Annotated in this window: 98 protein-coding genes and 2 tRNA genes (1 of these 100 only partly in view); 50 read left to right on the top strand and 50 right to left on the bottom strand. The window is 61.4% G+C overall.

The window, feature by feature from the left end:
• Positions 1-49: 49 nt before the first annotated feature.
• Together orn and T3A99_RS10350 are read left to right on the top strand one after the other, a co-directional pair.
• On the top strand, positions 50-592 hold the full coding sequence (orn, locus tag T3A99_RS10355; RefSeq protein WP_047227302.1) for an oligoribonuclease: 543 nt from the start codon (positions 50-52) through the stop codon (positions 590-592).
• Positions 593-852: 260 nt separating this feature from the next.
• Positions 853-1,467, top strand: a complete 615-nt coding sequence (locus tag T3A99_RS10350) for a trimeric intracellular cation channel family protein (RefSeq protein WP_171061284.1) — start codon at positions 853-855, stop codon at positions 1,465-1,467.
• On the opposite strand, the gene queG is transcribed toward T3A99_RS10350, so the two are convergent.
• Positions 1,449-2,528 (bottom strand): tRNA epoxyqueuosine(34) reductase QueG, encoded by a 1,080-nt coding sequence (gene queG / locus T3A99_RS10345; RefSeq protein WP_322834274.1) that lies wholly within the window; start codon positions 2,526-2,528, stop codon positions 1,449-1,451. The genes T3A99_RS10350 and queG overlap by 19 nt on opposite strands.
• Positions 2,529-2,591: 63 nt before the next feature.
• Between queG and T3A99_RS10340 the strand changes: the two genes are divergently transcribed.
• The 12 genes from T3A99_RS10340 to T3A99_RS10285 all read left to right on the top strand — a co-directional run bounded on the left by T3A99_RS10340 (position 2,592) and on the right by T3A99_RS10285 (position 17,586).
• Positions 2,592-4,091 (top strand): NAD(P)H-hydrate dehydratase, encoded by a 1,500-nt coding sequence (locus T3A99_RS10340; protein WP_322834273.1) that lies wholly within the window; start codon positions 2,592-2,594, stop codon positions 4,089-4,091.
• The gene (gene tsaE / locus T3A99_RS10335) at positions 4,079-4,549 is read left to right on the top strand and encodes a tRNA (adenosine(37)-N6)-threonylcarbamoyltransferase complex ATPase subunit type 1 TsaE (RefSeq protein ID WP_047227306.1); all 471 of its coding nucleotides are present in this window, start codon (positions 4,079-4,081) and stop codon (positions 4,547-4,549) included. The genes T3A99_RS10340 and tsaE overlap by 13 nt, the downstream gene beginning before the upstream one ends.
• Positions 4,549-5,979, top strand: a complete 1,431-nt coding sequence (locus T3A99_RS10330) for an N-acetylmuramoyl-L-alanine amidase (RefSeq protein WP_047227307.1) — start codon at positions 4,549-4,551, stop codon at positions 5,977-5,979. The genes tsaE and T3A99_RS10330 overlap by 1 nt, the downstream gene beginning before the upstream one ends.
• Positions 5,976-7,889: a DNA mismatch repair endonuclease MutL gene (gene mutL, locus T3A99_RS10325; protein ID WP_076382898.1), complete on the top strand. Its 1,914-nt coding sequence runs from the start codon at positions 5,976-5,978 to the stop codon at positions 7,887-7,889. Before T3A99_RS10330 ends, mutL begins: the two co-directional genes overlap by 4 nt.
• Positions 7,889-8,860, top strand: coding sequence for a tRNA (adenosine(37)-N6)-dimethylallyltransferase MiaA (gene miaA, locus T3A99_RS10320; RefSeq protein WP_322834272.1), 972 nt, complete (start codon positions 7,889-7,891; stop codon positions 8,858-8,860). The genes mutL and miaA overlap by 1 nt, the downstream gene beginning before the upstream one ends.
• A 91-nt stretch (positions 8,861-8,951) precedes the next feature.
• A complete protein-coding gene (gene hfq / locus T3A99_RS10315) occupies positions 8,952-9,212 on the top strand; it encodes an RNA chaperone Hfq (protein ID WP_047227310.1) in 261 nt (86 codons plus the stop codon).
• Positions 9,213-9,224: 12 nt separating this feature from the next.
• Entirely contained in the window at positions 9,225-10,526 is a 1,302-nt protein-coding gene (hflX, locus tag T3A99_RS10310; RefSeq protein WP_047227311.1) for a ribosome rescue GTPase HflX, read from the top strand.
• An 85-nt stretch (positions 10,527-10,611) separates the two neighbouring features.
• Positions 10,612-11,784, top strand: a complete 1,173-nt coding sequence (gene hflK / locus T3A99_RS10305; protein ID WP_047227312.1) for an FtsH protease activity modulator HflK — start codon at positions 10,612-10,614, stop codon at positions 11,782-11,784.
• Positions 11,784-12,653 (top strand): protease modulator HflC, encoded by an 870-nt coding sequence (gene hflC, locus T3A99_RS10300; protein ID WP_322834271.1) that lies wholly within the window; start codon positions 11,784-11,786, stop codon positions 12,651-12,653. Before hflK ends, hflC begins: the two co-directional genes overlap by 1 nt.
• A gap of 313 nt (positions 12,654-12,966) precedes the next feature.
• Complete coding sequence (locus tag T3A99_RS10295) at positions 12,967-14,154, top strand: ATP phosphoribosyltransferase regulatory subunit (RefSeq protein ID WP_047227314.1); 1,188 nt, start codon at positions 12,967-12,969, stop codon at positions 14,152-14,154.
• Positions 14,155-14,208: 54 nt separating this feature from the next.
• On the top strand, positions 14,209-15,501 hold the full coding sequence (locus T3A99_RS10290) for an adenylosuccinate synthase (protein ID WP_003186407.1): 1,293 nt from the start codon (positions 14,209-14,211) through the stop codon (positions 15,499-15,501).
• A 150-nt stretch (positions 15,502-15,651) separates the two neighbouring features.
• Entirely contained in the window at positions 15,652-17,586 is a 1,935-nt protein-coding gene (locus tag T3A99_RS10285) for a methyl-accepting chemotaxis protein (RefSeq protein WP_047227315.1), read from the top strand.
• 224 nt (positions 17,587-17,810) lie between these two features.
• Here the strand turns inward: T3A99_RS10285 and T3A99_RS10280 are convergent.
• Together T3A99_RS10280 and T3A99_RS10275 are read right to left on the bottom strand one after the other, a co-directional pair.
• A tRNA-Leu gene (locus T3A99_RS10280) sits at positions 17,811-17,897 on the bottom strand.
• Positions 17,898-18,072: 175 nt separating this feature from the next.
• Positions 18,073-18,159, bottom strand: a tRNA-Leu gene (locus tag T3A99_RS10275).
• Positions 18,160-18,385: 226 nt separating this feature from the next.
• Between T3A99_RS10275 and rnr the strand changes: the two genes are divergently transcribed.
• From rnr to T3A99_RS10205, 14 genes are all read left to right on the top strand, one after another.
• Positions 18,386-21,004, top strand: coding sequence for a ribonuclease R (gene rnr, locus T3A99_RS10270; RefSeq protein WP_047227316.1), 2,619 nt, complete (start codon positions 18,386-18,388; stop codon positions 21,002-21,004).
• Positions 21,001-21,768, top strand: a complete 768-nt coding sequence (gene rlmB, locus T3A99_RS10265) for a 23S rRNA (guanosine(2251)-2'-O)-methyltransferase RlmB (protein WP_107321462.1) — start codon at positions 21,001-21,003, stop codon at positions 21,766-21,768. Before rnr ends, rlmB begins: the two co-directional genes overlap by 4 nt.
• Before the next feature lie 301 nt (positions 21,769-22,069).
• Positions 22,070-22,498, top strand: a complete 429-nt coding sequence (rpsF, locus tag T3A99_RS10260; RefSeq protein ID WP_003186395.1) for a 30S ribosomal protein S6 — start codon at positions 22,070-22,072, stop codon at positions 22,496-22,498.
• 28 nt (positions 22,499-22,526) lie between these two features.
• On the top strand, positions 22,527-22,757 hold the full coding sequence (gene rpsR / locus T3A99_RS10255; protein WP_002551829.1) for a 30S ribosomal protein S18: 231 nt from the start codon (positions 22,527-22,529) through the stop codon (positions 22,755-22,757).
• A gap of 36 nt (positions 22,758-22,793) precedes the next feature.
• Positions 22,794-23,687, top strand: coding sequence for a hypothetical protein (locus T3A99_RS10250; RefSeq protein WP_047227318.1), 894 nt, complete (start codon positions 22,794-22,796; stop codon positions 23,685-23,687).
• Positions 23,688-23,705: 18 nt separating this feature from the next.
• Positions 23,706-24,152 (top strand): 50S ribosomal protein L9, encoded by a 447-nt coding sequence (gene rplI, locus T3A99_RS10245; RefSeq protein ID WP_047227319.1) that lies wholly within the window; start codon positions 23,706-23,708, stop codon positions 24,150-24,152.
• 136 nt (positions 24,153-24,288) lie between these two features.
• On the top strand, positions 24,289-25,686 hold the full coding sequence (gene dnaB, locus T3A99_RS10240) for a replicative DNA helicase (protein ID WP_027911801.1): 1,398 nt from the start codon (positions 24,289-24,291) through the stop codon (positions 25,684-25,686).
• Between the two features lie 251 nt (positions 25,687-25,937).
• Complete coding sequence (locus T3A99_RS10235) at positions 25,938-28,238, top strand: YgiQ family radical SAM protein (protein ID WP_047227320.1); 2,301 nt, start codon at positions 25,938-25,940, stop codon at positions 28,236-28,238.
• A gap of 256 nt (positions 28,239-28,494) precedes the next feature.
• Positions 28,495-29,412 carry a hypothetical protein gene (locus T3A99_RS10230; RefSeq protein WP_047227321.1) on the top strand — a complete coding sequence of 306 codons (918 nt, stop codon included), beginning with the start codon at positions 28,495-28,497 and terminating at the stop codon, positions 29,410-29,412.
• Positions 29,412-29,873: a hypothetical protein gene (locus tag T3A99_RS10225; RefSeq protein WP_047227322.1), complete on the top strand. Its 462-nt coding sequence runs from the start codon at positions 29,412-29,414 to the stop codon at positions 29,871-29,873. Before T3A99_RS10230 ends, T3A99_RS10225 begins: the two co-directional genes overlap by 1 nt.
• Entirely contained in the window at positions 29,874-30,335 is a 462-nt protein-coding gene (locus T3A99_RS10220) for a hypothetical protein (protein ID WP_076382894.1), read from the top strand.
• Positions 30,336-30,510: 175 nt separating this feature from the next.
• Entirely contained in the window at positions 30,511-33,786 is a 3,276-nt protein-coding gene (locus T3A99_RS10215; protein WP_322834270.1) for a transglutaminase family protein, read from the top strand.
• A 101-nt stretch (positions 33,787-33,887) separates the two neighbouring features.
• Entirely contained in the window at positions 33,888-36,374 is a 2,487-nt protein-coding gene (locus tag T3A99_RS10210; protein WP_322834269.1) for a circularly permuted type 2 ATP-grasp protein, read from the top strand.
• The gene (locus T3A99_RS10205; protein ID WP_047227326.1) at positions 36,374-37,267 is read left to right on the top strand and encodes a transglutaminase family protein; all 894 of its coding nucleotides are present in this window, start codon (positions 36,374-36,376) and stop codon (positions 37,265-37,267) included. Before T3A99_RS10210 ends, T3A99_RS10205 begins: the two co-directional genes overlap by 1 nt.
• A gap of 107 nt (positions 37,268-37,374) precedes the next feature.
• On the opposite strand, the gene T3A99_RS10200 is transcribed toward T3A99_RS10205, so the two are convergent.
• The 3 genes from T3A99_RS10200 to T3A99_RS10190 form a co-directional block, all read right to left on the bottom strand.
• A complete protein-coding gene (locus tag T3A99_RS10200; RefSeq protein WP_047227327.1) occupies positions 37,375-37,566 on the bottom strand; it encodes a hypothetical protein in 192 nt (63 codons plus the stop codon).
• 68 nt (positions 37,567-37,634) lie between these two features.
• On the bottom strand, positions 37,635-38,222 hold the full coding sequence (locus T3A99_RS10195) for a TIGR00730 family Rossman fold protein (protein WP_107321468.1): 588 nt from the start codon (positions 38,220-38,222) through the stop codon (positions 37,635-37,637).
• A gap of 61 nt (positions 38,223-38,283) precedes the next feature.
• Entirely contained in the window at positions 38,284-38,409 is a 126-nt protein-coding gene (locus T3A99_RS10190; RefSeq protein ID WP_257220608.1) for a hypothetical protein, read from the bottom strand.
• A 156-nt stretch (positions 38,410-38,565) separates the two neighbouring features.
• On the opposite strand from T3A99_RS10190, the gene azu reads away from it, so the two are divergent.
• Entirely contained in the window at positions 38,566-39,012 is a 447-nt protein-coding gene (gene azu, locus T3A99_RS10185) for an azurin (protein WP_173407444.1), read from the top strand.
• A 170-nt stretch (positions 39,013-39,182) separates the two neighbouring features.
• Here the strand turns inward: azu and nadE are convergent, their stop codons facing one another.
• The 3 genes from nadE to T3A99_RS10170 form a co-directional block, all read right to left on the bottom strand.
• Positions 39,183-40,010: an ammonia-dependent NAD(+) synthetase gene (gene nadE, locus T3A99_RS10180; protein ID WP_047227330.1), complete on the bottom strand. Its 828-nt coding sequence runs from the start codon at positions 40,008-40,010 to the stop codon at positions 39,183-39,185.
• A gap of 23 nt (positions 40,011-40,033) precedes the next feature.
• Positions 40,034-41,239, bottom strand: coding sequence for a nicotinate phosphoribosyltransferase (gene pncB / locus T3A99_RS10175; protein ID WP_322834268.1), 1,206 nt, complete (start codon positions 41,237-41,239; stop codon positions 40,034-40,036).
• Positions 41,240-41,483: 244 nt separating this feature from the next.
• On the bottom strand, positions 41,484-42,389 hold the full coding sequence (locus T3A99_RS10170; RefSeq protein WP_047227332.1) for a LysR family transcriptional regulator: 906 nt from the start codon (positions 42,387-42,389) through the stop codon (positions 41,484-41,486).
• A gap of 177 nt (positions 42,390-42,566) precedes the next feature.
• Between T3A99_RS10170 and T3A99_RS10165 the strand changes: the two genes are divergently transcribed.
• From T3A99_RS10165 to T3A99_RS10130, 8 genes are all read left to right on the top strand, one after another.
• The gene (locus T3A99_RS10165) at positions 42,567-44,057 is read left to right on the top strand and encodes an aldehyde dehydrogenase family protein (RefSeq protein ID WP_047227333.1); all 1,491 of its coding nucleotides are present in this window, start codon (positions 42,567-42,569) and stop codon (positions 44,055-44,057) included.
• 156 nt (positions 44,058-44,213) lie between these two features.
• A complete protein-coding gene (locus T3A99_RS10160) occupies positions 44,214-45,497 on the top strand; it encodes an FAD-binding oxidoreductase (RefSeq protein WP_322834267.1) in 1,284 nt (427 codons plus the stop codon).
• A gap of 365 nt (positions 45,498-45,862) precedes the next feature.
• Entirely contained in the window at positions 45,863-46,999 is a 1,137-nt protein-coding gene (locus tag T3A99_RS10155; protein WP_047227335.1) for a branched-chain amino acid ABC transporter substrate-binding protein, read from the top strand.
• A 168-nt stretch (positions 47,000-47,167) separates the two neighbouring features.
• On the top strand, positions 47,168-48,082 hold the full coding sequence (locus tag T3A99_RS10150) for an ABC transporter permease subunit (protein ID WP_322834266.1): 915 nt from the start codon (positions 47,168-47,170) through the stop codon (positions 48,080-48,082).
• Between the two features lie 2 nt (positions 48,083-48,084).
• The gene (gene livM / locus T3A99_RS10145) at positions 48,085-49,365 is read left to right on the top strand and encodes a high-affinity branched-chain amino acid ABC transporter permease LivM (protein WP_047227337.1); all 1,281 of its coding nucleotides are present in this window, start codon (positions 48,085-48,087) and stop codon (positions 49,363-49,365) included.
• Complete coding sequence (locus T3A99_RS10140) at positions 49,362-50,234, top strand: ABC transporter ATP-binding protein (protein WP_047227338.1); 873 nt, start codon at positions 49,362-49,364, stop codon at positions 50,232-50,234. The genes livM and T3A99_RS10140 overlap by 4 nt, the downstream gene beginning before the upstream one ends.
• Positions 50,231-50,947, top strand: coding sequence for an ABC transporter ATP-binding protein (locus T3A99_RS10135; RefSeq protein WP_047227339.1), 717 nt, complete (start codon positions 50,231-50,233; stop codon positions 50,945-50,947). The genes T3A99_RS10140 and T3A99_RS10135 overlap by 4 nt, the downstream gene beginning before the upstream one ends.
• Before the next feature lie 851 nt (positions 50,948-51,798).
• Complete coding sequence (locus T3A99_RS10130; RefSeq protein ID WP_047227340.1) at positions 51,799-52,563, top strand: SDR family oxidoreductase; 765 nt, start codon at positions 51,799-51,801, stop codon at positions 52,561-52,563.
• A 155-nt stretch (positions 52,564-52,718) separates the two neighbouring features.
• On the opposite strand, the gene T3A99_RS10125 is transcribed toward T3A99_RS10130, so the two are convergent.
• The 7 genes from T3A99_RS10125 to T3A99_RS10095 all read right to left on the bottom strand — a co-directional run bounded on the left by T3A99_RS10125 (position 52,719) and on the right by T3A99_RS10095 (position 57,969).
• On the bottom strand, positions 52,719-53,849 hold the full coding sequence (locus T3A99_RS10125) for an AGE family epimerase/isomerase (protein ID WP_322834265.1): 1,131 nt from the start codon (positions 53,847-53,849) through the stop codon (positions 52,719-52,721).
• Between the two features lie 180 nt (positions 53,850-54,029).
• Positions 54,030-54,602: a HupE/UreJ family protein gene (locus T3A99_RS10120; protein WP_047227342.1), complete on the bottom strand. Its 573-nt coding sequence runs from the start codon at positions 54,600-54,602 to the stop codon at positions 54,030-54,032.
• 45 nt (positions 54,603-54,647) lie between these two features.
• Complete coding sequence (gene ureG, locus T3A99_RS10115; RefSeq protein WP_047227343.1) at positions 54,648-55,262, bottom strand: urease accessory protein UreG; 615 nt, start codon at positions 55,260-55,262, stop codon at positions 54,648-54,650.
• 9 nt (positions 55,263-55,271) lie between these two features.
• A complete protein-coding gene (locus T3A99_RS10110) occupies positions 55,272-55,946 on the bottom strand; it encodes an urease accessory protein UreF (protein WP_076382884.1) in 675 nt (224 codons plus the stop codon).
• Positions 55,943-56,443 (bottom strand): urease accessory protein UreE, encoded by a 501-nt coding sequence (gene ureE / locus T3A99_RS10105; RefSeq protein WP_047227345.1) that lies wholly within the window; start codon positions 56,441-56,443, stop codon positions 55,943-55,945. The genes T3A99_RS10110 and ureE overlap by 4 nt, the downstream gene beginning before the upstream one ends.
• A gap of 271 nt (positions 56,444-56,714) precedes the next feature.
• Entirely contained in the window at positions 56,715-57,347 is a 633-nt protein-coding gene (locus T3A99_RS10100; protein ID WP_047227346.1) for a TetR family transcriptional regulator, read from the bottom strand.
• Positions 57,348-57,504: 157 nt separating this feature from the next.
• A complete protein-coding gene (locus T3A99_RS10095; protein WP_288911094.1) occupies positions 57,505-57,969 on the bottom strand; it encodes a hypothetical protein in 465 nt (154 codons plus the stop codon).
• Positions 57,970-58,355: 386 nt separating this feature from the next.
• Here T3A99_RS10095 and T3A99_RS10090 point away from each other — a divergent pair, with 386 nt between their 5' ends.
• A complete protein-coding gene (locus T3A99_RS10090; RefSeq protein WP_322834264.1) occupies positions 58,356-60,431 on the top strand; it encodes an AsmA family protein in 2,076 nt (691 codons plus the stop codon).
• A gap of 109 nt (positions 60,432-60,540) precedes the next feature.
• On the opposite strand, the gene T3A99_RS10085 is transcribed toward T3A99_RS10090, so the two are convergent.
• Positions 60,541-61,071: a ferritin-like domain-containing protein gene (locus tag T3A99_RS10085; RefSeq protein WP_047227349.1), complete on the bottom strand. Its 531-nt coding sequence runs from the start codon at positions 61,069-61,071 to the stop codon at positions 60,541-60,543.
• A 56-nt stretch (positions 61,072-61,127) separates the two neighbouring features.
• Complete coding sequence (locus tag T3A99_RS10080) at positions 61,128-62,069, bottom strand: LysR substrate-binding domain-containing protein (RefSeq protein ID WP_047227350.1); 942 nt, start codon at positions 62,067-62,069, stop codon at positions 61,128-61,130.
• 138 nt (positions 62,070-62,207) lie between these two features.
• On the opposite strand from T3A99_RS10080, the gene T3A99_RS10075 reads away from it, so the two are divergent.
• The 4 genes from T3A99_RS10075 to T3A99_RS10060 all read left to right on the top strand — a co-directional run bounded on the left by T3A99_RS10075 (position 62,208) and on the right by T3A99_RS10060 (position 65,556).
• Positions 62,208-62,846 carry an FMN-dependent NADH-azoreductase gene (locus T3A99_RS10075; RefSeq protein ID WP_047227351.1) on the top strand — a complete coding sequence of 213 codons (639 nt, stop codon included), beginning with the start codon at positions 62,208-62,210 and terminating at the stop codon, positions 62,844-62,846.
• Between the two features lie 69 nt (positions 62,847-62,915).
• The gene (locus T3A99_RS10070; RefSeq protein ID WP_047227352.1) at positions 62,916-63,806 is read left to right on the top strand and encodes an esterase/lipase family protein; all 891 of its coding nucleotides are present in this window, start codon (positions 62,916-62,918) and stop codon (positions 63,804-63,806) included.
• Positions 63,807-64,019: 213 nt separating this feature from the next.
• A complete protein-coding gene (locus T3A99_RS10065) occupies positions 64,020-64,310 on the top strand; it encodes a PsiF family protein (RefSeq protein ID WP_047227353.1) in 291 nt (96 codons plus the stop codon).
• 232 nt (positions 64,311-64,542) lie between these two features.
• Positions 64,543-65,556, top strand: a complete 1,014-nt coding sequence (locus T3A99_RS10060) for an AI-2E family transporter (RefSeq protein ID WP_047227354.1) — start codon at positions 64,543-64,545, stop codon at positions 65,554-65,556.
• A gap of 133 nt (positions 65,557-65,689) precedes the next feature.
• Here T3A99_RS10060 and T3A99_RS10055 read toward each other — a convergent pair whose 3' ends face one another.
• A complete protein-coding gene (locus tag T3A99_RS10055) occupies positions 65,690-66,964 on the bottom strand; it encodes an Hsp70 family protein (RefSeq protein WP_076382874.1) in 1,275 nt (424 codons plus the stop codon).
• A gap of 297 nt (positions 66,965-67,261) precedes the next feature.
• Here T3A99_RS10055 and T3A99_RS10050 point away from each other — a divergent pair, with 297 nt between their 5' ends.
• Positions 67,262-68,203, top strand: coding sequence for a DnaJ C-terminal domain-containing protein (locus T3A99_RS10050; protein WP_047227356.1), 942 nt, complete (start codon positions 67,262-67,264; stop codon positions 68,201-68,203).
• A 50-nt stretch (positions 68,204-68,253) separates the two neighbouring features.
• On the top strand, positions 68,254-68,553 hold the full coding sequence (locus T3A99_RS10045) for a chaperone modulator CbpM (RefSeq protein WP_047227357.1): 300 nt from the start codon (positions 68,254-68,256) through the stop codon (positions 68,551-68,553).
• A 140-nt stretch (positions 68,554-68,693) separates the two neighbouring features.
• Here the strand turns inward: T3A99_RS10045 and ureC are convergent, their stop codons facing one another.
• The 23 genes from ureC to T3A99_RS09930 all read right to left on the bottom strand — a co-directional run bounded on the left by ureC (position 68,694) and on the right by T3A99_RS09930 (position 91,833).
• Entirely contained in the window at positions 68,694-70,394 is a 1,701-nt protein-coding gene (ureC, locus tag T3A99_RS10040; protein WP_188252145.1) for an urease subunit alpha, read from the bottom strand.
• Between the two features lie 140 nt (positions 70,395-70,534).
• The gene (locus tag T3A99_RS10035) at positions 70,535-70,840 is read right to left on the bottom strand and encodes an urease subunit beta (protein WP_014336352.1); all 306 of its coding nucleotides are present in this window, start codon (positions 70,838-70,840) and stop codon (positions 70,535-70,537) included.
• Positions 70,837-71,370: a GNAT family N-acetyltransferase gene (locus T3A99_RS10030; RefSeq protein WP_003197345.1), complete on the bottom strand. Its 534-nt coding sequence runs from the start codon at positions 71,368-71,370 to the stop codon at positions 70,837-70,839. Before T3A99_RS10030 ends, T3A99_RS10035 begins: the two co-directional genes overlap by 4 nt.
• 5 nt (positions 71,371-71,375) lie before the next feature.
• Positions 71,376-71,909 (bottom strand): GNAT family N-acetyltransferase, encoded by a 534-nt coding sequence (locus T3A99_RS10025; protein WP_160893718.1) that lies wholly within the window; start codon positions 71,907-71,909, stop codon positions 71,376-71,378.
• A gap of 9 nt (positions 71,910-71,918) precedes the next feature.
• Positions 71,919-72,221 carry an urease subunit gamma gene (gene ureA / locus T3A99_RS10020; RefSeq protein ID WP_047227360.1) on the bottom strand — a complete coding sequence of 101 codons (303 nt, stop codon included), beginning with the start codon at positions 72,219-72,221 and terminating at the stop codon, positions 71,919-71,921.
• Positions 72,222-72,388: 167 nt separating this feature from the next.
• Complete coding sequence (locus tag T3A99_RS10015; protein WP_047227361.1) at positions 72,389-73,240, bottom strand: urease accessory protein UreD; 852 nt, start codon at positions 73,238-73,240, stop codon at positions 72,389-72,391.
• A 30-nt stretch (positions 73,241-73,270) separates the two neighbouring features.
• The gene (gene urtE / locus T3A99_RS10010; RefSeq protein ID WP_047227362.1) at positions 73,271-73,969 is read right to left on the bottom strand and encodes an urea ABC transporter ATP-binding subunit UrtE; all 699 of its coding nucleotides are present in this window, start codon (positions 73,967-73,969) and stop codon (positions 73,271-73,273) included.
• Positions 73,970-74,101: 132 nt separating this feature from the next.
• Positions 74,102-74,962, bottom strand: a complete 861-nt coding sequence (gene urtD, locus T3A99_RS10005) for an urea ABC transporter ATP-binding protein UrtD (protein WP_047227437.1) — start codon at positions 74,960-74,962, stop codon at positions 74,102-74,104.
• The gene (urtC, locus tag T3A99_RS10000) at positions 74,962-76,038 is read right to left on the bottom strand and encodes an urea ABC transporter permease subunit UrtC (RefSeq protein ID WP_047227363.1); all 1,077 of its coding nucleotides are present in this window, start codon (positions 76,036-76,038) and stop codon (positions 74,962-74,964) included. The genes urtD and urtC overlap by 1 nt, the downstream gene beginning before the upstream one ends.
• Positions 76,038-77,540, bottom strand: a complete 1,503-nt coding sequence (gene urtB, locus T3A99_RS09995; RefSeq protein ID WP_322834263.1) for an urea ABC transporter permease subunit UrtB — start codon at positions 77,538-77,540, stop codon at positions 76,038-76,040. Before urtB ends, urtC begins: the two co-directional genes overlap by 1 nt.
• Before the next feature lie 153 nt (positions 77,541-77,693).
• Positions 77,694-78,959, bottom strand: coding sequence for an urea ABC transporter substrate-binding protein (gene urtA, locus T3A99_RS09990; protein WP_047227365.1), 1,266 nt, complete (start codon positions 78,957-78,959; stop codon positions 77,694-77,696).
• A 243-nt stretch (positions 78,960-79,202) separates the two neighbouring features.
• Positions 79,203-80,213 (bottom strand): iron ABC transporter permease, encoded by a 1,011-nt coding sequence (locus T3A99_RS09985; protein ID WP_322834262.1) that lies wholly within the window; start codon positions 80,211-80,213, stop codon positions 79,203-79,205.
• Positions 80,210-81,157 (bottom strand): ABC transporter substrate-binding protein, encoded by a 948-nt coding sequence (locus T3A99_RS09980; protein ID WP_322834261.1) that lies wholly within the window; start codon positions 81,155-81,157, stop codon positions 80,210-80,212. Before T3A99_RS09980 ends, T3A99_RS09985 begins: the two co-directional genes overlap by 4 nt.
• Positions 81,154-81,942: an ABC transporter ATP-binding protein gene (locus tag T3A99_RS09975; RefSeq protein ID WP_139048492.1), complete on the bottom strand. Its 789-nt coding sequence runs from the start codon at positions 81,940-81,942 to the stop codon at positions 81,154-81,156. Before T3A99_RS09975 ends, T3A99_RS09980 begins: the two co-directional genes overlap by 4 nt.
• Before the next feature lie 200 nt (positions 81,943-82,142).
• Positions 82,143-83,522: a PepSY-associated TM helix domain-containing protein gene (locus tag T3A99_RS09970; protein WP_281459586.1), complete on the bottom strand. Its 1,380-nt coding sequence runs from the start codon at positions 83,520-83,522 to the stop codon at positions 82,143-82,145.
• A gap of 165 nt (positions 83,523-83,687) precedes the next feature.
• Positions 83,688-85,814, bottom strand: a complete 2,127-nt coding sequence (locus T3A99_RS09965) for a TonB-dependent copper receptor (protein WP_076382858.1) — start codon at positions 85,812-85,814, stop codon at positions 83,688-83,690.
• Positions 85,815-85,901: 87 nt separating this feature from the next.
• The gene (locus T3A99_RS09960) at positions 85,902-86,294 is read right to left on the bottom strand and encodes a DUF2946 domain-containing protein (protein WP_322834329.1); all 393 of its coding nucleotides are present in this window, start codon (positions 86,292-86,294) and stop codon (positions 85,902-85,904) included.
• Positions 86,295-86,351: 57 nt separating this feature from the next.
• Positions 86,352-86,831 carry a copper chaperone PCu(A)C gene (locus T3A99_RS09955; RefSeq protein ID WP_047227371.1) on the bottom strand — a complete coding sequence of 160 codons (480 nt, stop codon included), beginning with the start codon at positions 86,829-86,831 and terminating at the stop codon, positions 86,352-86,354.
• A 47-nt stretch (positions 86,832-86,878) separates the two neighbouring features.
• Complete coding sequence (locus T3A99_RS09950) at positions 86,879-87,283, bottom strand: DUF2946 domain-containing protein (protein ID WP_322834260.1); 405 nt, start codon at positions 87,281-87,283, stop codon at positions 86,879-86,881.
• 319 nt (positions 87,284-87,602) lie between these two features.
• Positions 87,603-88,325, bottom strand: coding sequence for a cobalt-precorrin-6A reductase (locus tag T3A99_RS09945; protein ID WP_274090543.1), 723 nt, complete (start codon positions 88,323-88,325; stop codon positions 87,603-87,605).
• Positions 88,322-89,419, bottom strand: coding sequence for a cobalt-precorrin-5B (C(1))-methyltransferase (locus T3A99_RS09940; RefSeq protein ID WP_322834259.1), 1,098 nt, complete (start codon positions 89,417-89,419; stop codon positions 88,322-88,324). The genes T3A99_RS09945 and T3A99_RS09940 overlap by 4 nt, the downstream gene beginning before the upstream one ends.
• Positions 89,412-90,623, bottom strand: coding sequence for a precorrin-6y C5,15-methyltransferase (decarboxylating) subunit CbiE (gene cbiE, locus T3A99_RS09935; protein WP_322834258.1), 1,212 nt, complete (start codon positions 90,621-90,623; stop codon positions 89,412-89,414). Before cbiE ends, T3A99_RS09940 begins: the two co-directional genes overlap by 8 nt.
• Before the next feature lie 304 nt (positions 90,624-90,927).
• Positions 90,928-91,833, bottom strand: coding sequence for a zeta toxin family protein (locus T3A99_RS09930; RefSeq protein WP_322834257.1), 906 nt, complete (start codon positions 91,831-91,833; stop codon positions 90,928-90,930).
• A 405-nt stretch (positions 91,834-92,238) separates the two neighbouring features.
• Here T3A99_RS09930 and cobG point away from each other — a divergent pair, with 405 nt between their 5' ends.
• The 5 genes from cobG (at position 92,239) to T3A99_RS09905 (ending at position 104,138) form a co-directional block, all read left to right on the top strand.
• Positions 92,239-93,558: a precorrin-3B synthase gene (gene cobG / locus T3A99_RS09925; RefSeq protein WP_322834256.1), complete on the top strand. Its 1,320-nt coding sequence runs from the start codon at positions 92,239-92,241 to the stop codon at positions 93,556-93,558.
• Complete coding sequence (locus T3A99_RS09920; RefSeq protein WP_322834255.1) at positions 93,551-94,177, top strand: precorrin-8X methylmutase; 627 nt, start codon at positions 93,551-93,553, stop codon at positions 94,175-94,177. Before cobG ends, T3A99_RS09920 begins: the two co-directional genes overlap by 8 nt.
• Complete coding sequence (locus T3A99_RS09915; protein ID WP_080962883.1) at positions 94,174-94,908, top strand: precorrin-2 C(20)-methyltransferase; 735 nt, start codon at positions 94,174-94,176, stop codon at positions 94,906-94,908. Before T3A99_RS09920 ends, T3A99_RS09915 begins: the two co-directional genes overlap by 4 nt.
• On the top strand, positions 94,908-96,599 hold the full coding sequence (gene cobJ, locus T3A99_RS09910) for a precorrin-3B C(17)-methyltransferase (protein ID WP_322834254.1): 1,692 nt from the start codon (positions 94,908-94,910) through the stop codon (positions 96,597-96,599). Before T3A99_RS09915 ends, cobJ begins: the two co-directional genes overlap by 1 nt.
• A gap of 465 nt (positions 96,600-97,064) precedes the next feature.
• Positions 97,065-104,138: a TcdA/TcdB pore-forming domain-containing protein gene (locus T3A99_RS09905; RefSeq protein ID WP_416221550.1), complete on the top strand. Its 7,074-nt coding sequence runs from the start codon at positions 97,065-97,067 to the stop codon at positions 104,136-104,138.
• A 54-nt stretch (positions 104,139-104,192) separates the two neighbouring features.
• Here T3A99_RS09905 and T3A99_RS09900 read toward each other — a convergent pair whose 3' ends face one another.
• The 8 genes from T3A99_RS09900 to prmA all read right to left on the bottom strand — a co-directional run bounded on the left by T3A99_RS09900 (position 104,193) and on the right by prmA (position 114,566).
• On the bottom strand, positions 104,193-104,789 hold the full coding sequence (locus tag T3A99_RS09900; protein ID WP_047227382.1) for a MarC family protein: 597 nt from the start codon (positions 104,787-104,789) through the stop codon (positions 104,193-104,195).
• A gap of 63 nt (positions 104,790-104,852) precedes the next feature.
• Positions 104,853-107,627, bottom strand: coding sequence for a hybrid sensor histidine kinase/response regulator (locus tag T3A99_RS09895; RefSeq protein WP_076382840.1), 2,775 nt, complete (start codon positions 107,625-107,627; stop codon positions 104,853-104,855).
• Between the two features lie 99 nt (positions 107,628-107,726).
• Entirely contained in the window at positions 107,727-109,022 is a 1,296-nt protein-coding gene (purD, locus tag T3A99_RS09890) for a phosphoribosylamine--glycine ligase (protein ID WP_047227384.1), read from the bottom strand.
• Between the two features lie 189 nt (positions 109,023-109,211).
• Entirely contained in the window at positions 109,212-110,819 is a 1,608-nt protein-coding gene (gene purH, locus T3A99_RS09885) for a bifunctional phosphoribosylaminoimidazolecarboxamide formyltransferase/IMP cyclohydrolase (protein ID WP_322834252.1), read from the bottom strand.
• A gap of 83 nt (positions 110,820-110,902) precedes the next feature.
• Positions 110,903-111,223: a DNA-binding transcriptional regulator Fis gene (gene fis / locus T3A99_RS09880; RefSeq protein ID WP_025211617.1), complete on the bottom strand. Its 321-nt coding sequence runs from the start codon at positions 111,221-111,223 to the stop codon at positions 110,903-110,905.
• Positions 111,220-112,227 (bottom strand): tRNA dihydrouridine synthase DusB, encoded by a 1,008-nt coding sequence (dusB, locus tag T3A99_RS09875; protein WP_047227386.1) that lies wholly within the window; start codon positions 112,225-112,227, stop codon positions 111,220-111,222. Before dusB ends, fis begins: the two co-directional genes overlap by 4 nt.
• Before the next feature lie 185 nt (positions 112,228-112,412).
• Positions 112,413-113,657, bottom strand: a complete 1,245-nt coding sequence (locus T3A99_RS09870; protein WP_047227387.1) for a DUF3426 domain-containing protein — start codon at positions 113,655-113,657, stop codon at positions 112,413-112,415.
• A gap of 30 nt (positions 113,658-113,687) precedes the next feature.
• Positions 113,688-114,566 carry a 50S ribosomal protein L11 methyltransferase gene (gene prmA, locus T3A99_RS09865; RefSeq protein ID WP_047227388.1) on the bottom strand — a complete coding sequence of 293 codons (879 nt, stop codon included), beginning with the start codon at positions 114,564-114,566 and terminating at the stop codon, positions 113,688-113,690.
• Between prmA and T3A99_RS09860 the strand changes: the two genes are divergently transcribed.
• A protein-coding gene (locus T3A99_RS09860) for a dermonecrotic toxin domain-containing protein (RefSeq protein ID WP_322834251.1) crosses the window boundary here: on the top strand, positions 114,552-115,343 show its beginning. The gene runs 3,390 nt beyond the window's last position; the window shows 792 of its 4,182 coding nt (coding positions 1-792); the start codon lies at positions 114,552-114,554; the stop codon falls past the right edge of the window. The genes prmA and T3A99_RS09860 overlap by 15 nt on opposite strands.

The following is a 115,343-nucleotide window of genomic DNA, read 5'->3' as shown; positions in this document are numbered from 1 at the left end:
TCGTTCAAAGCCTAAGCTAAACTGCGCAGCTACGCCGAGGAGCTCCCCCATGCAGAACCCGCAGAACCTGATCTGGATCGACCTGGAAATGACCGGTCTGAACCCGGACACCGACGTCATCATCGAAATGGCCACCATCGTCACCGACAGTGATCTCAACACCCTGGCCGAAGGCCCTGTGATCGCGATCCATCACAGCGACGAGGTCCTGGCGGGTATGGACGAATGGAACACTCGCCAGCACGGCGGCTCAGGCCTGACCCAACGGGTGCGCGAGAGCAAAATCAGCATGGCTGAGGCCGAAGCCCAAACCATCGCCTTTCTTGAGCAGTGGGTGCCCAAGGGCAAGTCACCGATCTGTGGCAACAGCATCTGCCAGGATCGTCGCTTTCTCTATACCCATATGAAATCCCTGGAAAGCTACTTTCACTACCGCAACCTGGACGTCTCCACCCTCAAGGAACTGGCCGCCCGCTGGGCACCTGAGGTGCGTGACAGCTTCCAGAAGGGCGGCAGCCACCTGGCCCTGGACGATATCCGCGAGTCCATCGCCGAGCTGCAGCACTACCGTAAGCACTTCATCAAGTTCTAAGTCGGCTCCTCGGCTGTTGTGCGAGCACGCTTTTGTGGCGAGGGAGCTTGCTCCGGCTGGCCTGCGAAGCAGGCCCAACAGCTTCAGGTAGATCGAGTTGTCCGGTTTGGCGACTGCTGCGCAGCCGAGCGGGAGCAAGCTCCCTCGCCACAGGGGTAGTTTGAACGGGCGGCATGGCGCTCAGGCAGAAGACGGTGTCGCGCCCTCTTTTGGTGCCTGCCCAAACTGGCTAGACTGCGCGCCTTCCTGCAAGGACCGCCATCATGTTGCTGATGCTTTACCTGATCGCCATCACCGCCGAAGCCATGACTGGGGCTTTGTCTGCCGGGCGTCGTGGCATGGACTGGTTTGGCGTGGTGCTGATCGCCTGCGTCACCGCGTTGGGTGGCGGCTCGGTGCGCGATGTGCTGCTCGGTCATTACCCGCTCACCTGGGTCAGGCACCCGGAATATCTGGTGCTGACCACCGCGGCCGCGATGCTGACGGTGATCCTGGCGCGCTGGATGCGCCATTTGCGCTCGTTGTTCCTGGTGCTCGACGCCGTGGGCCTGGTGGCGTTCACCCTGATCGGCTGCATGACCGCCCTGGAAATGGGCCATGGCATGTTGGTGGCTTCGGTCAGTGGCGTGATTACCGGCGTTTTCGGTGGCATCCTGCGTGACATTTTTTGCAACGATATCCCGCTGATCTTCCGTCGCGAGCTCTATGCCAGCGTTTCGTTTGCCGCGGCGTGGTGCTACATGCTGTGTGTCTATCTGCAGTTGCCGAGCGAGCAGGCGATCCTCATCACCTTGTTCGGCGGTTTCCTGTTGCGGCTCCTGGCGATCCGCTTTCACTGGGAAATGCCGAAGTTCGTCTACAACGACGAGGTCTGACGCTCGGCGTGTTGGCGCAACGCCCACTCCACATGCTCGCGCACCAGTTCCGATGGGTAATCGCGCCGCGCTTCAAGCGCTTGCATGACCGGGATGGTTGAAGGTGCATTTCCCAGCCCCACCGCCAGGTTGCGCAACCAGCGTTCGTACCCGGCGCGGCGCAGGGGCGAGCCCTCGGTACTGCTGAGGAATTTTTCCTCGTCCCACATGAACAACTCGGCCAACCCGGCATTGTCCAGGTTGTGTCGCGGTTTGAAGTCGCTTTCTCCGGACGGTCGGGCGAAGCGGTTCCACGGGCAGACGATCTGGCAGTCATCGCAACCGAACACCCGGTTGCCGATCAATGGCCGCAGTTCCTCGGGGATGGCGCTTTTGAGTTCGATGGTGAGGTAGGAAATGCAGCGTCGGGCATCCAGGACGTAGGGGCCGACGAAGGCATTCGTAGGGCAGATGTCCAGGCATGCGGTGCATTTCCCGCAGTGTTCGCTGGCGTGGGGCGGGTCAACCGGCAGCGGCAGGTCGACGAACAGTTCGCTCAGGAAGAAATAGCTGCCGGCCTTGCGGTTCAGTACCAGGGTGTTTTTACCGATCCAGCCCAAGCCGGCCTGCTCGGCGATGGCTTTTTCCAGCACCGGTGCGCTGTCAACGAAGGCGCGATAACCGAAGGGGCCAATGACCGCCTGAATTTTTTCTGCCAGCTGCTGCACGCGTTTACGGATCAATTTGTGGTAATCGCGGCCCAATGCATAACGCGAGACGTAGGCTTTTTCCGGTTGGCCGAGCATCTGCGCCATTTGCGTGTCGCCCGGCAGGTAGTCCATGCGCAGAGAAACCACACGCAATGTGCCCGGCACCAGTTCCTCGGGGTGCGAGCGTTTGCTGCCGTGGGCGCCCATGTAGTCCATCTCGCCGTGATAGCCCGCGTCGAGCCAGCGCTGCAAATGTTGCTCATGCTCGGCAAGGTCCAGGCCGCTGATGCCGACCTGCTGGAAACCCAGCTCGCGGCCCCAGTCCTTGATGGATTGGGCGAGGGCGGGGAGATCTGTGGGGATGGCAGGCATGAGGCGAGAGAAACCGGAGCTGAGATGCGTATAATTCTGCCAGACATCGGAGCCCGAAGACGCATGCCGCACACTAAAGATGATTTTCCCGACGCGCTGTACAGTGCCGCGCAGGTCCGGGCCCTTGACGCACAGCTGATTGCGGCAGGCACGACTGGCTTCGAATTGATGCAGCGAGCCGCCCGCGCCACCTGGCGCGCCATTGTCCGGCACTGGCCAGACTCCAGCGAGCTGACCGTGCTGGCCGGGCATGGCAACAACGCCGGCGACGGTTATCTGGTGGCGACCCTGGCCCGCCGTGCCGGCTGGTCAGTGCGGGTGCTGACGGTGGGTGAGCCCCGGCGTTTACAGGGGGATGCCGCCAATGCCCACGCCGAGGCGGTGGCGGTGGGTGTGCCGGTGGAGCCATGGTCGGACGAGTCCGACTTGCGCGGCGTGCTGCTCGACGCCTTGCTCGGCACGGGATTGAGTGGCGAAGTACGCGAGCCCTACGTTCGGGCAATCGACACCATCAATGTCAGTGGCCTGCCAGTGGCCGCGGTGGATATCCCTTCGGGGCTGTGTGCCGACACGGGACGGGTGCTGGGTACGGCAGTGACGGCCGACCTGACCGTAACCTTTATCGGCCTGAAGCTGGGCCTGTTCACAGGCGATGCGGCGGACCGGGTCGGTGAACTGATATTCAATGATCTGCATGCCGATCCCGACATCGTCGAGGCGGCGCCGGCCACGGCCCGGCTTCTGCAGCCCGCTAATCTGCCGGGTCTGACGCCGCGCGCGCGCACATCCCACAAAGGCAAGTTCGGTCATGTTCTATTGATCGGCGGCGATCGAGGTTTTGGCGGGGCTATCCAGATGAGCGCCGAGAGTGCCCTGCGTTGCGGCGCGGGGATGGTGTCCATGGCCACTCGCAACGAGCATGTGTCCGCTGCGCTGACGCGTTTACCCGAAGTCATGGTGCAGGGCACCCACTCAGCAAACCAATTGATGGGGTTGCTTGAGCAGGTCAGTGTGTTGGTGGTGGGGCCGGGCCTCGGTCAGGCTGCGTGGGGACGTAGCTTGTTGTCGGCGGCGGCCAACGCATTGCTGCCCCAGGTGTGGGATGCCGATGCGCTGAACCTGCTGAGCAGTGGTGCGGTCAGTTTGCCCGCGCACTGTGTGATCACCCCTCATCCGGGCGAGGCGGCGCGGCTTCTGGGTATCTCCACGGCTCAGGTGCAGGTCGATCGTCCGGCGGCGGCCCACGCATTGAGCAAACAATACGCGGCCACAGTGATTCTCAAAGGCGCTGGCAGCCTGATTGCCAGTCCAGACGGTCGCCTGTCGGTTTGTAGCCAGGGCCATCCGGCCATGGCCACGGCAGGCCTCGGGGATGTACTGGCCGGGGTGGTCGGTGCGTTGCTCGCCCAAGGCATGGATGGCTTTGACGCCGCCTGCCTGGCGGTGTGGCTGCATGCCAATGCCGGTGCGCAAGCCGGTCAGTCGGGCCGGGGATTGGCGGCGACCGATCTGATCCCGGCCATTCGTCAGTTGTTGGAGGAGCATTCACCGTGTCTGAAGTAACCCTGTACGTGGCGGACGAACAAGCCATGACGCAATTGGGGGCGCGCATTGCGCGTACCACGGCAGGCCATGGTCTGATTTTTCTGGAGGGCGACCTCGGCGCGGGAAAAACCACCTTGTCCCGCGGCATTATTCGTGGCCTGGGACACGTCGGCGCAGTGAAAAGCCCTACGTTCACGTTGGTTGAACCCTACGAAATCGGCGACATTCGTGCCTTCCATTTTGACCTGTACCGACTGGTGGACCCTGAAGAGTTGGAATTCCTCGGTATCCGCGATTACTTCGAAGATGACGCCTTGTGTCTGATCGAATGGCCCCAGAAGGGTGCAGGCTTTTTGCCAAAGCCCGACCTGACCATTACCATTGGCGCGCAGAACGGCGGGCGTTCGTTGATACTGACGCCGCAAGGCTCGCGTGGCGAGTCGTGGTGTGCCGCTTTGGCACTGGAAACTAATTGATGATGGGGTTTGGTATGCGCTTTCGCGCGGTGGTTGCTGTCGTAGGAATGTTGCTTACGGCACTGGCCGTCGATGCTGTGGCACAGACGAAGGTCAGCAGCGTTCGTCTGTGGCGGGCGCCGGACAACACTCGTCTGGTGTTCGACCTGACGGGGCCGGTGCAGCACAGCGTATTCACCCTGACCGCTCCGGATCGCCTGGTGATCGACATCAATGGCGCATCCCTGGGGGCGCCGCTGACAGCCGCCACCGCCAACACGCCGATCACGGCCATTCGCTCGGCTCAGCGCACGCCGACTGACCTGCGGGTGGTCGTCGATCTGAATAAGGCGGTGACCCCGAAAAGCTTCACCCTGGCGCCCAACGCCCAGTACGGCAACCGACTGGTGGTGGACTTGTTCGACAACCCGGGCGATGCCGCGCCACCGCCTGCGCCGCCGACCAAAGTCGCCACAGTGCCGGCGGTGCCGGTCACGCCGACCGAGCCTGCTCTCAAGCTACCGCCGGCGCCTTCCGGCAAGCGCGATATCATCGTTGTGATCGATGCCGGTCACGGGGGGGAGGACCCGGGTGCCTCTGGCTCGCGAGGGCAGCGTGAAAAGGACGTGGTGTTGTCCATCGCCCGTGAGTTGCAGCGCCAGGTCAATGGTATGAAGGGCTTTCGCGCGGAACTGACCCGTACCGGAGACTATTTCATCCCCTTGCGTGGCCGTACCGAAATCGCCCGCAAGAAGGGCGCGGACCTGTTCGTCTCGATCCATGCCGACGCCGCCCCTTCAAAAGCCGCGTTCGGGGCCTCGGTGTTTGCCCTGTCTGACCGGGGGGCCACCTCCGAGACCGCCCGTTGGCTGGCTGACAGCGAAAACCGTTCCGACCTGATTGGCGGTGCCGGTAACGTCAGCCTCGATGACAAGGACCGCATGCTCGCCGGCGTGCTGCTCGATTTGTCGATGACCGCCTCGCTGACGTCCAGCCTGAACGTCGGTCAAAAAGTCTTGAGCAACATTGGGCGTGTCACGCCGCTGCACAAGCGACGCGTCGAGCAGGCCGGGTTCATGGTGCTCAAGTCGCCGGATATCCCGTCGATTCTGGTGGAAACCGGGTTCATCTCCAACGCCAACGAAGCCTCGAAGCTGACATCCTCCAGCCACCAACAAGCCCTGGCCCGCTCCATCAGCAGCGGCGTGCGACAGTTCTTCCAGCAGAACCCGCCACCGGGCACCTACATCGCCTGGCTACGAGACTCCGGCAAGATCGCCCAGGGGCCGCGAGACCATCGGGTCAATCCTGGCGAAACCCTGGCAATGATCGCGGTGCGCTATCAGGTGTCGCCCGCGTCGTTGCGCAGTGCCAATAATCTCAAGAGCGACGAGCTCAAGATCGGCCAGACCCTGACCATTCCCGGCAACGAAGTGGTGGTCAAGCAATGAGCGATGAACTGACCGGCAGCACTGCCCGCATCGAACTGCTCAGCCCCCGGCTGGCGAACCAGATCGCCGCCGGTGAGGTGGTCGAGCGTCCGGCGTCGGTGATCAAGGAGTTGCTGGAGAACAGCCTCGACTCCGGGGCCCGGCGCATCGATGTGGATGTCGAGCAGGGCGGTGTCAAGCTGCTGCGTGTGCGCGATGACGGTGGCGGCATTCCTGCCGACGACCTGCCGTTGGCCCTGGCGCGCCACGCCACCAGCAAGATCCGCGATCTGGAAGACCTCGAGCGGGTCATGAGCCTGGGGTTCCGTGGCGAGGCGCTGGCCTCCATCAGTTCGGTGTCGCGCCTGACGCTCACCTCGCGTACCCGCGAAGCCGACCAGGCCTGGCAGGTCGAGACCGAAGGCCGGGACATGGCCTCTCGCGTCCAGCCCGCGGCCCATCCGGTGGGCACCTCGGTGGAAGTGCGCGACCTGTTCTTCAATACCCCGGCCCGGCGCAAGTTTCTCAAGGCCGAGAAGACCGAATTCGATCATTTGCAGGAAGTCATCAAGCGTCTGGCGCTGGCGCGTTTTGACGTGGCGTTCCATTTGCGCCACAACGGCAAGACCATCCTCAGCCTGCACGAGGCCCATGATGATGCGGCCCGTGCTCGACGCGTCGGCGCGGTGTGCGGTGCCGGGTTCCTGGAGCAAGCTCTGCCCATCGAAGTGGAGCGCAATGGCCTGCACCTGTGGGGCTGGGTCGGGCTGCCGACTTTTTCTCGCAGCCAGGCGGACTTGCAGTACTTTTACGTGAACGGGCGGGCGGTGCGCGACAAGCTGGTGGCCCACGCGGTGCGCCAGGCCTATCGCGACGTGTTGTTCAACGGTCGGCATCCAACGTTCGTGCTTTTTTTCGAAGTCGATCCCGCGGTGGTGGACGTCAACGTGCATCCCACCAAGCATGAAGTACGCTTCCGTGACGGGCGCATGGTGCACGATTTCCTTTACGGCACCTTGCACCGCGCCTTGGGCGATGTGCGCCCCGAAGATCAATTGGCGGCACCGGCGGCAGTTGCCGGCATGGTCCGGCCAACGGGGCTGGAGGCTGGCGAATTCGGGCCTCAGGGCGAAATGCGCCTGGCCGCCAACGCACTGCTGGAGCAACCTCAGCCCCAGCCGACCTACAACGCCGCCGGGACCGGCGCGGGCAGCGGTTACCAGTACCAATACACCCCGCGTGCGCAATCGAGCGTGCCCGCCGCCGAAGCTCAGGCGGCTTATCGCGAGTTCTTCAAGCCCCTGCCTGAGGCCGGTGCGGCGGCGTTGCCGGACGGCCAGGGTGACATTCCGCCGCTGGGTTATGCCCTGGCGCAGCTCAAAGGCATCTATATCCTCGCGGAAAATGCCCAAGGCCTGGTTCTGGTAGATATGCATGCCGCCCACGAGCGGATCATGTACGAGCGGCTGAAGATCGCCATGGCCAGCGAAGGCCTTAGCGGGCAACCGCTATTGGTGCCTGAATCCCTGGCGGTCAGTCAGCGTGAGGCCGATTGCGCCGAGGAGCATGTGAGCTGGTTCCAGCGCCTGGGCTTTGAGCTGCAGCGCCTGGGCCCGGAAACCCTGGCGATCCGGCAGATCCCGGCGTTGTTGAAGCAGGCCGAGGCCAACCGACTGGTCAGCGACGTGCTGGCGGACCTGATGGAGTACGGCACCAGCGACCGGATCCAGGCGCACCTGAACGAACTGCTCGGCACCATGGCCTGCCACGGCGCAATCCGCGCCAACCGGCGTCTGGCCTTGCCGGAAATGAATGGCCTGCTGCGGGATATGGAAAACACCGAGCGCAGCGGCCAATGCAACCATGGCCGGCCGACCTGGACCCAACTGGGCCTGGACGACCTGGACAAACTGTTCCTGCGCGGTCGTTGATGAGTCAGTTACCACCTGCGATCTTTCTGATGGGGCCGACCGCAGCCGGCAAGACCGACCTGGCCATTGAGTTGACCAAAGTGCTGCCTTGCGAGCTGATCAGCGTAGATTCGGCCTTGGTCTACCGGGGCATGGACATCGGCACGGCCAAGCCGTCAAAAGAGCTGCTGGCCGAGTTCCCGCACCGACTGATCGACATCCTGGATCCGGCCGAAGCTTACTCGGCAGCGGATTTTCGTCGCGATGCCCTTCAGGCCATGGCCGAAATCACCGCCAGAGGCAAGATTCCGCTGCTGGTGGGCGGCACGATGCTGTACTACAAGGCTCTGGTCGAGGGGCTGGCGGACATGCCGGCTGCCGATCCCAACGTGCGCGCGCAGATCGAAGAAGAGGCTGCACGCCTTGGCTGGCAAGCCCTGCATGAGCAACTGGCGGTCATCGACCCGGAGTCGGCGGCCCGCATTCACCCCAACGACCCGCAACGGCTCAGCCGGGCGCTGGAGGTCTATCGGGTCAGCGGGCAGAGCATGACGGCCCTGCGACAGCGACAATCTGCGCAAAGTACTGAAGCAGCCGCTTCGGGAATGCAACAATTGCCCTATACTGTCGCCAATCTGGCCATCGCTCCGGCGAACCGGCAAGTGCTGCATCGGCGAATTGAACAAAGATTCACATTAATGTTGGAACAGGGATTCATAGACGAGGTCGTAGCCCTGCGTGAGCGAAGTGACCTGCATGCCGGGTTGCCGTCTATACGTGCGGTGGGTTATCGACAGGTCTGGGACTATCTGGACGGCAAGCTGACGTCAGCCGAGATGCAGGAGCGTGGAATCATTGCCACGCGCCAATTGGCGAAACGCCAGTTCACCTGGCTGCGGAGCTGGACTGACTTGCATTGGCTTGACAGTCTTGATTGCGACAATCTGCCGCGCGCCTTGAAATACCTTGGGACCATCTCCATATTGAGCTGAGTCCTTGCAATTGCCGTCTATCCTTGGGGGTGTGACGGCCCAAGCCATCTGATTCCGATTTTAATTATTGATCCTTAAAGGAGTGCGGCACATGTCAAAAGGGCATTCGCTACAAGACCCTTACTTGAACACTTTACGTAAAGAGAAAGTTGGGGTGTCCATCTATCTGGTCAACGGGATCAAACTGCAAGGCCATATCGAGTCTTTCGACCAGTTCGTCATCCTGTTGAAAAACACCGTCAGCCAGATGGTCTACAAGCACGCGATCTCGACAGTAGTGCCTGTGCGTGCGATTCGTCTGCCTAGCGCAACCGAATCCGAAGCCGGTGACGCTGAACCGGGTAACGCTTGATAGGAGTCTCCTTTGTTCTTTGAGCGCCACGGTGGGGGTGAGCGGGCCATTCTCGTTCACTTGGATGGACAAGACCCTGAGGCGCGCGAAGATCCGCAGGAGTTTCAGGAATTGGCACTTTCGGCCGGCGCCGAGACCGTCGCGTTTTTTAACGTGCCGCGTCATCGGCCAACCGCCAAATACCTGATAGGTAGCGGCAAGGTCGAGGAATTGCGCGACCTGGTCAAAACCGAGCAGGTCGACCTGGTGATTTTCAATCACATCCTCACGCCCAGTCAGGAGCGTAACCTCGAGCGTGTGTTCGAGTGTCGCGTGATCGACCGGACGGGGTTGATTCTCGATATCTTCGCCCAACGCGCCCGTACCCATGAAGGCAAGCTCCAGGTCGAACTGGCCCAGCTTGAGCACATGAGTACGCGCCTGGTTCGTGGCTGGACCCACCTTGAGCGGCAGAAGGGGGGGATCGGTCTGCGCGGTCCGGGTGAGACCCAGCTGGAAACCGACCGGCGCCTGCTGCGGGTTCGCCTGCGCCAGATCAAGGGGCGTCTGGAAAAGGTCCGCAGCCAGCGCGAGCAATCCCGGCGTGGCCGCAAGCGTGCTGATATCCCGACGGTTTCATTGGTGGGTTACACCAACGCCGGCAAATCGACGCTGTTCAATAACGTGACCCAGTCCGATGTCTACGCCGCCGACCAGTTGTTCGCCACGCTCGATCCGACCCTGCGCCGGCTCGATCTGGACGACCTCGGGCCGATTGTGCTGGCCGACACCGTGGGCTTCATTCGGCATTTGCCGCATAAGCTGGTGGAGGCTTTCCGGGCTACGCTCGAAGAGTCGAGCAACTCCGACCTGCTGCTGCACGTGATCGATGCCGCCGAGCCGGACCGGATGCTGCAGATCGAGCAGGTCATGGTGGTGCTGGGCGAGATCGGAGCCCAGGACTTGCCGATCCTCGAGGTATACAACAAACTCGATTTGCTCGAAGGCGTGGAGCCGCAGATCCAGCGTGATGCCGATGGCAAACCGCAGCGGGTCTGGTTATCGGCCCGCGACGGCTCCGGCCTCGACCTGCTCAAGCAGGCCGTGGCGGAGCTGCTGGGCAACGACTTGTTTGTTGGCACGCTGAAGTTGCCGCAACGTTTCGCTCGGCTGCGGGCCCAGTTCTTTGAGCTCGGAGCGGTGCAGAAAGAAGAACACGACGAAGAAGGCGTCTGCCTGCTGGCGGTTCGCCTGCCTCGGACGGAGCTCAATCGACTGGTCAGTCGCGAAGGGCTGCAGCCGATGGAATTCATCGAGCAACACACTTTGCAATAAAAGCCTGAGAAAGCTGTGTCAGGCATTCTGTAGCATTGGTCGGCGCGCCGTGGGTGCGTCTTTGCTTTATCAGATGGAGAGCGCTATGGCTTGGAATGAGCCGGGTGGCAACTCGAATAATCAGGATCCCTGGGGTGGAAAACGTCGTAACAACGGCGACCGCAAGGGGCCGCCGGATCTCGACGAGGCCTTCCGAAAGCTGCAGGAAAGCCTGAACGGTTTGTTCGGTGGTGGTAAGAAACGCGGTGACGATGGTGGTGGCCGTTCGGGCAAGGGTGGCGGTTATGGCCTGCTCGGCATTGGTCTCGTCGTGCTCGCGGCTGTCTGGCTGTACAGCGCGGTATATGTCGTGGACGAGCAGGAGCAGGCCGTGGTGCTGCGCTTCGGCAAGTACTACGAGACTGTCGGTCCGGGTCTGAACATCTATTTCCCGCCGATCGACAAGAAGTTCATGGAAAACGTCACGCGTGAGCGTGCCTATACCAAGCAGGGCCAGATGCTCACCGAAGACGAGAACATCGTCGAAGTGCCGCTGACCGTGCAATACAAGATTTCCAATCTGCAAGACTTCGTACTGAACGTCGACCAACCGGAAATCAGCCTGCAGCACGCCACTGAAAGTGCCTTGCGTCATGTGGTGGGCTCTACCGCCATGGACCAGGTGCTGACTGAAGGTCGTGAGTTGATGGCCAGCGAAATCAAGGAGCGCCTGCAAAGGTTCCTCGATACCTATCGCACCGGTATCACCGTTACCCAGGTCAACGTTCAGAGCGCAGCGGCACCGCGTGAAGTCCAGGAAGCCTTCGATGACGTGATCCGTGCCCGTGAAGACGAGCAGCGTTCGCGCAACCAGGCCGAGACCTACGCCAACGGCGTCGTGCCGGAAGCCCGTGGTCAGGCCCAGCGCATCATTGAAGATGCCAACGGTTACCGCGACGAAGTGGTCTCCCGCGCCAAGGGTGAGGCGGATCGCTTCACCAAACTGGTGAGCGAGTATCGCAAGGCGCCTGAAGTCACCCGCGAGCGTCTGTACCTGGACACCATGCAGGAAGTCTTCAGCAACACCAGCAAGGTCCTCGTGACCGGCAACAAGAACGGCCAGAGCAATCTGCTGTACTTGCCGCTGGACAAGATGGTCGAAGGCGGTCGTAAAACCGGCACGCCACCGTCCAGCACGGCAGCGGCCAGCAATGAAGCCAATGCCCGCGCGGCGGCGGAGCAGCAGCAACAGCAAGCACGTACCAGGGAGAGTCGCTGATGAGCAATAAATCGCTGATCGCCCTTATTTTCGGTGTCGTCGTGGCGATCGCTGCCTGGAACTGCTTCTACATCGTGGCTCAGACCGAGCGTGCGGTGTTGCTGCAATTCGGTCGCGTGGTCCAGGCGGATGTCCAGCCGGGCCTGCATGTGAAAGTGCCGTACGTCAACAAGGTGCGTAAGTTCGATGCCCGCCTGATGACACTGGATGCACCGACACAACGCTTCCTGACGCTGGAAAAGAAAGCCGTGATGGTGGACGCCTACGCCAAGTGGCGCGTGAAAGATGCCGAGCGCTTCTACACCGCGACTTCCGGTCTCAAGCAGATTGCCGACGAGCGTCTGTCCCGTCGTCTTGAGTCGGGCCTGCGTGACCAGTTCGGTAAGCGTACGCTGCATGAAGTCGTGTCTGGTGAGCGTGATGCGCTCATGGCCGACATCACTCGTTCGCTGAACGCGATGGCGGAAAAAGAGCTGGGTATCGAAGTTGTCGATGTCCGGGTCAAGGCCATCGACCTGCCCAAGGAAGTGAACCGCAGTGTGTTCGAGCGGATGAGCACCGAGCGTGAGCGTGAAGCTCGCGAGCACCGCGCCAAGGGTAACGAGCTGGCTGAAGGCATCCGTGCCGACGCCGATCGTCAGCGTCGCGTATTGCTGGCCGAAGCCTACCGTGAATCGGAAGAGCTGCGCGGTGACGGTGATGCCCAGGCCGCTGCGATCTACGCCAAGGCCTATGGTCAGGATCAGGAGTTCTACGCGTTCTACCGTAGCCTGCGTGCCTACCGTGAAAGCTTTGCGGACAAATCCGACGTCCTGGTCCTTGACCCAAGCAGCGACTTCTTCCAGTACCTGGAAAAGTCCAAGCCTTGATGCGACGTTGACCTGAAGCACTCCGCCCGGCGGCTAAAGCGTCGGGCGGGGTGATCCTTTGGGAAAACGTGTGTATGATGCGGCAGCCGGGAAATTCCCGGCTTTTTTGCGTCTGCACGTTCGATTGCGGTTTTTGTTGCAGGCGTCGGGTTGAACGGCTCGACAGGTTTTTCGAGGAAAGTGCTTGGCGAGGCCGACTACAGGCCATTCGTCACGTTGCTCATGCGCGGGGTTTGCGCATGGGGCGGGCACTTTCTGCTTCACTCAAGGCTTGCCCGAGGGCTGGCCGCCCGGACCATAGGGGAATGGCGTAATGGCAACGGTAGACCGCTGGCTGCTGCCAGATGGCATCGAAGAAGTACTGCCACCGGAAGCTGCGCGTATTGAAGTAGCGCGTCGGCAGGTGTTGGATCTGTTCCAGAGCTGGGGTTACGAATTCGTCGTTACCCCGCATATCGAGTACCTGGAATCCCTGCTGACCGGCGCGGGCCAGGACCTGGATCTGCGCACCTTCAAGGTTATCGACCCGCAGTCGGGCCGGCAGATGGGCTTTCGTGCCGACATCACGCCGCAAGTGGCGCGTATCGACGCCCACACCCTGCGTCGTGAAGGTCCGAGCCGTCTGTGCTATGCCGGCAGTGTGCTGCACGCCCAGCCGCGCGCCCTGTCGTCTTCGCGCAGTCCGATCCAGCTGGGTGCCGAGTTGTATGGCGATGCGAGCCCGAGCAGCGACGTGGAAGTCATCAGCCTGATGCTTGCCATGCTGCAACTGGCCGACGTACCGGATGTCCACATGGACCTGGGCCACGTCGGCATCTATCGTGGCCTGGCGCGTGCGGCCGGTTTGTCCGGCGAAGTGGAGCAGCAGTTGTTCGATGCCTTGCAGCGCAAGGCCATCGATGAAGTGATCAGTCTGACCGAAGGCCTGCCGGCCGATCTGTCCGGCATGTTGCGGGCGCTGGTGGATCTGTGCGGCGGTCGCGAAGTGCTGGCCGCTGCCCGCGAGCGGCTGGCCCATGCGCCGGCGCCGGTGCTCGCGGCACTGGACGATTTGCTGGCGATTGCCGAGCGACTGTCGGTGCGTTTCCCCGAGCTGCCGCTGTATTTCGACCTGGGTGAACTGCGCGGTTATCACTACCACACCGGTGTGGTGTTCGCGGTGTTCGTGCCGGGGGTTGGCCAGTCCATCGCTCAGGGCGGTCGATACGATGATATTGGCGCCGACTTCGGTCGTGCCCGTCCGGCGACCGGCTTCTCTACCGATTTGAAAACCCTGGTGACCCTGGGGCGTGCTGAAGTCGAGCTACCGTCTGGCGGTATCTGGATGCCTGACAGTACGGATGCAGCACTCTGGCAGACGGTCTGCCAGTTGCGCAGTGAGGGTCAGCGTGTCGTCCAGGCCTTGCCTGGGCAGCCTTTGGCCGCCGCCCGTGAAGCGGACTGCGACCGGCAATTGATTCAGCAGAACGGGCTTTGGCAAGTATTGCCGCTGGCTTCTTGAGTTTTCCTGCCGGCCGCGGCCGGCACCAAGTTTGCGCGAATGAGGACAAGTGTTATGGGTAAGAATGTCGTAGTCCTGGGCACCCAGTGGGGTGATGAGGGCAAAGGCAAGATCGTTGATCTGCTGACCGAACATGCTGCCGCCGTAGTGCGCTACCAAGGTGGCCACAACGCAGGTCACACCTTGGTGATCGACGGTGAGAAAACCGTACTGCACCTGATTCCGTCGGGCGTGTTGCGCGAAGGCGTGCAGTGCCTGATCGGCAACGGGGTGGTGGTTGCCCCTGACGCCTTGTTGCGGGAAATCATCAAGCTGGAAGAGAAGGGCGTACCGGTGCGCGAGCGCCTGCGTATCAGCCCGTCCTGCCCGCTGATCCTGTCCTATCACGTTGCGCTGGACCAGGCCCGCGAAAAGGCCCGTGGCGAGCTGAAGATCGGCACCACCGGTCGCGGCATCGGCCCGGCCTACGAAGACAAGGTGGCCCGTCGTGGCCTGCGCATCGGTGACCTGTTTCACCGTGAGCGCTTCGCCGCCAAGCTGGGCGAGTTGCTGGACTACCACAACTTCGTTCTGGTCAATTACTACAAAGAGCCGGCCATCGACTTCCAGAAGACCCTGGATGAGTGCATGGAGTACGCCGAGCTGCTCAAGCCGATGATGCTCGACGTCACTGCCGAGCTGCACGAGTTGCGTCGCGCGGGCAAGGACATCATGTTCGAAGGCGCCCAAGGGTCGCTGCTGGACATCGACCACGGTACCTATCCGTACGTCACCAGTTCCAACACCACTGCCGGCGGCATCGCCACGGGTTCGGGTTTCGGCCCGATGTACCTGGATTACATCCTGGGCATCACCAAGGCATACACCACTCGCGTCGGTTCGGGTCCGTTCCCGACCGAGCTGTTCGATGATGTTGGTGCGTTCCTGGCCAAGCGCGGCCATGAGTTCGGCGCCACCACTGGTCGTGCCCGTCGTTGCGGCTGGTTCGATGCCGTCATCCTGCGTCGCGCCATCGACGTCAACAGTATCTCGGGCCTGTGCCTGACCAAGCTGGACGTACTGGACGGCCTGGAAACCATCAACATCTGCGTGGGCTACAAGAATCAGGACGGCGCGGTCATCGACGCACCGACTGACGCTGACAGCTACATCGGTCTGGAGCCGGTATACGAGCAGATGCCAGGCTGGACTGAGTCGACCGTGGGTGCCAAGACCCTGGAAGAGCTGCCAGTAGCGGCTCGCAATTACATCAAGCGCGTCGAAGAGTTGGTCGGTGCACCGATCGACATTATTTCGACGGGGCCGGACCGCAACGAAACCATCGTTCTGCGTCACCCGTTTGCCTGATAAGTCGTTGATGTAAAACACAAAGGACCCTCGTTTGGGTCCTTTGTCGTTTCTGCCTGCCGGACGGCACGACACTTGCTATACACCATGAATAATAAGTGCTTCTTGTGAAGTGCCATCAAATTAATGGCGTTAGTAGAGGGATTCCCTGTGTCGGCCGTTCTCTCATTGTTACAAAGCCGCCTGTTGCGGCCTGTGTTCGTTACTCTTGGTGTCGCCCTTTTGGTGCAGGTGCTGGTCGCTGTCGCGCTGACGCGAAGCACGGTCACTGCGCTGGAGGCTGATCTGGAGGCGCGGCTCGGCGGCGACAGCCAGAAGTTGTCTGGCGAGCTGGAGCAGGCCGGGCGTGAAGTCACGTCGAGCCTGGACAGCTTGTCTGCCAGCACTCGTCAGCGCCTCACCGCCGGTTTATCTGCGCGGCTGAAGGATGAGCAGGCACAGTTGCGGGCGACGCTGGAAAAATCGCTCAAGGACTCTGCCAATGATATGGCGCAACTCCTGGCTTCGGTTGCGCCCCGCGCCATGTGGGACAGCGACGTGCCGGCCCTCTCTGAGTTTGCCCGTCGGGCCCAGCGCAATCCCAACGTACTCTTCGTCATTTATGACGACGCCACCGGCCAGCACCTGACTCGCTACCTGAATCGGGAGAACCCGATCAACAAGGCTTTGTTGGAGAAAGGCCAGGGCGACCGGGCGCTGGACAAGGTGTTGGACGCGGCGAAGAACGACCCTTCGGTGTATTACCTTGAGGCCTCGATCAACCCCAACGGCGTAGAGATCGGCAAGGTGTTGATGGGCGTTTCCACGGCCTCCGTTGAAGCTGACCTGGAGGCGTTGGACCAGCGCTTCTCGGCCTTGATCGCCAGTGGTGACCAGTTGGTGGGTGATAGCCTCAAGGGGGCGGCAGCCGACAGCGCCACGGCAATGCGCGGGCGCCTGGAGTCGGCTCAGTCCACCGCGACGCAAATGCAGGCCAACACCGCCACCACCGTGCAGGACGCTGCGGGCACTTTGCGCTGGCGGATCGGCCTGGGTCTAGCGCTGGTGGGGTTTGGCGTGCTGGTGCTGCTGGCGGTGGTGTTGGGGCGGCGAGTGGTCAATCGTTTGAAACTGTTGATTGCCGCGATGAACGATCTGGCGGCGGGTGAGGGCGACCTGACCAAGCGCGTGCAAATCAGCAGCAAGGACGAAATCGGCGAGATGGCCTCGGCGGTCAATCGTTTTGTGGATAAGTTGCAGCCCATCGTGCGAGAGGCGGGTGATGTGGCCCAGCGCACCGGTGTGGAAATCGGTGCAATGACCTTGCGTAACTCCGGTGCCGATGCGGCGGCCGGAATGCAGCGTGATGAAGTGGCCGAGAGCTTGCGGGCGCTGTCGCAGATGGCCGACGAAGCGCAATCGGAAAGCCAGGCGATGCAGGCTGCCTTGCAGCAGGTGGTGGAGATTCGCAAGGCTACCGACGAAAACACCCGAACCTCGGCCAAGGTCGGTGGTTTGATCGAAGCGCTGGCAGGGCAGGTCGATACGGGGGCAAAAGTCATCGAGCGGCTGGCGCAACAGAGTGAGCAGATCGAAGTGGTGCTCACGGTCATTCACGGCATTGCCGAACAAACCAATCTGCTGGCCTTGAACGCGGCCATCGAAGCGGCGCGGGCTGGGGAAACCGGGCGTGGGTTCGCAGTGGTGGCCGACGAGGTGCGGGCGCTGGCAAGCAAGACCCAGAGTTCGACCGGCGACATCCAGGCGCATATCGTCGCGCTGCAGCAGGGCGCTCGCGAGGCGGTGGCTGCCATCGGCCAGGCCGGGCGTCAGGCCAGCGAGGGGTTGTTGGTGTTGCGTGACAGCGCGCGCTTGCAGCAGTCGGTACAGACCTCTGTAGAGCAGGTGCATGCGGCCATCGGTCTGGCCACGCAAGCGGCGGCTCACCAGGCGCAAGGTGCGCAAGCGGTGCGTGGGCGGGTGGAAACCATTCACGCCCAGGCCGAGAAAGCGGCTCAGGCTGTGGTCGAGACCACGGCCAGTGGCAAGGTATTGGATAGTCTGGCGGCGCAGTTGAAGGCGAGCCTGGGGCAGTTCCGGGCTTGATGGGCTGGCCTCATCGCGAGCAGGCTCGCTCCCACATTGATCCACTGTGAACAGAGTATCTGTGAGCGCTGGAGATCCCGTGTGGGAGCGAGCCTGCTCGCGATAGCGGTTTCAGTGGCTCAGAGGCATCTTGTCGTGAGCGAATAAATCGCCAACCCCAGAAACGCAAAAACCCGCTTTCGCGGGTTTTTGTGAGTTCAAGGCCGTAACCTTGAAGCTTGAATTGGTGCCCAGAAGAAGACTCGAACTTCCACGACCTTGCGGTCACCAGCACCTGAAGCTGGCGTGTCTACCAATTTCACCATCTGGGCAGCATCTTCAGCGTTGCCGCTGTCGATGTGGCGCACTATACGGAGCGAGTTTTGATCTGTAAACCCCTGTTTTTGTTTTAGTAATTACCAGTCGGATTCCAGGGGCCGAAAATGCAAAAACCCGCTTTCGCGGGTTTTTGGGGAGCTGGCAGATCATTGATCTGTCGCTCGAAATTGGTGCCCAGAAGAAGACTCGAACTTCCACGACCTTGCGGTCACCAGCACCTGAAGCTGGCGTGTCTACCAATTTCACCATCTGGGCAGTATCGGCAACGCGTGTGCGTCGTCGATGGCGCGCACTATACGGAGCGTGTTTTTAACTGTAAACCCCTCACGAGAAAAAAACCGCTAAATTTCACGAGCGGTGCATTTCCGGGCTTCAAGAGGGGTCAAAAGGCTTCAGAAAAAGGCATTGGATGCTTGAAATTTCCCGTTTCATTACGCCTATGCCAAACTAACCCGCATATAGACAAGGTGAAAACTCTCTAATGGCCGATTGGCAGTCCCTCGATCCCGAGGCCGCTCGTGAAGCGGAAAAATACGAAAACCCTATTCCTAGCCGCGAACTGATCCTGGCGCATCTCGCCGATCGGGGTTCGCCTGCTAGCCGCGAGCAACTGGTCGAAGAGTTCGGTCTGACCACCGAAGACCAGCTCGAAGCCCTGCGCCGCCGTCTGCGCGCCATGGAGCGCGATGCGCAGTTGATCTACACCCGGCGCGGCACCTATGCGCCCGTGGACAAGCTTGACCTGATCCTGGGCCGCATCGCCGGTCACCGTGACGGTTTCGGCTTCCTGATCCCGGACGACGGCAGCGACGACCTGTTCATGAGCCCGGCGCAGATGCGTCTGGTGTTCGACGGTGACCGGGCTTTGGCCCGGGTTTCCGGCCTGGACCGCCGCGGCCGCCGTGAAGGCGTGATCGTCGAAGTGGTGTCCCGTGCCCACGAAAGCATCGTCGGCCGTTACTTTGAAGAGGGTGGCATCGGCTTTGTCGTCGCCGACAACCCGAAGATCCAGCAGGAAGTGCTGGTCACCCCGGGCCGCAATGCCAACGCCAAGGTCGGTCAGTTCGTCGAGGTGAAAATCACCCACTGGCCAACCCCGCGCTTCCAGCCCCAGGGCGATGTGGTGGAAGTGGTCGGCAACTACATGGCCCCAGGCATGGAAATCGATGTTGCCTTGCGCACCTACGACATTCCCCACGTCTGGCCCGAAGCGGTCCTGAAAGAAGCCGCCAAGCTCAAGCCGGAAGTCGAAGAGAAAGACAAAGAGAAGCGCATCGACCTGCGTCACCTGCCATTCGTCACCATTGATGGCGAAGACGCCCGGGACTTCGACGACGCGGTCTACTGCGAAGCCAAGCCTGGCAAGCTGCGCCTGTTCTCCGGCGGCTGGAAGTTGTACGTGGCGATTGCCGATGTTTCCAGCTACGTGAAACTCGGTTCGGCGCTGGACGCCGAAGCCCAGGTACGCGGCAACTCGGTGTACTTCCCCGAGCGCGTCGTACCGATGCTGCCAGAGCAACTGTCCAACGGTTTGTGCTCGCTCAATCCTCACGTCGATCGCCTGGCCATGGTTTGCGAGATGACCATCTCCAAATCCGGCGAGATGACCGACTACTGCTTCTACGAGGCGGTGATCCATTCCCACGCCCGCCTGACCTACAACAAGGTCAGCGCAATGCTGGAAACCCCGAAACTTGCCGAATCGCGCAAGCTTCGTGGCGAATACACCGATGTCGTGCCGCATCTCAAAGAGCTGTACTCGCTCTACAAAGTGCTGCTGGCGGCCCGTCACGTGCGTGGCGCGATCGATTTCGAAACTCAGGAAACCCGGATCATCTTCGGCTCCGAGCGCAAGATCGCCGAGATTCGTCCGACGGTACGCAACGATGCCCACAAGCTGATCGAGGAATGCATGCTGGCCGCCAACGTCGCCACTGCTGAGTTCCTGAAGAAGCACGAGATTCCTGCGCTGTACCGGGTCCACGATGGCCCGCCGCCGGAGCGCCTGGAAAAACTGCGGGCCTTCCTCGGTGAGCTCGGCCTGTCCTTGCACAAAGGCAAGGACGGTCCGTCGCCCAAGGATTACCAGGCCCTGCTGGCCAGTATCAAGGATCGTCCGGATTTCCACCTGATCCAGACCGTGATGCTGCGCTCGTTGAGCCAGGCGGTATACAGCGCCGATAACCAGGGTCACTTCGGCCTGAATTACGAAGCTTATACCCACTTTACGTCGCCGATCCGTCGTTACCCTGACTTGCTCACGCATCGGGCGATCCGCAGCGTGATCCACTCGAAGATGGACACCCCGCATGTCAAACGTGCCGGTGCGATGACCATTCCCAAGGCGCGCATCTACCCCTACGACGAGGCGGCCCTGGAGCAACTCGGCGAGCAATGCTCGATGAGCGAGCGCCGTGCCGATGAAGCGACTCGCGACGTAGTGAACTGGCTCAAGTGCGAGTTTATGAAGGATCGCGTGGGTGAGTCGTTCCCGGGCGTGATCACTGCCGTGACCGGTTTTGGCCTGTTCGTCGAACTGACCGACATCTACGTCGAAGGCCTGGTGCACGTTACCGCGCTGCCGGGCGATTACTACCACTTCGACCCCGTGCATCACCGCTTGGCGGGTGAGCGCACCGGTCGCAGCTTCCGTCTTGGCGATACGGTCGAAGTGCGGGTCATGCGCGTTGATCTCGACGAGCGCAAGATCGACTTCGAGATGGCGGAAAAAACCATCAGCGCGCCGATTGGCCGCAAGAAGCGCGGCACTGAAACTTCTGCGCCTGCGGCCAAGACCGCCGCCGAGCCTGCTGCGGCCAAGTCCGGGCGTCGCGGCCCGGCCAAGGAAAAGGCCGTCGAAGCCTATCGCCCAAGCGATGCGGCGGCAAAAAACGCCGAGCTGCGCAAAAGTCGTGAGATGAAACAGGCGTTGCTCGCCGAAGCCAAGAGCGGCGGTAAAGCGGCGTCTGGGGGAAAGACCGGACGGTCGGCGCCGGACAAGGCGACCGGCAAGCCGAGCAAACACCGTAAAGGCCCGCCGAAAGCGGGCTCGGCCCCAGCCAAGAGCGGCGGGGCGCGTAAACCCAAGGCCAAGTCATGAGTCAGTTGGAAAAAATCTACGGTGTGCATGCCGTGGAAGCATTGCTGCGTCACCATCCCAAGCGGGTCAAGCAGATCTGGCTGGCGGAAGGCCGCAGTGATCCGCGGGTCCAGACCCTGATCGAGCTGGCTGGCGAGAATCGCGTAGCGGTCGGCCAGGCCGAACGGCGGGAAATGGACGCCTGGGTCGAAGGTGTGCACCAGGGGGTGGTGGCTGAGGTCAGCCCGAGCCAGGTCTGGGGCGAGGCGATGCTCGACGAGTTGCTCGATCGCACCGAAGGCGCGCCATTGTTGCTGGTACTGGATGGCGTGACCGATCCTCACAACCTTGGCGCTTGCCTGCGCTCGGCCGATGCGGCTGGTGCATTGGCGGTGATCGTACCTAAAGACAAGTCGGCGACGTTGACGCCGGTGGTGCGTAAAGTCGCCTGTGGCGCGGCGGAAGTTATCCCGTTGGTGGCCGTGACCAATCTGGCGCGTACCCTGGAGAAACTCCAGCAGCGTGGCCTGTGGGTGGTCGGCACGGCGGGCGAGGCCGAGGTCAGCATTTATGACCAGGACCTGACGGGCCCGACGATCCTGATCATGGGGGCCGAAGGCAAGGGCATGCGGCGCCTGACCCGCGAGCATTGCGACTACCTGGTCAAGCTGCCGATGGCCGGCAGTGTCAGCAGCCTCAACGTTTCGGTCGCGACCGGCGTGTGCCTGTTCGAGGCTCAGCGCCAGCGTAGCGTCAAGGTTGCTGCGGCCGCCAAGAAATCCTGATCCAGTTGTATTCCTGTGGGAGCGAGCCTGCTCGCGATAGCGGAGTGCCGTTCAACGCAAATGTTGAATGGAGCGCCCTCATCGCGAGCAGGCTCGCTCCCACAATGGTTTGTGTGGGTAAACATTGGGGTTGTTCAAATAATCACCAATCACCTTGCGCCGCCCTCGGCCCTTCTCTACAATTGCGCCCCTTGCTGTGATGGCAGGCACTTATGTGTCTAGCGTCCACAAGTCCATAAGTGTCATTCACTCCTTGTCTGACCGTTTTTGAGCGGCAGGCTACAACCCGTAAGGAGCATTCATGCGTCATTACGAAATCATCTTTTTGGTCCACCCGGATCAAAGCGAGCAAGTCGGCGGCATGGTTGAGCGTTACACCAAGCTGATCGAAGAAGACGGCGGCAAAATCCACCGTCTGGAAGATTGGGGCCGTCGTCAACTGGCCTATGCAATCAACAATGTTCACAAGGCTCACTACGTGATGCTGAACGTTGAATGCACCGGCAAGGCCCTGGCCGAGCTGGAAGACAACTTCCGCTACAACGATGCAGTGATCCGTAACCTGGTCATCCGTCGCGAAGAAGCCGTCACCGGCCAATCCGAGATGCTCAAGGCTGAAGAAAACCGCAGTGAGCGCCGTGAGCGTCGCGACCGTCCTGAGCACTCTGACAGCGCCGATGGCGATGACAGCGATAGCGACAGCGACAACAGCGATAACGCTGACGAGTAATCCACGGACCTTTTAAGGAGCCAATCACATGGCACGTTTCTTCCGTCGTCGTAAATTCTGCCGCTTCACCGCTGAAGACGTGAAAGAGATCGATTACAAAGATCTCAACACTCTGAAAGCCTACGTATCCGAGACCGGCAAAATCGTTCCAAGCCGTATCACCGGTACCAAAGCTCGTTATCAGCGTCAGCTGGCCACCGCTATCAAGCGCGCCCGCTTCCTGGCCCTGCTGGCCTACACCGACAGCCACGGCCGCTGAGACCGGGCAGTCGACACGTAGCAAAGGATTGAATGCATGCGCGCCTTAGCTGAGTTCATCATGCGCGGTCGTATGCAGGCCACTCTGGTAGTGGCTGGATGCGCGGCATTGCCGTTGTTGTATTGGTTGGGTGCTGCCGCGGTGAGTCTTGTACTCCTGCGGCGCGGATTGAAGGACGCCCTTGGCGTTCTTGCTCTGGGACTGCTGCCGGCTTTGCTCTGGTGGTTGTATTCCGCTGACCCGCGGGCACTGATGGTGCTGTTGGGGTCTTCGGCGCTGGCGTTGGTGTTGCGCGCAAGCGAATCCTGGAACCGCGTGCTGCTGGTCAGCATAGCGATGGGAGTGGTGTTTTCAGTGGTGCTTGGGGTGGCTTTCGCGCCCCAGATCGAGATGCTGTCGCAGGCTTTGATAAAAATCCTGCCCGAGGCCCTCGGTGATCTCTACCAGCAGATGTCGGTAGAGGAGCAAGCGCGTTTCGCGTCCCTGATCGCACCGGTCCTGACCGGCCTGATTGCGGCCTTGTTACAAATCGTCAGTGTGCTGAGCCTGATTATCGGGCGCTACTGGCAGGCGTTGTTGTACAACCCGGGTGGTTTTGGTCGCGAATTTCGCGCCATCCGTTTCCCGCTTGGGCTGGCGATGTTGCTGCTGGCGGGCATGCTTCTGGGGCCGAACTTCGGTCCGCAGATGGCCATGCTCACGCCGTTGTGCAGTGTACCGCTGGTATTTGCCGCTCTGGCCCTGATTCACGGGCTGGTGGCGCAAAAGCGACTGGCCAGGTTCTGGCTGGTGGGGTTGTACGTCACGTTGTTGCTGTTCATGCAGCTGATCTATCCGTTGCTGGTGGTCCTGGCCATCGTCGACAGCCTGATTGATTTTCGCGGTCGTATGGCGCCGAAAGACGCCGACAACGCGAACGGTGAAGGTTAAAAGTTAGAGGATTTTCACATGCAACTGATCCTTCTGGAAAAAGTCACCAACCTGGGCAACCTGGGTGACAAAGTAAACGTTAAGGCCGGTTACGGTCGTAACTACCTGCTGCCTTACGGCAAAGCCACCGCTGCGACCGCTGCCAACCTGGCCGCGTTCGAAGAGCGTCGCGCTGAGCTGGAAAAAGCCGCAGCAGACCGTAAGACCTCGGCTGAAAGCCGTGCTGCCCAACTGGCCGAGCTGGAAGTGACCATCACTGCCACCGCTGGCGACGAAGGCAAGCTGTTCGGTTCGATCGGTACTCACGACATCGCTGACGCACTGACCGCCTCTGGCGTTGAAGTGTCGAAGAGCGAAGTTCGTCTGCCGAACGGCACCATCCGCAACGTAGGCGAATTCGACGTAGCCGTGCACCTGCACGCCGAAGTTGAAGCCACCGTACGCGTTGTCGTGGTAGCAGCTTAAGCAATACCTGTCGGCTGGCACCCTCGGGTACTAGTCGGTAACATCGGGCACGATCCTGTTTACAGGTCGTGCCCTTTGTCTTTCTGCAATTGCTGATTTTCAAAACCCCCTGCGTTTCCAAAAGAATCAAGTGGCCATGAACGAAATCACCGCTCCCGAGCAATACGATCTGCAAACCGCAGCCCTGAAGGTGCCTCCGCACTCCATCGAGGCCGAACAGGCCGTGCTCGGTGGTCTGATGCTGGACAACAACGCCTGGGAACGCGTGCTCGATCAAGTATCCGACGGCGATTTCTACCGACATGACCACCGCCTGATTTTCCGTGCCATCGCAAGATTGGCCGATCAGAACATGCCGATCGACGTGGTGACCCTGGCCGAGCAATTGGACAAGGAAGGCCAGACGTCTCAGGTTGGCGGCCTCGGTTACCTGGGTGAGTTGGCAAAAAACACGCCGTCTGTCGCCAACATCAAGGCCTATGCCCAGATCGTGCGCGAACGGGCGACCTTGCGCCAATTGATCGGTATCAGCACCGAAATCGCGGACAGCGCCTTCAACCCGGAAGGCCGAACCGCTGCCGAGATCCTCGATGAAGCGGAACGGCAAATCTTCCAGATCGCCGAGGCCCGGCCAAAAACCGGTGGCCCGGTGAGCGTCAACGATCTGCTGACCAAGGCCATCGACCGCATCGACACCCTGTTCAACACCGACAACGCCATCACCGGCCTGTCCACCGGCTACACCGACCTCGATGAGAAGACCAGCGGCCTGCAGCCATCGGACCTGATCATCGTCGCCGGCCGTCCGTCCATGGGTAAAACCACCTTTGCGATGAACCTGGTGGAAAACGCCGTGCTGCGCAGCGACAAGGCCGTACTGGTGTACTCCCTGGAGATGCCAGGTGAATCGCTGATCATGCGTATGCTCTCGTCCCTGGGGCGTATCGACCAGACCAAGGTCCGTTCCGGCCAACTGGAAGATGACGACTGGCCGCGCCTGACTTCGGCGGTCAATCTGCTCAACGACCGCAAGCTGTTCATCGACGATACTGCCGGTATCAGCCCTTCGGAAATGCGCGCCCGGACCCGTCGCCTGGTGCGTGAGCACGGTGATATCGCGTTGATCATGATCGACTACCTGCAGTTGATGCAGATTCCGGGCTCCAGTGGCGACAACCGGACCAACGAGATTTCCGAAATCTCCCGTTCCCTCAAGGCCCTGGCCAAGGAATTCAACTGCCCGGTGGTGGCGCTCTCTCAGTTGAACCGTTCCCTGGAACAGCGCCCCAACAAACGCCCGGTGAACTCCGACTTGCGTGAATCCGGAGCGATCGAGCAGGACGCCGACGTGATCATGTTCGTCTACCGTGACGAGGTGTACCACCCGGAGACGGAGCACAAGGGCATCGCTGAAATCATCATCGGCAAGCAGCGTAACGGCCCGATCGGCTTCATTCGCCTGGCCTTTATCGGTAAATACACCCGATTCGAGAACCTGGCGCCGGGTAGCTACAATTTTGATGACGACGAGTAACCTGTTTGGCTCCTGTGGGAGCGAGCCCCTTCTCCAGAAGGTTGCACTTCCCCTGTGGGAGCGAGCTTGCTCGCGATAGCGGTGTAACCGTCAGCACATGCATTGAATGTGCTGGCCCTTTCGCGAGCAAGCTCGCTCCCACATTTGATGTGCGGTGCGCCACCGATTTCCGACCATAGTCGTCGGAATTGGTCAAATTTTGTGCTATATTCCGCGCCCGCGATTTTTCATCTTTCATACCGGTCATCGACATGCAAGCAGCCAAGCCGTTATTTGACTATCCCAAGTACTGGGCCGAATGTTTCGGCCCAGCGCCGTTCCTGCCCATGAGCAGGGAGGAGATGGATCAGCTCGGCTGGGATTCGTGCGACATCATCATTGTGACCGGTGATGCCTACGTCGATCACCCGTCGTTCGGCATGGCGATCATCGGTCGGCTGCTGGAAGCCCAGGGCTTTCGCGTCGGGATCATTGCCCAGCCAAACTGGCAGTCCAAAGACGACTTCATGAAGCTCGGCGAGCCGAACCTGTTTTTTGGCGTCGCGGCCGGCAACATGGACTCGATGATCAACCGCTACACCGCCGACAAGAAAATCCGTTCCGACGACGCCTACACCCCGGGTGGCATGGCGGGCAAGCGGCCGGACCGTGCGAGCCTGGTCTACAGCCAGCGCTGCAAGGAAGCCTACAAGCATGTGCCGATCGTGCTCGGCGGTATCGAAGCCTCCCTGCGCCGCATCGCCCATTACGATTACTGGCAGGACCGGGTGCGCAACTCGATCCTGATCGACGCCTGCGCCGACATCCTGCTCTACGGCAACGCCGAGCGGGCGATTGTCGAAGTCGCCCAGCGCCTGTCCTATGGCCACAAGATTGAAGACATCACCGATGTCCGTGGCACCGCGTTCATCCGCCGCGACACCCCGCAAGGCTGGTACGAGGTCGATTCCACCCGCATCGACCGCCCGGGCAAGATCGACAAGATCATCAACCCGTATGTGAACACCCAGGACACCGCTGCCTGCGCCATCGAGCAAGAGAAAGGTCCGGTTGAAGACCCGAGCGAAGCCAAGGTCGTGCAGATTCTGGCGAGCCCGCGCATGACTCGCGACAAGACCGTGATTCGTCTGCCGTCGGTGGAAAAGGTTCGTGGCGATGCGGTGCTCTACGCTCACGCCAACCGCGTGCTGCACCTGGAAACCAACCCGGGCAACGCCCGTGCTCTGGTGCAGAAGCATGGTGAAGTCGATGTCTGGTTCAACCCACCACCCATTCCGATGACCACTGAGGAAATGGACTACGTGTTTGGCATGCCTTACGCGCGTGTTCCGCACCCGGCGTACGGCAAGGAAAAGATCCCGGCCTACGAGATGATCCGTTTCTCGGTGAACATCATGCGTGGCTGCTTTGGCGGCTGCACCTTCTGCTCGATCACCGAGCACGAAGGCCGGATCATCCAGAACCGCTCTGAAGAATCGATCATTCGCGAGATTGAAGAGATCCGCGACAAGGTCCCGGGCTTCACCGGCGTCATTTCCGACCTCGGCGGCCCGACCGCGAACATGTACCGCATTGCCTGCAAGAGCCCGGAAATCGAATCCGCGTGCCGCAAGCCATCCTGTGTGTTCCCCGGTATCTGCCCGAACCTCAATACCGACCATTCTTCGCTCATCCAGCTGTACCGCAGCGCCCGGGCATTGCCTGGGGTGAAGAAGATCCTGATTGCCTCCGGCCTGCGTTACGACCTGGCGGTCGAGTCGCCGGAATACGTCAAGGAACTGGTGACCCACCACGTGGGTGGTTACCTGAAGATCGCCCCGGAACATACCGAGGAAGGTCCGCTCAACCAGATGATGAAACCGGGCATCGGCAGCTATGACAAATTCAAGCGGATGTTCGAGAAGTACACCAAGGAAGCCGGCAAAGAGCAGTACCTGATTCCATACTTCATCGCCGCCCACCCGGGCACCACCGACGAAGACATGATGAACCTGGCGCTGTGGCTCAAGGGCAACGGTTTCCGCGCTGACCAGGTGCAGGCGTTCTATCCGTCGCCGATGGCCACCGCCACGGCCATGTACCATTCGGGCAAGAACCCGCTGCGTAAGGTCACCTACAAGAGCGACGCGGTGACCATCGTCAAGAGCGAGGAGCAGCGCCGCCTGCACAAGGCCTTCTTGCGGTATCACGACCCCAAGGGCTGGCCGATGCTGCGCGAAGCGCTGACCCGCATGGGCCGCGCCGACCTGATCGGGCCGGGCAAGAATCAATTGATTCCGTTGCACCAGCCAGCCACCGACAGCTACCAGAGCGCCCGTCGCAAGAACTCGACGCCGGCTGGCAGCCACAAGGTAGGCAAGGAAACCACCAAGATCCTGACCCAGCACACCGGTCTGCCACCGCGCGCCAGCGACGGCGGCAACCCGTGGGACAAGCGCGAGCAGGCCAAGGCCGCGGCATTCGCCCGCAACCAGCAGGCCGCCAAGGAGCGCAAGGACGCCGCCAAGGGCAAAGGGCCGAAACCCGCGCGCAAGCCAGTCGTACCGCGCTGATCGCCAAGCCACATTGCAAACGCCAGCTTAAAAGCTGGCGTTTTGCTTTCTAGCGGCTGTGCTACTCGTTTGCTATCGTGGCGACCGCCAATGCCAGTCAGTTCCGTGCAATAAAGCCAAACACCGCTCTTGTGGCGAGGGAGCTTGCTCCCTCGCCACAGATGTCAGTGTTGGCCCTGGCAGAGCCCGGCTTGCCCGCAATCACGGCCACACAGGCAATAAAGTTCTCACCCTCGGATTTTCAAGGACGATTCATATGAGTACCCCTTTACCGGGTATCGGCATGGACTACAGCCCCTCCCAGTTCATGGCCCGCCAACGCATCGAAAGCCAGATCAACCTGCCGCGCCTGTTCGCGGCCATCGACGCCGATCCCAGTATCGTCGGCGCTGGCGTGGTGTACATCGATGCCGAATTCAACGTGGTGACCCTGCGCGAGTTCAAGCCGATTTGCAGTATCAAGCCCAAGCGGATCATCTTGCGCGAGGCGCAGAAGTACATTGCGCCGGCTCAGTTTGCTGATCAGGTAAAGAACAACCCGCGTGAGTCTCGTTTAGTGGGAGAGGCTGTCAATACGACGTTATCCTGCGCTGGCGCCATTCTGGGCTGGATTGTGGTTTTCAGTGGCACGATCGCAGTTCCATTTACAGCGGGTGCAAGCCTGGTTGTCACAGCCGTGGGGGCTACCGCCGCCGCTGCCAGTACTGCGCAGTGCGTGGTTGGGAGCATGCGTACCTACAACGAACTCAACGATCCAGCAGCTAATGATGATATGGACAGTGAGGACTGGTATCGCTACGCAATGCCAGTGTTGGATGCCGCATCATTGCTGGGAGCCGGGGCATCCACTTTAACAACGCTCAAACTCTTGCAAGCGAGGAAGGTCTCGACTGGCAGGAGTTGGTACGAGCTTTCCAAAGGTTTGACTCGTCAGCAAAGAAAGGCATTGACCAAAGAGTTGTTAACACTGAAGGACCCAAGCCTGACTAACAAACTATTGAAGCTTCGCCAGCGTTCGGGGACGCTTGCAAAGCGTTTCACGGCTACCCAGATCAATCACGCGACCGTGACCCAGATTCGCGACTCTCTGGGGGCCGCCATCGGCTTAACGGGCAGTAGCTTGTCTGGGAACCTGAAGACAATTGCCGTGGGGCTGTATGAGGAAGTTGAATAATGGACCGCAAGCATTCATTGAACGCTTTCCTCGCTCATTATTTTCCAACCTTCATCTGCGCTTTTTTTCTAGCCTGTTTCGCGGTTTCCGCTTCAATTTCATTAGTCTCTAGCACTTACTTTCGAGGCGATCCTGAACGGGCCAAGTATTCTTTTCTGGTTGCGTTGATCCTCTCTTTGCTCTTGGCGTTGAGCCATTTCGTCATGATCAGGGGGCGGTCATGGGGTGTTCGTGCCATCGTTGTGTTCTATCTGGCGTGTCTCTTCACGGTCCTCCCCACCTACGGCTACAAGCCGCATCCTTTTGCCTATGTGACGGGGTTGTTGTTCCCGTTGCTGGGGCTGCTATTGCTCAACAGTAAGCGCCATCGAGAGATGCGCCAGAAATTGTCGGAGTTGCGCGAGGAGCGTATGGCGATAAGGTCTGCCGTCCGTTTACAGAAGAAAAGGAAAGGACGCTAGATGGAAAACTATCCGACTTTCATCCATTTTATGAAGCGCTACTTTCCGACCTTCATCGCAACGATATTCGTGGCGAAAATATCGTGTTTACTGGCGCTCTTTGCTCTTCTCGACAGTTTTTTTGTGCGCGCTACGTTGTCGAGCCAAGCGAAAATTTCCGCTGTATGCATTGCTATTTGTACGTTGGTTCTGGTCCATAGCAACTTTATGGTCGTGCGCGGCAGAGCGGGTTGGGTCTGGGTGTTTGCCGGGCTTTTTGTGGTCTGTCTGTTGTGTGTCTTGCCGACTATTGGTTATCGCCCGAATCGATTCGTTTATGCGGCGGGTCTGTTTTTTCCATTGCTCGGGCTGCTACTGCTCAACAGCAAACGTCACCGCGAAATGCGCAGCAAGCTGGTAGAAGTCCGCCGCCAACGCGAACTCTTCATCCAGGCCGCCAAAGCCTCCCGCTCACGGCGTTGAGTCGATTCGCTACCGCCGCTGCCACATTTATGTGCTTAGCTTTGCACCCGAATGCGAGCATCGCGCGCTTTTAGTGCTCTACTGCCTTGAGTAGACGAAGAAAGTGTCCGGCTTGCCTGCATGGCATAAGTCTTGCGCCGCTTTCGATAACGCCCAGGCTCGCAGGAGGTACGTCGTGTCGATTCACGTCGCATTGCACCATGTCACGCATTACCGGTACGACCGCGCTGTCGAGCTCGGTCCGCAGATCGTTCGCCTGCGCCCGGCGGCCCACAGCCGCACGCGGATTCTTTCTTATGCGCTGAAGGTCGCGCCTGACCAGCACTTCATCAACTGGCAGCAGGATCCCCAGGGCAATTACCTGGCGCGGTTGGTGTTTCCCGAGAAAACCCGGGAGCTGCGCATTGAGGTCGATCTGCTGGCTGAAATGGCGGTGTTCAATCCGTTCGACTTTTTCCTGGAGCCCTACGCGGAAAAAATTCCGTTCACCTATGCCGCCGACGAGCGCAAGGAGTTGGCGCCTTACCTTGAAACCCTGCCGTTGACGCCGAGATTCCAGGCCTATCTGGACGGCATCGACCGCACGCCGTTGCCGGCGGTGGATTTCCTGGTGGCGCTCAACCAGCGCCTGAGCGAAGACATCAACTACCTGATCCGTATGGAACCGGGCGTCCAGACCCCGGAGCACACCCTGGAGCATGCGTCCGGTTCCTGCCGCGACTCGGCCTGGTTGCTGGTGCAGTTGTTGCGCAACCTTGGCCTGGCCGCGCGGTTCGTTTCCGGTTACCTGATCCAGTTGACCGCCGACGTGAAAAGCCTCGACGGTCCGTCCGGTACCGAGGTGGATTTCACCGACTTGCATGCCTGGTGCGAGGTCTACCTGCCCGGTGCCGGCTGGATCGGCCTGGATGCGACGTCCGGGTTGTTCGCCGGTGAAGGGCATATCCCGTTGGCCTGTAGTCCCGATCCGTCCTCGGCGGCGCCCATCAGTGGCTTGGTGGAACCGTGCGAGTGCGAATTCAGCCACGAAATGTCCGTCGAGCGGATCTGGGAAGCGCCACGGGTCACCAAGCCCTACACCGAAGAGCAGTGGCTGGCGATTCAGGCGTTGGGCCGGAAAATTGATGCCGACCTGCTGGAAGGCGATGTGCGCCTGACCATGGGGGGCGAGCCGACCTTCGTCTCGATTGATGACCCGGACGGCGCCGAATGGAACACCGCCGCGCTGGGGCCGGACAAACGTCGCCTCTCCGCCGAGCTGTTCCAGCGCATGCGCAAGCATTATGCGCCCCAGGGGCTTGTGCATTTTGGCCAGGGCAAGTGGTACCCCGGTGAGCAGTTGCCGCGCTGGTCGCTCAACTGCTATTGGCGGCGTGACGGAGTGCCGATCTGGCACAACAGCGCGTTGATCGCTGACGAGCAGCAGGACTACGGCGCCGACGGCGAAATGGCCGGGCGCTTTCTGACAAGCGTTGCCGAGCGTTTGAAAATTCCTGCGCGATTCGTGTTCCCAGCCTACGAGGACAATTTCTATTACCTCTGGCGCGAAGGTGCATTGCCATCGAACGTCACGGCCCAGGACCCCCGCCTGGAAGATGCTTTGGAGCGGGAACGGTTGCGCAAGGTCTTCAGTCAGGGCCTGGACAAAGTGATCGGGCAGGTCCTGCCGCTGGCGCGTACCGCCAAGGGCGATCAATGGCAAAGCGGTCGATGGTACCTGCGCGATAGTCACTGCCGGTTGGTACCGGGGGATTCGCCCCTGGGCTATCGCCTGCCATTGGCTTCCCAGCCCTGGGTGACAGCGGCCGAATACCCCTTCATTCATCCCACCGACCCGAACCAGGACCTGCCGGTGCTGCCCGATGCCGAACGCCTGGCCCGTCATGGTGAGCCGGCAACCGAGCAGGATCGTGCCCCGCAGATTGACGAATCCGCCGACTGGCTGACCCGCACGGCGTTTTGTGCCGAGGCTCGCGAGGGGCGTTTGTACCTGTTCATGCCGCCCCTGGAGCGGGTCGAGGATTATCTGGAACTGGTCAGCGCCATCGAAGCGACAGCCGAGGAGCTGCATTGCCCGGTACTGTTGGAAGGCTACGAGCCACCGAGCGACCCGCGCCTGAGTAACTTTCGCATCACCCCCGATCCGGGTGTGATCGAGGTTAACGTGCAGCCGTCCGCGACCTGGGATGAACTGGTCGAGCGCACCGAGTTTCTTTACGAAGAGGCGCGACAGACCCGGCTGACCACCGAGAAATTCATGATCGACGGTCGGCACACCGGCACCGGTGGTGGCAACCATTTCGTACTAGGGGGCGCAACCCCGGCCGACTCTCCCTTTCTACGGCGCCCTGACCTGCTGCGCAGTCTCATCAGCTACTGGCATAACCACCCGTCGTTGTCCTACCTGTTTTCCGGCTTGTTCATCGGCCCGACGTCCCAGGCGCCCCGGGTGGACGAAGCGCGCAACGATGCGTTGTATGAGCTGGAAATTGCCTTCGCACAAATGCCGCAACCTGGCGAAGAGTGCCCGCCCTGGCTGGTTGATCGGCTGTTGCGCAATCTGTTGATCGACGTGACCGGCAACACCCATCGTGCCGAATTTTGCATCGACAAGCTCTATTCGCCGGACGGCGCCACCGGGCGTCTCGGTCTATTGGAGCTGCGGGCTTTTGAAATGCCGCCCCACGCCCGTATGAGCCTGGCCCAGCAGCTATTGCTGCGGGCGCTGGTGGCGCGGTTCTGGCGTGAGCCCTACCTGCCTGCGAAGCTGGCGCGGTGGGGGACCGAACTGCATGACCGCTTCCTGTTGCCGCATTTTATCGAACAGGATTTTGCCGACGTCATCAATGAACTGAACGCCGCCGGTTACCCGCTGCGGGCCGAATGGTTCGCCGCGCACCTGGAGTTTCGTTTTCCCAAGGTGGGCGATTACGCGGTCAGTGGCATCGAACTGCAATTGCGCCAGGCCCTTGAACCCTGGCATGTACTGGGAGAAGAGGGGGCGGTGGGCGGCACCGTGCGGTATGTGGACTCTTCTCTTGAACGTTTGCAGGTCAAGCTCAGCGGCCTGGCGCCGCAACGGTATTTGCTGACCTGCAACGGTATACCGGTGCCGCTTCAAGCCACCGGCCGGGTCGGCGAATTTGTCGCCGGGGTGCGTTTTCGCGCCTGGCAGCCGGCCAACTGCCTGCAACCGACCATTGCGGTCCATGCGCCGTTGGTCTTCGATTTACTCGACACCTGGACGCAACGTTCGGTGGGGGGGTGCCAGTATCATGTGGCTCATCCGGGGGGACGTAATTACGACAGCCTGCCGGTGAATGCCAATGAGGCGGAGAGCCGGCGAATGGCGCGTTTTTTCCGTCTCGGACACACGCCGGGGAAACTTCCGATACCCCTCCTGGCAGTGGACGACGAGTTTCCCCTCACGCTCGATCTGCGACGTTTTTGAGAGCGCTCCCCAAGTCGTACACGACACCCGGATATTTCAACTATCCGGGTGTCATGCGCTTGCGCTAGTCTCACGTTTCATTGCTGTCTGCCGAGCTTTCCATGCCTGACCTGCTTGACCGTTACCCGCTGACGACGGGCACCTATCACGAACTGTTGGACGACAGCGGCGCGGTGCGCGGGCACTGGCGCCGCCTGCTCGACCATTTGCAGCGCAGTACGCCGGCCCAACTGCTCCAGCGTCAGGCACTGTTGGCCCGGCAGATCCAGGAAAACGGTGTCACTTACAACGTCTATGCGGACCCGAAGGGCGCCGACCGGCCGTGGGAGCTGGACCTGCTGCCCCACGTGATCGATGCGCAGGAGTGGAAGCAACTGTCGGCGGGCATCGCCCAGCGTGCACGCTTGCTCAACGCAGTACTGGCCGACCTGTACGGGCCGCAACGGCTGATCAGTGAGGGGCTGCTGCCGGCGGAACTGGTGTTCGGGCACAACAATTTTCTCTGGCCGTGCCAGGGCATCACGCCGCCGGACGGCATTTTCCTGCACCTGTATGCCGTGGACCTGGCCCGTACGCCCGACGGTCGCTGGTGGGTCACGGCGGATCGAACCCAGGCGCCTTCGGGGGCCGGGTATGCGCTGGAAAATCGCATGATCGTCTCCCGCGCCTTTCCCGATTTGTATCGTGACCTGAAGGTCAAGCACCTGGCCGGTTTCTTCCGCACCTTGCAGCAGACCCTTGCGCGTCAGGCCCCCAGTGATGGCGAGTCGCCGCTGGTGGTGCTGTTGACGCCTGGACGGTTCAACGAAAGCTATTTCGAACACCTTTACCTGGCGCGCCAGCTGGGCTATCCGCTGGTGGAAGGGAGCGACCTGACCGTTCGCGACGCCACGGTGTACCTCAAGACCCTGAGCGGGCTACGACGGGTTCACGCCATCATGCGCCGGCTCGACGATGATTTCTGCGACCCGTTGGAGCTGCGCACCGATTCGGCCTTGGGTGTACCGGGATTGTTGGAGGCGGTGCGCCAGGGCCGGGTTCTGGTGGCCAATGCCTTGGGCAGCGGCGTGCTGGAATCACCGGGCTTGTTGGGCTTTTTGCCAAAGATCAGCCAGTTTCTGTTCGGTGAGGAACTGATACTGCCGTCCATCGCCACCTGGTGGTGCGGTGAGCCGCCGGTGCTGGCCCAGGCCTTGGAAAAACTGCCGCATTTGCTGATCAAACCGGCGTTTCCTTCCCAAAGTTTCAGCCCGGTATTGGGGCGCGACCTGAACGAACAACAGCGTGCACTTCTGGCCGCGCGCATGCAGGCGCGTCCCTACGCCTATGTCGCCCAGGAACTGGCGCAGCTGTCCCAGGCACCGGTCTGGCAGGCCGAAGACGGTCAGCTTCAGCCGCGGGCCATCGGCATGCGCGTGTATGCCGTTTCCGGGGAGGATGACTATCGGGTGCTGCCGGGCGGCCTGACCCGCGTGGCGGCCGAGGCCGACGCCGAAGTGGTATCGATGCAGCGAGGTGGCGCCAGTAAGGACACTTGGGTCTTGGGAGAACAGCCGCCCAGTGGCGAACAATGGAAGGCCCAGCGAACCGTGGGCGTCCACGATCTGGTTCGGCGTGATCCCTATCTGCCGTCCCGCGTCGTGGAAAATCTGTTCTGGTTCGGTCGCTACTGCGAGCGCTGTGACGACAGTGCGCGGCTGCTGCGGATCATGCTGGCGCGCTATGTCGATGGCGACGACCCGCAAGCGCTGCTGTCGGCGGTGTCCCTGGGGGAAAGCCTGATGCTGTTGCCGGAGGAGGGCGAGCTGCCCGAGCGACTGCTGGCGGCCTTGTTGGGGGACGATTGGTCGTTCAGCCTGCGTTCCAACCTGCAGCGATTGCAGTGGGCGGCCTCCCAGGTTCGCGGCAAGCTGTCCCGGGAGAACTGGCAGGCACTGGTGGAGCTGCAGCGCGAAGCCATGGAGCTGGAAACCGCGGAGCCGGATTTCGGTGAGTTGCTGGATTTTCTCAACCGTTTGGTGATGTCCCTGGCGGCGTTGTCCGGATTCGCGTTGGACGACATGACCCGCGACGAGGGCTGGCGTTTCCTGATGATCGGTCGTCGTCTGGAGCGCCTGCAATTTCTCAGCAGCAGCCTTGCGGCGTTCCTGCGAGGCGAGGCGGTGTTCGACCAGGCGGGGCTGGACTGGTTGCTGGAACTGGGCAACAGCAGCATCACCTATCGTTCGCGTTACCTGGCGGTGGCCCAGTTGATTCCGGTGCTCGACCTGCTGTTGCTGGACGAACAAAACCCTCACGCGGTGCTCTTCCAGTTGAAACTGGTGGCCCGTACCCTCAAGCGCTTGAACGATGACTTCGGCGCGCCCAGGGAAACCGCCTTGCCAGAGCTGGTCGCTCGCCTGTCATGCTTTGACCTGCGTTGCCTGGAGAGTCCGCTGTTCGGCGAGGCCAGCCTGCGCGCAGCCCTCGATGGCTTGGCCGATCTGTTGCAGGAAGTGGCCGACGTCAGCGGCCAGGTGTCCGATCGCCTGGCCTTGCGTCATTTCGCTCACGTCGATGACGTCAGCCAGCGTACGGTGTCCGTCTGATGAGCGCTCGTTACCAGATATTCCACGACACCCACTACCATTACGACAGCCCGGTATCCCTGGCCCAGCAGCTTGCTCACCTGTGGCCGCGCCCCTGTGAGTGGCAGCGTTGCACCGAGCAGCAGTTGTTGATCAGCCCGGAGCCGACGACCCGCCGCGATGAGCTGGATGTGTTCGGCAACCCACTGACCCGCCTGGCGTTCGAACGGCCCCATGACGAGTTGCTGGTCAACGCGCGTCTGAGCGTGGAAGTGTTGGCGCGTCCTGTGCTGGACTTCAGTTTGTCCCCCGCCTGGGAGTCAACCCGTCATGCGTTGACCTACAGCGGCCGGCCAATGGCTGCTCCGTTGCTGGATGCGTGCCGCTATCGTTTCGAGTCACCCTATGTGCACCTCAAGCGCAGCTTTGTCGAGTTTTCCGAAAGCTGTTTCGCGCCGGGGCGCCCATTGATGCTCGGCGTGCGGGCGCTGATGGAGAAAATATTCGAGGAGTTCACCTTCGATGCCGAAGCCACCCAGGTGGCAACGCCGCTGGTGGAGGTGCTGGAACGGCGGCGGGGCGTTTGCCAGGACTTTGCTCACCTGATGCTGGCCTGCGTGCGCTCCCGCGGGTTGGCGGCGCGTTACGTCAGCGGCTACCTGTTGACTCAACCGCCGCCGGGTCAGCCACGGTTGATCGGTGCCGATGCCTCGCACGCCTGGATCTCGGTGTTTTGCCCGGTGCTGGGCTGGGTGGACTTCGACCCGACCAACAACGTTCAGCCGGCGCTGGAACACATCACATTGGCCTGGGGCCGGGATTTTTCCGATGTGTCGCCGTTGCGGGGAGTCATTCTGGGCGGCGGTGATCATGACCCCGAAGTGCGGGTGACGGTGATGCCGCTTGAATCGTAAACAGATCCCAGTGTGGGAACGGACTGGGCTGTGAGGGCCGGCAGCGAGGCTGCCGACCCTGGACACAGAACCGGGGGGCCGGATCAGATCATCGGGCCCTGAGGGTATCAGGCGTCGGGCGTCTGATCTTTCGGTGCATCAACATCTACGTCTGCTGCCACGTCGCCTTCGGTATCCGGGGTCAGTGCTGCTGCTTCTTCTTCAGCGGTAGCTTTCTTGCGCTGAAGCTTTTCCTCTTTCTTCTGCTCCTTGGCCAAGTCTCTCTGACGTTTGGCGAAGGAATAATTGGGTTTGGCCATGGGCGATCCTCTGGGGTCGAAGGTGAGGTTGAGCGGCGCGTATTCTGCCCTGTATCGGGGTCGAGCCGTTAGCTGGGTTTTTGTTCGGCCCACTTTGGCTGCACCGACGGTTGCCATTCGTCCAGCGCATCGAGCAGGTGGTGGGGTGATTCGCTCACTTGCAGCATGTCACGGTGGGGCCCACGGACGAAGCCTTCGCCGACGATATGATCAAGAAAACCGGTGAGTTTGCTGTAGAAACCGTTCACTTCCAGCAGCCCCAGCGGTTTGCTGTGATAGCCGAGCTGGCCCCAGGTCCAGACTTCGAACAACTCCTCCAGCGTGCCAAGGCCGCCGGGCAGGGCGATGAAGGCATCGCTGAGCTGAGCCATGCGTGCCTTGCGGGCGTGCATGCCGTCCACCACTTCCAGGCGGGTCAGCCCGCTGTGGCCGATTTCCTTGTCTTTGAGGCTCTGCGGGATGATACCGATCACTTCGCCGCCGGCCGCCAGGGCCGCATCGGCGACGATGCCCATCAAGCCGACCGCGCCGCCGCCATAGACCAGGGTCAGTTTTCGTTCTGCCAACGCACGCCCCAAGGCCTGCGCCGCTTCACGATAGGCTGGGTGGCTACCGGTGCTGGCGCCGCAAAATACACAAACAGACGCTAAAGACATGCCTTACTCCGTGGTCAGTAACTGGACCAGAGTAAAGCCTGGCTTTGGCTGCGCAAAGCAATTAAACCTCGCGCCGGGGTTTTTCGTAGGTGCCACTGGCACCGCAGGCGTAGGCGGCAAGCAAGCTGCACAGCAGGCCGTTGAGGTTCATGATGCGGTACTCCAGAGAGGTGATGGAGCTGATCATATGGCCGCCTCATACCTTTGGCTGGTTGATTATGCTCATCAGGCTGATAGCCTTAAGTTGTATACAATCTTTGACTCAGGTCATAGGAACTTGTCTGAAATTCAGGCAGTCTTCCCCATTGACGGAATTTTTCTAACCATGCCTTGGAGATTCACCATGTTTGCCAAACTTGCTGCAGTATCCCTGTTGACGCTGGCCAGCAGCCAGCTGATGGCAGCCGAGTGCAAGACCACCATCGACTCGACCGACCAGATGTCCTTCAGCACCAAGGCCATCGAGATCGACAAGAGCTGCAAGACCTTCACCGTTGAACTGACTCACTCAGGCAACTTGCCGAAGAACGTCATGGGCCATAACTGGGTACTGAGCAAAGAGGCTGACATGCAGCCGATTGCTACCGATGGCCTGGCAGCCGGCATCGACAAGAACTACCTGAAAGAAGGCGATGCGCGCATCATCGCTCACACCAAGCTCATTGGGGCCAAGGAGAAGGACTCGGTGACTTTCGATGTATCGAAACTGAGCGCCGATGAGAAATACGGCTTCTTCTGCTCGTTCCCGGGCCACATCTCGATGATGAAAGGCACGGTTACCCTGAAGTAATCACATCAGGCATAAAAAAAGCGCCCGTTTCAGGGCGCTTTTTTGTGCCTCGCCAATAACCGCACATCCTGTGGGAGCGAGCCTGCTCGCGATGACGGCAGCACATTCAACATCAATGCAAACTGACCCACCGCTATCGCGAGCAGGCTCGCTCCCACAGGGATTGCCGGTCACGGCGCGTACGGCATCACCCGCTTGTGCTCGGTCTTGCGATAGGTCTCGCAAATGATTCGAGCGGCTTCTTCGCGCACCGGCAGCCCATGCAGGAACGCATCGATCTCGCCATAGGTCACGCCGTGGGCGGCTTCGTCGGGCTTGCCGGGCGACAGGTCCTCAAGGTCGGCAGTGGGGACTTTTTCCACCAGCGATTCCGGCGCACCGAAGTCTCGGGCAATAGCCCGGACCTGGTTTTTCACCAGGCCGCTCAACGGCGCCAGGTCACAGGCGCCGTCACCGAACTTGGTGAAGAAACCCATCACGGCTTCGGCCGCATGGTCGGTGCCGATGACCAGGCCTTGCTCGGCACCGGCGATGGTGTACTGCGCCACCATGCGCATCCGCGCCTTGGTATTGCCCAGCACGAAATCCCGGGAGCCCGGCCCTTTGCCTTCGAACGCCAGTACTTCCTTGGCCAGTGCCTTGACCGCCGGACCGATGTTGACGGTATGGCGCTCGTCCGGCTCGATGAAGTCCACGCAGGCCTGGGCTTCATGTTCGTCGAACTGGGTTTCGTACGGCAGGCGCACGGCAATGAACTTGTAGGCGGCGTTGCCGGTTTTCTCCCGCAGTTCACGCGCTGCGCGTTGGGCCAGCAGGCCGGCGGTCAGCGAATCGACCCCGCCGCTGATGCCCAGTACGAGGGTCTTGAGTCCGGAGTTGACCAGACAATCCTGGATAAAGCCCACCCGACGAGCGACTTCGGCCTTGAGGGCAGCGTCATCGGCGAACGGTGGCTGAACCTTGAGCTGTTCAGCAATCTCACGCTGTACGGCTTGCATGAATTCACTCCTTGCTTGGTGTGTCAAAGGGCGGCAGGTACTTGGAAAACGTGTCGCATGTAAGCGACGAAATTCGGGTCTTTGCAGTGGGTCTTGCCGGGCTCGTCTGAAATCTTGGCCACGGGTTGCCCGTCACAGCTGATCATTTTAAGCACGATGCTCATCGGCTCCACACCCGGGATGTCACACGTCAGGTTGGTGCCGATACCGAAGCTGACATTAATGCGACCACGCAATGCCCGAAAAATCTCCAGGCATTTGGGCAGTGTCAGGCTATCGGAGAACACCAGCGTCTTGCTCATCGGGTCGATACCGAGCTTGTGGTAGTGAGCAATGGCTTTTTCGGCCCAGATGACCGGGTCCCCGGAGTCATGGCGCAAGCCGTCGAACAGCTTGGCGAAGAACAGATCGAAGTCCTTGAGGAAAGCGTCCATGGTGATGCAATCGGTCAGTGCGATTCCCAGCAGGCCCCGGTACTCACGCACCCAGCAATCGAGGGCGGCGATCTGACTGTCGATCAGCCGCGGGCCCAGTTGCTGATGGGCCATGATCCATTCGTGGGCCATGGTGCCCAGGGGTTTCATGTCCAGCTCGCGGGACAGGTGCACATTGCTGGTGCCGACGAAGCGTCCAGGGAAATCGTGCTTGAGCACGTTGACGACTTCTTCCTGGACGCGATAGGAAAACCGCCGGCGGGTGCCGAAGTCCGCGACCTGTAGTTCGGATAACTCGTCGGCGCTGGCGTTGGCGGTCAGCCAGTCGAACTTGCGATACAGCTGTTCGCGCGCCTGCTCCAGAACGATCTCGCGGTAGCGATAGCGATTACGTACCTCGCTGACGATGGCCAGCAGCGGCACTTCGAACAGAATCACATGCAACCATGGCCCACGCAGGCGGATAAACAGCTCGCCGTTCTCGATACCGGTGTGCACATAGCGCAGATTGAAACGGAACAGGCCCAGAAAACGCAGGAAATCGGGTTTGAGGAAGCTGATGCGCTCCAGGAAGCCCAACTGGTCGACGCTCAGATTCAGCTCGGCCAGGCGTTCGATCTGAAAGCGGATCTCCGCCAGATACGGGCGCAGGTCTTCGCTGTTGCGGCAGCGAAATTCCCATTCGACTTCGACGTTGGGGTAGTTGTGCAGCACCGCCTGCATCATCGTCAGTTTGTAGAAGTCGGTGTCGAGCAGGTTCTGCACGATGCGATCGGCAAATACACTCTCGCTCATGGCGGGAATCTCCAGACAGGCCGCTGCGGCGGGCAGCGGGGTGAAGCGGTTGGTGGTGAAGGGGCTAGTGGCGCATAACCCTGGTGAGTATTGCCAGCGATTTTTTAACGGCGGGTACCCCGCTGGAGTGTCTGGATATGCCAACGGGCCTCATTGCGGGCAAGCCTTGCTCCCACAAGAGAGTGGGCGACCGGCAGCTGTGCACACCCCCTGTGGGAGCAAGGCTTGCCCGCGATAGCCATGCTCAAGGTGCCATTGAGGCCTCGATCTGCTCCAGCATCCACTCCACAAAAAGCCTGACCTTGGGCACTTCCGCCGAATGTTCAGGATAGGCCAGGTAATAGGCATCGGTACTGGGCATCGCATAGTGCCAGGGGATCACCAGCTTGCCGTCAGCCAGTTCTTCTTCCACCAGAAAGCGCGGCAGCAGGGCGACGCCGCAGCCAACCTGGGCGGCCCGGATGCACATGTAGAACGTTTCGAAGCGCGGCCCGTGGTAGCTGTGTTCGGTGTGATAACCCTGGCTGGCGAACCAGTCGTGCCAGGCCTGGGGGCGTGAGGCGTTTTGCAGCAGCACCAGATCGGTCAGTTGCGTCGGGTCGCTGAAGGGCTGGGCCGGCAGATTGCCAGGCGCGCAGACCGGCACCAGTTCTTCGCCGAACAGTTTCAGGGATTCGGCGCCGGGCCGTGAGCCCTGGCCGAAATAGAACGCCAGGTCGCTGCGCCCCTGAAGCAAGTCGTCGGCCTCCTGCTCGCTGCACAGGTCCAGATGAATTTTCGGGTGCCGCAGGCGCCAGCCTTTGAGCCGTGGGACCAGCCAGCGAGCTCCGAAGGTTGGCGGTGTGGAAACCCGTAGGACTTCGGTATCGCCGCCGTAGGAGCGCAAGTAGTGGGTCGACATCTCCACCTGCGTAAGGATTTTTCGTACCTCCCCCAGGTACAAATCCCCGGCCGGTGTCAGCTGCAAGCGTCGACGTACGCGGCGAAACAGCAAATGCTGTAGCAGTTCCTCCAACTGTGCGACCTGTTTGCTGACGGCGCTCTGAGTCAGGTTCAGCTCTTCGGCGGCGCGAGTGAAGCTCAGGTGTCGGGTCACCGCTTCGAAGCACTGTAGCGCCGTGATCGACGGCAAATAGCGTTTATTGATCATGATGAGGCCTTATTTCTTGTGGCGCTGCTTATCCGGTCATGGCCAGCATGAATAAACGGAATGATATCTCGCTTAAAGGTCGTTTGTTGGCAAGTCTCGGGCCAGCTACAACTACAGGTCTGATCAGCCGTGATCGTCCGGCTGCCAATTCTTTGTCTTTTGTTTGAGGAATTAACCATGGTTGCTGCATTGCTTGATCGTCTGGGTGTCGAACCGGCCTTGTACCAGAGCGGCACACAACCGGTGCATTCGCCCATCGACGGCAGTCGCATCGGCGCCGTGAACTGGGAGGGCGCCGCAGAGGTTGAGCAGCAGGTCAGCCGCGCCGAGCATGCGTTCGACCTGTGGCGCCAGGTGCCGGCCCCTCGCCGCGGCGAGTTGGTACGTCAATTTGGTGATCTGCTGCGCGAGTACAAGGCCGACCTCGGCGAGCTGGTGTCCTGGGAAGCCGGCAAGATCACCCAGGAAGGTTTGGGTGAAGTGCAAGAGATGATCGACATCTGCGACTTCGCAGTCGGTCTGTCCCGTCAGCTGTACGGCCTGACCATCGCCTCCGAGCGTCCGGGCCACCACATGCGTGAATCCTGGCATCCGCTGGGCGTGGTCGGCGTGATCAGCGCTTTCAACTTCCCCGTGGCGGTCTGGGCCTGGAACACCACGCTGGCCCTGGTTTGCGGCAATGCGGTGATCTGGAAACCCTCGGAAAAGACCCCGCTCACCGCCCTGGCCTGCCAGGCGTTGTTCGAACGTGTGCTGAAGAACTTCAGCGATGCGCCACCGTACCTCAGTCAAGTGATCATCGGCGGTCGCGATGCCGGCGAAGCGCTGGTGGACGATCCGCGCGTGGCGTTGATCAGCGCCACCGGCAGCACCCGCATGGGTCGTGAAGTGGCGCCGAAAGTCGCCGCGCGCTTTGCCCGCAGCATCCTCGAGCTGGGTGGCAACAATGCGATGATCCTGGCCCCCAGCGCCGATCTGGACATGGCCGTGCGCGCCATCCTGTTCAGCGCCGTCGGCACCGCCGGCCAACGTTGCACGACGCTGCGCCGCCTGATTGCCCATGAGTCAGTGAAAGAAGAGATCGTCAGCCGGCTCAAGGCCGCTTATTCGAAAGTGCGCATCGGCCATCCGCTGGAAGGCAACCTCGTCGGGCCGCTGATCGACAAGCAGAGCTTCGAAAACATGCAGGATGCACTGGAGCAGGCCTTGAGCGAAGGCGGGCGAGTATTTGGTGGCAAACGCCAGCTTGAAGACCAGTTCCCGAATGCCTACTACGTATCGCCGGCCATCGTCGAGATGCCGGAGCAGAGCGATGTGGTGTGCCACGAAACCTTCGCGCCGATCCTTTATGTGGTCGGCTACAAGGATTTTGCCCAGGCCCTGCAACTCAATAACGCGGTGCCTCAAGGCCTGTCGTCCTGCATCTTCACCACGGACGTGCGTGAAGCCGAGCAATTCATGTCAGCAGTGGGCAGCGACTGCGGCATCGCCAACGTCAACATCGGCCCGAGCGGCGCGGAAATCGGCGGCGCGTTCGGCGGCGAGAAAGAGACCGGCGGCGGACGTGAGTCAGGCTCCGATGCATGGCGCGGTTACATGCGTCGCCAGACCAACACCGTGAACTACTCGCTGGAGCTGCCGTTGGCGCAGGGGATTACCTTCGACTGAGGTCGTGTCAACGAGTGTCCCCTGTGGGAGCGAGCCTGCTCGCGATAGCGTCGGATCAGCCAACATGGATGTTGCAAGGTAAACCGCATCGCGAGCAGGCTCGCTCCCACCATGAGTTTATGTGCAGTGGTTGGGTTTCATTTCCGGAGTCTGGCAATGCCGTTACGCGAAGAATGTCTGTGGGAAAAACTGACGCCGCAAAGACCTGAAAATACCGCCCTCACCGGCGAAATCACGGTGGATGTCTGCGTGATCGGCGCAGGTTTTACCGGTTTGTCGGCGGCGGTGCATTTGCTCGAACAAGGCAAGCGCGTGGCTGTGCTGGAGGCCCATCGGGCCGGGCATGGTGGGTCGGGGCGCAATGTCGGATTGGTCAACGCCGGCTTGTGGATCCCGCCGGATGAGATAGAAGCCGGCTTCGGCGAAGCGGTGGGCAGCCAGCTCAATCGCATGCTCGGGGCGGCGCCGGCGCTGGTGTTCAGCCTCGTCGATAAATACAACATTGATTGCCAGCTGCGGCGCGAAGGCACGCTGCACATGGCTCACAACGCCAGGGGCGAAGCGGACCTGCGCAGTCGTGAAGAACAATGGAAGCGCCGTGGCGCCCCGGTGGAGTTGCTCACCGGCCAGGCGTGTGCCCAGGCCACGGGCACCTCGAAAATCGCTGCGGCATTGCTCGACCGGCGTGCCGGCACGCTCAATCCGATGGCCTACACCAGTGGGCTGGCCAAGGCTGCCAGCGACCTTGGTGGCCAGTTGTTTGATCATTCCCCCGTCACGCGCCTGGAACGCCAAGGGCAGCGCTGGTCGGTGCAAACTGCCCAGGGTTCGGTACTGGCCGAGCAAGTGGTGATCGCGTCCAATGCCTACACCGAAGGTGACTGGACGGAGCTGCGGCGCAATTTCTTTCCCGGTTACTACTATCAGGTTGCTTCCGCTCCGCTGACCGACGAAGCGGCGCAGCGCATCCTGCCAGGCGGCCAGGGCTCGTGGGACACCCGCCAGGTACTGAGCAGCATTCGTCGGGACAAGGACGGGCGTCTGTTGCTGGGCAGCCTGGGTAATGGCAATCGCAAACCCACCTGGTTCCTCAAGGCGTGGGCCGACCGGGTGCAACAGCACTATTTCCCTTACCTCAAGCCGGTGGAATGGGAATGCACCTGGACCGGGTGTATCGCCTTCACCCCCGATCACCTGATGCGCCTGTTCGAGCCGGCCCCCGGTCTGGTGGCCGTGACGGGTTACAACGGCCGCGGCGTGACGACTGGCACAGTAGTGGGCAAAGCCTTTGCCGACTATCTGTGTCACGGCGACGCCAGCGCGCTGCCGATTCCCTTCGCCGCCATGCGGCCACTGGCCGGGACAGGCTTGCGCAGCTGCTTGTATGAAGCGGGTTTTTCGCTGTATCACGCCGGCCAGTGCCTGCGAATTGTGATCTGAATGTTGAAAAATGTTGCCGCAGCGCTCGTTTTCCACCACAACGTCTAGCCTGTTATGGTGCGGGTTGTAGCAGTTGTGCACCGCCAGTGTGCAGTTCGGTGACGCGGGTTGTTACAGGTGGGTTGCACGTCGTTTCGTGTGATGGTTGCAATGATGGCTCAGGGAGGGTTGTACCCATTTGGTTCTATGGTTGTACCTTGTGCGGTTTAGACGGTTGCACGCCCAATAAAAAAGGGCTCGAAACAGTCGAAATAACAATAAAGCAGCGACTTTTTTAAGAATAAAAAACCGATGGCACGGCGCTTGCTCTGAGCTTTTCAGTGAAGTCGCAGTGCCAACTAAAAAAAACCTTGGAGCACCACCTCATGTCCCAGACGTTTTACAAGAAAGGCTTTCTGGCCCTCGCAGTGGCAGCTGCGCTGGGTGTTTCTGCGTTTGCTCAGGCCGACGTCAAGATCGGCGTAGCGGGTCCGATGACCGGTGCCAACGCGGCATTTGGCGAGCAGTACATGAAAGGCGCACAAGCGGCGGCAGACGAGATCAATGCCAAGGGTGGCGTGAACGGCGAGAAAATCGTTCTGGTGCAGGGCGATGACGCCTGCGAACCGAAGCAGGCCGTGGCCGTGGCCAACCGCTTTGTCGATCAGGACAAGGTTCTTGGCGTGGTCGGTCACTTCTGTTCCTCGTCCACCATCCCGGCGTCCGAGGTCTACGGCGATGCCGGCATCATCTCCATCACTCCGGGTTCCACCAACCCGCAGGTCACCGAGCGCGGCCTGAGCGCGATGTTCCGTATGTGCGGTCGTGACGACCAGCAGGGCATCGTCGCCGGCGACTACATCGTTGACGTGCTCAAGGGCAAGAAAGTCGTTGTCCTGCACGACAAGGACACCTACGGTCAGGGCCTGGCGGATGCTACCAAGGCTCAGTTGGCCAAGCGTGGCGTGGAGCCGGTGCTGTACGAAGGCCTGACCCGTGGCGAGAAAGACTTCAGCGCCGTGGTCACCAAGATCCGTTCGGCCGGTGCCGACGTGGTCTACTTCGGCGGTCTGCACCCGGAAGCCGGCCCACTGGTCCGCCAGTTGCGTGAGCAAGGCCTCAAGGACGTGAAATTCATGTCCGACGACGGCATCGTCACCGACGAACTGGTCACCACCGCCGGCGGCCCGCAATACGTGGATGGTGTGTACATGACCTTCGGCGCCGACCCACGCCTGCTGCCAGACAGCAAGGCCGTGGTGGACGCGTTCCGTGCCAAGGGCACCGAGCCGGAAGGCTACACCCTGTACGCCTACGCCTCGGTCCAGGCCTTGGCGGCCGGTTTCAACGGCGCCAAGAAAAATGACGGCGAAGCCGCGGCCGAATGGCTCAAGGCCAATCCGGTCCAGACCGTGATGGGCAAGAAGGAGTGGGACTCCAAGGGTGACCTGAAAGTCTCCGACTACGTGGTTTACCAGTGGGACAAGGACGGCAAATACCATCAGCTGGAAAAACAGAAGTGACATGAACGGCTGAATCGCCCGGCGCCCGGTGCCGGGCGGTTTACCCGTGTTCATGCAGTACCTGTCTTTTCTCCCGAGAGCTGCGCGCACATCGTGCAGCGTCGGCGGCTGAACCCCGGTCCGTCGCAGCGGTGTGCGTGCAGTCTCTCAAATGCGTGAGATTGCGTTATGGATGGTATTTTCCTGCAGCAACTGATCAATGGCCTGACCCTCGGGTCGGTCTATGGTCTGATCGCCATCGGCTACACAATGGTCTACGGCATCATCGGCATGATCAACTTCGCCCATGGCGAGGTTTACATGATCTCTGCGTACCTCGCGGCGATCAGTCTGGCTCTGCTGGCCTGGTTCGGTATCGAATCCTTCCCCCTCATGATTCTCGGCACGCTGGTGTTCACCGTGGTGGTGACCGGCGTCTACGGCTGGGTGATCGAGCGCGTCGCCTACAAACCCCTGCGTAACTCCACTCGCCTGGCACCGCTGATCAGTGCCATCGGCATTTCGCTGATCCTGCAGAACTATGCCCAGATCAGCCAGGGCGCTCGCCAACAGGGCGTGCCCACGTTGCTCGAAGGCGCCATGCGCGTGGACATCGGCAGCGGCTTCGTCCAGCTGACCTACACCAAGATCTTCATCCTGGTCGCCGCATTCGCCGGGATGGCCTTGCTGACCTACATCATCAAGTACACCAAGCTCGGCCGTATGTGCCGCGCGACCCAGCAAGACCGCAAGATGGCCTCCATCCTCGGGATCAACACCGACCGGGTGATTTCCTATGTGTTCGTCATCGGTGCGGCCATGGCGGCCCTGGCCGGTGTGCTGATCACCATGAACTACGGCACCTTCGACTTCTATGTCGGCTTCATCATCGGCATCAAGGCGTTCACCGCGGCGGTACTCGGCGGCATCGGTTCCCTGCCTGGGGCGATGCTGGGCGGGATCATCCTCGGCATCTCCGAGTCGCTGTTCGCCGGTCTGATCAACTCTGACTACAAAGACGTGTTCAGTTTCTCGCTGCTGGTGCTGATTCTGATTTTCCGTCCCCAAGGCCTGTTGGGTCGCCCACACGTGGCGAAGGTATAAGTATGTCTGCTGCCAATAAACCGATTGATATCAAAAAGAGCGTCATCGACGCGATCCTGGCCGGCCTGATCTCGCTGATCGTGTTCGGGCCGATTGTCGGCGTGGTGCTCGACGGCTACAGCTTCAACCTGCAACCGGCCCGCGTGGGCTGGCTGGTGGCGATCGTGATGGTCGGGCGCTTTGCCTTGAGCCTGTTTCTGCAAACCCCCAAGGGTCTGAAGATTCTCCAGGGGTTCGAAAGCACCAGCTCCGGCGTGCATGTGCTGCCGCCAGACTACAAGTCGCGCCTGCGCTGGATCATCCCGGCGTTGATCGTGATTGCCATCGTGTTCCCGTTTTTTGCCAACAAATACGTGCTCACGGTGGTCATCCTCGGGCTGATCTATGTACTGCTGGGCCTGGGGCTTAACATCGTGGTCGGCCTGGCCGGGCTGCTCGACCTGGGTTACGTGGCGTTCTATGCCATCGGCGCCTATGGCCTGGCGCTGGGTTACCAATACCTGGGGCTGGGGTTCTGGACGGTGCTGCCGCTGGCGGCGATTGCGGCGGCGATGGCCGGGTGCATATTAGGATTCCCCGTGTTGCGAATGCACGGTGACTACCTGGCCATCGTGACCCTGGGTTTTGGCGAGATCATCCGGCTGGTGCTCAACAACTGGCTGTCGTTTACCGGCGGGCCGAATGGCATGCCGGTGCCGTCGCCGACCTTCTTCGGCCTGGAGTTCGGCCGGCGAGCGAAGGAGGGCGGGGTGCCGTTCCACGAGTTCTTCGGCATTGCCTACAACCCCAACGTCAAATTCCTGTTCATCTACATCGTCCTGTTCATCACCGTGTTGCTGGTGCTCTACGTCAAGCATCGCCTGACCCGCATGCCGGTCGGTCGCGCCTGGGAAGCCTTGCGCGAAGACGAGATCGCCTGCCGCTCCATGGGCCTGAACCATGTGCTGGTCAAGCTCTCGGCGTTCACCATTGGTGCTTCCACGGCGGGCCTGGCAGGCGTGTTCTTTGCCAGTTACCAGGGCTTCGTCAACCCGTCGTCGTTCACCTTCTTCGAGTCGGCGCTGATTCTGGCGATCGTGGTACTGGGCGGCATGGGGTCGACAGTGGGCGTGGTCATCGCTGCATTTGTCCTCACCGTGGCGCCGGAGTTGCTGCGCAGCTTCTCGGAATACCGGGTGCTGCTGTTCGGCGTGCTGATGGTGTTGATGATGATCTGGCGCCCGCGCGGCCTGATTCGCATCAGTCGTACCGGGGTGACGCCGCGTAAGGGAGTAGCGCCATGAGCGAAGTCGTGCTTACCGTTGAAAACCTGATGATGCAATTCGGTGGGATCAAGGCCCTCAGCGACGTCAGCCTGCAAGTCAAGCGCAACTCGATCTTCGCCCTGATCGGCCCCAACGGTGCGGGCAAGACCACGGTGTTCAACTGCCTGACCGGTTTCTACAAGGCCACAGGCGGCAAAATCGAGCTCAATGTGCGCGGCGAGCGGACCGATGTCATCAAGCTGTTGGGCGAACCGTTTCGTCCCACTGACTTCGTGTCCCCCAAATCCTTCGCCAGCCGGGTGTTCTACAAGATGTTCGGCGGCACCCACCTGGTGAACCGTGCAGGCCTGGCGCGGACCTTCCAGAACATTCGCCTGTTCAAGGAAATGTCCGTGCTGGAGAACCTGCTGGTGGCTCAGCACATGTGGGTCAATCGCAGTCTGGTGGCGGGCGTGCTCAACACCAAGGGTTACCGCCAGGCAGAAAGCGATGCCCTGGACCACGCCTTCTACTGGCTGGAAGTGGTGGACCTGGTGGATTGCGCCAACCGGCTGGCGGGCGAACTTTCCTATGGCCAGCAACGGCGCTTGGAAATTGCCCGGGCCATGTGCACCCGCCCGCAGATCATCTGTCTCGACGAACCGGCCGCCGGCCTAAACCCTCAGGAAACCGAAGCGCTGAGCGCGATGATCCGGCTGCTGCGCGACGAGCACGATCTGACCGTGGTGCTGATCGAACACGACATGGGCATGGTAATGAGCATTTCCGACCACATCGTGGTGCTGGACCACGGCAACGTGATCGCCGAGGGCGGTCCCGAGGCGATTCGCAACGATCCGAAGGTGATCGCAGCCTACCTGGGTGCCGATGAAGAGGAGTTGGTATGAGTGGACCTATCCTCGAACTCAAGGAGCTGGACGTATTCTACGGGCCGATCCAGGCCCTGAAAAAAGTCTCGATGCACATTGGGGAAGGTGAAACCGTCAGCCTGATTGGCTCCAACGGTGCCGGCAAGTCCACGTTGCTGATGTCGATTTTCGGCCAGCCGCGGGCCGCGAGTGGGCAGATTATCTACCAGGGCGTGGACATCACGCACAAGTCGTCCCACTACATCGCCTCCAACGGCATCGCGCAATCGCCGGAAGGACGGCGGGTATTCCCTGACATGACTGTTGAGGAAAACCTGTTGATGGGCACCATTCCCATCGGTGACAAGTACGCCAGCGAAGACATGCAGCGCATGTTCGAGCTGTTCCCGCGGCTCAAGGAGCGGCGCAACCAGCGGGCCATGACAATGTCCGGCGGCGAGCAGCAGATGCTCGCCATCGCCCGGGCGCTGATGAGCCGGCCCAAATTGTTGCTGCTCGATGAACCCAGCCTGGGACTGGCGCCGATCGTGGTCAAACAGATCTTCGCCACCTTGCGGGAGCTGGCGTCCACCGGCATGACGATCTTTCTGGTGGAGCAGAACGCCAACCACGCCCTCAGGCTGTCGGACCGGGCCTATGTGATGGTCAACGGTGAAATCCGCCTGACCGGCACCGGCAAGGAACTGCTGGTCAACGAAGAGGTGCGTAACGCGTATCTGGGCGGCCATTGACACAAGGCCAGCCATGAAAAAACCGGCGAATGAATCGCCGGTTTTTTTATCTTTAAATCCACCACCCATCCCCTTGTGGGAGCGAGCCTGCTCGCGATGGCGCCGGACCATCCAACCTCTTTATATCGGACATGACCCTATCGCGAGCAGGCTCGCTCCCACAGGGTTTGGCGCTGTGCCCGAGAATTGTGGACAACAATCCTGAGCGCCTGCGAAACCGCGACATAAAGTCGCCGCAAACAGTTGTTTTGTCACGGTTTTGACTTGTCCCCGTTTGCTGTGGAACCGGCTGTGGGTAACGTGGGAGTAGCTGGCTGCAAGCCTCTGAATACGTGGCTTTCAGGCGTGTGGTTGTTTTTTGATCAGGGGTTTTCGGTCAAGCGGGTACGAGGGTTGTCAACACTTTTATGAGGGTCGCCAAAGGCTTGGAAATCTGTGCGCAAGCCTGTGGATAAGTCTGTGATTAAACTCTGGAAAGACCGCGCTGAGGGCCGAATTTGCTGGCTTGAAGCCATCGTTCTTTTTACCGTCGGCTTATAGCAGGTAAGTCGATCTGCACAACCTGCATTGCAGGGTCAAGGGAAAAAATTTTCCAAATCCCTCGCAAAGCCTTATGCACAGCGGCTTGGGGAGTTTGCACTTGCCCCCGATTGCTGTGGACCCGCCTGTGGATAAGGTGCGGGCAACCGCCTGTGGCCCTTGTTTCATAAGGCCTGGCGCCGATTGGTTGTTTTATGAGCAATGCTCGAATGAAACCTCGCTTCCAGAAGTCTTGCCCATGCTGTGCCAGGCCGGGCATGCTGTGGGCCGATTTCCATTCATTGGCTGTTTTGAGCCCCAAGGAGAACACGATGTCCAACACCCTGTTTATTACCGGTGCAACGTCCGGTTTCGGTGAAGCCTGTGCCCGTCGTTTTGCCGAAGCAGGCTGGAAACTGGTGCTGACCGGTCGTCGTGAAGAACGCCTCACTGCCCTGTGCGCCGAGTTGTCGAAGCAGACTGAAGTCCATGGTCTGGTGCTTGATGTGCGTGACCGCACAGCCATGGAGGAGGCGATCGCCAACCTGCCACCGTCCTTCGCCAAGTTGCGGGGCTTGATCAACAACGCCGGTCTGGCGCTGGGCGTTGATCCTGCGCCCAAGTGCGACCTCGATGACTGGGACACGATGGTCGATACCAACGTGAAAGGTTTGATCTACAGCACCCGCCTGCTGTTGCCGCGGCTGATCGCTCATGGCCGTGGTGCCGGGATCGTCAACCTGGGGTCCATCGCCGGCAACTATCCATACCCTGGCAGCCACGTGTACGGGGCGAGCAAGGCGTTCGTCAAACAGTTCTCCCTGAACCTGCGTTGCGATCTGCAAGGCACTGGCGTGCGGGTAAGCAACATTGAGCCGGGTCTGTGCGAGAGCGAGTTTTCCCTGGTGCGCTTTGCGGGTGATCAGGAACGCTACAACGCGACCTATGCCGGGGCCGAGCCGATCCAGCCGCAGGATATCGCCGACACCATTTTCTGGGTGCTCAACACTCCGGCCCACATCAACATCAACAGCCTGGAATTGATGCCTGTGAGCCAGACCTGGGCCGGGTTTGCCATTGAGCGCAACAAGGCGTAAGACCGCGTTATCGTTCATCGCGGGCAAGCCTTGCTCCCACAGAGTTGGCTCATCTATGGGGCAAGCCTTGCTCCCAAAGAGTTGACTCATCTATGGGGGCAAGGTCGGCCAAATGTCTGTGGGAGCAAGGCTTGCCCGCGATAGCGATTTACCGGTCAGGCCAGATAATCAGCCAGCCCGCGGTAGCAGGTCAGCAGGTGATACGGCGTGGTCGATGGCATGTCCTGGCGGCTGACAGTGCCGTCGGCGTCCAGGCATTCGTTCCAGCCTTTGGCATGCAGGAAGTGCTGCTGCAACGCCTGTAGTTGATGCAGCAATGCGCCCTGATTGCCCGGGCGTAATGTCAGTGCCCGCAAATATTCCGCCTGAGCCCAGATGCGCTGGGTGGCGTCCCGCGGTACCTGTGATCCCAGGCTCAGCATGGCGCACACCGCGCCGGACTGCGGGCTCACGCCTTGCTGTTCGGTACGGCTGAAGCTGCTCTCAAGGGCTGTGTGCAACTTGCCGCCGCGCAACAGGGGCGATGAGGCCAGCAAGTAATACCACTCGAACTGATGGCCTGGCTCAAACCAGTTATCCACAGCCTTGACCGGTTTCTCCATCATGACGCGCTGCTGCGGGTCGATGAAGTGCTTGAACATGGCATCGCACAGGGCCAGCAATGCCTGGCGCACGTTGATGTCGTCGCGAACCGAGAGGGTGGCGAGGAAGGCTTCGGCCAGGTGCATCAACGGGTTTTGCAGCGGGCCGGATGCGCGGGTCGACCAATCGCGTCCCAGGCTGGCCTCGTAAAGGCCGTCTCCGGTCGTAAAGCGCCGGGCGATGACTTCCAGGGCCGCGTTGAGTACCGACTCCACCAGCGGCTCGCGGACCTTGCTCCAGTAATGGGCACAGGCAAACAGGATGAAAGCGTGGGTGTAGAGGTCTTTGCCGGTGTCCAGCGGTACGCCTTGGGGGTCAATGCTGTAGAACCAGCCACCATGTTCGCCATCATGGAAGTGCCGCTGCAGGGAGCGGAACAGTGCGCCAGCCCGTTCTTCGGCCTGTGGCGCTTCGCCGATCAGGCTGGCGAACACGTATAGCTGTCGCGCACAGGCCATCGCCCGGTAGCGCTGGGGCTCGAGCGGCTTGTGCCGGGTATCGAGGGATTCATAGGGCAGCGCCAGCTCGGCATTCCATCCCGGGCCTTGCCACATCGGCACGATCACGTCGTGAAAGTGCTGACGTACCGTGGCGAACAGGGCAGTCAGTTCAGGTGCAGGAGCGGGGCGGGAAGCATCGGGCATTGGTGGACGTCGTCACGGCTGGAGGGGTGATTGCGCGACATGGTAGCAGAGTGGCAAGTTCGAGAGAGGCGAGGCCTTCCAGTCCGTCATCGCGAGCAGGCTCGCTCCCACATTTATTGGCGTACGCCATACCCTGTGGGAGCGAGCCTGCTCGCGATTAGCCTTGATGGGTGCTGAAAATCAACCCGCCAACAACCACACTCCAGCCGCCGCCGAACCCGCTCCGGCCAGACGCACCAGAGGGGCGGCCGCTTGCGGCAAGACGCGAACCACGGCGTAGCCTGCGCCATGCAACGCCGCCGTCGCCGCGACAAAACCGGCCGCATAAGCCCAAGGGCTTGTCATGTCCGGCAGTTCCAGACCATGGGCCACGCCATGGAACAGCGCGAACACCGCCGTCGCGCCAATCGCCAGGCTCAGCGGCGGGCGCACCGCCAGTGCCACCGCCAGGCCCAAGGCCAGCACCGAGGCGGCAATCCCGCTTTCCAGTGCAGGCAGGTCCAGGCCTTCAAAGCCCAGCAAACCGCCGATCAGCATGCTGACGACGAAGGTGCACGGCAGCGCCCAGCGCGCCGCGCCTTGTTGTTGGGCGGCCCACAAGCCGACCGCCAGCATGGCCAGCAGATGATCCAGCCCGCCGATGGGGTGACCGAGGCCGGCCATCAGGCCGTTATCGCCATGGCCAGGGTGAGCAAAGGCCAAGGCCGGGGTCAGCAACAGGGCGAGGGCGCCAAGCAGGCGTTTGAATGTCATGGATAAGCTTCCTTGTTGAGCGTGTGAACAGTTGAAGTTGAAAAATCAGGCGGCGGTCAGCAGGCCCTGGCGTTCGATGAAGGCGATGATCTGCTCCAGGCCCTGGCCGGTTTTCTGGTTGCTGAACACGAACGGCTTGCCGTTGCGCATCCGACGGGTGTCGCTGTCCATCATTTCCAGGGACGCACCCACCAGTGGCGCCAGGTCGATCTTGTTGATCACCAGCAGGTCGGATTTACAGATGCCCGGTCCGCCTTTGCGCGGCAGCTTGTCGCCGGCCGAGACATCGATCACATAAATGGTCAGGTCCGACAGCTCCGGGCTGAAGGTCGCCGAAAGGTTATCGCCGCCCGATTCCACCAGGATCAGATCCAGCCCCGGAAACCGTCGGTTCAATTGATCCACGGCCTCAAGGTTGATCGAGGCGTCTTCGCGGATCGCCGTGTGCGGGCAACCGCCGGTTTCCACGCCGATGATCCGCTCCGGCGCCAAGGCTTCGTTACGCACCAGAAAATCGGCATCTTCACGGGTGTAGATGTCGTTGGTGACCACCGCCAGGTTGTAGCGTTCACGCAGGGCCAGGCACAGGGCCAGGGTCAGGGCGGTTTTGCCGGAGCCTACCGGGCCGCCGATACCGACGCGCAGAGGTTGTGTATTCATGAGGGTCTCCTAGGAACGGAACAGGCGGCTGTACTGGCGCTCATGGGCCATGCACGCCAGGGACAGGCCAAACGTGGCGCTGCCGTAATGGTCGGGATCAATGTTCGAGGCGTTGTGTTGAGCCTGTTGCAGCAGTGGCAGCAGTTCGCTGGTCAGGCGCTGGGCGGCTTGCTGGCCCAGGGGCAGGGTCTTCATCAGGACGGCCAACTGGTTTTCCAGCCAGCTCCATAACCAGGCGGCCAGGGCGTCCTGGGGGCTGATGTTCCAGGCGCGGGCGGCCAAGGCCCAGCCCAGGGCCAGGTGCGGTTCAGTACGTTGTTCAAGAAAGCGCCGTGCCGCGGCATCGAGTTCCGGCAGGCCGCCCAGCAACTGCTGCAACGAATAACCCATCTGCCGACTTTCCTGATGCAGCTCGCGGGTTTCCCGGCTGGCGCGGTGTTCCTCGCAGTGTTGCAGCAAGGCGTCCCAGTCGTCGGCGGCGGCGGCGGTGCAGTGGGCCAGTAGCAAAGGCGCCTCGAAGCGTGCCAGGTTCAACAGCAACTGATCGCTGATCCAGCGACGGGCGTCGTCGCAGGTTTTGACCTGGCCGTTATCCACTGCCATCTCCAATCCCTGGGAATAGCTGTAGCCGCCGATCGGCAATTGCGGGCTGGCCAGACGCAGCAGCGCCCACGCCGGGTTCATGTGCGTACGCCGAACTGATGCAGGCGTGGCGCGTAGTTGAAATCTTCGTCGCCGTGTCGGGAATGATGATGGCCGCCGCCATACGCGCCGTGTTCCGGTTGGAACGGAGCCTCTATGTTTTCGGCACTGGCACCCAGTTGCTCGAGCATCGCCTTGAGCACGTAATCGTCCAGCAGGCGCAGCCAGCCATCGCCCACTTGCAGGGCGACATGGCGATTGCCCAGGTGATAGGCCGCGCGGGTCAGTTCAAATGCATTGGCGCAGGTGACATGCAGCAATTGTTCGGGGCGGGCGCAGACGCGCACGATGCGTCCGTCTTCAGCTTGCAGGCATTCGCCGTCGTATAACGGCGGCTGACCTCGCTCAAGGAACAACCCCACATCTTCACCCTCGGCACTGAAACAGCGCAGGCGGCTTTTGCTGCGGGCGTCGAAGGTCAGGTGCAGCTCGGCGTCCCAGCGGGGTTGAGTGTCGATTCTGCGGTGAATCACCAGCATCGGAGTGCTTCCAGCAATGAACGGTGCTGTGTTTAGAGCAAGGGGCTTGCCAATCGAAGAAGGTGTAGGAAATAGCTGGGATGGCGTTTCAGGATGGGGCGGATTGCGTGCCGTTATGGTGCGCTTGTCGATATCGCGCACCATTTTGCAGCTTTCGCGAAACACTGTGGGAGCGAGCCTGCTCGCGATATCAGTGCATCAGAAAATCAACGCTGACTGACCCACCGCTATCGCGAGCAGGCTCGCTCCCACAAAGGAAACGTCTCGGTGGCTACTCGGTACTGCCCAGCCCTTGCCAATGTTTGAGGCCAATAAAGATGAACCGCAGTTGCTGGGTAATCTTCGCCTGGGGCGTGAGGTGTTCGGGGAGAGCGTGAGCGGGTGGGTCGATAATGTCAGGCAGGGTGGCGAACACGCTTTTGACGATCAGGTCGGCCATTACGCTCAAAGCGGCAAGGTCCAGGTGCTGCAACTTGGGCATCAATGCCAGGTCGGCGGCCAGGTCCGAGCTGATGCCTTCACGCAGACAGGCGATGGCCTTGCGCACGGGCAGCGAGCCGCCGTATTGCTCACGGGCCAAAAACAGGAATTGCGAACGGTTGGCTTGGACCACGTCGAGGAAAATACGCACGGAGGCATCAATGATGCCGCCCATGACGAATTCGTTGTGGCGTACCAGCCGGATCGTTTCGCGAAAGGTCTGACCGACTTCGCTGACCAGAGCCAGGCCCAGTTGGTCCATGTCGTCGAAATGCCGGTAGAACCCGGTGGGTACGATGCCGGCGGTCCTGGCGACTTCGCGCAGGCTCAGGCTGCCGAACCCTCGGCCGCACTCCATCAAATGACGGGCTGCATCCATCAAGGCATTGCGGGTCTGTTGTTTCTGTTCGGCGCGGGGCAGCATCGCAGGGCTGACTTCTGATTCACGGAAGCGACGCACTCTAGCAAATCGGCTTTGCCGACGTCGAACGGTAGAGGGGGATATAGCGGGGAAAACGAGGTTCTCGGAAAGTCAAAAGCCCGATTGCAGGAATCGGGCTTTTTTCCAGGCCACCATGGGCTCAGCTCACTGCGCTGTTGCGTTCGATCACACGGTCACCACCACCTTCGGCAATGGCGCCCTGTGGGGTGCGCTCGTAGCCACCTTCAACCAGGTTTTTTTCTTCCAGGCGGTCACGGCCACCTTCAGCGACTTCCTGACCCTGAGGGGTACGTTCGTAGCCGCCTTCAGCCACTTCCTGGCCCTGAGGGGTACGTTCGTAGCCGCCTTCAGCCACTTCCTGGCCCTGAGGGGTACGTTCGTAGCCGCCTTCAGCTACTTCTTGACCTTGAGGGGTACGTTCGTAGCCGCCTTCAGCCACTTCCTGACCTTGACGGGTCTGGTCGAAGCCATCTTCAGCAACGGTCTGGCTATAGACCGAACGGCTGTCTTTAACCTGCGGCGTGGCTTGTTCGGAGGCTGGCAGTGCGAAAGCAGTGGAGGCCAGCATTGAAAGGGTGAGGCTCATCAGTAATTGGCGTTTCATGATCATTGCTCCTTGGGGGGGCGATAAAGTGGGTACGGAGGCAATGCTACTCTCGATAAGTCGATATAAAAGTTCATAAAGGCAATGGTAATAATCAACGGAATTGATTGTTCTGTGGAAAGGCTCTAGAACGGGCCTTTGCGAGGCGTGGTTTTGCACCGCAGTGGGTATTTTGTACCCATTGATGCCACGCAAAAGTGCGGGGGCGGTAACAGGTAGTTGGCGGTTTGGTCAGGATTTTTTCAGTTTTTTGTACCGCCCGTCGCCCAAAGTGTTAAACCAGTTGGCCGTATCGCCAGTCCTACTCTTCACAACGAGCCGATTACAGGCTCGTGTTTCCAAGGCGTCGCCGTCCGGACGCAGATTTGTCATCAGGAGCCTTGTGCATGACGCGCACCTCAAAAATCTTCGCCTGGACCTTCGCCAGCCTTGTTTTCCTGCTGGCCGTATTGGTGCTGGTCATCGCGTTCTTCGATTGGAACCGGATAAAGCCGCCGCTCAATGCCAAGGTTTCCGAAGAGTTGCATCGCCCGTTCGCCATCAATGGCAACCTGGCGGTGGTCTGGCAGCGCGAACCGCTGGAAGGCGGCTGGCGGGCCTGGGTGCCGTGGCCCCATGTGGTGGCCGAAGACTTGAGCCTGGGCAACCCGGAATGGTCGAAAACTGCGCAAATGGTCACGCTCAAGCGCGTCGAATTACGCATTTCGCCCCTGGCCTTGCTGGCCCGGCGAGTGGCAATTCCCCGCATCGACCTGACCGAGCCCGACGCCAACCTGCAACGCCTGGCCGATGGTCGCGCCAACTGGACGTTCGAGTTCGATCCGAAAGACCCCGACGCCGAGCCGTCCAGCTGGGTCGTGGACATTGGCACCATTGGCTTTGACAAAGGCCATGTCACTGTTAATGACCAGACGCTGAAAACCCGCCTGGACCTGTTGATCGACCCGTTGGGCAAACCCATCCCGTTCAGCGATATCGTCGGCGACAATGCTGCGAAAAAAGCCCGGGACGCAGGTGCGGCTCCCCAGGATTATGCGTTTGCCTTCAAGGTCAACGGCCAGTACCACGGGCAGAACCTGGCAGGCTCCGGCAAGGTCGGTGGCCTGTTGGCTCTGCAGGATGCGTCGCAACCTTTTCCGTTGCAGGCTCAGGCGAAGATCGGTGATACCCGAGTCGAACTGGCCGGCACGCTGACCGACCCGATGAACCTGGGGGCGCTGGATCTGCGCTTGAAGCTGGCCGGGAACAGCCTGGCCAATCTTTATCCGCTGACCGGCGTGACCCTGCCGGATTCGCCGCCCTATTCCACCGATGGCCGCCTGATCGCCAAACTCCACGAGCCCGGCGGGGCACTGTTTCGTTATGAGGCCTTCAACGGCAAGATCGGCGATAGCGATATTCACGGTGACCTGGCCTACGTTGCCAGCCAGCCGCGGCCAAAACTCAGTGGCGCGCTGGTGTCCAATCAACTGTTGTTCAGCGACCTGGCCCCCCTGATCGGCGCCGATTCCAACGCCGAACAAAAGGCCCGAGGCGGCGCGAGCAAACAGCCGTCCGACAAAGTACTGCCCGTGGAAGAGTTTCGTACCGAGCGCTGGGGCGTGATGGATGCCGATGTGGAGTTCACTGGCAAACGAATCGTCCACAGTGAGCAGTTACCCTTCACCGACCTTTACACGCATCTGGTGCTCAACGACGGCCAACTAAGCCTCGAGCCCCTGCGCTTCGGTGTGGCCGGTGGCCGGCTCGACGCGCAGATCCGCCTCAACGGCCGCACCCGGCCCCTTGAGGGACAGGCGAAGCTGACGGCGCGGGGTTTCAAGCTCAAGGAGTTGTTCCCCGGTTTCGCGCCGATGAAAACCAGCTTCGGTGAGCTGAACGGCGATGCCGATATCGCCGGCCGTGGCAATTCGGTGGCGGCGTTGCTGGGCACCTCCAACGGCACGTTGAAAATGCTCATCAACGACGGCGCCATCAGTCGGGAACTGATGGAACTGGCGGGGCTGAACGTCGGCAACTATGTGATGGGTAAAATCTTTGGCGACGAGGAAGTGAAGATCAACTGCGCAGCAGCGGACTTCGACATCAAGACCGGCCTGGCGACCACTCGCCTGTTCGTGTTCGACACGGCGAACGCGATCATTTATGTCGATGGCACGGCGAACATGGCCACCGAACAACTGGACCTGACCATCACTCCGGAGTCCAAGGGCTGGCGCTTGATTTCCCTGCGCTCGCCCTTGTACGTGCGCGGCACCTTCGCCAAGCCCGCGGCGGGCGTCAAGGCCGTGCCGTTGATGCTGCGTGGGGCCGGGATGGTGGCGCTGGGCGTCATTGCCGCGCCGGCGGCCGGGTTGTTGGCCCTGGTTGCGCCCAGCGGTGGCGAGCCGAACCAGTGTGCGCCGTTGCTGGAGCAGATGAAGGCCGGCAAGGCACCGGTGACGGTCAAACCTACCCGCTAGCCAGGCTTTGCGGTGAGGTTACTGGCCCCATCGCGAGCAGGCTCGCTCCCACATCGACCGCGACAGGACACGATTCAATGGGGGAGCGAGCCTGCTCGCGATAGCGGTATTACAAATCGGCCAGAATGTCGGCCATGTCATCGGCATGCTCTTCTTCCTGAGCCAGGATGTCTTCGAAGATTCGCCGGGTGGTCGGGTCCTTTTCGCCGATGTACTGGATGATTTCCCGGTAGCTGTCGATGGCGATCCGTTCGGCGACCAGGTCTTCGTAGACCATTTCCTTGAGGGTGTTCCCCGCCACGTACTGGGCGTGGGAGTTACGGGTCAACAGGTCGGGGTTGAACTCCGGCTCGCCGCCCAACTGCACAATGCGCTCAGCGAGCTTGTCGGCGTGTTCGGCTTCCTGGTTGGCGTGTTCGAGAAACTCGCTGGCCGCCACGCTGGCCTTGAGGCCGGTGGCCATGAAGTAGTGGCGCTTGTAGCGCAGCACGCACACCAGCTCCGTGGCCAGCGCTTCATTGAGCAGGCGAATGACTTCCGGTCGATCGGCGCTGTAGCCCTCGGTCACCGCGCCGTTCTGCACGTTCTGCCGTGCCCGTTCGCGCAGGGTGGTTACATCGGATAGGTGCATGTCACTCATAGCATTCTCCTGGAGGCTGATCCGGTAGGGCGTCACGCTCTGTTGGCGTGATCGCTCTAAATCTGAGTGACGCGATCCTCGAAAAGTTTTACCGAATTTTTCAGTGCATGAGCGGACTGCCGCGCCTCTTCCTCCAGCCACTGGAAGAATGCCCGCACCGGCGGATGGCGTTCACGGCCTGGAACGCACAGGGCACTGTAGCCAGCGCCGTTGACCTGAATCTGCGGCCGATAAGCCACCAACAGGCCACTGGCGAGGCTTTCGGAAGCGAGGATGTTGCTCGCCAGTACCAGGCCTTGCCCGGCTATCGCCGCTTGCAGGGCGTAATGCTCCTCATCGTACTCGCGCATGCAAGGTTGCCGGGCCAGCCAGGTTTCGCCGGCCTGAGCGCACCAGGCTTCCCAGCCATGGGCATACAGTTTGGAATTGTGCCAGCGCACGCTGATCAGCGTGGGCTGCCTCTGCGCGGCCAGGGCCACTTGTTCCGGCGAGCCGTACACGCCGAAGTGTTCATCGAAAAGGCACAGGCCGTACAGGTTCGGGTAGCTGTCCAGGCTGTAGCGCACCACCAGATCGACGCTGGCGTCCTGATGCAGATCGACCACTTCGCAGTGGGTGTCCAGGCGCACGTTGATATTCGGATGACGCGCATAAAACCGGCCCAGGCGCGGCACCAGCCACAGGGTGGCAAACGCTGCGGTGGTGGACAGTGTCAGGTGAGTGTTGGTGCGTTGCGGGCGCAGGGTGTCGACGCTTTGCGCCACTTCCAGCAGGGCCCCGTGCAGGCTGTGGAACAAGCGTTGGCCGCCGTCGGTGAGCCGCACCTGGCGCGGCTGGCGTTCGAACAGCTGCACACCTAGCCAGGTTTCCAGGGCGCGGATCTGATGGGAAACCGCTGTGGGTGTCACCGACAGCTCCGCCGCCGCAGCCTTGAAGCTGAGCAGCCGTGCAGCAGACTCAAAGGCGCGCAATGCGTTGAGGGGCAGCGTGGCAAACATTACTGATCTCCTGAAGTGCCATGGGTGAAATTAACTCATCTTGCGTGACGAGCCCTCATTTGCCCGGCTACCGCGTTGGACATCAAGCTTTAAGCCGAAAGGTTCTATTGATTGTAGTCGCAACCCAAGGAGATTCAGATGAGCAAAATTCTTGTCGTGCATGGCAGCCCTCGTGGCGAGCGTTCTCACTCCCGACGCTTGACCGAAAGCTTTGTCTCGGCCTGGCAGGCGGCCCATCCGCACTCCCAGTTGAGCCGGCGCGAAGTGGGGCGCACCGTGATTCCTCCGGTCAACGAAGCGTTCATCGCGGCGGCGTTCTACCCCGAACCGCAAGCCCGACCGTTGACCATGCAGGCGGATCTGGCACTCAGTGATGCATTGGTGACGGAATTGCAGGCCCATGATCGGTTGGTCATCTCCGCGCCCATGCACAACTTCAGCGTGCCCAGCGGTGTAAAAGCCTGGATCGACCAGATCGTGCGGATCGGGCTGACGTTCAACCACAGCCTGGATAACGGTGTGTCGCAGTACGAACCGCTGGTACTGGGCAAGAAAGCGCTGATCGTGACCAGTCGTGGCGACTTCGGTTTCGGGCCGGGTGGTCAGCTTGAAGGGATGAACCACGCCGACACGCTGCTGCGCACCGTGCTGGGTTTTATCGGTATCACCGATGTGACGGTGGTTGCCGCCGAAGGTGAGGAGTCGGCTGAGCGCAGTTTCGCCCAATCCTGTGCCGAGGCCGAGCAACGCTTGCTGGGGTTGGCGCAGACGTTCTGATGGCGCGGGTGTCATAGACTGGTCATCATCGATACCGATGCTGACCACCTATTGATCAAGGATGTCGCCATGTCACAACAGTGCGCCACTCGTTACCCGCTGGTGCTGGTCCCCGGAATGCTCGGGTTCATTCGTCTGGTGCTGTATCCGTATTGGTACGGGATCGTCTCGGCGTTGCGCCGGGGTGGGGCAGTGGTGGTTGCTGTGCAGGTGTCACCGCTGCACTCATCCGAGGTGCGCGGCGAGCAGTTGCTCGCGCGGATCGAGGAGATCCTCACGCAAACCGGTGCGCAGAAGGTCAACCTGATCGGCCACAGCCAGGGCGCCCTCACGGCACGCTACGCGGCGGCCAAGCGCCCGGACCTGGTGGCATCGGTCACTTCGGTGGCCGGCACCAACCATGGGTCCGAGCTGGCTGATTACCTGCAGGCCCATTACCCGGCCAACAGCGCCAAGGGTCGCCTGCTCAGTGCTTTGCTGCGGTTGATCGGCGCCCTGATGAGCCTGCTGGAAACCGGTTATCGCGGGCCCCGGTTGCCGGTGGATATCCAGGCGTCCCACGCCTCTCTCACTACCGCGGGCGTGGCCCTGTTCAACCAGCAATATCCCCAGGGCCTGCCAGAAACGTGGGGCGGGAACGGACCGGAAGTGGTCAATGGCGTGCGTTATTACTCCTGGTCCGGAACCTTGCAGCCAGGCAAGACCAACAGGGGGCGTAACCTGTTTGATGGCACCCACCGGAGCTGCCGGCTGTTCGCCCGCACTTTCGTGCGTGAGGCCGGGCAGTGCGACGGCATGGTCGGGCGTTACAGCTCGCATTTGGGCACGGTGATCGGCGATGACTATCCGCTGGATCACTTCGATATCATCAACCAGTCGCTGGGGCTGGTGGGCAAGGGCGCCGAGCCGGTTCGCTTGTTCGTCGAGCATGCGCAGCGGTTGAAGGCTGCCGGCGTGTAGGGCTTCAGGTCGGGTTGTCCGTCATCGCGAGCAGGCTCGCTCCCACATTCGGATTGGGTTTCTTCTGGCGGAGTGCGGTCAACTGTGGGAGCGAGCCTGCTCGCGATGACGGTCAATCAGGCACGGAAATTCGCGCAGATGAAGGTGTAACAGGCGTTGTCTACACTGCACCTCATCGCCGTACCCATCGTGCGGCAGCCAGGAGAAAACATCATGAAGATGCTGCGTGTTCCTTTGTTGGTGATCGGGTTGCTGCTGTCTTCCCAGGGTTTCGCCGCCACGGCCCAACAGAACAAGATGACCACCTGCAATGCCGACGCCACCGCCAAGGCCCTCAAGGGAGACGAGCGCAAAGCCTTCATGAGCAACTGCCTCAAGGCCACCCCCGTCGATGCCAGCACCCCGCAGGAACGCATGAAAACCTGCAACGCCACGGCCACGACCCAGGCACTGAAAGGCGATGCGCGTAAAGCGTTCATGAGTGAGTGTCTGAAGAAAAAATAACCGCCGGGATTTTTTCAGACGGTGAAGGCCTCATCGCGAGCAGGCTCGCTTCCACAGTTGATTTGCACTGCCCGGTCCATTGTGGGAGCGAGCCTGCTCGCGATGGGGTCGGCAAAGGCGCTACAAAAAAACACCTGCACTGTGATCGAGGTCAGCCGATACAATCCCTAGTGCTGTTGGTGGAACGCTGGCAGACTGCCGATCCTTTCACGCCGTTTTGTTCTGAGGCTGTATGCCAACGTTTTCTCAGCGTCATGTCTTGTTGGTGATCAGTTGGGTGATCATTTTTGGTGGGTTGTTGCTGGTGCTGCCACTGCGCCTGTTGCCGAGCCTTTTGGCCGGTTTGCTGGTGTTCGAGCTGGTCAACATGCTCACCCCGCAGTTGCAACGGCTGATCGAGGGCCGGCGGGCCCGCTGGTTGGCGGTGGCGCTGCTGGGCACGCTGGTGGTCAGTGTGCTGTCGTTGATTTTCGCCGGGGCCTTCAGTTTCCTGCTCCATGAGGCGGAAAACCCTGGCGCATCCCTGGACATGTTCATGACGGTGGTCGACCGCGCCCGGGGGCAGTTGCCACCGTTCATCGACGCCTACCTGCCGGCCAGCGCGGCCGAGTTTCGGGTGGCCATTGGCGACTGGATGAGCAAGCACCTGAGCGAGCTGCAGTTGGTGGGCAAGGATGCGGCCCACATGTTCGTGACGTTGTTGATCGGCATGGTCCTGGGGGCTATCGTCGCCCTGCAGCGCATCCCCGACCTGACCAAGCGCAAGCCCCTGGCGGCGGCGCTGTTCGACCGTCTGAGCCTGTTGGTCAAGGCGTTCCGCAACATTGTGTTCGCCCAGATCAAGATTTCCCTGCTCAACACCTTCTTCACCGGGATTTTCCTGGCGGTGGTGCTGCCGCTGTTCGGCATCCACCTGCCGCTGACCAAGACCCTGATCGTCATGACGTTCCTGTTGGGGCTGCTGCCGGTCATTGGCAACCTGATGTCCAACACCCTGATCACCATCGTCGCCTTGTCGCTGTCGATCTGGGTGGCAATGGCGGCGCTGGGTTACCTGATCGTGATCCACAAGCTCGAATACTTCCTCAATGCCCGCATCGTCGGTGGGCAGATCAGCGCCAAGTCCTGGGAATTGCTCATGGCGATGCTGGTGTTCGAAGCGGCGTTCGGCCTGCCGGGTGTGGTGGCGGGGCCGATTTATTATGCTTACTTGAAGAGTGAGTTGAAGCAGGTGGGGATGGTTTGATCCGGTGGGTGTGGCGTCTGATCTGGCGCCATCGCGAGCAAGCTCGCTCCCACAGTGGACCGGATTTCTTCAGAAGGAACGCGGTTGACTGTGGGAGCGAGCTTGCTCGCGATGCAGGCGCCTCGGTGTCAGGTCAGACCTGCGTGCCGTAACGCTTCATCGCCTCGATCGCCAGCCCGCTGCCGATACTGCCGAAGATATTGCCTTCCACATGCCGGGCCAGGGGGAGCATCGCCGAGACGCTGTTGCGCAGTGCCGGGATGCCGCTGGAGCCACCGGTAAAGAACACCGTATCCACCTGATCGACGCGTACGTTGGCATCGTTGAGCAATTGCGTGACGCTGCCGCGCACCCGCTCCAGCAGGCCGTCGATGGCCGATTCGAACAGTTCCCGGCTCAGGTCCACGCTCAGGCCTGCCTCGATCCGGTCCAGGAGCAAATGGCGCTGGTCGGAGTGGGTCAGCTGGATCTTGGTTTCTTCCACTTCCATCGCCAGCCAGTGCCCCGCGCGCTGTTCGATCAACTTGAACAACCGGTCGATGCCGCCGGTGTCTTCGATGTCGTAGCGCATGCTGCCCAGAGCCAGGGTGGATTTCTGCGAGTACACCGCGTTGATGGTGTGCCAGGTCGCCAGGTTCATGTGGTGGCTGGTGGGCATGTAGGCGCCGCTTTTCATGCGGCTGCCGTAGCCGAACAGCGGCATCAGGCCGGCCAGCGAGAGCTGCTTGTCGAAGTCGGTGCCGCCGATGTGCACGCCACCGGTGGCGAGGATGTCGGCGTGACGGTTGTCATGGGTGCGCCGCTCGGGCGACAGGCGTACCAGGGAGAAGTCCGAAGTACCGCCACCGATGTCGACGATCAGTACCAGCTCTTCCCTCTCGATGGTCGACTCATAGTCGAAGGCCGCCGCGATGGGCTCATACTGGAACGAGACTTCCTTGAAGCCGATGGCGCGGGCCACGTCCACCAAGGTGTTCTCCGCTTCCTGATCGGCCATTTCATCGTCGTCGACGAAAAATACCGGGCGACCCAGTACCACTTCTTCGAATTCCCGACCGGCGGTGGCCTCAGCGCGCTTCTTCAACTGGCCGATGAACAGTCCCAAAAGATCCTTGAACGGCATGGCCGTGCCCAGCACGCTGGTGTCGTGCTTGATCAGCTTGGACCCCAGCAGGCTCTTGAGCGAGCGCATCAGCCGGCCTTCGTAGCCTTCCAGGTACTCGTGCAGGGCCAGGCGGCCATACACCGGGCGGCGTTCCTCGAGATTGAAAAAGACCACCGAGGGCAGGGTGATCTTGTCGTCCTCCAGCGCAATCAGCGTTTCCATGCCGGGGCGCAGCCAGCCGACAGTGGAGTTGGACGTGCCAAAGTCGATGCCGCAGGCACGGGCCGGAGATGCGTTTTTCATGTCTTTCGGATTCCAGTTGAAAAAACGGCCGCGCAGTGTATGTCAGTGCGGCACGGATTCGAAGGCCGGTTATCTGCTAATTCGTAAACTCTGGCCTTGAAAGACAGCGTCGCACCCCCAAACTTGCTGGCATGGGCCTGGCAGCCACAAGGCGAGTACAAGAACCGCCACCGGCTGCCGATAAACTTCTGAAGCGCCGCCCGGTCACAAACCTTGAGATCGGTCAAACCCCAGGACTTGTATCACGAGCATGCTGCGGGTGGCGGTGCGATATCGATAACGGATGGTGATCCTTCGATGGACTTCAAAGACTATTACAAGATTCTGGGTGTGGAGCCGACGGCTGATGACGCCACGATCAAGGCTGCTTATCGCAAACTGGCCCGCAAATACCACCCGGATGTGAGTAAGGAAAAGGATGCCGAGACCAAATTCAAGGACGTCTCCGAAGCCTATGAAGCGCTGAAGAGTGCCGACAAACGCGCCGAGTACGATGACCTGCGTCGCTATGGCCAGCACGGCCAGCCTTTCCAGGGACCGCCGGGCTGGCAAAGCCGGGGCGGTTTTGGCGGTGGACAGGACACCGGCGATTTTTCGGATTTCTTCAGCTCGATTTTTGGTAATCGCGGGCCGGGTTTCGGTGGCGGACAGTCAGGCCGCAGCACCGGCCGTCGAGGGCAAGACGTGGAAATGGAACTACCGATTTTCCTGGAAGAGACCCTGTCGAGCGAATCGAAGAAGGTCAGCTTCCAGGTGCCGCAGTACAACGCCGCCGGCCAGCACGTCAGCAATACCAGCAAAAGCCTGAACGTGAAGATTCCCCTGGGCGTGACCGACGGCGAACGCATCCGCCTCAAGGGCCAGGGTGCGCCGGGTATTGGCGGCGGTGCCAATGGCGATTTGTACCTGACCATTCGTTTTGCCCCGCACCCCAAGTTCGACGTCGAAGGCCAGGATCTGATCATCACCTTGCCCCTGGCGCCGTGGGAATTGGCGCTGGGCACTGAAGTGGCGGTGCCGACCCTCACCGGCAAGATCAACCTCAAGGTTCCGGCCGGCAGCCAGAATGGCCAGCGCATGCGCGCCAAGGGCCACGGCCTGCGCAACAAGGCCGGCGAGCGCGGTTACCTGTTCGTACAGCTCAAGGCCGTGATGCCCAAGGCCAGCGACGAGGCAGTCAAGGCGTTGTGGGCGGAGCTGGCGAAGAAGGCTGCGTTCGATCCGCGGGAGAATTTCTGACTGTTTTGAGGCGCTAGACTCGACAGTTAAAGCATTGGGAGAAGCAGACCATGAACAACCCGATCATTGAACTGAACCTGATGGAATTTTGCGAGGCCGCTGCGTTGGCGGATGTCCATGTGATCGAAATCGTCGAGCATGGCATTCTCGAACCCCATGGCGCGGCCCCGGCGGATTGGCGCTTCACCGATTACGAACTGGTCTTGGCCCGGCGTGCGGCCAAGCTGCGCCGCGAGCTGGAACTGGAATGGGAAGGTGTCGCCCTGGCGCTGGACCTGCTGGAAGAAGTGCAGCAACTGCGCAGCGAAAACCGCATGCTCAAGCAGCGGTTGGGGCGGTTGGTGGAGTAAAAAACGCTCAATGAACAAGCGCCAACCTGTGGGAGCAAGGCTTGCCCGCGATGAATTCAACTCGGTTCTCAAGAGTTGAGGCACCTGTATCGCGAGCAAGCTTTGCTCCCACAAGTCTTGCTCTCAGGTCCTCACTCCATTCAAAACAGAAAATAGCGCTGCGCCATCGGCAGCACATCAGCCGGCTCACACCACAACAACACCCCATCGGCCTTGACCTGGTAGGTCTGTGGATCGACATCGATGTTCGGTAGGTAATCGTTGTGGATCAAGTCGGTTTTCTGCACATCCCGGCAGCCTTTGACCACGGCAATTCTTTTCTTTAGTCCAAGCTGTTCGGGCAGCCCCGCCTCGGCGGCGGCCTGACTGATGAACGTCAGGCTGGTGGCGTGCCGCGAGCCGCCGAAGCTTGCGAACATCGGTCGGTAGTGCACCGGTTGCGGTGTCGGTATCGAGGCGTTGGCGTCGCCCATCAGGCTGGCGGCAATCGCCCCGCCCTTGAGGATCAGGGTCGGCTTGACGCCGAAGAACGCCGGGCGCCACAGCACCAGGTCGGCCCACTTGCCCACTTCGATGGAGCCCACTTCATGGCTGATGCCATGGGTGATCGCCGGGTTGATGGTGTACTTGGCGATGTAGCGCTTGATGCGGAAATTGTCGTTGCCTTCGCCATCGCCGGGCAGGGCGCCGCGTTGCTTTTTCATCTTGTCGGCGGTCTGCCAGGTGCGGGTGATGACTTCACCGACGCGGCCCATGGCCTGGCTGTCGGAACTGATCATCGAGAACGCGCCCAGGTCGTGGAGGATGTCTTCGGCGGCGATGGTTTCACGACGGATGCGGCTTTCAGCGAAGGCCACGTCTTCGGCGATGCTCGGGTCCAGGTGATGGCAGACCATCAGCATGTCCAGGTGTTCGTCGATGGTGTTGCGGGTGAACGGCCGGGTCGGGTTGGTGGAGCTGGGCAACACATTGGCAAAGCCGCAGGCCTTGATGATGTCTGGCGCATGGCCGCCACCGGCGCCTTCGGTGTGGTAGGTGTGGATGGTGCGGCCCTTGAACGCGGCCAGGGTGGTTTCCACGAAACCCGATTCGTTGAGGGTGTCGGTATGGATCGCCACCTGCACGTCGTACTGGTCGGCCACGCTCAGGCAGTTGTCGATGGCTGCCGGCGTAGTGCCCCAGTCTTCGTGCAGCTTCAGGCCGATGGCACCGGCCTTGACTTGCTCAATCAATGGCTCTGGCAGGCTGGCGTTGCCCTTGCCGGTGAAGCCGATGTTCATGGGGAAAGCGTCGGCGGCCTGGAGCATGCGCGCCAGGTGCCACGGCCCGGAGGTACAGGTGGTGGCATTGGTCCCGGTGGCCGGGCCCGTACCGCCGCCGATCATGGTGGTGACACCGCTCATCAGCGCTTCTTCGATCTGCTGCGGGCAGATGAAATGGATATGAGTGTCGATGCCGCCAGCCGTGAGGATCATGCCTTCACCGGCGATCACTTCGGTGCTGGCGCCAATGGCGATGGTCACATCGGGCTGGATGTCCGGGTTACCGGCCTTGCCGATGGCTTTGATGCGCCCGTCCTTGAGACCGACATCGGCCTTGACGATGCCCCAGTGATCGATGATCAGCGCGTTGGTGATCAGCGTGTCGACGACCTCGGCGGCCAGCAGCTGGCTCTGGCCCATGCCGTCGCGAATCACCTTGCCGCCGCCGAATTTCACTTCTTCGCCATAGGTGGTGAAGTCCTTTTCCACCTCGATCCACAGTTCGGTGTCGGCCAGGCGGACCTTGTCGCCGACGGTGGGGCCGAACATGTCGGCGTAGGCTTGGCGGGAGATTTTCATGTGCTTGCCTTGAGATTCAATTGAATGTTGAAACCGTTCGCTGCGCTCACTTATCGCGAGCAAGCTCGCTCCCACAGGGATACGCGATCAAATGTGGGAGCGAGCTTGCTCGCGATGAGGCCAGTACAGGCCTCCATGGCTTAAAGGTCGCCCATCACCCGCCCGGCAAACCCGAACACCCGGCGATGCCCCGCCAAATCCACCAGTTCCACCTCGCGGCTCTGGCCCGGTTCGAAGCGCACCGCGGTGCCGGCCGGAATGTTCAGGCGCATGCCACGGCTGGCGGCGCGGTCGAAGGTCAGGGCGTCGTTGGTTTCGAAAAAGTGATAGTGCGAGCCGACCTGGATCGGCCGGTCGCCGCTGTTGGCGACGTTCAGGGTGAGGGTGCGGCGACCGACGTTGAGTTCGATGTCGCCGGGCTGGACCTGGTATTGGCCTGGAATCATTGCGGTTGCCCCAAAGTCTTGTAGTAAATGGCGGTCGGGGTGTACGTCCCGTCCGGGCTCTGGCAGTAGTCGGGCAGTTCACCGACGCGGGTGTAGCCCATGGCGCGGTAGAATGCCTCGGCCTCGGAACCAGCCTCCGTGTCGAGGTACAACAGGCCGCGCTTGTGCTGGCGGGCGCCGAGTTCCAGGGCGCTCATCAATTGCTGGCCCAGGCCGCGGCGGCGAGCCTCGCCGCGAACCAGCAGCTTTTGCACTTCGGCACGGTTGAGGCCGTTGGGTTTCTGGCACAGGGCAAGTTGGACGCTGGCCTGCACCTGTTCATCCTTGACCACCACCCACAGCAGCAAGTGGCCCTGGTTGAGACTGGCCTGAACCTCATCGAAATAGGCGCGTGCCTGGACCGCATCGAGATCGGCCATGAACCCCACGCTGGCGCCATAGCCGACGGCGTCGAGCAACAGATCGATCAGGCCCTGGCGGTAGTGCGCAAAGCTCTCGGCGTGGACTCGGCGCAACTGGGCGGGGTTCATAGGCATCACTCCTTGTCGACGGCAGGCGGTAGCGCCCCTGGGTTGAGGATCAACTGCATGAAAGTCAGGTCCAGCCAACGGCCGAACTTGGTGCCCACCTGGGGCATCTGCCCGGTGGTGATGAAGCCAGCCCGCTCGTGCAGGCGAATCGAGGCGGCGTTGCCGCTTTCGATGGCCGCGACCATGACGTGTTTGCCGCACGCCCTGGCGCGCTCGATCAGGGCCGTCATCAACAGTGAGCCCAAGCCGTTGCCGCGTTGGTCATCACGTACGTACACCGAATGCTCCACGGTGTGCCGGAAACCATCGAAGGGTCGCCAGTCGCCGAACGAGGCATAGCCGAGGACGTTATCTTCGTCATCGACCACCACCAGCACCGGATAGCCTTGCGATTGCCGGGCGCTGAACCATGCCTGGCGATTGCCCAGGTCCACGGCCTGTTCGTTCCAGATCGCCGTGGTGTTCAGCACCGCGTCGTTGTAGATGTCACGGATCGCTGGCAAGTCGGTGTGGCGGGCGTCACGAATGTCATAGGTCATGGCGCAGCCTCACGCGATCGGCTGGTGGACGGTGACCAGTTTGGTGCCGTCGGGAAACGTCGCCTCCACCTGGATCTCCGGAATCATTTCCGGGATGCCCTCCATCACCTGTTCGCGGGTCAGCAGCGTGGTGCCGTAATGCATCAGCTCGGCCACGGTCTGGCCATCGCGGGCGCCTTCGAGCAGGGCGGCGGAAATATAGGCCATCGCCTCCGGGTAGTTGAGCTTCAAGCCGCGAGCCAACCGCCGCTCGGCGACGAGGCCGGCGGTGAAGATCAGCAGCTTGTCTTTTTCGCGTGGGGTCAGGTCCATGTGCAATCCATAAGGGCAGATAAAAAATTCTTGCTGTAAACACAGATCTCCTTGTGGGAGATCCTTTGTGGCAGCGAGCTTGCTCGCGATAGCGGTGTGTCAGTCGACATTAATGTTGAATGTTCCATCGCTATCGCGAGCAAGCTCGCTCCCACAGGAAAGCAGATTCATGTACTCCAGATTCTGGGCGGCATGGCCTCTCTTCCAAGCAATGCAGGCCTGAGCAAACGCCACAATTCAATCAACCAACCCCGCGCCAGCAGCGCCTCGCTCGCCAGACATCGGGCCACGATCAGGCCGGGCAATTGGGTCAGGTCGCCGCGCACGTCATGGCCCAGGGATCGGCACTGTTCCAGCAACGCACTATCGATTTCCCCGGTCACCAACAACGTGGCAAACACCGGATCGCCGCCCAGCCCGATGGGCGAGTCGAGCAACCCGTCACCGCCCACAATGCGCTGGCGTTCATGCCAGAGCAACTGCCCGTCGCGGCGAATGTCCAGCCGCGACTGGAAGTGCCCCAGGTCAAATCGTTCACCGCTGGCCGGCCGGCCGAGGGCCACCATGTCCCAGTAGAACAAGCGCCCGTCACCTTGCAGGTCGATGCTGGTGCTGAGTTCGGCCTGGGCGGCGCTGAAGACGATGGTTTCCTGGGGCAGCCATTCCAGGGTCGCCCCCGCGGCCACGCTCAGGTTCAGTTGCTGATAGGCCGGGCCGGCGGCGCGATACCACTTGGCCGCGCCGGGACTGGTCAACTGCGCCCACGCAGCGGGGCCGACGTGGGCCGCGATGTCCAACCGATCACCGCCGGCAATCCCGCCGGGCGGGTGGACGATGATGTGTTGGCACACTTCGGGGCCCTCGGCGTACAGGTGTTTTTGCACCCGCAGCGGACCTTTGTGGCGGCGCTGCACCGGACGCGTGCAGTCACCGAACCGGGCATAACCCAGTTCCAGCTCGGCATGCCAGCTGGGGGTGAACAGGGCCGAAGGCGCCAGTAAGGAGACAGGTAGGTTCATGATTTCCGATTATCGTTAGAGCGCTACAGACTAGATCGTAACCAGCCCGCGCACACCCTCGGCTTCCATATTTTCTCCGCGCCCCTGCTGCACGATCTCGCCCCGGGACATCACCAGGTATTGATCGGCCAGCTCGGCGGCGAAGTCGTAGAACTGCTCCACCAGCAAAATCGCCATGTCGCCCCGGGCCGCCAGTTTCTTGATGACCACGCCGATCTCCTTGATCACCGACGGTTGAATGCCTTCGGTGGGCTCGTCGAGAATCAGCAGGCGCGGACGGCTGGCCAGGGCCCGGCCAATGGCAAGTTGCTGTTGCTGACCACCGGACAGGTCACCGCCACGGCGTTGTTTCATTTGCAGCAGCACCGGGAACAATTCGTAAATGAACGCCGGCACCTCTTTGGCCTCGGCGGCGGGAAAACGCGACAGGCCCATCAGCAGGTTTTCTTCCACCGTCAGCCGTCCGAAAATCTCCCGGCCCTGAGGCACGTAGGCAATACCGGCGTGCACCCGTTGGTGCGGTTTGAAGGTGGTGATGGGTTTGCCTTCCCAGCTCACCGCCCCTTCCTTGGCCGGCAACAGGCCCATCAGGCATTTGAGCAGGGTGGTCTTGCCCACGCCGTTGCGGCCCAGCAGGCACGTCACCTCGCCGACCTTCACGTCGAATGACAGGCCGCGCAGGATGTGGCTACCGCCGTAGTATTGGTGCAGCTTGTCGACTTGCAGCATTTTCCAGATTCTCCTCGAACCCCTGTGGGAGCGAGCCTGCTCGCGATAGCGTCAGAACATTCAGAATGGATGCTGACTGACACACCGCCATCGCGAGCAGGCTCGCTCCCACATAAAAAGCAATTTTGCGCCTCAGCGCCCGAGATACACCTCGATCACCCGCTCATTGTCCTGCACCTGCGCCAGCGACCCTTCGGCCAGCACGCTGCCCTGGTGCAGCACGGTGACGTGGTCGGCAATCGCGCCGACGAAGCCCATGTCGTGTTCCACCACCATCAGCGAATGCTTGCCCGCCAGTGATTTGAACAGCTCGGCAGTGAACTCGGTTTCGGCGTCGGTCATGCCCGCCACTGGTTCGTCGAGCAGCAAGAGTTGTGGGTCCTGCACCAGCAGCATGCCGATCTCCAGAAACTGTTTCTGCCCGTGGGACAGCAACCCGGCGGCGCGATTGACCGACGTCGTGAGGCGGATGGTCTCCAGCACTTCGCTGATGCGCTCGTGTTGCTCGCCAGTGAGTTTGGCCCGCAGGCTGGCCCACACCGATTTGTCGGTTTTCAGCGCCAGCTCCAGGTTCTCGAACACGCTCAAGGCTTCGAACACCGTGGGTTTCTGGAATTTGCGACCGATGCCGGCCTGGGCGATCTGCACTTCGCTCATGCTCGTCAGGTCCAGGGTTTCACCGAACCAGGCCTTGCCGTGGCTGGGCCGGGTCTTGCCGGTGATCACGTCCATCAGCGTGGTCTTGCCCGCGCCGTTGGGGCCGATGATGCAGCGCAATTCGCCGACGCCGATGTACAGGTTCAGAGCGTTCAGGGCCTTGAAACCGTCGAAACTGACGCTGATGTCTTCCAGGGTCAGGATGGTGCCGTGACGGGTGTTCAGGCCCTTGCCGGCGGCCTGACCGAGGCCGATGGCGTCGCGACTGCTGCCTTGGTCTTTGTTGGGATCCAGTATGGGTTCGAGCATGAAATCGGCTGTGGGTGTGATTCGCATCATTCGCCCCTTTTCTTGAGTAGCCCGATCACACCCTTGGGCAGATACAGGGTCACAACGATGAACAGCGCGCCGAGGAAGAACAGCCAGTACTCGGGAAAGGCCACGGTGAACCAGCTCTTCATGCCGTTGACCACACCGGCCCCCAGCAGCGGCCCGATCAGCGTGCCGCGCCCGCCGAGGGCCACCCACACGGCGGCCTCGATGGAGTTGGTCGGCGACATTTCGCTGGGGTTGATAATGCCCACCTGCGGCACATACAACGCCCCGGCCAGGCCGCACAACACCGCGCTCAATACCCAGACGAACAGCTTGAAGCCACGGGGATCGTAGCCGCAGAACATCAGGCGGTTTTCCGCGTCGCGCAGGGCGGTCAGCACTCGGCCGAACTTGCTGCGGGCCAGGCGCCAGCCGATGAACAGGCTCGCCACCAAGAGCAGCACTGTGGCCAGGAACAGCACCGCTCGGGTGCCCGGCTCGGTGATACCAAAGCCCAGGATCGAGCGAAAGTTGGTGAAGCCGTTGTTGCCGCCAAACCCGGTTTCGTTGCGGAAAAACAGCAGCATCCCGGCAAACGTCAGGGCCTGGGTCATGATCGAGAAATACACGCCCTTGATCCGCGAGCGGAAGGCGAAGAAGCCGAACACCAGCGCCAGCAACCCCGGTGCCAGCACCACCAGGCACATGGCCCAGACAAAGCTGTCGGTGCCGCTCCAGTACCAGGGCAATTCGCTCCACGACAGAAAGGTCATGAACGCCGGCAAGCCGTCACCGGCGGCCTGGCGCATCAGGTACATGCCCATGGCATAGCCGCCCAGGGCGAAGAACAGACCGTGGCCCAGGGAGAGCAGGCCGGCGTAGCCCCAGACCAGGTCCAGCGCCAGGGCGACGATGGCGTAGCAGAGAATCTTGCCCACCAGGGTCAGGGTGTAAGCCGAGACATGCAGCGGGTTATCCACTGCCAACAGCGACAGCAGCGGCAGGCTCAACAGCACTGCCAGGATCACCACGCCGACGGCGAGGGTGACTTTCGGGCCGGCCTTTTGCGCGGCAGTGAGCATCAGGGGCTGGTTCATCAGTCGATTACCCGTCCTTTGAGCGCGAAGAGGCCTTGCGGACGCTTCTGGATGAACAGAATGATCAGCGCGAGGATCAGGATCTTGCCGAGCACGGCGCCGATCTGCGGTTCAAGAATCTTGTTGGCGATGCCCAGCCCGAACGCGGCGAACACACTGCCGGCCAACTGACCGACGCCACCGAGCACCACCACCAGGAACGAGTCGATGATGTAGCTCTGGCCCAGGTCCGGGCCGACGTTGCCGATCTGGCTCAGGGCCACGCCGCCAAGCCCGGCGATGCCCGAGCCGAGGCCGAAAGCGAGCATGTCCACGCGGCCGGTGGGCACGCCGCAGCAAGCGGCCATGTTGCGGTTCTGGGTCACCGCGCGCACGTTCAGGCCCAGGCGGGTCTTGTTCAGCAACAGCCAGGTCAGCGCCACCACGAACAGGGCGAAGGCGATGATCACGATGCGGTTGTAGGGCAGTACGAGATTCGGCAGTACCTGGATGCCGCCGGACAGCCAGGCCGGGTTGGCGACTTCAACGTTCTGCGCGCCGAACATCAGGCGCACCAGTTGGATCAGCATCAGGCTGATGCCCCAGGTGGCGAGCAGAGTCTCCAGGGGGCGCCCATAGAGGTGACGGATCACCGTGCGCTCCAGGGCCATGCCGATGGCGGCGGTGATGAAAAACGCCACCGGCAGGGCGATCAACGGGTAGAACTCGATGGCATTCGGGGCGAAGCGCTGGAACAGCATCTGCACCACGTAGGTGGAATAGGCCCCCAACATGAGCATCTCGCCGTGGGCCATGTTGATCACCCCCAGCAGGCCGAAGGTGATTGCCAGGCCCAGGGCGGCCAGGAGCAGGATCGAGCCCAGGGACATGCCGCTGAAGGCCTGGCCCAGCAATTCACCGATCAGCAGCTTGCGCTTGACCTGGCCTAGGCTGGTTTCGGCGGCGGTGCGTACCGTGGCGTCGGTTTCAACGCCGGGTTCGAGCAGGCCTTCGAGGCGGGTGCGGGCCAACGGATCGCCGGTTTCCCCCAGTAGCCGCACGGCAGCCAGGCGAACCGACGGGTTGGGGTCCACCAGTTGCAGGTTCGCCAACGCCAGGCTCAGGGCAGCATGCACGTCTTCGTCCTGCTCGCCGGCCAGTTGTCGATCGAGAAACGCCAGTTGGGCCGGGCGGGCGCTTTTCTGCAGTTGCTGGGCGGCGCTCAGGCGCACGCTGGCGTCAGCGGCCAATAGTTGATGGCTGGCCAGGGCGGTTTCAATCAACCCTCGCAAGCGGTTGTTCAGACGCAGGGTCTTGGGCTGGCCGTCGACGGTCAACTGGCCTTGTTGCAAGGCGTTGATCAGTTCGACACGCTCAGGTTCCGGTTGCGCGGCCCAGGTTTCCAGCAGCGCGGCTTGCTGGGGCGGCTTGGCGGCGAGGAAATCTTCGGCATCACCGGCGTGGGCCTCCAGTGGCAACAGCAGCACCAGGGCGAGGATGAGGCGGTAGAGGGCGGTGGGCATATGCTTGGCCTTGCGTGTTTGATCGTTCCCACGCTCCGCGTGGGAACGCAGCCCGGGACGCTCCGCGTCCCATGGTGGACGCAGAGCGTCCGGTGAGGCATTCCCACGCAGAGCGTGGGAACGATCAGCAGGGTTAGGGGCTTCTTCCCGGGCTCAGTTGCTCTTCACCGCATAGTCAGGCTTCTTGTCGTTGCCTTCGATGAACGGGCTCCACGGCTGGGCGCGGATCGGGCCCTCGGTCTGCCAGACCACGTTGAACTGACCGTCGGCCTGGATCTCGCCGATCATCACCGGCTTGTGCAGGTGGTGGTTGGTCTTGTCCATGGTCAGGGTGTAGCCCGACGGTGCGTCGAACGTCTGGCCGGCCAGGGCTTCGCGGACTTTGTCGACGTCGGTGGACTTGGCTTTTTCAACCGCTTGCGCCCACATATGGATGCCGACGTAGGTGGCTTCCATCGGGTCGTTGGTCACGGCTTTGTCGGCGCCCGGCAGGTTCTTGGCTTTGGCGTAGGCCTTCCAGGCGTCGACGAATTTCTTGTTCGCCGGGTTATCCACGGACTCGAAGTAGTTCCACGCCGCCAGGTTACCCACCAGCGGCTTGGTGTCGATGCCGCGCAGCTCTTCTTCGCCCACCGAGAACGCCACCACTGGTACGTCGGTGGCTTTCAGGCCCTGGTTCGCCAGTTCTTTATAGAACGGCACGTTGGAGTCGCCGTTGACCGTGGAGATGACCGCGGTCTTGCCGCCGGCCGAGAACTTTTTGATGTTGGCCACGATGGTCTGGTAGTCGCTGTGGCCGAACGGGGTGTAGACCTCTTCGATGTCCTTGTCCGCCACGCCTTTGGAATGCAGGAACGAACGCAGGATCTTGTTGGTGGTGCGCGGGTAGACGTAGTCGGTGCCCAGCAGGAAGTAGCGCTTGGCACTGCCGCCTTCTTCGCTCATCAGGTATTCCACCGCCGGAATGGCCTGCTGGTTCGGCGCCGCGCCGGTGTAGAAGACGTTCGGCGACATCTCTTCGCCTTCGTATTGCACCGGGTAGAACAGCAGGCCGTTGAGCTCTTCGAACACCGGCAACACGGATTTGCGCGACACCGACGTCCAGCAGCCGAACACCACCGCGACCTTGTCCTGGGTCAGCAATTGACGGCCTTTTTCGGCGAACAGCGGCCAGTTCGAGGCCGGGTCCACGACCACCGCTTCGAGCTGCTTGCCGTTGACCCCACCCTTGGCGTTGATCTCGTCGATGGTCATCAGCGCCATGTCCTTGAGGGACGTCTCGGAGATCGCCATGGTGCCGGACAATGAATGCAAGATGCCGACCTTGATGGTTTCGGCGGCCTGGACGGTCCAGGCCATGCCCATCGCGGCAATGCTTGCCGAGAGTGTAAAAGCCTTGATCAAGCTACGACGCTTCATTGTGCGATCTCCGTGCAATTATGAGTTTTTTTCGATGGCAGATGCGGACGCTGAAGGGGCTTTTGCAAGGGGTGTGCCCGGTTGGGCAAAGGCATTGAGAATGCGGGGTTGGCGCGCTGGGGTAAAAGTGCGAATGCACCACTAGCGACCGCGGCCTAGGCGCTGGTGCGATCAGATGCGCCACATTGGGGCGAAGGCTTGCAGTTCCCCTGTTATTTGCAAGTCAGGGAAACAGGGGGGGATTCAGCGACGGCGCATCAGGCCGATGAAGAACAGGCCACCGATAGCGGCAGTGGCGACGCCAATGGGCAAGTCCTCCGGTGCGATCAGGGTCCGGGCCGCCACATCCACCCACACCAGGAACAGGCTGCCCAGCAGAACACACGCAGGCAGCAGCCGACGGTGTTCGGCACCCACCAGGCGCCTGGCAATGTGCGGCACCATCAGCCCGACAAAACCGATCGAGCCGCTGATGGACACCAGCACGCCGGTCATCAGCGAGGCGATCAGGAAAATCCACAACCTCACCTTCGCCGCGTTCAGGCCCAGGGTCACGGCGGTCTGTTCGCCCGCCATCAGTGCATTCAGCGGCCGGGCCATGCCCAGCAGCAATCCCAGCCCCAGCAACACACTGGCCGCCGGCACCGCCAGCAATTCCCAGCGCGCCAGGCCCAGGCCGCCGAGCATCCAGAACATCACTGCGGAACTGGCGCGATGGTCACCCAGAAACAGCAAGAGGTTGGCCGCCGCCATCATCACGAATGACACCGCCACGCCGCACAGCAACAAGCGATCGCTTTCCAGACGGCCTTGGCGGCTGGCGATGGCCAGTACCAGCAACATGCTCAACAATGCGCCGATAAATGCGGCCAGCGGCAGGGTCAGCAGACCAATGATCTCACCGACATGCAGCACCACAATGACCGCACCCAGGGTCGCGCCGGACGTGACGCCCAGCAGGTGCGGGTCGGCCAGGGGGTTGCGCGTCACCGCTTGCAGGACCGCACCGATCAACGCCAGCCCCGCGCCCACCAAGGCACCGAGCAGCAGGCGCGGTACGCGGATCAGCCAAACGATATGTTCCTGGCCGGGCGACCAATACACGTCACCCACACCGAAAGCCTTGTTCAGCAGGATGTCCCAGACCACAGCCACCGGCACCCGCGCCGGACCGAACCCCAGGGACACCACGCACGACACCAGCATCAGTGCACCGAGGCACATCAGCAGCGCGCCATAGCGACGATTGCTCATGGACGGTGAAAACCCTTTGCCAGGGTTTGTACCGCCAATACGTTATCGATACCCGGCGTGGCCTGGACGTAGGGGATCACGATGAAGCGCCGGTGCTTGATCGCATCCACCGATTGCAGGGCCGGGTTGTTCAGCAGTAATTGCTGCTTCTGCTCGGCGCTGACTTCGCCGTAATCGACAATCACGATCACTTCGGGGTTGCGCTCGACCACGTTCTCCCAGCTCACCCGGGTCCAACTGGTCTGCACATCATCAAGAATGTTGCGCCCGCCGGCCGCATCGATCAGGGCCTGTGGCATGCCGAGACGGCCGGAGGTCATGGCGCGGTCTTCGCCACTGTCGTACAGGAACACTCGGGGCCGATCAGCAGGCAACTGCTTGCGCACTTGCGCCACCTGGGCCTGCATCGAGGCGATCAACTCATTGGCGCGATCCTGCACATCGAAAATCCTTCCCAGGTTGCGCAGGTCGTTGTAGGTGTCTTCCAGGGTGGCCGGCGGGCGTTTCATCACGAACGCGCAGGATTCGGTCAACTCGTACACATTAATGCCCAGCGGTTGCAGGGTTTGCGGCGTCAGGTCGCCGCCCACCCGCATGCCGTAGTCCCAGCCGGCAAAGAAGAAATCCACGTTGGCATTGAGCAGGGTTTCCACCGACGGGTATTTGGCCGCCAGCTCCGGCAGGCCATCGAGGATTTTCTCCATGTCGGGCGTCACTGACTTCCAGCCGCTGATGCCGCTGTAGCCCACCATGCGCGACTTGAGCCCCAGGGCGAGCATCATCTGGGTCATGTTGATGTCATGGCTGACGGCGTGTTTCGGCGCCTGGTTGAAGGTGACTTCGCGATTGCAGCTTTGGATCGTCAATGGGTAGCGGGTGGCCTCGGCCAAAGCATGTGCACTGCCGAGCAGCAGCGGCAGAAGCAGCAGGGAACGCAAGATCATGGTTGGGTTATCCAGGTGATTCGGGGGTGGGCGGCCAAGGGGTGTTCGTCAATCAGCGCCTGCACGCCAAAGACGTCGCGCAATAGCGTGACCGTCAGCACTTCCTTGGGCGTGCCGCTGGCGACGATGTGTCCGTGGTCGATGACGTAGAGCCGATCACAGAACGCAGCGGCCAGGTTCAGGTCGTGGATGCTGGCGAGGGTGCCGATCCCCAGGCGTTTGATCAGTTGCAGCAGTTGGAGTTGATAACGCGGGTCGAGGTGATTGGTCGGCTCATCGAGGATCAGCACCTGCGGCTGCTGCGCCAGGGCGCGAGCCAGGATCACCCGTTGCTTTTCCCCGCCCGAGAGTGTGGCGAAAGCATGGTCGCCGAAACCTTGCAGCCCCACCGATTCCAGTGACTGGCTGACCAGGCTCAGGTCTCGCTGATTGTCGCCATCGAACAGGCCTTTGTGTGGCGTGCGCCCCATGGCGACCACTTCCTGGACCGTCAGACCGAAGGCGTCGGGAAACTCTTGCAACACCACAGCGATGCGTTGGGCGCACCAGCGCGAGGACTGTTTCCAGACGTTGTGATGGTCAAGTTTCACCTCGCCCGCCTCCGGCTGACTGAACCGATAGGCGCAGCGCAACAGACTGGTCTTGCCGCTGCCATTGGGCCCGATCAACCCGACAAACTCCCCGGCACCCACCTGCAACGTGGCGTCACGCAGCTGGAACTGATGATGGCAGTGGCCATGGCCCAGGGGTGTCCAGGCGAGGTGGGAGAGGGTTAGCGAGGTCATGCATACACTCAAATGATTGGATCGATCCGAAGCCCCTGTGGGAGCGAGCTTGCTCGCGATAGCGGTAGGTCAGTCACATCTCTGTTGGCTGATCCACCGCTATCGCGAGCAAGCTCGCTCCCACAAGGGATGGTGTTCACCGTTTGGAAAGCAGGCGCGATTGTAGAGGTTTCGCGCCGTCTTTCGTTAACGCGCTGTCTTCAACTTGAAGATGAAACCACCTCAGGCTGGCGATTGAAACGGGTGACGAGCCGATCCAGCAACCCCATCACCAGCAGCGACGCGCCCACCAGCGGAAACACCACCGCCAGGGCCAGCATGATGAACACCCCGGTCTTCCAGGTCGGCAAGTCGTGACGCAGCGCCGGTACGCCGAACTTGCCCTGGGGCCGACGCTTCCACCAGATCACCACGCCGCTGACGGCGCTGAGCAGGATCATCAGGCAAATCAGCAGCACGATGATCTGGTTCAGCGGGCCGAACATCTTGCCTTCGTGCAGCATCACGCCGGTTTCGGTGGCGCGGGCGACGACGCCGTAATGTTCCCAACGCACATCCGCCAGGACCTTGCCGGTGTACTGGTCCACGTGCAGGGTCGCGTCGTTGCGCGGGTCGTCGGCGAATACAGCGATGGTGAATACGCCGGTAGCGGTGGTCGGCAGGGTGATGCTGTAGCCAGGTTCCACTTTGCGTTCGGTGGCGATGTCCTGCACCGCTTGCAGGCTTACGGTCGGCGCGGCGGGACCTTCATGGGCGCCGCCGTGGGCCATGTGTTCGGCATGGTCGCCGGACATCGGCATCGGGGTATTTTCCACGGCCCAGGGTACGGTCTGGCGGTGCGCATTGTTGAGGCTGCCGGCGGCGACGTCGGACTTGGGCATGTCGTTCCACATGGCAGCCGGGAAGCGGTTCCAGAGGTCAGCATATTGCTTGCCCCAAAAGCCGGTCCAGGTCATGCCGCTGAGCAGCATCACCAGCAGAAACGCCGCGCCCCAGAAGCCGACGACCCCATGCAGGTCGCGCCAGAACAAACGACCGCGAGCGCTCCAGCGTGGCCACAACACTCCGGCCGACGACTGCCCGCGAGGCCACCACAGGTACAGGCCCGACACCACCAGGACCACGCCCCAGCCGGCGGCCATTTCCACCAGTCGGTCACCCACGGTGCCGATCATCAACTCACCGTGGATGGCCCGGGCGATGGCTTGCAGGTTGTCCTTGGCGTCCTGTTCACCGAGGACATCGCCATGGTACGGGTCAATGAACACGTTAAGCTCGCGGCCCTTGTCGATCACCACGAATTGCGCACTGCGCTCGGCATTGATCGGCGGCAGGTACTGTTTGACCTGGCCTTGAGGGTAGGCTTGCCTGACCTGTTTGAGCAGGTCGTCCGCCGCCATCGTGTGATGGCCGGCCGGCACGTTCAGCAGGCTGCCGTACATCAGAGGGTCGAGTTGCGGCTTGAACAGGTAAATGATGCCGGTCAGGGCCAGCATCACCATGAACGGCGCCACGAACAGCCCGGCATAAAAATGCCAGCGCCAGGCCAGGTTGTAGAAATTGGGTTTCGGTTGGCTCATTTTAGAAGCGCTCCGCAGGGCAAATGTGATCGTTATGTTTTTTGCGGTTGCTGCGCAACCGATCGCGGGCAAGCCTTGCTCCCACAGTACTTGTCAGTGCAGTGGGACAAGTTGTGCCCCTCAGCAATGAACTACCTGTGGGAGCAAGGCTTGCCCGCGATGCTTTCAGAAACTCATATCCACCTTGGTCCAGAGCGTGCGCCCCGGTTCGTTGATGGCTTGCGGGTCACTCGCCGGGTAGCCGAACCCGGCATTGCCGGCCAGGTTCAGATGTTCGGCGTAGGCTTTGCCGAACAGGTTGTCGACGCCGCTGCTGACCTTCCAGTGCTTATTGATGCGGTAGGCACCGTTGAGGGAGAACACCCCGAACCCGGAACTCTTGCCGTAGTCCTTGCCCACCACGTTGCCCTTGTTTTCGTCGACACGGTTTTGCGCGGCCACCACGCGCCACAGGGCACCGGCGCTCCAGCGGTCTTCGCTGTAGGTCAGGCCCAGGCGGGCGTCGAGCGGCGGCATCTGTGCCAGGGCGCTGCCATCGCTGCTGTTTTTGCCCCAGGCGTAGGCCAATGTTGCATCGGCTTTCCAGCGCTCGGTCAGCTTGTAGGCCGCGCCCAGCTCACCGCCCATGATCCGTGCATCAATGTTCTCGGCCCGGGAGGTGGTGCCCATCATGCCGGGCGTGTAATCGAACAGGATGTAGTCGCGCACCTGCCCGACATAACCCGACGCCCAGGCTTCGAGGGTTTCGGTTTTGTACTGCAGGCCGAAGTCGAGTTGGGTGGTTTTCTCCGGTTTGATCGAGTCGAAAGCATTCAGCGAACCGGCGGGGCCGGCGTTGGCCGAAAACAGCTCCCAGTAATCCGGGAAACGTTGCGCGTGGCCCAGGCCCGCATAGAGGGTAGTAGGGCTGTCGGCCAGATCGTGTTCGTAGCGTACGAAACCACTGGGCAGCGTGTCGGCGCGGGTTTGGTCGGCAGTGGGATTGGGCCGGGCGGACATGCCGGAGCCGATGCTTTGGCGGTAATCCTTGGCCGAGGCGCGGTCGAGGCGGGCGCCGCTGACCAGCCGGTCGCGGTCGGCGGCGTACCAGGTCAACTCACTGAACACGCCGTAGTTATGAAAGTCGGCGTCCTTGGTGCGCGGCCGTTCCTTGTAGGTGTCGATGCCCATGCTGCTGCGTTGGCGATGCTCGTTGGTCTGGGCGTCCAGGCCACTGATCAATTGCACATCGGCCCAGCGCCAGGTGGCCTTGATGCGTGCGCCGAGGGTGCGGCGGTCGACGTTGGACGCCATGGGGCCGGCCATCATCCCGGTGCCGGACGGCGTGCGCAGCGTGTAGTTGTCCATCACATGGTCGGCGTAGTTGTAGTAGACCTGCGCTTCGAGCGTATCCAGCACATCGCCCATGTTCGAACGCTCGAAACGCAAGCCCAGGCTTTCACGCTTGAACTGCGAGCCATCCATGCCACGTCCGGCGTAGCGTGCTTCACCGTCGCCCTTGCCAGCGGTCAGTTCCAGCAGGGTATCGGCATCCGGCGTCCAGCCCAGCGTCACGTCGCCGTTCCACTTGTCGTAGCGCGACGGCACCGTGTCGTTGTTGCCGTCACGATAATCGTCTGAATGAGCGGTGTTGCCGATCACCCGCACGTAACCCAAAGATCCGCCGGCAGCCGCATCCACAACCTTGTCGAAGCGCCCGTTGGAACCGGCCAGTACGCTGGCGTTGACCCGGGTGCCCAGTTCGCCGAACTGCTCCGGCTCGCGTTCGAACAGCACGGTCCCGGCCGATGCTCCAGGGCCCCAGAGCACGGTTTGCGGGCCCTTGATAACGGTGAGTTTGTCGTAGGTTTCCGGCGAAATATAGGACGTCGGCGCGTCCATCCGGCCCGGGCAAGCGCCCAGCAGCATGCTGCCATTGGTGAGAATGTTCAGCCGCGAGCCGAACATGCCCCGCAGTACCGGGTCGCCATTGGTGCCGCCGTTGCGCACCAGGGCGAAGCCGGGAATGGTCTTGAGATAATCGCCGCCGTCGCTGGCCGGCACCGGTTGGCGCGGATCCTTGGGGTTGGTGACCACGGTCAGGGGCGAGCTGGGAGCGACGGCGGTAATGACCGTCGGGCTCAGCTCTTCGATCTGAGCTTCGTGGTGAGCATGCTCGTCGGCCAGCGCACAGGGCGTGAGCAGCAGGCCGCACAGTGCGGTGGCGGTGTAGCGAAAACGAACCCGTGGCTCGTTCGGGGAGCAGCGAACCTGGGCTGCGCCCAATGCGATGTCGGCAGAAAACCTGGACATGATGATTCCATCGAACAGACGTAAACGACACGGTCGGGCAACCTGGGGCTGTCTTTTGCGACCGGGTGAGGTAAGTGTCGGGGGGGGCTACGCGTCGAGGGGCGGTGCGCGGGTGCGGGCACCGGGGAAGAATGACGTCCGGGCATGGCCCAGGCGTGGCGAGGGGCTGGTGTAGGTGTGGGGTGGCAGGGTATCGAAGACGGCGAAGCTATGCCCCCCCGTCAGCGCGGGGCAATTGAACAGCAGGCTGCAATAACCACACTTTTCCCACAGTACGTGATGCTCGCTCTGGGGCGGGCAATGTTCGGCTTTCGGTGCTTCATGCTCGGCGTGAACGCCCGCCGACATGTCCATGTTCATGTTCATGTTCATGGACGAAGACATGCGCTGATCCATCGGCATCGACTGAGAAATCAGCGGACCGATAAAGATCATCAGCATGGCGAACAGGCTGATCCAGCTGCCGCGTGTCAGGCTCATCAGCTGACGGCGGGGCATGACCGACCTGGCGCGGGGCGTTCGCATGGGCAAAGGTGATCAGTGGGCGTGCGTTTGGGTTTTGCTGCTGTCGGGGGCTTTTTTCTGCACCGCGACATCGACCGTGACATCCCCCGCTTTTTCGAAATGCAGGGTCAGAGGGAAGCGTTTGCCGTCGCTGAGCAGACTGCGATCCTCCAGCCCCAGCAGCATCACGTGATAAGCCATCGGCGCGAAGGTGACAGTCGCACCGGGGGCGATATCAACGACGGGCACCGCTTGCATTTTCATCAGGTCGTTTTGCATCACGTGTTCGTGGAGCTCGGCTTTGTCGGCAATCGGCGAATCGACGCTGAGCAGTTTGTCGGCGGTTGTGCCCTTGTTGTGAATCACGAAGTACGCGGCCACGGTCGGCGCATTGGGCGGCAATTCCTGGGACCATGGATGGGCGATTTCAAGCTCGCCCGCTTTGTACTGGTGAGCTTGGGCGAAGCCGACGGGAAGCAGCAGGGCGGCCAGCAGGATAAGTCTGTTCAGCATGGGGCATTCTCCGGAACGATTCAGGGCGCAGGGGCATGCGGGAAGAATCAGGCCAGAGGTGAGGCGCGGGGATTGAGGCTCGGCCATTGCTGGCGCGGTGTGGGGCTGTCGAGCAGTGGGTGGGCAGCGCCGCGATGGGCCGGCTGAGCATTCAGGTACAACTGCGGCTCGTGCCCGGTGAGCGCCACCAAGGGCGGCGACCCCGCACAGCACCAGCAATGCTGCATCGTCGAGTGATCGTCGTTCTGCGGCGTGCTCTGCTCGAACTTGCCCAGGGAAATCGCCACCAGTTTCGTTCCGTTGGAAGAGCAGAAACTGCCCCACAGCAATTGCTCGGCTGGCGACTGGGCCTGTGCCATCGCACCACCGCTGCCGGAAAGCGGCATGGCAAGCATGTTGAACAGCACTGCGAAGCAGGCGATCCAGGCAAATGCAAGCCGTTGTCGGGACATGGGGCAATCCGCTCGATGGTCGATCAGGTGGCGGTATTTAGCCTGATCGGGGTTGATAAGTAAAAAGAGCACGTGCGGTGTAGGGTCGCAGGGCTTGGGTTAACAGTAGCAACAGATCTTCAAGGGAGTGCTTTTATGGCAAGGGATTTTGATCATCTCCGGCTCTGCGTTCAAAAGCAGAGTAGGGGCTTCATCATGTGTTTATAGCTTCGTGTCAGGGCCATAGCATTCCTTTGAAAATCTAGGGGTGTGCGCACTCTTTGTGGCGAGGGGATTTATCCCCGTTGGGGCGCGAAGCGGCCCCGGGTGCAGGGGACTGTCAGACCAAATGCCGAAGCCCCTGCAGCACCTCACCCACCGTCCCAAACTCCCGATCCACCCCCGGCAACACCGGCCGCTTCAACACCAACACCGGCAGCCCCCGCTCCCGCGCTACTTCCAGCTTCGGCTCGGTGGCCGTGCTGCCGCTGTTCTTGCTGATCAGCACATCGATCCGCCGCCGTTCGAACAGTTCGCGCTCACCGTCAATATGAAACGGTCCACGGGCACCTATGACTTCGCAGCGCTCATTACCGGGGTAAACCTCCAGGGCCCGCAGGGTCCAGAATTGCTCGGGCGGGATTTCGTGCAGGTGTTGCAGCGGCTCGCGGCCAAGGGTGAAGAGGGGGCGGTGGAACGGCAGCAGGGCCTGGATCAGTTCGGCCCAGTCGGCCACTTCGCGCCAGTCATCCCCGGCCTGGGGTTGCCATGCCGGACGGCGCAGGGCCCAGCAGGGAATGCCGCAAGCGCGGGCTGCGTGGGCGGCGTTGTGGCTGATCTGTGCGGCGTAGGGGTGGGTCGCATCCAGCAACAGGTCGATGCTTTGGTCACGAATGAATTGCGTCAGCCCTTCGGCGCCGCCGTAGCCGCCGACGCGCACCTGACAGGTCAGGTCGGTGGGAACGCGGCCGATCCCCGCCAGGCTGTAGAGGTGTGTTGGGCCCAGGGTGCGGGCGATGGCCAGGGCTTCGGTGACACCCCCCAGCAGCAGAATGCGGTTCATTTGAAAACTCCGGCGTGACCGACGACGCCGCCCTGGCGGTCGATGGCGAAGACTTCGACCTGGACCTGGGCTGGTACGATGCCGCGAGCGAAGGCCAAGGCGTGTTCGCAGACTGCGTCGCCGAGGGCGATGCCAGCGGCGCTGGCCATCGCCAGGGCTTGCTGGCTGGTGTTGGCCTGGCGAATGCCTTGCTGCAATGCCTCATCGGCACCGATGGCGGCTGCCCATTGCGCCAGTTGTGGCAGGTCGATACTTGAATGACGGCTGTGCAGGTCCATGTGACCGGCGGCCAATTTGCTGATTTTGCCAAAGCCGCCACAGAGGCTGAGCTTCTCCACGGGCACCTTTCGCACATGCTTGAGCACCGCCCCGACAAAATCGCCCATTTCGATCAGGGCGATTTCCGGCAGGTTGTAGACCCGGCGCATGGTGTCTTCGCTGGCGTTGCCGGTGCAGGCGGCGATGTGCAGGTAACCGTTGGTTTTCGCCACGTCGATGCCCTGGTGGATCGAGGCAATGTAGGCCGCGCAGGAGAATGGTCGGACGATGCCGCTGGTGCCGAGGATCGACAGGCCGCCGAGGATCCCCAGCCGGGGATTCATGGTTTTCAGCGCCAGCGCTTCGCCGCCCTCAACGTTGACCGTGACCTCGAAGCCGCCGGCATACCCGGCTTGCTCGGCCAGCCGTCCCAGGTGGTCGCCGATCATTTTACGTGGTACCGGATTGATCGCCGGCTCACCGACGTCCAATACCAATCCTGGCCGCGTCACGGTGCCCACGCCACGCCCGGCAATGAAGCGCACCCCAGGCTCGGTTATCAGCCTCACCTGGGAAAACAGCAGCGCGCCGTGGGTCACGTCCGGGTCATCGCCGGCGTCCTTGATCGTCCCGGCTTCGGCGCCTTGCTCGGTCAGGCGGCAGAATTCCAGGCGCATCTGCACGTGCTTGCCTTTGGGCAGCACGATCTCCACGGCATCGGCCTGGATGCCGCAAAGCAGCAGCCGGGCGGCCGCCAGACTGGTGGCGGTGGCGCAACTGCCGGTGGTCAGGCCGCTGCGCAGGGGCGCGGGTTGTTCGGCGGTTTCGTCACGCATCGAAGGGTTTGACCAGGTCGAGCAAGGTGATGGGCAATGCCTGGCGCCAGGTGTCGAACTCGCCCAATGGCTGGGCCTGGGCGATGTGGATACGGGTCAGTTCGCCGCCATGAAGTTCGCGCCAGTTCATCAGCGTCATCTCGCTCTGCAGCGTCACGGCGTTGGCCACCAGCCGTCCGCCGGGCTTGAGTCGAGCCCAGCAAGCGTCGAGCACGCCCTCGCGGGTTACGCCGCCGCCGATGAATACCGCGTCCGGCGGCTCCAGTCCTTCCAGAGCCTGCGGTGCCCGCCCGCGGATCAGTTGCAGGCCGGGCACGCCTAGGGTGTCGCGGTTTCGTTCGATCAACCCTTGGCGGCCTTCGTCGGCCTCGATGGCCAGGGCTCGGCAACTGGGGTGGGCGCGCATCCATTCGATACCGATGGAGCCGCTGCCCGCCCCCACATCCCAGAGCAATTCACTGGGCATCGGGGCCAGACGGGCGAGGGTAATGGCGCGCACGTCACGTTTGGTGAGCTGGCCGTCATGTTCAAACGCAGTGTCCGGCAAACCGGCCAGGCGCGACAGGCGTAACGCCGAGGGTTCGGCGCGGCATTCGACGGCGATCAGGTTCAGGTCCGCGACGGTGGGATCGGACCATTGTGCCGCAGAGCTTTCGATCCGCCGTTCGGCGGCGCCGCCCAGATGTTCGAGCACGGTCATGGGGCTGGGGCCGAAGCCGCGCTCGCGAAGTAGCGCCGCCACGGCGGCAGGACTGTGGCGGTCGTTGCTCAGCAGCAACAGCCGGACGCCTGTGGATAAGTGAGCGCTGAGTGCCGCCAGGGGCCGTGCCACCAGCGACAGGGTGACCACCTCCTGCAAGGGCCAACACATGCGGGCCGCCGCCAGCGAACAGGACGATGGCGCTGGAATGACCCGCATCTGCTCGCCAGGCAGGTGTTTGGCGAGGCTGGCGCCTACGCCATAGAACATGGGATCGCCGCTGGCCAGCACGCACACGGGGTCTCCGCGCCGTGCCAGCAGCGGTTCGAGGGAAAATGGACTGGGCCACAGCTCCCGTTCACCGCGGATGCACAGCGGCAATAGCGCCAACTGGCGCTCACTGCCCAGAATACGCGAGGCATGCAGCAAAGCGTGGCGAGCCGCTCGGCCCAGGCCCTTGAAGCCGTCTTCACCGATGCCCACTACGGTCAGCCAGGGGGTCATCTCTGTTCCTCGAATGGATAGGTTTGATCGGCGGGCTTGTTGCGCACGCGAACCGGGCCGCCATCATACCGTGCGCCTTCGGTTATGGCGTGGGCTGTTGGGAGCCTGCCGGCGTGCGGCACCGATTCAGACAGACCGCTTCGCGAGCAGGCTCGCTCCCACAGTTTTGATTGGGGGAGGCACTAGGTTTGTGTTCGCCACAGGTCCCGCAGAGTCTGAGGCCGTCACAAATCCCCTGTGGGAGCGAGCCTGCTCGCGATGGCGTCGGCACATTCAACATCACCTTCTCAAGCAGGCAGCCGATTCATCGGTAGACGTATTTGAGGATATAGGCATACAGATCGTTGTAGACCGAGTCGGGTACGTGTTCAGCATGGGGCTGGGTCTTGAGCAGTATCAGGTGGCACTCCTTTACCATTTCTTCGCGGTCGCCGATGAGGTGGAGGCGGTTGTTGGTGATGATCTCGAAGGCATTTGCATAAACCACCTTCGGTCCCGCGATGAGCAAAGTCCCGTCCGGATCGAGGGTATAGGTGCTTTGGGTGCGCAGGATCCGTTCCTTCAAAGGGCCGAACCCGCGCTCGTACAAGTATATCTGCGAGCCGCTGACTGCTTTGGCCGCCGTCTCGATAGCCAGCAGGGTCGGCTGGGCGTTGCCCAGGCTGGCATTGAGCGCCGATAGCGTGACGAACCTTTCCAGCTCCTGTTTTTCCAGGCTTCTGAGGGCTCTTTTGATACTCGATAGATGAGCGAACTCTTTTTTGCAGGCGATGATGTGGGTTTCCAGCTGATAGCCCGCTGCCGTGGCCATCGCCGGGAAGGCCGCGAAATCGATGCTATCGAACGCGCATTCCATGATGATGTTGTATTTTTTCCTGAACGCCTCTGCGAAGATTTTCGAGCAAACCTCTCGAACAAAGGCCTCTGTATGCTCATAAGCATGCAGCACACCGCGTTTGATCATTTCGGCGTAGTGAGGGTGTTTTTCCCGGTACTCGGGCAGGTACAGGCGCACATGATTGTCGTAGCGTTGGGAGGGCAGGAGGCTTTTTTCCAGCAGATAGGTTTTACCCGATCCCTGCGATCCGGCGACGATCAGCATTTTGGGGACGGACTCGACCGTAATGCCATTGAACAGCGTGTCGGTGATTCCGGTGAATGCGGTCGTGACCTGTTCCGGGGTGTAGGCGTAATTCGATGCGTGTGGCATATCCTGATGTCCTTATCAAAGATTCCCATGAAGTGAAGTGAGTGGCTGCCCTTTGAATAAAGCGGGGTTTTGCGGCTTGTTCAAATGAGCATGTGTTCCAAGATATGTGCCTGTTTTTTAGGGTAAAAATCCCTACATGGAAGGCGCCGGAAACTTACGTCAGCGTGCCTGACACCGAACCCCTTTGGCGGGCTTGCTCGCGAAGGCCCTGGCACATTCAACATCACCCTTTCAGGTGGACCGCTATCGCGAACAGGCTCGCTCCCCCCGTTTTGTGGCCGTGATCGGCTCCCTGGCGCAGCGCGATGCCCGAAATCCGACCAGCAAGCTTTTCATGCCCCCCGGCAAAGCAGGCATAATGGCGGGCCTTCGCCGTTGCGGCGTGCCTTATCGACCGGTTTGCCCTTGAACGAACGTCCATCATCCAGCGTCATACGCCCCTCGGGTTGTCCGGGGTTGCTGCGTGTCGTCCAGGCGCTGGACGGAGGGATCTGCCGGATCAAGCTCGACGGTGGTTCCATCCAGGCGGATCAGGCCGACGCCGTGGCGTTGGCGGCCGAGCGGTTCGCCGGTGGCGTCATCGAGGCGACCAACCGCGCCAACCTGCAAATCCGTGGGATTGGGCCCCGGCACGATGCGTTGATCGAGCCCTTGCTGAACGCCGGACTTGGCCCCCGCAAACTGGCCGGCGATGACGTGCGCAACCTGATGCTCAGCCCCACGGCCGGGATCGACCGGCAGATGCTGCTCGATACCCGTCCGTTGGCCGCGCGGATTCTTTTCACCCTGCAAACCCATGAACGCTTCCATGAGCTGTCGGCCAAGTTCGCCGTGCAATTGGACGGCGGGGAAGGGTTGGCGATGCTTGAACATCACCATGACCTGTGGCTCTCGGCGCTGGTTCGCAACGGCGAGCCGTGGCTGGCCTTCGGGCTGGCCGGCACCCCGCTGGATAAGCCGGACGGCGCTGTGGGCCTGGCCCAGGGACATGATTTGGTGGTAGCGGTGCTGGAGTTGTTTCTCGACCTGGCCCGTCCCGACCAGACGCGCATGCGTCACGTGCTGGCCGAAATCCCGAGGGATGAGTTCCTCGTCCAGTTGGCCCGCCGCGTGGCGTTGCAGCCCCCTCCGGATTGGCGGCGGGGCGAGTCCATCGACGGATTGCACATCGGCATCCATTCCCAGTACGACGACCGGGTCTACGTTGGCGCGGCGGCGCCTCTGGGCCGGCTCGACGCCGTCATGCTGCGCGCAGCGGCGCAATTGGCGCGGGACAAGGGCGACGCCAGCCTGCGTTTCAGCCCCTGGCAGAGCCTGTTGCTGCCCAACGTGCGCCGCGAGGATGCGCCCGATGTGCTGGCACGGCTCGAGGAGCTGGGGCTGTTGTGCTCGCTCGATCAACCTCTGGCGCAACTCATCGCGTGTACCGGCTCCAGTGGCTGTGGCAAAGCCCTGGCCGACACCAAGGCCGATGCTCGTCAATTGGCCGAGCTGCTGCAACGCCAGGGCCGTGCCCTGAGGATCCATCTCTCGGGCTGTCCGCGTTCCTGCGCAGCGGCCCATGTCGCGCCCGCCACCTTGCTGGCGGTCGCCCCCGGTCGTTACGACCTGTATTTTCGCGATGCGACGCTGCCGGGTTTCGGCGCGTTGCAGGCGCACGATCTAACTATTGAAGCGCTCGGCCACTGGCTCGACGCTCGCCCCCGGAGCCCCCTTGATGCTTGATTACATCCGCGACGGTCAGGAGATCTATCGCAACTCCTTCGCGATCATTCGCGCCGAAGCCAACCTGGAGCGCATTCCGGCCGACTTGGAAAAACTCGCGGTGCGGGTGATTCACGCCTGCGGCATGGTCGAGGCCGTCGATGGCCTGCAGTTTTCCGAGGGCGCTGGCACGGCGGGACGCCAGGCACTGGCCGCCGGTGCGCCGATCCTGTGCGATGCGCGGATGGTCAGCGAAGGCGTGACCCGGGCTCGCCTGCCAGCGAACAATCCGGTGATCTGTACCTTGCGCGACGAGAGCGTGCCGGCGTTGGCCCTTGAATTGGGCAACACCCGTTCGGCGGCCGCCCTGGAGCTTTGGCGTCCGCATCTGGAAGGCAGTGTCGTGGTGATCGGCAACGCGCCGACCGCCCTGTTCTACCTGTTGGAAATGCTCGATGCCGGCGCGCCGAAACCGGCACTGATCCTGGGCTTCCCGGTGGGCTTCGTCGGGGCCGCCGAGTCCAAGGCGATGCTGGCAGCCAACAGCCGTGGCGTGCCGTTCGTGATCATGCAAGGCCGGCTCGGCGGCAGCGCCATGGCCGCCGCCGCCGTCAACGCCCTCGCTACGGAGATTGAATGATGCAGCAGCCTGGACGTCTGATCGGCCTCGGCGTAGGCCCCGGTGACCCGGAACTGATTACGGTCAAGGCCCTGCGCCTGCTGCGCGAATCGCCGGTGGTGGCGTACTTTGTCGCCAAGGGCAAGAAGGGCAACGCTTTCGGCATCATCGAGGCGCATTTGCAGGAGGCGCAGACGTTGCTGCCGCTGGTCTATCCGGTGACTACCGAAGCGCTGCCGGCCCCGCTGTCCTATGAACAGGTCATCGCCGACTTCTACGACACCGCTGCCGAGCAGTTGGCCGTGCATCTGGATGCCGGTCGTGATGTGGCGGTGATCTGCGAGGGCGATCCGTTCTTCTACGGCTCTTACATGTACCTGCACGATCGCCTGGCCGAGCGCTATGACGCCGAGGTGATTCCTGGCGTGTGCTCGATGCTCGGTGGCGCCTCGGTGCTGGGTGCGCCGCTGGTCTATCGCAATCAGAGCCTATCGGTGCTCTCCGGCGTACTGCCCTTTGAGGAGCTCAAGCGCCGCCTGGCCGACGCCGATGCGGCGGTGATCATGAAGCTGGGGCGTAACTTCCCCAAGGTTCGGCAGGTGCTCCAGGAACTGGGCCTGGACGGTCGGGCGTTGTACGTCGAGCGGGCAACCATGGCCAACCAGAAGATCGTGCCGCTGGATGAAGTCGAGCCGATGTCCTCGCCGTACTTCTCGCTGATCATCGTGCCCGGCGAACGGTGGCAGGGTTGATGACTTCCAAAGTGCCGGCCATTGTCATCCTCGGCCCGGGCAGTCTCGCCACCGCCCGACAGATCCAGCAGCGCTACCCTGACGCTCTGATTCATGGCCTGAGCGGACGGGTCGAGGGCGTGGATCGTCAATACACCGAGTTCGGCACAACGCTGCGCGAACTCTATCAACAGGACACGCCGATCATCGCCCTGTGCGCGGCCGGCATCGTCATCCGCACGCTGGCGCCGCTGCTGCTGGAAAAAGGCGTCGAGCCGCCGGTGCTGGCGGTGGCCGAGGACGGCAGCGCGGTGGTGCCGCTGCTTGGCGGGCTGGGCGGGGTCAATGTCATGGCCCGTGATATCGCCACAGCACTGCAAGTCACCCCGGCGATCACCACCAGCGGCGAATTGCGTTTCGGCACCTGCCTGCTCAATCCGCCGAGTGGCTACAGCCTCGGCGATCTGGAGCAAGGCAAGCGTTTTGTCTCCGATCTGCTGGCAGGTGAATCGGTGCGCATCGAAGGCGCCGCGCCGTGGCTGGCTCAGGCGCAGTTACCCGAGGATGAACGGGCACGGTTGGCGATCCGTATCGACAGTGCTGCGGGTACACCGGCGGCGGATGAGCTGCGTATTTATCCGCGCAATGTGCTGGTGGCGTTGAGTGCAGGGGCGTCGACGGACATCGGCGCGATACTGGAGCAGGCCGGCCTCGCGCCGCAGTCGCTGGCGTGCCTGTTGGCGGCGGACAGCGACATGGCCCGTCCTGAGCTGCACGAAACGGCATCGGCCTTGGGTGTGCCGCTGCGTTTTGCCGCAATCAATGGCAACCTCGAAACAGGGTTGAGCGATGCCCTCGGCCAACCGGCATCGCTACAGGTCATGGGCAGCCATGCCATCGCCGTGACTGAGCAGCCCCTTGACCCCGAACAGATCGGTCGCCCGCGCGGGCGTCTTGCCGTGATCGGCCTTGGCCCCGGCGCTGCCGAGTTGATGGTGCCGGCCGTGCGCGCCGAACTCGACCGTGCCACCGATGTGCTGGGCTACGAAACCTACGTGCGCATGGCCGGTCCCTTCCGGTCCGATCAGGTGCAGCACTGCACCGACAACCGCGAAGAAATGCAGCGTGCCCGTCATGCCTTCGAACTGGCGGCCCAGGGCCGTTCCGTGGTGGTGGTGTCGTCCGGCGATCCAGGCGTGTTCGCCATGGCCGCCGCGGTGCTCGAAGCGCTGCACGAGTCGACGGATGCCCATTGGCATAGCGTAGACCTGCAAATCCTTCCGGGCGTCTCGGCTTCCCTCGCCACCGCCGCCCAGGCCGGTGCGCCGCTGGGTCATGATTTTTGCGTGATGTCTCTGTCGGACAATCTCAAACCGTGGTCGATCATCGAGAAACGCCTGGATCTGGCGGCTGAAGCAGACCTGGCCCTGGCGTTCTACAACCCGATCTCCCGTTCCCGACCGTGGCAGCTGGGGCGAGCGCTGGAGATCGTTGCGCAACATCGCACGCCGCACACGCCGGTGGTGTTGGGGCGTGATATCGGTCGTCCGGGCCAGACCCTGCGGGTCACGACTTTGGGGCAGTTGACCCCGGAACAGGTGGATATGCGCACCATGGTGCTGATCGGTTCCTCCACCACGTGTGTATTCCCGCGCGCCGAAGGGGGCGACTGGGTGTACACGCCGCGTTGGTATGGCAGCAAACCGCTCTGATAAAACCCGGCGGCCCGCCTGGGCCGCCTCTATCTGACTTCGTCATGTTCGAGACTTCGTGGGTACAAGACGACCCGCTGTTTGACGCTGTAGACGTCGCGAATACCTGTTTGTTTGAATAATGAAATAAATATTCGATGCGCGAGCGCTAAGTCATTGTGTTCGGAAACTTATTGAATTCCTTGTGAGTTGAACAGCGTTCGAAGTGTGGGCTATGTTTGCTTCCGCTTTGAAATTGATTGGGACTGTAAAGTGCTGTTTGCGGCCTGAGTGAACGCTGTTGTTGGGGCGCACTGGGGATGGCTGCTACTTATCTATTGCAGGAGAGAGCGCGCAAATTCTCCTGACAAGATTATTTCTTTGGATGACTTGATGCAGAGGCTGCCCGAGTGCTTGGAAGCGCTTGTCGGCGGTCATCGTGCAAGGCTGTCCTGTATTTATATACGATAAATGGAAGTATTGTTTATGAGTGAACCTGAGCGCTCATCGGCGGATGACTACGTCGATTTTGTGAGTTTGTTGAAACTAAAGGATCTTGAACGGGCATTAATACCGTACAAGGGTTCCGAACAATATGATTCGGTACTTCGGTATTACTTTGGTTGTATCGCCTTGTTGGATTCTGCGCGCATGTTGGAACCGTTGGGGCTGCTCAAGCAGGCGGTGGGAACCTTGCAGGGAAACAGCCGGCGCCGTCGTGCGCCGGAGCCGCTGAGCACCGATGGCGCCGGGCCTGCGAACCTGGCGCAGATACAAAACAAAATCGAGGGTTTCGAAGCGCGCCTGCACAACAGCTTCGAGCAGTTGAAACTACCCGCTACCGAAGTGCCGAAAAACCTGCATTTTGTCTGGCTTGGGGGCGGCGTCGGGGCGATTCAGCGTGATTACATCAATATCTGGAAAAAGGTGATGGGCCCGCAGGGCTATCGCCTCAGTCTCTGGTATGACAGCGACGCGCTGCTGGCCTATGAGACCAACCGGATCATTGTCGAAGCCGCGAAGGCCGATGCCATGCTCAATGGCGGGCAGGCCAGTGTCGATCCGTTGGAGTTGGGCGACCGTTATGAAGAACGCGCCATCGTCCTGAAGCAGCAGATGTATGCGCATATCACCAAGGTTGTGAAGAACGGCGGCAGTGCCGATGAGGCTCGAATCGATCTGCTGGTTCGCGCCTACGGCCAGGATAAGGCGCGGCTCAATACCCTGATGAACGATAACCGCCTCAGCCTCACGGCCTTGGCTGAGGGTTGCCTGAGCCTGCGCGACGTTGCCGCCGGTCAAGCACCCCTTCACTTGCGGGATATCTACGAACGCGAGATCAGTCTGCGTGGCATGTTTGCCGGGGGCTCCGACATTGTGCGTGTCGAAGCCCTGTTCGCCGAAGGGGGCAGCTATGTCGATATCGATCACCTGCCGCCCTTGCTGGAGAAACTGGGGGAGGTGGACATTCGTGAGTTCAAGACCGACGCGCGCCTGGGGGTGTTGCAGTTGTTGCTTGATCGAAACCCGGATTGGATGCCCGGCCGTCAGGCATTGCGCAGCCAGTACACGGATTATCTCCACGCGATCCCGTCGCAGCATCGCGATGCGCTGGAGCGGTTCGCTAAAAGCCAGCCCGAGTTGAACCGCGTTTTTCGCCCGCCGGTGGAGCGTCTGGCGCGTCCGTACGAGCTGCGCGCCGTTGCCGCGCGAAACTCGTTGAGCAACGCTTTTTTGATGGGCCACCCTGGGGCGGCGATGCTCAAAACCGTGCTCGAGCGTTTCAGGCTCAACTATGAAATCGTCGATGCCACCGCGCGCCTGGCCGATGAGCAAAACGTTGCCCTTACCGATGCCCAGAGCATGATCGGCCTTGCGCGTCAGGCCGCAACGCAGGTTTTCGGTGCGTTTCACGAACTGTCGCCGGAAGCGGAAATGGCCGCGGCGTTTCTGGTGGAGGCGGCCGCCACTTACTACAGCGACGGTATCCGCCCCCAGAGCGAAGTGACGATCTACCTGACCGGCCCAGCCGCCATGCGCGAGGGGATGGCCGATTACCACCGGGCGCATTTCACCCCGCGAACCGCCGAGCAGTGGCGCGCGGAGGCGGCCATCGCCGCCGTCGGCAGCGTCAATGGGGCCACCGAGGAGGAGCTGGATCACTCCTGGAAGGAAAACGAAAGTGACACCGGGCAATGGCTCGTTAACGAGAAAAAACGCTGGCAAGAGGGCCGGTTCAAGGCTCGTTATGCCGGCGATATGGCCGAGCTGCTCAAATACCGTACGCTCCAGTTCGATGAAGGCTGGCCGGTGATCGAGGGGCGACATGTGTTGTCCACCGAGCTTTTGCAGCATCTTGCCGATGAGCTGGGTAAGCCGTTCATGCAGATGATGAGTCTGGGCCATGACGGGACGGTGATTTTCGACAAGGCGATACCGCTGGGTTTTGATGAACGTCAGTCGATCCTCGCCCAAAGCGCCAGTGCGTTACCGCCAGCATCGTTGAGCGATCAGCAAACGCGCCGGTTGTCCGTCGTTGAGCTTCTGGAGCGCCTCGCCAAAGGTGATTTTGAAGTCGCTCAATTGAGTCCCCTGCAACGTCTGCTGCTGGGGGGCTTGACCGGTGCGACGGCCTTGGATAATCGCAGCTTCGATGCGGTACGCCCGCAGTTGGATAACCTGGCCAACAACGTCGCGAACCAGGGAAGCGCCGGCGGCTATGCAACGATCGAGCATGCGTTGTACCAACGTAAGGCGCCGGCTTTTCTGGCCGGGCTTGCCAGTGCGGCCGAGTATCCGCCAGGGCATGAGGAAACCGCCCTGGCCCTGAAGAAAAACGCCCTGGAGCAGCCTTTGACATTGCGCCAATGGGGCCAGCACGTCGCCCGGATCCGCCAGGTGGCGAAGCTTGAATACCGTGTCCGGGTCGTTGAACGCCTCGGTACTGTCCTGGACGATTTCGATGCCGACACAATCAAGCTTGTACCTCAGGATCTGCTGCTCCAGGGCGATGGCGACAGGGTGGGCGGACGTTGTTATCCCTTGGCCCTGGCAATGGCGGCAGCCTTGTCGCAGGACAAGGTTGCGGTCAACACCTTGCGTGAGCGGTTCTACCTGGGGGTGATCGAGCCTCAGGCCAGTGATTCGCAGACGTTCCTCAACTGCGTGGAGTCGTTGCGCGACGTGCAGATCGGCGACGTCGGCCGTGGGTTGGCGCGCTCGGATCTGAATGCGGTGGTGGACATTCTGCAAGCCAGGACAACGACCAGCACGCTGATGCTCAACTCCGATAATCACGCCATGCTGGTGGCCAAGACCCTAGAGGGGGAGCGCAGTACGTATCACTTCTACGATCCGAACTTTGGCGTATTCGAGTTCCAGCAGGCGACACGCTTCAGGCAAGCCTTGGAGCAGTTCTTCCTTCAGCACGAGATGGCCAGTTATTACGCCGCGTATGGCGATGCGGCGCGCCCGACCTTCGATCTCATCGACCTGGACGGTGCCAAGGTGGCGAGCCTGGCATTGTCTGGTGCAATTGATGTTTCCAAACTGCTGCAACCCGGCGCGCTGCCCGGGCAGGCGCTGCGCCCGGTCAGGCAGCGCCTGGCCAATGCCCGGGGGCAGTCGCTGCAGAGTAATCCTCGACTGGGCAACTGTCTGCTGGCGCTGGATGGCCAGTGGTGGGGGCAACAGATCGCGCAGGCAACGGCCCATCTTCAGCAGGCGGGTCAATTGGCATCAGGCCTTGTGCCGTTGTTCGAAACCCTGGAGGTCATGTCGAACGGATCGTACCGCATAAGCCTGATCGATCCTGAGAGTCCCGAGCACCTGGTACGGGTCGTCACTGACGACCATCGACTCTTGCGTATAAAAAGCTACCTCTCGGAACGTTTTTCAGCCTTGGCCAATAAACCGTCCGTGCCCAGCGATCCCACCGAAGTGGGCAGCGTCCATACCCTGAACGCCGGTTTCGCCATACAGGCATTGATGAATGCATTGAGACGGCAGGAAGGGCCTGATCGCTCCCTGACGCTGGCGGTGCGCTTGCATGGCTATGTCAATTACGCGCAATTGGTTCACGGCAACGTGGTGGATATCGCGGGCCTGGTGGGGCTGGTGCGTCAGGCACTGGCTGAAGAAAAACTGATTGCCCGTACCGTCGCGCCAGTGGTGAAGGCGGCGGTGGGAAGCAGCGTGAGCGAAGCGACAGGGGGGCTGCTGCAACTGGCGAATGTCGGCTTCGACATCTATCAGTTGTCGACTGCCCGAAACGAAGTGGAACGCGCGCAGTTCGGCACCCAACTGGCGTTCGACTCGGCCGGTCTGGCGTTGTCGGTAGGCGCTTACGCCGCCGGTGCCACCACCGCCGGAGCGTTTCTGGGCGGCGCCGCGGTGATGCTGGGCGGGCTGGCGGTGGGGGTGGCCGCGCTGGCCCAGGGTTTCGCCACCATTGCTGAAGAAGCCAAGCAAGTCGGGCTTTTCTTCGATGAGGCTACAAAAGCTCATCTTCAGCCTTATCACTTTGATGCCCGCAGTGGGGCATGGCTGCCGCGTTCTTCGTTGATCGTTCAGACGCTGGACCTGACCCGCTCCGAGCTCGTGCTGGACAGCCCCAGGCTGTATCCGCTACGTGATCATTTCGGCGTGCCGACCTTTGATGACGATTACCGCCGGGCAATCGATATCCGTCGAGAGCTGAATCTGCCAGGTCGGGTCAAGTTCACGCCGCCGGCAGACCAGGTCGTCGTCCTGCCTTGCACACCGCAAACCTGTTATCGCTACGAGTACAAGGCGCTGCCCTTCGCGAGCCTGCGCCATGACACCGGTTTCGACACGGCCCGGCGTCTGGAAAAAAGGAAAGCGGATGGTGGCTGGCTGTTCCTGTTTTCGTTCTATTCGTTTCCCAGCGACTACATCCTCTACCGCATGGTGCCTGACTATCGGCCAACAGTGATCGATGTGTGGCTCGATTCCGTCGATCGCTCGCTGGGGGTGCCCGTTCTCCCTGCCGTCTGGCACGCAAAGGTAGCCTATCGGATTCGGGGTGCCGGAAAACGCTGCGCGTTGGGACTCAATCCCGGCGTGGGCCTGATCCTTGAGTCGGGGCCTGCGCAGAAGTCCAGTTGGGTATTGGACGCCCCTTGGGTCGGCGAGAGCGACATCCGTTTCGAGGGTTCAGGGAAACTGTTTATCGGTGAGCTCCAGGTGACGCTAACGGGAACGGGGAGCCATGAAATTGTGCTCAAGATCTCCGACAATCAAGTGTTTCAGGTTGAGCTGCAGGCATGCAAACTCACCCTCGTCGAGCAGGATGTGCCACCGGGCATGAGTCGACAGGCGTTGCAGGGGCACCTCAAGACTCTGGCTCAAAAGCACCGCCTGGTGATGCCGTATACGGCGGTGCACCATTATCTGATTCCGTTCGAGGCACCGGACGAACCCCGCTACGTTACGGCCTGGTACGACGCGAAGGAGGACCGCTTCCTGTACATCCGTGACGATATGCCGGGTGTCGATGCCGCTGTGTTGGGGGCGGTGGCGGGTGCTTCCTGTTACTTCTACGACCCGCAGAACCTGATCATCTGGCAAGTCGACGCGGTGACCGGGCTGTTGAGCCATCGTTATTGGCTGTGGGGCGCAAGCAATGTCGCAAGCACCATCAAGCGCGTCGAGGTGGATGCACAGGGGGTGATTCATGTCGTTCAGCAAATCACCCGCAAGGATCAGGCCCGCGATGTTCTGGTTTATGTGATACATGAGGGGCAACTGCTGCTCAGTTCGATCACTCGGGACCTGGACCTGGCATTGGAGTCGGTCCTGAGTGCCAGCGAAACACTGGCCGACTGGTCGCTGATCCTTGGTAACGGCTACCCCTTTACCCCGTCCGCCAGCGAAAAGGACAGCTTCATCACCGTCAACTGGCGGCCTGCCCCCTTTGTTTCGGTTTGCTGGAAGCCCGAGGCGCAGTGGCGGGACATGGCCTGGGTTCGCCGCAGCGATCACTTGATCATCCGTCCCTCACCCCGCCGCAACCATCACCGTGGCTGGGCCGACTCGATCAAGCACATGACTGACCTGACGTTGCTGACACCGGCGGGCGACAGCGATGTGTTTGTCATCTATGACCGGCTCAGACAGGAACTGTGTCGCAAGCAACGTACCGAGGTGGCGGGAAAGGGACACTGGTCCGAAACATGGATGCGCCCGCAGAAGCTGGAAAACGTCATGGCGGTTGACGGCGGCTACGTCGCCCTGACGTCAGAGGGCCTGTTCTTCAACCTGACGAGCCAGGGCAGACTGGCCTTGGGCGGTTTGAGTGAAGTGTGGCTCAAGGATCGGGCGCACTGGTGGTCCGCATTGGAGCCCTTGGCCCGGCAATACGCAACCGACAGCTTTGCCCTGATCGGCTTGACCCACTTGAACGGTGACGCGAGGTTGTGTGCCTGGTACGTCGGCAACCGATTGTTGCTGGCTGAATGGGGGCATGCAAAGCAAGTGCGCCTGCTCGGCGTTACCCCGGATAGCGAAGCGGCCTGGCTGTTCGATGTATCGAGTGGCGAAGTCTATCGCCAGGCATTCATCGATCCGCAGAAACTGGAGTCCGCTTTTGGCCAGGGTTCGCAGTTGCTGCAGGCTGATGCATTACCCGCCGCGGAGCGTGCATGGGCGCCCTGGCAGTTTGTCGAACTGACGGTCGAAGGAGTGGGGCTGCGTGGCGTGACATTCGAGGGCGTGGTGGTTGTGCTGCGAGACCGGGAGCCGGCGTTGATTACCGGCGTCACTCACGAATGGGTCGTCGCACAAGGTGGCCGGAAGCTCGAGGGCCTCAAACAGCTGGCGGCCCAGCCATTTCGCAGCGCACTGCTGTCAGTGGAGGAGCCCGGTAACCTGCAATGGTTCGTCGCCGAGACCGAGCGTGTGATTCGGGTTCCCAAGACGGTCATTCCAGAGTCCTTTGAACTATTGGGCACCCAGCAGCGGAGCAACGTGCTGCTTCATGAAAGCAGGAACGGAAAGCTGCTGACCTTGCCGGGTATGGAGCATCTTGGGCCACTCAGTTACATCCGGCGTGATGCCGAGGTTCTGGCTATTGAGGGCCAGATGAAGGTTGATGATCTTCTTGCGCTGATGCCGGACGATGTTACGACTCTGGTCCTGCGCATGGGACAAGGCGCGGTGAGTTACAGGTTGTCGAAAGCGGCCTGGTTGAGAGTCAAGTCGGTCATTCTCGATTGCCGGCACTCGCTGGGCAGCGCGCAGACAATCCCCGGTAAGTTGATCTGGGAGCACGATGAGCCTGACCAGTTGTTGCTGAGCCCCATCCATGAACATCTGGTGATCATCGACCCGAACAGTGGGCACAGTGTGATTTTTCGTGAAGTGTATGCGGCGGATGTCAACTTGCGCGGAGAAGTCGTGCTCAGCTTTGGAGGAAACCGGCATTACACCGTCTCGACACTGATTGAGCAGTTGGGTGCTTTGCAGAATGCCAGCAACGGTGTCGCGCTCAAAGAGTTGTCACACGTATCGTATGAGGAGGAAAGCAATCTGGTGAGTTGACCACGGTCCGATATTCTCGCTGGGGTCTTACGTCGCAAGCAGACCGCTGCTGTGTCAGGGCACCAGATAGCCTCTGACCCCGGTAAAGATGATCTGCGCGGCCAACGCGCAGACAAACAACCCCATCAGGCGGCTGACAATCTGTAAGCCCTGGTCACCGAGAATCCGCTCGATGCGGCTGGACAGGTAAAGCACCACGCCGACGGTAAAGCTGGCCAGGGCGATGCTGATGATGGCCATGAGTTTGTCGTCCCAGTGCGGCTGGCTCACGCCCATCACCAGCAGGGCGCCAATGGTGCCGGGGCCGACCGTCAACGGAATGGTCAGCGGGACAATGGTCACGTCCTGCTGAACATTATCTGTCTGTACGGCTGATTTGCCTTGGGCCATGCCCAGCGCCGAAATGAACAGCACGCTGCCGGCGCCGATTCGGAACGCATCCACGGTGATGCCGAACACGCTGAAAATCACCCGTCCGAACAAATACAGCAATACGCTGGACACCAGCGTCGCGATCGCGACTTTCCAGGCCAGGCGCCGTTGTTCCTTGCGCGAGTAGCCGCGAGTCAGGCCGATAAAACACGACAGCACGAAGAAGGGGCTGTAGAGCACCAGCATCTTCAGATAAACGCTGAACAACACATGAAGCATGGTCGAGGCTCAAGGCGGAGAAAGACGTCGGGGAGTCTATCAGGCGTTTTGGTGTCTGTCGGCTCAGGACGTCTGCGCTGTACGATTCTGCTGGTCGCGCTGGGCCACCCAGTGTTCGATCAGCTCGCGCAGTTGCGACAGTTCCACCGGTTTGGCCATATGGCCGTCCATCCCGGCCTGACGGGCGCGTTCCTTGTGTTCGGCCAGGATGTGCGCGGTGAGCGCGACCACGGGGGTGCGGGTGCGCTGGTTACCCATTTCCCAGGCACGCAGTTGCTGGGTGGCGGAAAAGCCGTCGAGGATCGGCATTTCGCAGTCCATCAAGACCAGGTCGTAGCGCTGCTCCTTCATGGCCTTGAGGGCTTCCTCGCCGTTGCTGGCGGTATCGGGTTGCAGGTTGAGCTTGCCGAGCATGCCACGGATGACCTTGGTGGAAATGCTGTTGTCTTCGGCCACCAGGATGCGGAAGTCGCTGGGCACTTTTACCGGAACGACAGGACCGGCGCCCATCGGAATGCTCGGCGCCTGGCCTTTGTTGCGCTGGTTGAGTTCGTCCGCCAGGGTGGTCTTGAGGGTATAGCCGGCCACCGGTTTGGCGAGGATGCGCTTGACCCCGCTGTTGCGTGCCACGACCTTGCTCGGCGCGTTGCTGATGCCGGTGAGCATGATCAACAGGATGTCGTGATTCAGGCTCGGGTCTTCCTTGATCTTGGCCGCCAGTTGCATGCCGGTCATGCCGGGCATGTTCTGGTCCAGCAGCACCACGTCGAAGTAGTCCCGCAGGTGCGCCTTGGTGCGCAGCAGCGCCAGGGCTTCCTTGCCCGATGGTACGGCGCTGACGTTCAGGCCCCAGGCGCTGCATTGCTGCACGAGCACTTTGCGGCAGGTGTCATTGTCGTCGACGATCAACACCCGCGCCCCTTGCAGCGGACTGTCGAGGTCGGAGGTCGGATGTTCGAGGCGATCCGGGTCCAGGGGCAAGGTCAGCCACAAGGTACTGCCCTGGTTGCTGCCGCTTTTGATGCCGAACTCGCCGTGCATCAGCATGATCAATTGACGGGCGATGACCAGGCCCAGGTTGCCGCCCAGGCGGGTGGCCGAGAGGAAGTTCTTGCTGTGCAATTCGGCATGCATCAGCGTGTCGCGCTCTTCGGCGTCCATGGGCGTTCCGCTGTCCTGCACCGCGATGCGCAGGCGCGGCTGATTGCTGCGCTCGTCCAGCGCCACGACGATCAACACTTCGCCCTCGTCGGTTTTTTTCAGGGCGTTTTCCAGCAGGCTCAGTAGCGCCTGGCGCAACCGTGTCGGGTCACCGCTGATCACTCGCGGCACCTGGGGCTGGATAAAGCTGATCAGTTCGACATTCTGCTGTTCGGCCTTGGCGCGGAAGATACTCAGGCAGTCCTCGATCAGCGCATTGAGGTCGAACTGCACGTCGTCCAGTTCGATCTGCCCGGACTCCAGCCGGGAAATGTCGAGGATCTCGTTGATCAGGGTCAGCAGTTCGTTGCCGGCGCTGTGGATCGTCTGCACGTAATCGCGCTGCTTGACCGACAGCGGCGTGCCCAGCAGCAGTTCGGTCATGCCCAGTACGCCGTTCATCGGCGTACGGATTTCGTGGCTGATCTTGGCCAGGAACTCGGCCTTGGCATTGATCTCGGCATTGCTCGCCGCCAGGTCGCGGCTGATGCTGAAACGGCTCTCGTTGATCGAGCGCTGGCGCTCACCCAGGGCGACACTCATCAGCAGTCCGCTGACGCAGATGAACCCCAGCAGGGTGATGATCAGGCCCTGGGGAGCGACTTCCGTCAGCCCTTGCAGGGCCGGCAGGATGATCAGCGTGCCCAGGTTGAAAACCACCATGGCGGCGACAAACAGCCGTGCCGGGCGATAGCCCTTTTGCCAGTGCCAGGCGCTGACAAACAGCATGCTCAGGCCGGCCAGCGCGACCAGGGCATAGGTCATGATATTGAGCGGCAGTGTGTTCACGAACAACAGCAGCAGGCTGCAGAGCGTGATGAACACGATGTCTCCCAGCAGCAGCCGGTTCAACGGGTGCGGCCCCAGGGGGGCGAAGAAGCGGTAGGCGAACATCAGGCCGCAGGGCGCGGTCAGCAGCAGGGCCAGATAGGCCCCCGGCGTCTGAATGGCCGGCCAGTCGGGCAGCCAGGCTCCAGCCAGGTTCAACAGCAGCACCAGGCTGAGCATCAACAACCCTTCGCAGGCCGCCAGCCACAGGCAACTGCGTGAGCGGGTATAGGCGTAGCGGGTCAGGTTGTGCAGGATCAGCATCGCGATGCAGCCGAACAGCAACCCGTAGATCAGCGTCTGGTTCTGGTTGGCCGCCGCCTGAATCGCCGTTTCCAGGGTGACATAGGGCCGCAGTTCGTGCCGGGACGCCAGGCGCAGGTAGACGTCCAGCTGTTTGTCGCTGCGCGGCAGGGCCAGCATGTAATCGCTGCTGGGCAGGGGCTGTTCGATACGGGGCAGGGCATCCCCGCCGACCTGTTGGTCCACCAGGGTATCGCCGTCCAGCACATAGAGGTTCAGGCGAGACAGGTCGGGTGCAAAGATGCGCAGTATTTGTTCATGTGGGTCGGGGGCCAGCCGGAAACGCAACCACAATGCCCCACCCGGCTCGGCGGCCTTCAGGCGGTCCAGGTCGATGGGGCTGAATTGATTGGTGTAGCGGGCAGAACGGATGTCGCTCAGCTTCAGGTCGCCCTGTTCGTCGAGCAATACCGCCCAGCCACTGCCTGGCGCGGCCTGGGCCGGGAGCGTGCAGAGCAGTGTCAGCAGGGTGACGGTTAAACCTATGGCAATCCTGAGCCAGCGCACGGCGAAATCCCTTCGTAGGTTGATGCCAGATTATAACTATGCGCGGCGCCGGAGCAGACAGGCAAGGGCCATGGGCGCTTGCCGGTCTGAATGGCCGGGTTATTCCAGATTTTCGCCACGCTCGCGGGCAATGGCACGGTAGCCAATGTCCTTGCGGTAGAAACAGCCTTCCCAGTCGATCTCGGCGGCAAGCTTGTAGGCCTGCTGCTGAGCCGCGTCGACACTGGACCCCATGGCGGTGGCGCAAAGTACGCGACCGCCGGCGGTGACCACCTGGCCATCCTTCAGCGCGGTCCCCGCATGGAAAACCTTGCCTTCCAGCCCGGCTGCAGCCTCCAGGCCTTGTATCGCATTACCTTTAGCGTAGTCGCCCGGATAACCCCCGGCTGCCAGTACCACACCGACGCTCGGACGCGGATCCCACTGGGCTTCGACCTTGTCCAGAGCCTGGGCCAGGGCCGCTTCGACCAGCAGCACCAGGCTCGATTGCAGGCGCAGCATCACCGGCTGGGTCTCAGGATCGCCGAAACGGCAGTTGAATTCGATGACTTTTGGGTTACCAGCCTTGTCGATCATCAGGCCGGCATACAGGAAGCCGGTGTAGACGTTGCCTTCCTCGGCCATGCCGCGCACGGTCGGCCAGATGACCTGGTCCATGACCCGCTGATGGACCTCGGTAGTGACCACCGGGGCAGGGGAGTAGGCACCCATGCCACCGGTGTTCGGGCCGCTGTCGCCATCGCCAACACGTTTGTGGTCCTGGCTGGTGGCCATTGGCAGGACGTTCTTGCCATCGACCATGACGATGAAGCTGGCTTCTTCGCCGTCGAGGAACTCTTCGATCACCACCCGGGAACCGGCGTCCCCGAAGGCATTGCCGGCCAGCATGTCGCGCACGGCGTCTTCGGCTTCGGCCAGGGTCATGGCTACGATCACGCCTTTACCGGCGGCCAGGCCGTCGGCCTTGATCACGATCGGCGCGCCTTTTTCGCGCAGGTAAGCCAGGGCCGGATCGATCTCGGTGAAGTTCTGGTAGTCGGCGGTCGGAATCTTGTGACGTGCCAGGAAATCCTTGGTAAAGGCTTTCGAGCCTTCCAGCTGTGCGGCTCCGGACGTCGGGCCGAAGCAGTCCAGGCCACGGGAACGGAACAGATCGACCACGCCGGCGACCAGCGGCACTTCCGGGCCGACGATGGTCAGTGAGACGTTCTTCTCGGCGAAGTCGGCCAGTTGTTCCAGGGCCAGCACGTCGATGGCGACGTTTTCGCATTTGGCTTCGATGGCGGTACCGGCATTGCCCGGTGCCACGAAAACCTTCTGCACACGCGGATCCTGAGCCACTTTCCAGGCCAGGGCGTGTTCACGGCCACCGCTGCCAATGATCAAAACATTCATTTCAAAAACCTCGGATGACGCTGATTCTGTTTGGAGCCTAGGGCGTTTTGCGCCATAGGAGGTCGCAATAGAAGTCGGTAGATGCAAGGCGGAGTCGACCTCGATGAGCGGAGTTGCCTTTTGGCAATGAGCATCATCGAGGTCGGCTCCAACGCAGCAGATGCCGGCTTCAGTGCGGCCGTTGTCTTGTTAGTGACGGAAGTGGCGCATGCCGGTGAATACCATGGCGATGCCGGCTTCATCAGCCGCCGCAATCACTTCAGCGTCACGCATCGAACCACCCGGCTGGATCACCGCAGTGATGCCGACCTTGGCCGCGTTGTCGATGCCGTCGCGGAACGGGAAGAACGCATCGGAGGCCATGACCGCGCCCTGTACCTGCAAACCGGCGTGTTCAGCCTTGATCGCGGCGATGCGGGCCGAGTTCACGCGGCTCATCTGGCCGGCGCCGACGCCGATGGTCTGGCGGTTCTTGGCGTAGACAATGGCGTTGGACTTGACGTACTTGGCGACTTTCCAGGCGAAGATCAAATCGTTGATTTCCTGCTCGCTTGGGGCGCGCTTGGTCACCACTTTCAAATCTTCGCTGCCGATCATGCCGATGTCGCGACTTTGTACCAGCAGGCCGCCGTTGACACGCTTGTAGTCCCAGGCCGGCGCGCGGTCGTCCGACCATTGGCCGCAGGCCAGCAGGCGCACGTTGGCCTTGGCGGCGACGATGGCACGGGCTTCTTCGCTGACCGAAGGGGCGATGATCACTTCGACGAACTGACGCTCGACGATGGCCTTGGCGGTTTCGGCGTCCAGTTCACGGTTGAAGGCGATGATGCCGCCGAAGGCCGATTCAGTGTCGGTGGCGTAGGCCAGTTCGTAGGCCTGGCGGATGCCGCCCTCGGCGTCCGGGCTGACGGCCACGCCGCACGGGTTGGCGTGCTTGACGATCACGCAGGCGGGCTTGACGAAGCTCTTGACGCATTCCAGCGCCGCATCGGTGTCGGCCACGTTGTTGAACGACAGTTCCTTGCCTTGCAACTGGGTGGCGGTGGCGATACCGACTTCGGCCGGCTTGGCTTCCACGTAGAACGCCGCGCTCTGGTGCGGGTTCTCGCCGTAGCGCATTTCCTGGGCCTTGATGAACTGGGTGTTGAAGGTGCGTGGGAATTCGCTTCGGCCTTCGGTCGACAGGGTTTCAGCGGCCTGGTTCACGGTGCCCATGTAGTTGGCGATCATGCCGTCGTAGGCGGCGGTGTGTTCAAAGGCCTTGAGCATCAGGTCGAAACGCTGGGCGTAGGTCAGGCCACCGGCCTTGAGGTTTTCCAGCACGCTGGCGTAGTCACTGGCGTTGACCACGATGGCCACGTCTTTGTGGTTCTTGGCCGCCGAGCGGACCATGGTCGGGCCGCCGATGTCGATGTTTTCAATGGCGGTCGGCAGGTCGCAACCTGGCTTGTTGATGGTGGCTTCGAACGGGTAGAGGTTGACGGCCACCAGGTCGATCGGCTTGATGCCGTGCTCGTTCATGATGGCGTCGTCGATGCCGCGACGACCCAGGATCCCGCCGTGGATCTTCGGGTGCAGGGTCTTGACCCGACCGTCCATCATTTCCGCAAAACCGGTGTAGTCCGCGACTTCCACTGCGGCGACGCCATTGTCCTGCAGCAGCTTGAAGGTCCCGCCGGTGGAGAGTATCTCGACGCCCAGCTGTTGCAGTTCGCGGGCGAATTCGAGGATCCCGGTCTTGTCGGAAACGCTGATCAAGGCGCGGCGGATCGGCAGGCGGGTGGTCTGGTCGGTCATTTCAATTTCCATCAAAAGCAAGGGAAGTCAGCAAAAAAGGCGACCGTTTTTTACGCGGGCGCCTTTCTGGTTTGATTGAATGCTTACAGCAGATCGTACTGCTTGAGTTTCTTGCGCAGGGTGCCGCGGTTCAGGCCCAGCAGCTCACTGGCCTTGGTCTGGTTGCCCTTGACGTAGTTCATCACGCTCTCGAGCAGAGGTGCCTCGACTTCCGAAAGCACCAGGTTGTACACATCCGTGACGGCAGCGCCCTCAAGGTGGGCGAAATAATTGTGCAGCGCCTTCTCGACACTCCCGCGAAGGGTCTGACCTTCTTCGCTGGGCGTATTGAGGTGCTGTTTCAAATTTACGTTGTCGCTCACGGGTGTTATTCCACTCACTAAAGTCTCGGTCATCATCGTCATGCGGCCACCCCTTCGTCCCCTGTCAGGCTCTTGTAACGCTCAGCGAAGAACGCCTGAACGTCGGCGCATTGTGCTTGCGTACCATCCAAACGATTGAAACGGGCGCGAAACTCCCTGGCGCCCGGCAGGGTTGCGAGATACCAGCCCACATGCTTGCGAGCGATGCGTACACCCATGACTTCTCCGTAGAAGGCATGCAGCGCGGCCAGATGCTCTAGCAGAATACGTTCCACCTCGGACAGTTGCGGCGCAGCGAGCTTTTCGCCGGTGCGCAGGAAGTGTTCGATTTCACGAAAAATCCATGGCCGCCCTTGGGCAGCCCGGCCGATCAACAACCCGTCGGCACCCGTCGCGTCCAGCACGTACCGGGCCTTTTCGGGCGAGTCGACATCGCCGTTGGCAAAGACCGGCATCGACACCGCCTGCTTGATCGCGGCAATGGTGTCGTACTCGGCCTCGCCGGTGTACAGGTCGGCACGGGTGCGGCCATGCACCGCCAACGCCGTGATGCCTGCCTGTTCGGCGATCTTCGCCACCGTCAGGCCGTTCTTGTTCTCCCGGTCCCAGCCGGTGCGGATCTTCAGGGTCACCGGCACATCGACTGCGGCGACGACCGCCTGCAGGATCTCGGTGACCAGCGCTTCATCCTTCAACAGTGCCGAGCCTGCAGCCTTGTTGCAGACCTTCTTCGCCGGACAGCCCATGTTGATGTCGATGATCTGTGCGCCCAGCTCGACATTGGCCCGGGCCGCCTGCGCCAGCATCTGGGCATCGCCACCGGCGATCTGCACCGAGCGGGGCTCGGGATCGCCTTCGTGGATCATGCGCAGACGCGATTTGCGGGTGTTCCACAAACTCATGTCGCTGCTGACCATTTCCGAAACTACAAGCCCGGCGCCCAGTCGCTTGCACAGCTGACGAAAGGGCTGGTCGGTGACGCCCGCCATTGGGGCGAGAACCAGGCCGTTCTGTAATGTATATGGGCCGATGCGTACCGCCGACATAGGACTTCCCTGAAGTGGGGCCGGATCATGAGACTTCGAAAAAGGGTTGGCATGATACCCGCTCTCGATGACTGGATAAAGGTCGAATTGGATAAAATCTGAACAGCTATTTTGTTATCGCCAGCGGTTTGGTTCGGGTGCGCTGAGTCAGAAAGCTGCCGCCAATCGCCCGGCCCGGGTGTGCATCACTCTGGTGAATGAAAGCTCAGGCTGTAGTTCACCGCTTTAGGTCCCGGGTCGAGGATATCCAGGGCAATATGAATGGGCGTCTGCGGCGGCATTTCCCCCAGGCCTTCGACATCGCCGCCCAGATATTCACCGGGCTTGAAACGGCGACTGGCGATCAGATGCCCGTTGAGGTCGGCGAAACGCAGCTCCAGCAGCGGGAAAGGCTGGGAGAACGGCGCACGGTTGTAGATGATTGCGTCCACCACCAGGGCGCCGCTGAACTCCGGATGGCTGCGCACCACCAGGTTGCTGCTTTTGATTTTGCCGATGTCGACCTTGGACGGCACGTCGCAGCCGATGGTCGGGCAAATCTGCAGGAACCACGGGCGATACTGATCCTGACGGGCCAGTTCTTCGAAGTGGTAGGCGATGTACTGGCCGGCCAGGGCCGCGGCGGCGAACAGGATCAACAGGCCCCACAGCAAACGCCGGCCCCAGGGCGAGCGACGCTTGCGCCAGTCCAGTTGCAGCGGATCGTCATCCAGGTCCTGAAGGGCCTCGGCGCGTAATCCGGGTTCATGGCGCTCGCGTGCCTTGCGCGTCGGCACCGCTTGCAACGGTGCTTCGTCGTGATCATCGTGATCATCGCTGGCAGACAGACTTTCCAGGTGTTCGTGGGGCTCGTCGTCCGGCTCCAGGCGTAGCGGGGTGACCGGCTCGTCGTCCGGTTCCAGCGGTTCCAGGGTCAGGGGCAAGGACAAGGACGGTTCGGTGCGCGGTGGGCGGGCCGGTTCATGGGGCTCGAACGGTTCGACCGGGGTTTGTAGGGCCGTTTCGTCGCGCTCGCTGGCGGATTCGCTGTACAGGCTGTCGGACCAAGGCTCCTGATCGTTCGAGAGCGGGTCGCGTTGCGCGCTCAGGTTGTCTTCACGACGTCGGCCGAAGGTATCCGGCGCACGCTTGTCACGCCGCTCCAGTCGAGCCAGTTCCTTGTCCAGATCATCGAGGTCCAGCTCGGCGGCGGTCCATTGCTTCTGGCTGATCGCACGGGGCGGGGATTCGGCGGCGGGCGTCTTGATTGGCGGTGCCAGGGGCGTGACGGTTTCCTTGGCAGTGTGCTGTTCCAGCAATTGCCGTGCGGCATTGAACACTTGCAGGCACGAGCCACAGCGAACCACCCCGCGGGCCACGCTCAATTGAGTATGGCTGACGCGAAAACTGGTGTGGCAATGCGGGCACTGGGTGACGAAACTGTCAGTCATGCGGCAATCCGGTTGATACAGGCGGCCATTCTAGCGCCGACGACCGGTGATGCGCACCCAGCCATCGCGATTGGCGATGGGGTCCAGATCAAAGTCCGCGGCATAGGCCGCAGCGACTTCTTCACCCTGTTCGGCCAGGATGCCCGACAGCGCCAGGCGTCCGCCCGGCTTGACCAGGCTCGACAACTGCGGCGCCAGGGACACCAGCGGACCGGCCAGGATGTTGGCCACCAGTACGTCGGCCTGAACCTGTGGCAGGTCTTGCGGCAAGTACAGGGGGAACAGCTCTGGGGCAATGTTGTTGCGCCCGGCGTTGTCGCGGGAGGCTTCCAGGGCCTGGACGTCGATGTCGGTGCCGACCGCTTCCTTGGCGCCCAACAGCAGCGCGGCAATGGCCAGGATCCCCGAGCCGCAGCCGAAGTCGAGCACGTTACAGTCTTTAAGGTCCTGGCCGTCGAGCCATTCCAGGCACAGCGCGGTGGTCGGGTGCGTGCCAGTGCCGAACGCCAGCCCTGGGTCCAGCAGCAGGTTCACCGCATCCGGCTGCGGCGCGGCATGCCAGCTCGGCACGATCCACAGGCGCTGACCGAAGCGCATCGGCTGGAAGTTATCCATCCAGCTGCGTTCCCAATCCTGGTCTTCGATCACTTCGCTGTGATGCTCGGGCAACGGGCTGCCGGTGAGCAGCTCCAGATGTGCCAGCACGCTGGCCGGCTCGGTGCCACCTTCGAAAAGGGCCAGCAGGTGAGTGTGGGACCATAACGGCGTGGTATTGAGTTCCGGCTCGAAGATCGGCTGGTCTTCGGCGTCCATGAAGGTTACCGATACGGCGCCTACTTCAAGAAACGCGTCTTCGTAGGTTTCGGCTTGTTCCGGGCTGATGGCCAGACGTACTTGCAGCCAAGGCATGGCGGGCACCTTTGGAAAAAAATCTACAGGAGGCAGCGCAGGGCTGCAAAGGCGCGCAGTGTACGCCAGGTCGCCATCAAAGTGGATAAGCGAGTCTCGTGCCGCCGGCGTGGTGTTTCGATATATATATGTATGACATGGGGGCAATGCAGGACGGATAAGGTGCGGGTCCACACAACAGGGAGGAATGTGATGGACAACACTGCCGAACGGCACAGCAACACGAGCGGCGCGGGGACGGTCTCTTCCCCGCAGGCGGAAACAGCACAAGTCATTCTGGAGAAGTTGGCACGTTGGCAGGCGGCTATCGACCAGCGATTACACGCTCAGATGCCCTTGCTGGAGGTGCTGGAAGAGTACCTGCTGGTCCAACTGCGCACCCATTATTACCAGGGCAACATCGATCCATACTTCATCGGCACCCTGCTCGATGCGGTGCTGCAACGGATGATCGACCAGACGCCGGTGGCTTTTGATGAAGAACAGGATGCTCCTTATCGCTGGCCCGGCGGGACTGATCCGGGGTTTGCGGCTGAGCGTCGGGAAGTCATCGTGCAGGTGGTGGAAGCAAGCGCTGCGGGCTTTACCCATCACTACAAAGACTATCTGCAACGTCACTGGCGCATGGCCGGGAGCGACGCCTCTCTTGAGGAGGTGGTCAAGCACAGGCTCGCTGAATACCTGGCCCGGATCGATAGGATTTTCCAGCCGGAGCAACTGGCGGGGGTGGACGTCGATGAGCTGAGGGAGAAGCTTGAAAACCTTCAGGCGCACTGG

The sequence above is a fragment of the Pseudomonas sp. N-137 genome (assembly GCF_034555295.1).
Lineage (GTDB): Bacteria > Pseudomonadota > Gammaproteobacteria > Pseudomonadales > Pseudomonadaceae > Aquipseudomonas > Aquipseudomonas rhizophila.
Note: the sequence above shows the minus strand (reverse complement) of the source record. Positions and strands in the feature narration are given on the sequence as shown.

Coding starts and splice junctions, on each gene's coding strand:
- orn (WP_047227302.1), top strand. CDS start 50: ATGCAGAACCCGCAGAACCTGATCTGGATCGACCTGGAAATGACCGGT.
- queG (WP_322834274.1), bottom strand. CDS start 2,528: ATGCCTGCCATCCCCACAGATCTCCCCGCCCTCGCCCAATCCATCAAG.
- T3A99_RS10340 (WP_322834273.1), top strand. CDS start 2,592: ATGCCGCACACTAAAGATGATTTTCCCGACGCGCTGTACAGTGCCGCG.
- T3A99_RS10330 (WP_047227307.1), top strand. CDS start 4,549: ATGATGGGGTTTGGTATGCGCTTTCGCGCGGTGGTTGCTGTCGTAGGA.
- mutL (WP_076382898.1), top strand. CDS start 5,976: ATGAGCGATGAACTGACCGGCAGCACTGCCCGCATCGAACTGCTCAGC.
- miaA (WP_322834272.1), top strand. CDS start 7,889: ATGAGTCAGTTACCACCTGCGATCTTTCTGATGGGGCCGACCGCAGCC.
- hfq (WP_047227310.1), top strand. CDS start 8,952: ATGTCAAAAGGGCATTCGCTACAAGACCCTTACTTGAACACTTTACGT.
- hflK (WP_047227312.1), top strand. CDS start 10,612: ATGGCTTGGAATGAGCCGGGTGGCAACTCGAATAATCAGGATCCCTGG.
- hflC (WP_322834271.1), top strand. CDS start 11,784: ATGAGCAATAAATCGCTGATCGCCCTTATTTTCGGTGTCGTCGTGGCG.
- T3A99_RS10295 (WP_047227314.1), top strand. CDS start 12,967: ATGGCAACGGTAGACCGCTGGCTGCTGCCAGATGGCATCGAAGAAGTA.
- T3A99_RS10290 (WP_003186407.1), top strand. CDS start 14,209: ATGGGTAAGAATGTCGTAGTCCTGGGCACCCAGTGGGGTGATGAGGGC.
- rnr (WP_047227316.1), top strand. CDS start 18,386: ATGGCCGATTGGCAGTCCCTCGATCCCGAGGCCGCTCGTGAAGCGGAA.
- rlmB (WP_107321462.1), top strand. CDS start 21,001: ATGAGTCAGTTGGAAAAAATCTACGGTGTGCATGCCGTGGAAGCATTG.
- rpsF (WP_003186395.1), top strand. CDS start 22,070: ATGCGTCATTACGAAATCATCTTTTTGGTCCACCCGGATCAAAGCGAG.
- rpsR (WP_002551829.1), top strand. CDS start 22,527: ATGGCACGTTTCTTCCGTCGTCGTAAATTCTGCCGCTTCACCGCTGAA.
- T3A99_RS10250 (WP_047227318.1), top strand. CDS start 22,794: ATGCGCGCCTTAGCTGAGTTCATCATGCGCGGTCGTATGCAGGCCACT.
- rplI (WP_047227319.1), top strand. CDS start 23,706: ATGCAACTGATCCTTCTGGAAAAAGTCACCAACCTGGGCAACCTGGGT.
- dnaB (WP_027911801.1), top strand. CDS start 24,289: ATGAACGAAATCACCGCTCCCGAGCAATACGATCTGCAAACCGCAGCC.
- T3A99_RS10235 (WP_047227320.1), top strand. CDS start 25,938: ATGCAAGCAGCCAAGCCGTTATTTGACTATCCCAAGTACTGGGCCGAA.
- T3A99_RS10230 (WP_047227321.1), top strand. CDS start 28,495: ATGAGTACCCCTTTACCGGGTATCGGCATGGACTACAGCCCCTCCCAG.
- T3A99_RS10225 (WP_047227322.1), top strand. CDS start 29,412: ATGGACCGCAAGCATTCATTGAACGCTTTCCTCGCTCATTATTTTCCA.
- T3A99_RS10220 (WP_076382894.1), top strand. CDS start 29,874: ATGGAAAACTATCCGACTTTCATCCATTTTATGAAGCGCTACTTTCCG.
- T3A99_RS10210 (WP_322834269.1), top strand. CDS start 33,888: ATGCCTGACCTGCTTGACCGTTACCCGCTGACGACGGGCACCTATCAC.
- T3A99_RS10205 (WP_047227326.1), top strand. CDS start 36,374: ATGAGCGCTCGTTACCAGATATTCCACGACACCCACTACCATTACGAC.
- T3A99_RS10200 (WP_047227327.1), bottom strand. CDS start 37,566: ATGGCCAAACCCAATTATTCCTTCGCCAAACGTCAGAGAGACTTGGCC.
- T3A99_RS10195 (WP_107321468.1), bottom strand. CDS start 38,222: ATGTCTTTAGCGTCTGTTTGTGTATTTTGCGGCGCCAGCACCGGTAGC.
- T3A99_RS10190 (WP_257220608.1), bottom strand. CDS start 38,409: ATGATCAGCTCCATCACCTCTCTGGAGTACCGCATCATGAACCTCAAC.
- azu (WP_173407444.1), top strand. CDS start 38,566: ATGTTTGCCAAACTTGCTGCAGTATCCCTGTTGACGCTGGCCAGCAGC.
- nadE (WP_047227330.1), bottom strand. CDS start 40,010: ATGCAAGCCGTACAGCGTGAGATTGCTGAACAGCTCAAGGTTCAGCCA.
- pncB (WP_322834268.1), bottom strand. CDS start 41,239: ATGAGCGAGAGTGTATTTGCCGATCGCATCGTGCAGAACCTGCTCGAC.
- T3A99_RS10170 (WP_047227332.1), bottom strand. CDS start 42,389: ATGATCAATAAACGCTATTTGCCGTCGATCACGGCGCTACAGTGCTTC.
- T3A99_RS10165 (WP_047227333.1), top strand. CDS start 42,567: ATGGTTGCTGCATTGCTTGATCGTCTGGGTGTCGAACCGGCCTTGTAC.
- T3A99_RS10160 (WP_322834267.1), top strand. CDS start 44,214: ATGCCGTTACGCGAAGAATGTCTGTGGGAAAAACTGACGCCGCAAAGA.
- T3A99_RS10155 (WP_047227335.1), top strand. CDS start 45,863: ATGTCCCAGACGTTTTACAAGAAAGGCTTTCTGGCCCTCGCAGTGGCA.
- T3A99_RS10150 (WP_322834266.1), top strand. CDS start 47,168: ATGGATGGTATTTTCCTGCAGCAACTGATCAATGGCCTGACCCTCGGG.
- livM (WP_047227337.1), top strand. CDS start 48,085: ATGTCTGCTGCCAATAAACCGATTGATATCAAAAAGAGCGTCATCGAC.
- T3A99_RS10140 (WP_047227338.1), top strand. CDS start 49,362: ATGAGCGAAGTCGTGCTTACCGTTGAAAACCTGATGATGCAATTCGGT.
- T3A99_RS10135 (WP_047227339.1), top strand. CDS start 50,231: ATGAGTGGACCTATCCTCGAACTCAAGGAGCTGGACGTATTCTACGGG.
- T3A99_RS10130 (WP_047227340.1), top strand. CDS start 51,799: ATGTCCAACACCCTGTTTATTACCGGTGCAACGTCCGGTTTCGGTGAA.
- T3A99_RS10125 (WP_322834265.1), bottom strand. CDS start 53,849: ATGCCCGATGCTTCCCGCCCCGCTCCTGCACCTGAACTGACTGCCCTG.
- T3A99_RS10120 (WP_047227342.1), bottom strand. CDS start 54,602: ATGACATTCAAACGCCTGCTTGGCGCCCTCGCCCTGTTGCTGACCCCG.
- ureG (WP_047227343.1), bottom strand. CDS start 55,262: ATGAATACACAACCTCTGCGCGTCGGTATCGGCGGCCCGGTAGGCTCC.
- T3A99_RS10110 (WP_076382884.1), bottom strand. CDS start 55,946: ATGAACCCGGCGTGGGCGCTGCTGCGTCTGGCCAGCCCGCAATTGCCG.
- ureE (WP_047227345.1), bottom strand. CDS start 56,443: ATGCTGGTGATTCACCGCAGAATCGACACTCAACCCCGCTGGGACGCC.
- T3A99_RS10100 (WP_047227346.1), bottom strand. CDS start 57,347: ATGCTGCCCCGCGCCGAACAGAAACAACAGACCCGCAATGCCTTGATG.
- T3A99_RS10095 (WP_288911094.1), bottom strand. CDS start 57,969: ATGAAACGCCAATTACTGATGAGCCTCACCCTTTCAATGCTGGCCTCC.
- T3A99_RS10090 (WP_322834264.1), top strand. CDS start 58,356: ATGACGCGCACCTCAAAAATCTTCGCCTGGACCTTCGCCAGCCTTGTT.
- T3A99_RS10085 (WP_047227349.1), bottom strand. CDS start 61,071: ATGAGTGACATGCACCTATCCGATGTAACCACCCTGCGCGAACGGGCA.
- T3A99_RS10080 (WP_047227350.1), bottom strand. CDS start 62,069: ATGTTTGCCACGCTGCCCCTCAACGCATTGCGCGCCTTTGAGTCTGCT.
- T3A99_RS10075 (WP_047227351.1), top strand. CDS start 62,208: ATGAGCAAAATTCTTGTCGTGCATGGCAGCCCTCGTGGCGAGCGTTCT.
- T3A99_RS10070 (WP_047227352.1), top strand. CDS start 62,916: ATGTCACAACAGTGCGCCACTCGTTACCCGCTGGTGCTGGTCCCCGGA.
- T3A99_RS10065 (WP_047227353.1), top strand. CDS start 64,020: ATGAAGATGCTGCGTGTTCCTTTGTTGGTGATCGGGTTGCTGCTGTCT.
- T3A99_RS10060 (WP_047227354.1), top strand. CDS start 64,543: ATGCCAACGTTTTCTCAGCGTCATGTCTTGTTGGTGATCAGTTGGGTG.
- T3A99_RS10055 (WP_076382874.1), bottom strand. CDS start 66,964: ATGAAAAACGCATCTCCGGCCCGTGCCTGCGGCATCGACTTTGGCACG.
- T3A99_RS10050 (WP_047227356.1), top strand. CDS start 67,262: ATGGACTTCAAAGACTATTACAAGATTCTGGGTGTGGAGCCGACGGCT.
- T3A99_RS10045 (WP_047227357.1), top strand. CDS start 68,254: ATGAACAACCCGATCATTGAACTGAACCTGATGGAATTTTGCGAGGCC.
- ureC (WP_188252145.1), bottom strand. CDS start 70,394: ATGAAAATCTCCCGCCAAGCCTACGCCGACATGTTCGGCCCCACCGTC.
- T3A99_RS10035 (WP_014336352.1), bottom strand. CDS start 70,840: ATGATTCCAGGCCAATACCAGGTCCAGCCCGGCGACATCGAACTCAAC.
- T3A99_RS10030 (WP_003197345.1), bottom strand. CDS start 71,370: ATGAACCCCGCCCAGTTGCGCCGAGTCCACGCCGAGAGCTTTGCGCAC.
- T3A99_RS10025 (WP_160893718.1), bottom strand. CDS start 71,909: ATGACCTATGACATTCGTGACGCCCGCCACACCGACTTGCCAGCGATC.
- ureA (WP_047227360.1), bottom strand. CDS start 72,221: ATGGACCTGACCCCACGCGAAAAAGACAAGCTGCTGATCTTCACCGCC.
- T3A99_RS10015 (WP_047227361.1), bottom strand. CDS start 73,240: ATGAACCTACCTGTCTCCTTACTGGCGCCTTCGGCCCTGTTCACCCCC.
- urtE (WP_047227362.1), bottom strand. CDS start 73,969: ATGCTGCAAGTCGACAAGCTGCACCAATACTACGGCGGTAGCCACATC.
- urtD (WP_047227437.1), bottom strand. CDS start 74,962: ATGCGAATCACACCCACAGCCGATTTCATGCTCGAACCCATACTGGAT.
- urtC (WP_047227363.1), bottom strand. CDS start 76,038: ATGAACCAGCCCCTGATGCTCACTGCCGCGCAAAAGGCCGGCCCGAAA.
- urtB (WP_322834263.1), bottom strand. CDS start 77,540: ATGCCCACCGCCCTCTACCGCCTCATCCTCGCCCTGGTGCTGCTGTTG.
- urtA (WP_047227365.1), bottom strand. CDS start 78,959: ATGAAGCGTCGTAGCTTGATCAAGGCTTTTACACTCTCGGCAAGCATT.
- T3A99_RS09985 (WP_322834262.1), bottom strand. CDS start 80,213: ATGAGCAATCGTCGCTATGGCGCGCTGCTGATGTGCCTCGGTGCACTG.
- T3A99_RS09980 (WP_322834261.1), bottom strand. CDS start 81,157: ATGATCTTGCGTTCCCTGCTGCTTCTGCCGCTGCTGCTCGGCAGTGCA.
- T3A99_RS09975 (WP_139048492.1), bottom strand. CDS start 81,942: ATGACCTCGCTAACCCTCTCCCACCTCGCCTGGACACCCCTGGGCCAT.
- T3A99_RS09970 (WP_281459586.1), bottom strand. CDS start 83,522: ATGAGCCAACCGAAACCCAATTTCTACAACCTGGCCTGGCGCTGGCAT.
- T3A99_RS09965 (WP_076382858.1), bottom strand. CDS start 85,814: ATGTCCAGGTTTTCTGCCGACATCGCATTGGGCGCAGCCCAGGTTCGC.
- T3A99_RS09960 (WP_322834329.1), bottom strand. CDS start 86,294: ATGAGCCTGACACGCGGCAGCTGGATCAGCCTGTTCGCCATGCTGATG.
- T3A99_RS09955 (WP_047227371.1), bottom strand. CDS start 86,831: ATGCTGAACAGACTTATCCTGCTGGCCGCCCTGCTGCTTCCCGTCGGC.
- T3A99_RS09950 (WP_322834260.1), bottom strand. CDS start 87,283: ATGTCCCGACAACGGCTTGCATTTGCCTGGATCGCCTGCTTCGCAGTG.
- T3A99_RS09945 (WP_274090543.1), bottom strand. CDS start 88,325: ATGAACCGCATTCTGCTGCTGGGGGGTGTCACCGAAGCCCTGGCCATC.
- T3A99_RS09940 (WP_322834259.1), bottom strand. CDS start 89,419: ATGCGTGACGAAACCGCCGAACAACCCGCGCCCCTGCGCAGCGGCCTG.
- cbiE (WP_322834258.1), bottom strand. CDS start 90,623: ATGACCCCCTGGCTGACCGTAGTGGGCATCGGTGAAGACGGCTTCAAG.
- T3A99_RS09930 (WP_322834257.1), bottom strand. CDS start 91,833: ATGCCACACGCATCGAATTACGCCTACACCCCGGAACAGGTCACGACC.
- T3A99_RS09920 (WP_322834255.1), top strand. CDS start 93,551: ATGCTTGATTACATCCGCGACGGTCAGGAGATCTATCGCAACTCCTTC.
- T3A99_RS09915 (WP_080962883.1), top strand. CDS start 94,174: ATGATGCAGCAGCCTGGACGTCTGATCGGCCTCGGCGTAGGCCCCGGT.
- cobJ (WP_322834254.1), top strand. CDS start 94,908: ATGACTTCCAAAGTGCCGGCCATTGTCATCCTCGGCCCGGGCAGTCTC.
- T3A99_RS09905 (WP_416221550.1), top strand. CDS start 97,065: ATGAGTGAACCTGAGCGCTCATCGGCGGATGACTACGTCGATTTTGTG.
- T3A99_RS09900 (WP_047227382.1), bottom strand. CDS start 104,789: ATGCTTCATGTGTTGTTCAGCGTTTATCTGAAGATGCTGGTGCTCTAC.
- purD (WP_047227384.1), bottom strand. CDS start 109,022: ATGAATGTTTTGATCATTGGCAGCGGTGGCCGTGAACACGCCCTGGCC.
- purH (WP_322834252.1), bottom strand. CDS start 110,819: ATGACCGACCAGACCACCCGCCTGCCGATCCGCCGCGCCTTGATCAGC.
- fis (WP_025211617.1), bottom strand. CDS start 111,223: ATGACGATGATGACCGAGACTTTAGTGAGTGGAATAACACCCGTGAGC.
- dusB (WP_047227386.1), bottom strand. CDS start 112,227: ATGTCGGCGGTACGCATCGGCCCATATACATTACAGAACGGCCTGGTT.
- T3A99_RS09870 (WP_047227387.1), bottom strand. CDS start 113,657: ATGACTGACAGTTTCGTCACCCAGTGCCCGCATTGCCACACCAGTTTT.
- prmA (WP_047227388.1), bottom strand. CDS start 114,566: ATGCCTTGGCTGCAAGTACGTCTGGCCATCAGCCCGGAACAAGCCGAA.